The sequence below is a fragment of the Pantoea sp. GM_Pan_4 genome (assembly GCF_026541005.1).
GTDB classification, from domain to species: Bacteria; Pseudomonadota; Gammaproteobacteria; order Enterobacterales; family Enterobacteriaceae; genus Pantoea; species Pantoea dispersa.
This window is the reverse complement of record NZ_JALNUZ010000003.1, coordinates 164,228-272,730: the sequence shown is the minus strand read 5'-3', so window position 1 is coordinate 272,730 and position 108,503 is coordinate 164,228. Positions and strand designations below refer to the sequence as shown.

General features: G+C 58.3%; 119 protein-coding genes and 1 riboswitch (1 of these 120 cut by a window edge). Of the genes, 47 read left to right on the top strand and 72 right to left on the bottom strand.

Going from position 1 to position 108,503, the window contains the following annotated elements; genetic code table 11:
* The 5 genes in view from OXR61_RS10300 to OXR61_RS10280 are tightly spaced (at most 10 nt apart) and all read right to left on the bottom strand, a layout consistent with a single transcriptional unit that may run on beyond the window.
* Positions 1 to 341, bottom strand: partial view of an ATP-binding cassette domain-containing protein gene (locus tag OXR61_RS10300; RefSeq protein ID WP_021508922.1) — the 5' end (the start) only. The gene continues 376 nt to the left of window position 1, outside the view; only the first 341 of its 717 coding nucleotides appear in the window; the start codon lies at positions 339 to 341; its stop codon lies off the left edge, out of view.
* Entirely contained in the window at positions 338 to 1,306 is a 969-nt protein-coding gene (locus tag OXR61_RS10295) for a HesA/MoeB/ThiF family protein (protein ID WP_021508921.1), read from the bottom strand. The genes OXR61_RS10300 and OXR61_RS10295 overlap by 4 nt, the downstream gene beginning before the upstream one ends.
* A 10-nt stretch (positions 1,307 to 1,316) precedes the next feature.
* Positions 1,317 to 2,075, bottom strand: a complete 759-nt coding sequence (locus OXR61_RS10290) for a thiazole synthase (protein WP_010615680.1) — start codon at positions 2,073 to 2,075, stop codon at positions 1,317 to 1,319.
* Positions 2,076 to 2,078: 3 nt separating this feature from the next.
* Complete coding sequence (gene thiS / locus OXR61_RS10285; protein WP_021508920.1) at positions 2,079 to 2,276, bottom strand: sulfur carrier protein ThiS; 198 nt, start codon at positions 2,274 to 2,276, stop codon at positions 2,079 to 2,081.
* On the bottom strand, positions 2,260 to 3,204 hold the full coding sequence (locus tag OXR61_RS10280; RefSeq protein ID WP_021508919.1) for an FAD-dependent oxidoreductase: 945 nt from the start codon (positions 3,202 to 3,204) through the stop codon (positions 2,260 to 2,262). Before OXR61_RS10280 ends, thiS begins: the two co-directional genes overlap by 17 nt.
* Positions 3,205 to 3,331: 127 nt before the next feature.
* Positions 3,332 to 3,451: riboswitch (TPP riboswitch) on the bottom strand.
* Positions 3,452 to 3,616: 165 nt separating this feature from the next.
* Between OXR61_RS10280 and OXR61_RS10275 the strand changes: the two genes are divergently transcribed.
* Entirely contained in the window at positions 3,617 to 4,054 is a 438-nt protein-coding gene (locus OXR61_RS10275; RefSeq protein WP_021508918.1) for a 6,7-dimethyl-8-ribityllumazine synthase, read from the top strand.
* 155 nt (positions 4,055 to 4,209) lie between these two features.
* On the opposite strand, the gene OXR61_RS10270 is transcribed toward OXR61_RS10275, so the two are convergent.
* Together OXR61_RS10270 and OXR61_RS10265 are read right to left on the bottom strand one after the other, a co-directional pair.
* Positions 4,210 to 4,419, bottom strand: coding sequence for a glycine zipper 2TM domain-containing protein (locus tag OXR61_RS10270; RefSeq protein WP_031279978.1), 210 nt, complete (start codon positions 4,417 to 4,419; stop codon positions 4,210 to 4,212).
* A gap of 253 nt (positions 4,420 to 4,672) precedes the next feature.
* Positions 4,673 to 5,398: a pirin family protein gene (locus tag OXR61_RS10265; RefSeq protein WP_021508917.1), complete on the bottom strand. Its 726-nt coding sequence runs from the start codon at positions 5,396 to 5,398 to the stop codon at positions 4,673 to 4,675.
* A 123-nt stretch (positions 5,399 to 5,521) separates the two neighbouring features.
* Here OXR61_RS10265 and OXR61_RS10260 point away from each other — a divergent pair, with 123 nt between their 5' ends.
* Positions 5,522 to 6,403 carry a LysR family transcriptional regulator gene (locus OXR61_RS10260; protein WP_021508916.1) on the top strand — a complete coding sequence of 294 codons (882 nt, stop codon included), beginning with the start codon at positions 5,522 to 5,524 and terminating at the stop codon, positions 6,401 to 6,403.
* Position 6,404: 1 nt separating this feature from the next.
* On the opposite strand, the gene OXR61_RS10255 is transcribed toward OXR61_RS10260, so the two are convergent.
* The 9 genes from OXR61_RS10255 to OXR61_RS10215 all read right to left on the bottom strand — a co-directional run bounded on the left by OXR61_RS10255 (position 6,405) and on the right by OXR61_RS10215 (position 15,020).
* Positions 6,405 to 7,154 (bottom strand): hypothetical protein, encoded by a 750-nt coding sequence (locus OXR61_RS10255; protein ID WP_021508915.1) that lies wholly within the window; start codon positions 7,152 to 7,154, stop codon positions 6,405 to 6,407.
* A complete protein-coding gene (locus OXR61_RS10250; RefSeq protein ID WP_021508914.1) occupies positions 7,151 to 7,654 on the bottom strand; it encodes a sigma-70 family RNA polymerase sigma factor in 504 nt (167 codons plus the stop codon). The genes OXR61_RS10255 and OXR61_RS10250 overlap by 4 nt, the downstream gene beginning before the upstream one ends.
* Positions 7,654 to 8,208, bottom strand: a complete 555-nt coding sequence (locus OXR61_RS10245) for a cytochrome b/b6 domain-containing protein (RefSeq protein ID WP_021508913.1) — start codon at positions 8,206 to 8,208, stop codon at positions 7,654 to 7,656. Before OXR61_RS10245 ends, OXR61_RS10250 begins: the two co-directional genes overlap by 1 nt.
* Positions 8,205 to 9,254, bottom strand: a complete 1,050-nt coding sequence (locus OXR61_RS10240) for a catalase family peroxidase (protein WP_021508912.1) — start codon at positions 9,252 to 9,254, stop codon at positions 8,205 to 8,207. The genes OXR61_RS10245 and OXR61_RS10240 overlap by 4 nt, the downstream gene beginning before the upstream one ends.
* A 71-nt stretch (positions 9,255 to 9,325) precedes the next feature.
* Positions 9,326 to 10,549, bottom strand: coding sequence for an MFS transporter (locus OXR61_RS10235; RefSeq protein WP_021508911.1), 1,224 nt, complete (start codon positions 10,547 to 10,549; stop codon positions 9,326 to 9,328).
* A 186-nt stretch (positions 10,550 to 10,735) separates the two neighbouring features.
* Positions 10,736 to 11,683 (bottom strand): ROK family protein, encoded by a 948-nt coding sequence (locus OXR61_RS10230; RefSeq protein ID WP_267412028.1) that lies wholly within the window; start codon positions 11,681 to 11,683, stop codon positions 10,736 to 10,738.
* Complete coding sequence (locus tag OXR61_RS10225; protein WP_021508909.1) at positions 11,680 to 12,546, bottom strand: ABC transporter permease; 867 nt, start codon at positions 12,544 to 12,546, stop codon at positions 11,680 to 11,682. The genes OXR61_RS10230 and OXR61_RS10225 overlap by 4 nt, the downstream gene beginning before the upstream one ends.
* Positions 12,546 to 13,466 carry an ABC transporter permease gene (locus OXR61_RS10220; protein WP_021508908.1) on the bottom strand — a complete coding sequence of 307 codons (921 nt, stop codon included), beginning with the start codon at positions 13,464 to 13,466 and terminating at the stop codon, positions 12,546 to 12,548. Before OXR61_RS10220 ends, OXR61_RS10225 begins: the two co-directional genes overlap by 1 nt.
* 18 nt (positions 13,467 to 13,484) lie before the next feature.
* The gene (locus OXR61_RS10215; RefSeq protein ID WP_031279976.1) at positions 13,485 to 15,020 is read right to left on the bottom strand and encodes an ABC transporter substrate-binding protein; all 1,536 of its coding nucleotides are present in this window, start codon (positions 15,018 to 15,020) and stop codon (positions 13,485 to 13,487) included.
* A 285-nt stretch (positions 15,021 to 15,305) separates the two neighbouring features.
* On the opposite strand from OXR61_RS10215, the gene OXR61_RS10210 reads away from it, so the two are divergent.
* The 3 genes from OXR61_RS10210 to OXR61_RS10200 are packed head-to-tail and all read left to right on the top strand — an operon-like array spanning position 15,306 to position 19,686.
* Positions 15,306 to 16,439 (top strand): ROK family transcriptional regulator, encoded by a 1,134-nt coding sequence (locus OXR61_RS10210; protein WP_031279975.1) that lies wholly within the window; start codon positions 15,306 to 15,308, stop codon positions 16,437 to 16,439.
* Between the two features lie 11 nt (positions 16,440 to 16,450).
* A complete protein-coding gene (locus OXR61_RS10205) occupies positions 16,451 to 17,893 on the top strand; it encodes a M81 family metallopeptidase (protein WP_267412022.1) in 1,443 nt (480 codons plus the stop codon).
* Complete coding sequence (locus tag OXR61_RS10200; RefSeq protein ID WP_021508904.1) at positions 17,890 to 19,686, top strand: ABC transporter ATP-binding protein; 1,797 nt, start codon at positions 17,890 to 17,892, stop codon at positions 19,684 to 19,686. The genes OXR61_RS10205 and OXR61_RS10200 overlap by 4 nt, the downstream gene beginning before the upstream one ends.
* A 17-nt stretch (positions 19,687 to 19,703) precedes the next feature.
* On the opposite strand, the gene OXR61_RS10195 is transcribed toward OXR61_RS10200, so the two are convergent.
* Entirely contained in the window at positions 19,704 to 20,873 is a 1,170-nt protein-coding gene (locus tag OXR61_RS10195) for an ROK family transcriptional regulator (RefSeq protein ID WP_241798153.1), read from the bottom strand.
* A 264-nt stretch (positions 20,874 to 21,137) separates the two neighbouring features.
* Here OXR61_RS10195 and OXR61_RS10190 point away from each other — a divergent pair, with 264 nt between their 5' ends.
* From OXR61_RS10190 to ugpC, 5 genes are read left to right on the top strand one after another with little or no spacing between them, the layout of a single operon-like run.
* Positions 21,138 to 22,376, top strand: coding sequence for an extracellular solute-binding protein (locus tag OXR61_RS10190; RefSeq protein ID WP_021508902.1), 1,239 nt, complete (start codon positions 21,138 to 21,140; stop codon positions 22,374 to 22,376).
* 9 nt (positions 22,377 to 22,385) lie between these two features.
* On the top strand, positions 22,386 to 23,297 hold the full coding sequence (locus tag OXR61_RS10185) for a sugar ABC transporter permease (RefSeq protein ID WP_021508901.1): 912 nt from the start codon (positions 22,386 to 22,388) through the stop codon (positions 23,295 to 23,297).
* A complete protein-coding gene (locus tag OXR61_RS10180) occupies positions 23,287 to 24,126 on the top strand; it encodes a carbohydrate ABC transporter permease (protein WP_021508900.1) in 840 nt (279 codons plus the stop codon). The genes OXR61_RS10185 and OXR61_RS10180 overlap by 11 nt, the downstream gene beginning before the upstream one ends.
* Complete coding sequence (locus tag OXR61_RS10175) at positions 24,123 to 25,076, top strand: carbohydrate kinase family protein (RefSeq protein ID WP_021508899.1); 954 nt, start codon at positions 24,123 to 24,125, stop codon at positions 25,074 to 25,076. Before OXR61_RS10180 ends, OXR61_RS10175 begins: the two co-directional genes overlap by 4 nt.
* A gap of 3 nt (positions 25,077 to 25,079) precedes the next feature.
* The gene (gene ugpC, locus OXR61_RS10170) at positions 25,080 to 26,162 is read left to right on the top strand and encodes a sn-glycerol-3-phosphate ABC transporter ATP-binding protein UgpC (protein ID WP_021508898.1); all 1,083 of its coding nucleotides are present in this window, start codon (positions 25,080 to 25,082) and stop codon (positions 26,160 to 26,162) included.
* Between the two features lie 119 nt (positions 26,163 to 26,281).
* Here ugpC and OXR61_RS10165 read toward each other — a convergent pair whose 3' ends face one another.
* On the bottom strand, positions 26,282 to 27,691 hold the full coding sequence (locus tag OXR61_RS10165) for an MFS transporter (protein WP_021508897.1): 1,410 nt from the start codon (positions 27,689 to 27,691) through the stop codon (positions 26,282 to 26,284).
* A gap of 115 nt (positions 27,692 to 27,806) precedes the next feature.
* Here OXR61_RS10165 and OXR61_RS10160 point away from each other — a divergent pair, with 115 nt between their 5' ends.
* From OXR61_RS10160 to OXR61_RS10150, 3 genes are all read left to right on the top strand, one after another.
* On the top strand, positions 27,807 to 28,661 hold the full coding sequence (locus OXR61_RS10160) for a helix-turn-helix transcriptional regulator (protein ID WP_021508896.1): 855 nt from the start codon (positions 27,807 to 27,809) through the stop codon (positions 28,659 to 28,661).
* Positions 28,662 to 28,733: 72 nt separating this feature from the next.
* Positions 28,734 to 28,907: a hypothetical protein gene (locus OXR61_RS10155; protein WP_021508895.1), complete on the top strand. Its 174-nt coding sequence runs from the start codon at positions 28,734 to 28,736 to the stop codon at positions 28,905 to 28,907.
* Positions 28,908 to 28,936: 29 nt separating this feature from the next.
* The gene (locus OXR61_RS10150; RefSeq protein ID WP_021508894.1) at positions 28,937 to 29,284 is read left to right on the top strand and encodes a hypothetical protein; all 348 of its coding nucleotides are present in this window, start codon (positions 28,937 to 28,939) and stop codon (positions 29,282 to 29,284) included.
* A 39-nt stretch (positions 29,285 to 29,323) separates the two neighbouring features.
* Here the strand turns inward: OXR61_RS10150 and OXR61_RS10145 are convergent, their stop codons facing one another.
* Positions 29,324 to 30,517: a zinc-dependent alcohol dehydrogenase gene (locus tag OXR61_RS10145; protein WP_021508893.1), complete on the bottom strand. Its 1,194-nt coding sequence runs from the start codon at positions 30,515 to 30,517 to the stop codon at positions 29,324 to 29,326.
* Between the two features lie 263 nt (positions 30,518 to 30,780).
* Here OXR61_RS10145 and OXR61_RS10140 point away from each other — a divergent pair, with 263 nt between their 5' ends.
* Complete coding sequence (locus OXR61_RS10140; RefSeq protein WP_021508892.1) at positions 30,781 to 31,488, top strand: phage antirepressor KilAC domain-containing protein; 708 nt, start codon at positions 30,781 to 30,783, stop codon at positions 31,486 to 31,488.
* Between the two features lie 34 nt (positions 31,489 to 31,522).
* Here OXR61_RS10140 and OXR61_RS10135 read toward each other — a convergent pair whose 3' ends face one another.
* Positions 31,523 to 31,738 carry a hypothetical protein gene (locus OXR61_RS10135; RefSeq protein WP_021508891.1) on the bottom strand — a complete coding sequence of 72 codons (216 nt, stop codon included), beginning with the start codon at positions 31,736 to 31,738 and terminating at the stop codon, positions 31,523 to 31,525.
* Between the two features lie 141 nt (positions 31,739 to 31,879).
* The gene (locus OXR61_RS10130) at positions 31,880 to 33,151 is read right to left on the bottom strand and encodes an FAD-binding oxidoreductase (protein ID WP_330137017.1); all 1,272 of its coding nucleotides are present in this window, start codon (positions 33,149 to 33,151) and stop codon (positions 31,880 to 31,882) included.
* Between the two features lie 117 nt (positions 33,152 to 33,268).
* Between OXR61_RS10130 and OXR61_RS10125 the strand changes: the two genes are divergently transcribed.
* The 5 genes from OXR61_RS10125 to crtB are packed head-to-tail and all read left to right on the top strand — an operon-like array spanning position 33,269 to position 39,039.
* A complete protein-coding gene (locus tag OXR61_RS10125) occupies positions 33,269 to 34,174 on the top strand; it encodes a polyprenyl synthetase family protein (RefSeq protein ID WP_022547229.1) in 906 nt (301 codons plus the stop codon).
* Between the two features lie 14 nt (positions 34,175 to 34,188).
* Positions 34,189 to 35,466 carry a glycosyltransferase gene (locus OXR61_RS10120; RefSeq protein ID WP_021508887.1) on the top strand — a complete coding sequence of 426 codons (1,278 nt, stop codon included), beginning with the start codon at positions 34,189 to 34,191 and terminating at the stop codon, positions 35,464 to 35,466.
* Entirely contained in the window at positions 35,466 to 36,632 is a 1,167-nt protein-coding gene (gene crtY, locus OXR61_RS10115) for a lycopene beta-cyclase CrtY (RefSeq protein ID WP_021508886.1), read from the top strand. The genes OXR61_RS10120 and crtY overlap by 1 nt, the downstream gene beginning before the upstream one ends.
* A complete protein-coding gene (locus tag OXR61_RS10110; protein WP_021508885.1) occupies positions 36,632 to 38,113 on the top strand; it encodes a phytoene desaturase in 1,482 nt (493 codons plus the stop codon). Before crtY ends, OXR61_RS10110 begins: the two co-directional genes overlap by 1 nt.
* Positions 38,110 to 39,039: a 15-cis-phytoene synthase CrtB gene (gene crtB, locus OXR61_RS10105; protein ID WP_021508884.1), complete on the top strand. Its 930-nt coding sequence runs from the start codon at positions 38,110 to 38,112 to the stop codon at positions 39,037 to 39,039. The genes OXR61_RS10110 and crtB overlap by 4 nt, the downstream gene beginning before the upstream one ends.
* Here crtB and OXR61_RS10100 read toward each other — a convergent pair.
* Positions 38,978 to 39,511 (bottom strand): sterol desaturase family protein, encoded by a 534-nt coding sequence (locus tag OXR61_RS10100; RefSeq protein ID WP_021508883.1) that lies wholly within the window; start codon positions 39,509 to 39,511, stop codon positions 38,978 to 38,980. The two genes, crtB and OXR61_RS10100, sit on opposite strands and share 62 nt — an antisense overlap.
* A gap of 308 nt (positions 39,512 to 39,819) precedes the next feature.
* Here OXR61_RS10100 and OXR61_RS10095 point away from each other — a divergent pair, with 308 nt between their 5' ends.
* Positions 39,820 to 41,010, top strand: coding sequence for an MFS transporter (locus OXR61_RS10095; RefSeq protein ID WP_021508882.1), 1,191 nt, complete (start codon positions 39,820 to 39,822; stop codon positions 41,008 to 41,010).
* Between the two features lie 2 nt (positions 41,011 to 41,012).
* Here OXR61_RS10095 and sfnG read toward each other — a convergent pair whose 3' ends face one another.
* Entirely contained in the window at positions 41,013 to 42,107 is a 1,095-nt protein-coding gene (gene sfnG, locus OXR61_RS10090) for a dimethylsulfone monooxygenase SfnG (RefSeq protein ID WP_021508881.1), read from the bottom strand.
* A gap of 220 nt (positions 42,108 to 42,327) precedes the next feature.
* On the bottom strand, positions 42,328 to 42,675 hold the full coding sequence (locus tag OXR61_RS10085) for a helix-turn-helix transcriptional regulator (RefSeq protein ID WP_021508880.1): 348 nt from the start codon (positions 42,673 to 42,675) through the stop codon (positions 42,328 to 42,330).
* A 159-nt stretch (positions 42,676 to 42,834) separates the two neighbouring features.
* Here OXR61_RS10085 and OXR61_RS10080 point away from each other — a divergent pair, with 159 nt between their 5' ends.
* On the top strand, positions 42,835 to 44,061 hold the full coding sequence (locus OXR61_RS10080; RefSeq protein ID WP_031279972.1) for an MFS transporter: 1,227 nt from the start codon (positions 42,835 to 42,837) through the stop codon (positions 44,059 to 44,061).
* Positions 44,062 to 44,114: 53 nt separating this feature from the next.
* On the opposite strand, the gene clcA is transcribed toward OXR61_RS10080, so the two are convergent.
* On the bottom strand, positions 44,115 to 45,479 hold the full coding sequence (gene clcA / locus OXR61_RS10075; RefSeq protein ID WP_031279970.1) for a H(+)/Cl(-) exchange transporter ClcA: 1,365 nt from the start codon (positions 45,477 to 45,479) through the stop codon (positions 44,115 to 44,117).
* A gap of 336 nt (positions 45,480 to 45,815) precedes the next feature.
* Here clcA and glsB point away from each other — a divergent pair, with 336 nt between their 5' ends.
* The 3 genes from glsB (at position 45,816) to OXR61_RS10060 (ending at position 49,428) form a co-directional block, all read left to right on the top strand.
* Entirely contained in the window at positions 45,816 to 46,739 is a 924-nt protein-coding gene (gene glsB / locus OXR61_RS10070; protein ID WP_021508876.1) for a glutaminase B, read from the top strand.
* Positions 46,740 to 47,206: 467 nt separating this feature from the next.
* Complete coding sequence (locus OXR61_RS10065) at positions 47,207 to 47,623, top strand: DUF2946 domain-containing protein (protein ID WP_021508875.1); 417 nt, start codon at positions 47,207 to 47,209, stop codon at positions 47,621 to 47,623.
* A gap of 65 nt (positions 47,624 to 47,688) precedes the next feature.
* Complete coding sequence (locus OXR61_RS10060; RefSeq protein ID WP_021508874.1) at positions 47,689 to 49,428, top strand: DUF2534 family protein; 1,740 nt, start codon at positions 47,689 to 47,691, stop codon at positions 49,426 to 49,428.
* A gap of 68 nt (positions 49,429 to 49,496) precedes the next feature.
* On the opposite strand, the gene OXR61_RS10055 is transcribed toward OXR61_RS10060, so the two are convergent.
* Together OXR61_RS10055 and OXR61_RS10050 are read right to left on the bottom strand one after the other, a co-directional pair.
* Entirely contained in the window at positions 49,497 to 50,513 is a 1,017-nt protein-coding gene (locus tag OXR61_RS10055; protein ID WP_021508873.1) for an NAD(P)-dependent alcohol dehydrogenase, read from the bottom strand.
* A gap of 123 nt (positions 50,514 to 50,636) precedes the next feature.
* Positions 50,637 to 50,906, bottom strand: coding sequence for a hypothetical protein (locus tag OXR61_RS10050; protein WP_010616678.1), 270 nt, complete (start codon positions 50,904 to 50,906; stop codon positions 50,637 to 50,639).
* A gap of 332 nt (positions 50,907 to 51,238) precedes the next feature.
* Here OXR61_RS10050 and OXR61_RS10045 point away from each other — a divergent pair, with 332 nt between their 5' ends.
* Positions 51,239 to 52,135, top strand: coding sequence for an extracellular solute-binding protein (locus tag OXR61_RS10045; RefSeq protein ID WP_021508872.1), 897 nt, complete (start codon positions 51,239 to 51,241; stop codon positions 52,133 to 52,135).
* Positions 52,132 to 52,914: an ABC transporter permease gene (locus tag OXR61_RS10040; RefSeq protein WP_021508871.1), complete on the top strand. Its 783-nt coding sequence runs from the start codon at positions 52,132 to 52,134 to the stop codon at positions 52,912 to 52,914. The genes OXR61_RS10045 and OXR61_RS10040 overlap by 4 nt, the downstream gene beginning before the upstream one ends.
* Here OXR61_RS10040 and OXR61_RS10035 read toward each other — a convergent pair.
* From OXR61_RS10035 to OXR61_RS10005, 7 genes are all read right to left on the bottom strand, one after another.
* Positions 52,911 to 53,300 carry a response regulator gene (locus tag OXR61_RS10035; protein ID WP_021508870.1) on the bottom strand — a complete coding sequence of 130 codons (390 nt, stop codon included), beginning with the start codon at positions 53,298 to 53,300 and terminating at the stop codon, positions 52,911 to 52,913. The two genes, OXR61_RS10040 and OXR61_RS10035, sit on opposite strands and share 4 nt — an antisense overlap.
* 210 nt (positions 53,301 to 53,510) lie before the next feature.
* On the bottom strand, positions 53,511 to 54,287 hold the full coding sequence (locus OXR61_RS10030; RefSeq protein ID WP_021508869.1) for an ATP-binding cassette domain-containing protein: 777 nt from the start codon (positions 54,285 to 54,287) through the stop codon (positions 53,511 to 53,513).
* Positions 54,287 to 54,970, bottom strand: a complete 684-nt coding sequence (locus OXR61_RS10025; RefSeq protein ID WP_021508868.1) for an ABC transporter permease subunit — start codon at positions 54,968 to 54,970, stop codon at positions 54,287 to 54,289. Before OXR61_RS10025 ends, OXR61_RS10030 begins: the two co-directional genes overlap by 1 nt.
* Positions 54,971 to 54,979: 9 nt before the next feature.
* Positions 54,980 to 55,699 carry an ABC transporter permease subunit gene (locus tag OXR61_RS10020; RefSeq protein WP_058776116.1) on the bottom strand — a complete coding sequence of 240 codons (720 nt, stop codon included), beginning with the start codon at positions 55,697 to 55,699 and terminating at the stop codon, positions 54,980 to 54,982.
* Between the two features lie 12 nt (positions 55,700 to 55,711).
* Complete coding sequence (locus OXR61_RS10015) at positions 55,712 to 56,557, bottom strand: transporter substrate-binding domain-containing protein (protein WP_040679841.1); 846 nt, start codon at positions 56,555 to 56,557, stop codon at positions 55,712 to 55,714.
* An 18-nt stretch (positions 56,558 to 56,575) separates the two neighbouring features.
* Positions 56,576 to 57,763 carry a M20 family metallopeptidase gene (locus OXR61_RS10010; RefSeq protein WP_031279968.1) on the bottom strand — a complete coding sequence of 396 codons (1,188 nt, stop codon included), beginning with the start codon at positions 57,761 to 57,763 and terminating at the stop codon, positions 56,576 to 56,578.
* A gap of 271 nt (positions 57,764 to 58,034) precedes the next feature.
* Complete coding sequence (locus OXR61_RS10005; protein WP_021508864.1) at positions 58,035 to 58,934, bottom strand: LysR substrate-binding domain-containing protein; 900 nt, start codon at positions 58,932 to 58,934, stop codon at positions 58,035 to 58,037.
* Positions 58,935 to 59,038: 104 nt separating this feature from the next.
* Here OXR61_RS10005 and OXR61_RS10000 point away from each other — a divergent pair, with 104 nt between their 5' ends.
* The 3 genes from OXR61_RS10000 (at position 59,039) to OXR61_RS09990 (ending at position 60,244) form a co-directional block, all read left to right on the top strand.
* The gene (locus tag OXR61_RS10000) at positions 59,039 to 59,743 is read left to right on the top strand and encodes an SDR family oxidoreductase (RefSeq protein ID WP_021508863.1); all 705 of its coding nucleotides are present in this window, start codon (positions 59,039 to 59,041) and stop codon (positions 59,741 to 59,743) included.
* Positions 59,744 to 59,951: 208 nt separating this feature from the next.
* The gene (locus OXR61_RS09995) at positions 59,952 to 60,083 is read left to right on the top strand and encodes a hypothetical protein (RefSeq protein WP_021508862.1); all 132 of its coding nucleotides are present in this window, start codon (positions 59,952 to 59,954) and stop codon (positions 60,081 to 60,083) included.
* A 29-nt stretch (positions 60,084 to 60,112) separates the two neighbouring features.
* The gene (locus OXR61_RS09990) at positions 60,113 to 60,244 is read left to right on the top strand and encodes a hypothetical protein (RefSeq protein WP_254919538.1); all 132 of its coding nucleotides are present in this window, start codon (positions 60,113 to 60,115) and stop codon (positions 60,242 to 60,244) included.
* Position 60,245: 1 nt separating this feature from the next.
* On the opposite strand, the gene OXR61_RS09985 is transcribed toward OXR61_RS09990, so the two are convergent.
* Positions 60,246 to 61,178 carry an AraC family transcriptional regulator gene (locus OXR61_RS09985; protein WP_021508860.1) on the bottom strand — a complete coding sequence of 311 codons (933 nt, stop codon included), beginning with the start codon at positions 61,176 to 61,178 and terminating at the stop codon, positions 60,246 to 60,248.
* Between the two features lie 160 nt (positions 61,179 to 61,338).
* Here OXR61_RS09985 and OXR61_RS09980 point away from each other — a divergent pair, with 160 nt between their 5' ends.
* A complete protein-coding gene (locus OXR61_RS09980) occupies positions 61,339 to 62,073 on the top strand; it encodes an SDR family oxidoreductase (protein WP_021508859.1) in 735 nt (244 codons plus the stop codon).
* A 79-nt stretch (positions 62,074 to 62,152) separates the two neighbouring features.
* On the opposite strand, the gene corA is transcribed toward OXR61_RS09980, so the two are convergent.
* The 4 genes from corA to OXR61_RS09960 form a co-directional block, all read right to left on the bottom strand.
* Complete coding sequence (gene corA, locus OXR61_RS09975) at positions 62,153 to 63,121, bottom strand: magnesium/cobalt transporter CorA (protein WP_021508858.1); 969 nt, start codon at positions 63,119 to 63,121, stop codon at positions 62,153 to 62,155.
* A 31-nt stretch (positions 63,122 to 63,152) separates the two neighbouring features.
* Positions 63,153 to 63,614, bottom strand: coding sequence for a GNAT family N-acetyltransferase (locus OXR61_RS09970; RefSeq protein WP_267412151.1), 462 nt, complete (start codon positions 63,612 to 63,614; stop codon positions 63,153 to 63,155).
* A gap of 94 nt (positions 63,615 to 63,708) precedes the next feature.
* Complete coding sequence (locus tag OXR61_RS09965; protein WP_021508856.1) at positions 63,709 to 64,029, bottom strand: AzlD domain-containing protein; 321 nt, start codon at positions 64,027 to 64,029, stop codon at positions 63,709 to 63,711.
* Positions 64,019 to 64,693, bottom strand: coding sequence for an AzlC family ABC transporter permease (locus tag OXR61_RS09960; protein ID WP_267412150.1), 675 nt, complete (start codon positions 64,691 to 64,693; stop codon positions 64,019 to 64,021). The genes OXR61_RS09965 and OXR61_RS09960 overlap by 11 nt, the downstream gene beginning before the upstream one ends.
* Positions 64,694 to 64,795: 102 nt before the next feature.
* Here OXR61_RS09960 and OXR61_RS09955 point away from each other — a divergent pair, with 102 nt between their 5' ends.
* Positions 64,796 to 65,344 (top strand): XRE family transcriptional regulator, encoded by a 549-nt coding sequence (locus OXR61_RS09955; RefSeq protein WP_021508854.1) that lies wholly within the window; start codon positions 64,796 to 64,798, stop codon positions 65,342 to 65,344.
* A 108-nt stretch (positions 65,345 to 65,452) separates the two neighbouring features.
* Positions 65,453 to 65,974 (top strand): GNAT family N-acetyltransferase, encoded by a 522-nt coding sequence (locus tag OXR61_RS09950; RefSeq protein WP_031279967.1) that lies wholly within the window; start codon positions 65,453 to 65,455, stop codon positions 65,972 to 65,974.
* On the opposite strand, the gene OXR61_RS09945 is transcribed toward OXR61_RS09950, so the two are convergent.
* The 4 genes from OXR61_RS09945 to OXR61_RS09930 are packed head-to-tail and all read right to left on the bottom strand — an operon-like array spanning position 65,971 to position 70,610.
* Positions 65,971 to 67,371, bottom strand: coding sequence for an ATP-binding cassette domain-containing protein (locus OXR61_RS09945; protein ID WP_021508852.1), 1,401 nt, complete (start codon positions 67,369 to 67,371; stop codon positions 65,971 to 65,973). The genes OXR61_RS09950 and OXR61_RS09945 overlap by 4 nt on opposite strands.
* On the bottom strand, positions 67,371 to 68,147 hold the full coding sequence (locus OXR61_RS09940; protein WP_031279964.1) for an ABC transporter permease subunit: 777 nt from the start codon (positions 68,145 to 68,147) through the stop codon (positions 67,371 to 67,373). The genes OXR61_RS09945 and OXR61_RS09940 overlap by 1 nt, the downstream gene beginning before the upstream one ends.
* Positions 68,148 to 68,149: 2 nt before the next feature.
* The gene (locus OXR61_RS09935) at positions 68,150 to 69,085 is read right to left on the bottom strand and encodes an ABC transporter permease (RefSeq protein WP_267411996.1); all 936 of its coding nucleotides are present in this window, start codon (positions 69,083 to 69,085) and stop codon (positions 68,150 to 68,152) included.
* Positions 69,078 to 70,610, bottom strand: coding sequence for an ABC transporter substrate-binding protein (locus OXR61_RS09930; RefSeq protein WP_031279963.1), 1,533 nt, complete (start codon positions 70,608 to 70,610; stop codon positions 69,078 to 69,080). Before OXR61_RS09930 ends, OXR61_RS09935 begins: the two co-directional genes overlap by 8 nt.
* A gap of 200 nt (positions 70,611 to 70,810) precedes the next feature.
* On the opposite strand from OXR61_RS09930, the gene OXR61_RS09925 reads away from it, so the two are divergent.
* Positions 70,811 to 70,996, top strand: a complete 186-nt coding sequence (locus tag OXR61_RS09925; RefSeq protein ID WP_021508848.1) for a tautomerase family protein — start codon at positions 70,811 to 70,813, stop codon at positions 70,994 to 70,996.
* Positions 70,997 to 71,008: 12 nt separating this feature from the next.
* Here the strand turns inward: OXR61_RS09925 and OXR61_RS09920 are convergent, their stop codons facing one another.
* The 4 genes from OXR61_RS09920 to OXR61_RS09905 form a co-directional block, all read right to left on the bottom strand.
* A complete protein-coding gene (locus OXR61_RS09920; protein ID WP_021508847.1) occupies positions 71,009 to 71,767 on the bottom strand; it encodes an ABC transporter ATP-binding protein in 759 nt (252 codons plus the stop codon).
* Complete coding sequence (locus OXR61_RS09915; protein ID WP_021508846.1) at positions 71,764 to 72,795, bottom strand: iron chelate uptake ABC transporter family permease subunit; 1,032 nt, start codon at positions 72,793 to 72,795, stop codon at positions 71,764 to 71,766. Before OXR61_RS09915 ends, OXR61_RS09920 begins: the two co-directional genes overlap by 4 nt.
* Entirely contained in the window at positions 72,792 to 73,808 is a 1,017-nt protein-coding gene (locus OXR61_RS09910) for an ABC transporter substrate-binding protein (protein WP_031279962.1), read from the bottom strand. The genes OXR61_RS09915 and OXR61_RS09910 overlap by 4 nt, the downstream gene beginning before the upstream one ends.
* A 242-nt stretch (positions 73,809 to 74,050) precedes the next feature.
* Positions 74,051 to 74,860: an SDR family NAD(P)-dependent oxidoreductase gene (locus OXR61_RS09905; RefSeq protein ID WP_021508844.1), complete on the bottom strand. Its 810-nt coding sequence runs from the start codon at positions 74,858 to 74,860 to the stop codon at positions 74,051 to 74,053.
* A gap of 30 nt (positions 74,861 to 74,890) precedes the next feature.
* Between OXR61_RS09905 and OXR61_RS09900 the strand changes: the two genes are divergently transcribed.
* Positions 74,891 to 75,295, top strand: a complete 405-nt coding sequence (locus tag OXR61_RS09900) for a helix-turn-helix domain-containing protein (protein ID WP_230857106.1) — start codon at positions 74,891 to 74,893, stop codon at positions 75,293 to 75,295.
* Positions 75,296 to 75,378: 83 nt separating this feature from the next.
* Here OXR61_RS09900 and OXR61_RS09895 read toward each other — a convergent pair whose 3' ends face one another.
* Positions 75,379 to 75,786: a helix-turn-helix domain-containing protein gene (locus OXR61_RS09895; RefSeq protein ID WP_021508842.1), complete on the bottom strand. Its 408-nt coding sequence runs from the start codon at positions 75,784 to 75,786 to the stop codon at positions 75,379 to 75,381.
* 84 nt (positions 75,787 to 75,870) lie between these two features.
* Between OXR61_RS09895 and OXR61_RS09890 the strand changes: the two genes are divergently transcribed.
* Both OXR61_RS09890 and OXR61_RS09885 read left to right on the top strand, forming a co-directional pair.
* Positions 75,871 to 76,809 (top strand): aromatic alcohol reductase, encoded by a 939-nt coding sequence (locus OXR61_RS09890; protein WP_031279960.1) that lies wholly within the window; start codon positions 75,871 to 75,873, stop codon positions 76,807 to 76,809.
* A gap of 389 nt (positions 76,810 to 77,198) precedes the next feature.
* On the top strand, positions 77,199 to 78,971 hold the full coding sequence (locus tag OXR61_RS09885; RefSeq protein ID WP_021508840.1) for a methyl-accepting chemotaxis protein: 1,773 nt from the start codon (positions 77,199 to 77,201) through the stop codon (positions 78,969 to 78,971).
* 75 nt (positions 78,972 to 79,046) lie between these two features.
* On the opposite strand, the gene OXR61_RS09880 is transcribed toward OXR61_RS09885, so the two are convergent.
* Both OXR61_RS09880 and OXR61_RS09875 read right to left on the bottom strand, forming a co-directional pair.
* Positions 79,047 to 79,937 (bottom strand): EamA family transporter, encoded by an 891-nt coding sequence (locus tag OXR61_RS09880; RefSeq protein WP_021508839.1) that lies wholly within the window; start codon positions 79,935 to 79,937, stop codon positions 79,047 to 79,049.
* On the bottom strand, positions 79,934 to 81,145 hold the full coding sequence (locus OXR61_RS09875; RefSeq protein WP_031279958.1) for an MFS transporter: 1,212 nt from the start codon (positions 81,143 to 81,145) through the stop codon (positions 79,934 to 79,936). The genes OXR61_RS09880 and OXR61_RS09875 overlap by 4 nt, the downstream gene beginning before the upstream one ends.
* A gap of 127 nt (positions 81,146 to 81,272) precedes the next feature.
* Between OXR61_RS09875 and OXR61_RS09870 the strand changes: the two genes are divergently transcribed.
* Positions 81,273 to 81,758: a helix-turn-helix domain-containing protein gene (locus tag OXR61_RS09870; protein WP_021508837.1), complete on the top strand. Its 486-nt coding sequence runs from the start codon at positions 81,273 to 81,275 to the stop codon at positions 81,756 to 81,758.
* 19 nt (positions 81,759 to 81,777) lie between these two features.
* Here the strand turns inward: OXR61_RS09870 and OXR61_RS09865 are convergent, their stop codons facing one another.
* From OXR61_RS09865 to OXR61_RS09855, 3 genes are all read right to left on the bottom strand, one after another.
* Positions 81,778 to 82,089, bottom strand: a complete 312-nt coding sequence (locus OXR61_RS09865; protein WP_021314018.1) for a cupin — start codon at positions 82,087 to 82,089, stop codon at positions 81,778 to 81,780.
* Between the two features lie 214 nt (positions 82,090 to 82,303).
* Positions 82,304 to 82,606 carry an EthD family reductase gene (locus tag OXR61_RS09860; RefSeq protein WP_021508836.1) on the bottom strand — a complete coding sequence of 101 codons (303 nt, stop codon included), beginning with the start codon at positions 82,604 to 82,606 and terminating at the stop codon, positions 82,304 to 82,306.
* Between the two features lie 12 nt (positions 82,607 to 82,618).
* The gene (locus OXR61_RS09855) at positions 82,619 to 83,365 is read right to left on the bottom strand and encodes a glucose 1-dehydrogenase (RefSeq protein ID WP_021508835.1); all 747 of its coding nucleotides are present in this window, start codon (positions 83,363 to 83,365) and stop codon (positions 82,619 to 82,621) included.
* A 119-nt stretch (positions 83,366 to 83,484) separates the two neighbouring features.
* Here OXR61_RS09855 and OXR61_RS09850 point away from each other — a divergent pair, with 119 nt between their 5' ends.
* Positions 83,485 to 84,339 carry a LysR family transcriptional regulator gene (locus OXR61_RS09850; RefSeq protein WP_021508834.1) on the top strand — a complete coding sequence of 285 codons (855 nt, stop codon included), beginning with the start codon at positions 83,485 to 83,487 and terminating at the stop codon, positions 84,337 to 84,339.
* 25 nt (positions 84,340 to 84,364) lie between these two features.
* Here OXR61_RS09850 and OXR61_RS09845 read toward each other — a convergent pair whose 3' ends face one another.
* On the bottom strand, positions 84,365 to 85,273 hold the full coding sequence (locus OXR61_RS09845; protein WP_021508833.1) for a LysR substrate-binding domain-containing protein: 909 nt from the start codon (positions 85,271 to 85,273) through the stop codon (positions 84,365 to 84,367).
* Between the two features lie 99 nt (positions 85,274 to 85,372).
* On the opposite strand from OXR61_RS09845, the gene OXR61_RS09840 reads away from it, so the two are divergent.
* Together OXR61_RS09840 and OXR61_RS09835 are read left to right on the top strand one after the other, a co-directional pair.
* Entirely contained in the window at positions 85,373 to 85,675 is a 303-nt protein-coding gene (locus OXR61_RS09840; protein ID WP_021508832.1) for a carboxymuconolactone decarboxylase family protein, read from the top strand.
* Positions 85,676 to 85,680: 5 nt separating this feature from the next.
* Positions 85,681 to 86,079 carry a tautomerase family protein gene (locus OXR61_RS09835; RefSeq protein WP_021508831.1) on the top strand — a complete coding sequence of 133 codons (399 nt, stop codon included), beginning with the start codon at positions 85,681 to 85,683 and terminating at the stop codon, positions 86,077 to 86,079.
* A 92-nt stretch (positions 86,080 to 86,171) separates the two neighbouring features.
* Here OXR61_RS09835 and OXR61_RS09830 read toward each other — a convergent pair whose 3' ends face one another.
* The 9 genes from OXR61_RS09830 to gcvA all read right to left on the bottom strand — a co-directional run bounded on the left by OXR61_RS09830 (position 86,172) and on the right by gcvA (position 94,200).
* The gene (locus OXR61_RS09830) at positions 86,172 to 87,194 is read right to left on the bottom strand and encodes a C45 family peptidase (protein ID WP_267411980.1); all 1,023 of its coding nucleotides are present in this window, start codon (positions 87,192 to 87,194) and stop codon (positions 86,172 to 86,174) included.
* A gap of 19 nt (positions 87,195 to 87,213) precedes the next feature.
* On the bottom strand, positions 87,214 to 87,936 hold the full coding sequence (glnQ, locus tag OXR61_RS09825) for a glutamine ABC transporter ATP-binding protein GlnQ (protein WP_031279957.1): 723 nt from the start codon (positions 87,934 to 87,936) through the stop codon (positions 87,214 to 87,216).
* 2 nt (positions 87,937 to 87,938) lie between these two features.
* On the bottom strand, positions 87,939 to 88,595 hold the full coding sequence (gene glnP, locus OXR61_RS09820; RefSeq protein ID WP_021508828.1) for a glutamine ABC transporter permease GlnP: 657 nt from the start codon (positions 88,593 to 88,595) through the stop codon (positions 87,939 to 87,941).
* A 51-nt stretch (positions 88,596 to 88,646) separates the two neighbouring features.
* Positions 88,647 to 89,399: a glutamine ABC transporter substrate-binding protein GlnH gene (gene glnH, locus OXR61_RS09815; RefSeq protein WP_021508827.1), complete on the bottom strand. Its 753-nt coding sequence runs from the start codon at positions 89,397 to 89,399 to the stop codon at positions 88,647 to 88,649.
* 127 nt (positions 89,400 to 89,526) lie between these two features.
* Entirely contained in the window at positions 89,527 to 90,081 is a 555-nt protein-coding gene (locus OXR61_RS09810; protein WP_021508826.1) for a hypothetical protein, read from the bottom strand.
* The gene (locus OXR61_RS09805) at positions 90,078 to 91,406 is read right to left on the bottom strand and encodes an aspartate aminotransferase family protein (protein ID WP_021508825.1); all 1,329 of its coding nucleotides are present in this window, start codon (positions 91,404 to 91,406) and stop codon (positions 90,078 to 90,080) included. The genes OXR61_RS09810 and OXR61_RS09805 overlap by 4 nt, the downstream gene beginning before the upstream one ends.
* 127 nt (positions 91,407 to 91,533) lie before the next feature.
* Positions 91,534 to 92,391 carry a MurR/RpiR family transcriptional regulator gene (locus OXR61_RS09800; RefSeq protein ID WP_021508824.1) on the bottom strand — a complete coding sequence of 286 codons (858 nt, stop codon included), beginning with the start codon at positions 92,389 to 92,391 and terminating at the stop codon, positions 91,534 to 91,536.
* 198 nt (positions 92,392 to 92,589) lie between these two features.
* Positions 92,590 to 93,219 carry a LysE family translocator gene (locus OXR61_RS09795; protein WP_021508823.1) on the bottom strand — a complete coding sequence of 210 codons (630 nt, stop codon included), beginning with the start codon at positions 93,217 to 93,219 and terminating at the stop codon, positions 92,590 to 92,592.
* Positions 93,220 to 93,315: 96 nt separating this feature from the next.
* The gene (gene gcvA, locus OXR61_RS09790; RefSeq protein ID WP_031279955.1) at positions 93,316 to 94,200 is read right to left on the bottom strand and encodes a transcriptional regulator GcvA; all 885 of its coding nucleotides are present in this window, start codon (positions 94,198 to 94,200) and stop codon (positions 93,316 to 93,318) included.
* 269 nt (positions 94,201 to 94,469) lie between these two features.
* Between gcvA and OXR61_RS09785 the strand changes: the two genes are divergently transcribed.
* From OXR61_RS09785 to OXR61_RS09770, 4 genes are read left to right on the top strand one after another with little or no spacing between them, the layout of a single operon-like run.
* Positions 94,470 to 94,910 (top strand): VOC family protein, encoded by a 441-nt coding sequence (locus tag OXR61_RS09785; protein ID WP_031279954.1) that lies wholly within the window; start codon positions 94,470 to 94,472, stop codon positions 94,908 to 94,910.
* Between the two features lie 35 nt (positions 94,911 to 94,945).
* Positions 94,946 to 95,476, top strand: coding sequence for a GNAT family protein (locus OXR61_RS09780; protein ID WP_031279953.1), 531 nt, complete (start codon positions 94,946 to 94,948; stop codon positions 95,474 to 95,476).
* A gap of 47 nt (positions 95,477 to 95,523) precedes the next feature.
* Positions 95,524 to 95,961, top strand: coding sequence for an acetyltransferase (locus tag OXR61_RS09775; RefSeq protein WP_267411970.1), 438 nt, complete (start codon positions 95,524 to 95,526; stop codon positions 95,959 to 95,961).
* Between the two features lie 25 nt (positions 95,962 to 95,986).
* The gene (locus OXR61_RS09770; RefSeq protein ID WP_071813627.1) at positions 95,987 to 96,382 is read left to right on the top strand and encodes a GFA family protein; all 396 of its coding nucleotides are present in this window, start codon (positions 95,987 to 95,989) and stop codon (positions 96,380 to 96,382) included.
* On the opposite strand, the gene OXR61_RS09765 is transcribed toward OXR61_RS09770, so the two are convergent.
* A complete protein-coding gene (locus OXR61_RS09765) occupies positions 96,358 to 97,104 on the bottom strand; it encodes a metallophosphoesterase (protein WP_021508818.1) in 747 nt (248 codons plus the stop codon). The genes OXR61_RS09770 and OXR61_RS09765 overlap by 25 nt on opposite strands.
* Positions 97,105 to 97,250: 146 nt before the next feature.
* Between OXR61_RS09765 and OXR61_RS09760 the strand changes: the two genes are divergently transcribed.
* Positions 97,251 to 97,991: a GntR family transcriptional regulator gene (locus tag OXR61_RS09760; RefSeq protein WP_021508817.1), complete on the top strand. Its 741-nt coding sequence runs from the start codon at positions 97,251 to 97,253 to the stop codon at positions 97,989 to 97,991.
* Here the strand turns inward: OXR61_RS09760 and OXR61_RS09755 are convergent.
* From OXR61_RS09755 to OXR61_RS09720, 8 genes are all read right to left on the bottom strand, one after another.
* Entirely contained in the window at positions 97,978 to 98,958 is a 981-nt protein-coding gene (locus OXR61_RS09755; protein WP_021508816.1) for a PfkB family carbohydrate kinase, read from the bottom strand. The two genes, OXR61_RS09760 and OXR61_RS09755, sit on opposite strands and share 14 nt — an antisense overlap.
* Positions 98,945 to 99,967, bottom strand: coding sequence for an ADP-ribosylglycohydrolase family protein (locus OXR61_RS09750; RefSeq protein WP_031279951.1), 1,023 nt, complete (start codon positions 99,965 to 99,967; stop codon positions 98,945 to 98,947). Before OXR61_RS09750 ends, OXR61_RS09755 begins: the two co-directional genes overlap by 14 nt.
* A 17-nt stretch (positions 99,968 to 99,984) precedes the next feature.
* Positions 99,985 to 101,259: a nucleoside permease gene (locus tag OXR61_RS09745; RefSeq protein WP_031279949.1), complete on the bottom strand. Its 1,275-nt coding sequence runs from the start codon at positions 101,257 to 101,259 to the stop codon at positions 99,985 to 99,987.
* A 511-nt stretch (positions 101,260 to 101,770) separates the two neighbouring features.
* Positions 101,771 to 103,081: an MFS transporter gene (locus tag OXR61_RS09740; protein ID WP_021508813.1), complete on the bottom strand. Its 1,311-nt coding sequence runs from the start codon at positions 103,079 to 103,081 to the stop codon at positions 101,771 to 101,773.
* Positions 103,082 to 103,189: 108 nt separating this feature from the next.
* Positions 103,190 to 103,828: an isochorismatase family protein gene (locus OXR61_RS09735; protein ID WP_021508812.1), complete on the bottom strand. Its 639-nt coding sequence runs from the start codon at positions 103,826 to 103,828 to the stop codon at positions 103,190 to 103,192.
* Between the two features lie 9 nt (positions 103,829 to 103,837).
* Positions 103,838 to 104,539: an Asp/Glu racemase gene (locus tag OXR61_RS09730; RefSeq protein WP_199188990.1), complete on the bottom strand. Its 702-nt coding sequence runs from the start codon at positions 104,537 to 104,539 to the stop codon at positions 103,838 to 103,840.
* A 47-nt stretch (positions 104,540 to 104,586) separates the two neighbouring features.
* Entirely contained in the window at positions 104,587 to 105,408 is an 822-nt protein-coding gene (locus OXR61_RS09725; protein ID WP_021508810.1) for an alpha/beta hydrolase, read from the bottom strand.
* On the bottom strand, positions 105,405 to 106,553 hold the full coding sequence (locus OXR61_RS09720) for an FAD-dependent monooxygenase (RefSeq protein ID WP_021508809.1): 1,149 nt from the start codon (positions 106,551 to 106,553) through the stop codon (positions 105,405 to 105,407). The genes OXR61_RS09725 and OXR61_RS09720 overlap by 4 nt, the downstream gene beginning before the upstream one ends.
* Positions 106,554 to 106,875: 322 nt before the next feature.
* Here OXR61_RS09720 and OXR61_RS09715 point away from each other — a divergent pair, with 322 nt between their 5' ends.
* Positions 106,876 to 107,928: a 2,5-dihydroxypyridine 5,6-dioxygenase gene (locus tag OXR61_RS09715; RefSeq protein ID WP_021508808.1), complete on the top strand. Its 1,053-nt coding sequence runs from the start codon at positions 106,876 to 106,878 to the stop codon at positions 107,926 to 107,928.
* 78 nt (positions 107,929 to 108,006) lie between these two features.
* Entirely contained in the window at positions 108,007 to 108,468 is a 462-nt protein-coding gene (locus tag OXR61_RS09710; protein ID WP_021508807.1) for a MarR family winged helix-turn-helix transcriptional regulator, read from the top strand.
* The last annotated feature ends 35 nt before the right edge of the window (positions 108,469 to 108,503 follow it).

Sequence of the window (108,503 nt, the reverse complement as noted above, 5' to 3'; positions counted from 1 at the left end):
TCTTCCAGTCCCACCTGCGCCAGCAAATGGTGCGCCCGCACGCGGTCCGGCTTCGCACCGCTTAGACGCGCCGTCAACATCACGTTCTCCAGCACCGTCAGCCACGGATAGAGCAGATCCTGCTGCCCCATCCATGCCACGTGCTGCGCAATACCGCTCAGGCTGCCCTGCTGCGGCTGCACTAAGCCGGCCACCAGACGCAGCAGCGTGCTTTTACCAATGCCGCTGCAGCCCAGCAGCACCGTGGTTTTGCCGCCGCGCAGTTGCAAATTGAGCCGATCGCATAGCTGTTTTTCGCCCCAGGCAAAGCTCACCTGGTCAAAGCGGATGTCCTGCGTCATGGCCGGCGCGCCGCCAGAATCGCCAGCTGATTAAAGCCGCGCTGCGCCAGCGCGCTGGCCGCCTGCGCCGCCCGGATGCCGCTGGCGCAGACCAGTACGATGCGGCGATCCGCCGGTGGCTGCCAGGCGTCCAGTTCGTGCGGCAATACGCGCTCAACCCGATCGGCCACGCTGGCAGGCGCCTCTTCGCAGCTGCGCAGCTCCACAATGCAGTCTCCGGGTTGTAACAGGTGAGCATCAATAAACGGCACGCCGGGCTGGGCCGGTTCCTGTGCCGCATCAAAGCGGAACGAACGAAAGTGCCAGCTGACGAAGTCACAGTTGACCATGCAGCCGAGCGGTGAGGGTTGCAGCCCGAGCAGTACGCTGAGCGCCATCTGCGCCTGCATCGCCCCCAGCGCCGCCACGGCCGGGCCCATCACGCCAGCGGTGTTACAGTTAGCCGCGGAAGCAGGCAGCTGCGGAAACAGCGCACGATAGCTCGGCGCGCCGCCGCAAAAACCGCCAGCATAGCCCTGACGACCCAGCACCGAGGCGCTGATCAGCGGTATGCCTGCCTGGAAACAGGCATCAGACAGTTGGTAAGTCACCGCGAAGTTATCGGCGGCATCAATCACCAGATCGCACCCCGTCAGCGCCTGCGCGATATTGCTGGCGCTCAGCGCCTCGGGCACCGCTTCGATTTGCACCTCAGGATTGCGCTGCTGCAAAGCCTGCTGCGCCGCCACAGCTTTGCTGCGACCCACATCCTGCAGGGTGAACAGCGTCTGGCGATGCAGGTTATGCAGCGCGACCTGATCATCATCGTACAGGCACAGCTGACCGACGCCCGCGCCCGTCAGCTGAGGCAGCAGCGTGGCGGCCAGCCCACCGGCACCGGCTACCAGCACGCGGGCGCGAGCCAGTTTCTGCTGCCCGACGACGCCAATTTCCGGCAGCATCATCTGGCGTTGGTAGCGTTCCATTGCGCGCTCCTTAGTTCAGGTTAGCGAGGCCGAAGATCGGCGTTGAGGCCACGGCCATATCACGCTTCTCCATCAGCCCGGCATCGCGCGCGCCCTGCCCGGCGGCGATCGCCTGGCTGAACGCGCGCGCCATCGCCACCGGATCGCCCGCTTTCGCCACGGCGGTATTGAGCAGGATGGCATCGAAGCCCATCTCCATAGCCTGCGCTGCCTGTGACGGCGCGCCGATGCCGGCATCAATGATCAGTGGAATATCGCTGAACCAGGCTCGCATCGCCCGCAGCCCGTCAATATTTCGTAATCCCTGGCCGGAGCCGATGGGCGCGCCCCACGGCATCAGCAGTTCACAGCCGGCGGCCAGCAGTTTTTCACCGACAATCAGATCCTCCGTGGTGTAGGGAAACACCTGGAAGCCGTCGGCGCACAGAATGCGTGCCGCTTCGACCAGCGCGAACGGATCGGGCTGCAGCGTGTCGGCATGACCAATCACTTCCAGCTTGATCCACGGCGTGTTAAACAACTCGCGCGCCATGTGCGCGGTGGTGACCGCCTCTTTGACCGTGTGGCAGCCAGCGGTATTGGGCAGCACGCGCACATTCAGGCCCGTCAGCAGCTCGCGAAAAGCCGCGCCCGCCGTGCCTTCGCGGCGCAGGCTGACAGTGATAATTTCACTGCCGGATGCGGCGATCGCCTGCTGCAAAATCGCCGGTGAAGGGTAGCCTGCGGTGCCGAGCAGCAAGCGTGACTGCGGTGTAAAATCGTAAAACATCGCTCAGCCTCCCTGCATCGGTGACAGGACTTCCAGCTGCCAGCCTTCCTGTAACTGCAGGCTGGCATACTGACCTTTCGGCACAAAATCGCCATTGCAGGCGGTGGCAACACAGGCCGCGTCGATTTGCTGTTCGATCAGCAATTCGCTGAGGCTGGTGGCCTCAGTGCTGATGATGCGGCCGTTAAGCTGAATATTCATGGCTAACCTCCCCGGACAGGCGCTGCATCAGCTGTTCTGCCATCATTGGTGCCAGCAGAAAACCATGACGATACATGCCGTTAAGATAAAAAATACCGTTGTGATAGTGGATTTCCGGCAGATTAGCCGGCCATGCCGGACGCAGACCGCTTCCGCTTTCGATGACGCGCGCTTCCGCCAGCGCCGGGTGCAGGGTGTAGGCCGCGCTGAGCAGTTCCATCATGGCGCGCGCGCTGATAGCGCTGGCATCGTCGCTTTCGATCATGGTGGCGCCGAGCATGAAGTGGCCGTCGCGACGCGGCACCAGATAACAGGGAAAACGCGGATGGAGCAGACGAATCGGCCGGGAAAATGTCACCTCATGACTCTGCAGGATCAGCATTTCCCCGCGCACCGCGCGCAGGCCGGAGAGTTGCGCTCTGGCATGGATACCGCGACAGTCGATGATCTGGCCCGATGGCTGGCGCGCATCAAAGCGGACGCCGCGCTGCAGCAGTTTGTCACGCAGCTCAGCCAGCGCGCGGCGCGGATCAAGATGTGCTTCGCGCGGGAAAAACAGTCCGCGCGCAAACCGGTTTTCCAGCGCCGGTTCGAGCGACGCCGGATCAACCCATTGATGCGCCGTCGTCATGCGCGCGAAGCGGTTTAACTCCGGGTTATCACGCGGCGGTGCCAGCACTAACGTGCCCTGATGCACCACGCTGCTGACGCGCGTTTGCCACCATGCCGCAGCATGCTGGCCGAGGGTAATTACGTCGGCTGGCGCGCTTTCTGCTTCACACCACGGCGCCAGCATGCCACCGGCAAACCACGAAGCAGGCTGACGTGCTTCATCGTCAATGACCTCGACGGTTTCGCCGCGCTCAGCCAGCAGCGTGGCGACACAAAGCCCGGACACGCCGCTACCGAGCACGCTCCAGCGGCTCATGAACAACGTTCCGGTAAATAATCTGGGGAATTCACATCGGCCTCTCAGTGATAACTGAGACCCGCAGATACAGGTGAAGGGAATCGACGCCAGCGATCGGGCTCGCCTTTGCGTCAGACGGCTTTGCACATCAAACCGTCAGTCTTCCTACGCCAGTATCAACTGGGTCAGGTTCAAAGGGTCGCTAAGCCGCGCAGTGCGCTATTAGCCTCTCAGTCTCTCAGGCGAGACTCCCCCGACGCGTCTATTTGTATTGCAGGCGCTGGCTGGCGTCAAGCAGCACGTTAACCGCACTGCCCGCGTTGTGGATCAAAATTGCAACATATGGTATACCAGACGGATAGCGGGCAGATGATAAAAAAGACTTTTTTATTATTCACTTATAAATTTTTCAGCTAATCATGGAAGCATTATGAATAAGTTTCGTGTGGCTTTTATCAAAGCAGGATGGCATCAGGCGATCGTGAACAACGCGCTGGTGGGATTTGAGCAGGAACTGACCGAACAAGGCGTCGAAAATACATTAAAAAGCTACGATGTACCCGGCGCGTTTGAAATGCCGCTGCTGGCCAAACGCCTGGCCGAAACCGGCAAATTTGATGCGATTGTCTGCGCCGCGCTGGTGGTCGACGGTGGCATCTATCGCCATGACTTTGTCGCGCAGGCCGTCGTCGATGGCCTGATGAATGTGCAGCTCACCACCAATGTTCCGGTGTTTTCGGTATCACTCACTCCGCACAATTTTCAGCCGGTCGATGCGATTGAAGCGTTTTATACCGAACATTTTATTAAAAAAGGCAAAGAAGCCGCCCGCGCCGCTCTGATGATTCATCAGCTACAGATCGATTAATATTTTTTAAGCGGTAGCGGTAATAATTGATGGCCGGACTAAATAAAGAAATTTCTGGCCGATGAATATTTCAACGCGGGGCTATTGACGGCGGGTTATGAAGTGAAATGATTTCGCCAGCATTCCTGCTGGCGAAATCCTGAGTACCGGTAAAATTAACGGCTGACTTCGTGACCAATCAGGCCGCCGATAGCCGCGCCGCCGAGGGTACCGAAGGTGCTGCCACCGGTCAGAACAGCGCCGCCCACCGCACCCACACCGGCGCCAATGGCGGTGTTGCGGCCACGATGAGACATGCCACAAGCCGTTACAGAAAAGGCTAGAACCAATACCACTGCGATATTAAAGCTGCGTTTTAAAACCATCAAAATCCTCATTACCATTAATTCTAATGGAATGTAATAGTGTTAACTTTGTTTGTTGTTTAGCCGCCAAATACTTGGCGTAGCGTGCTTATCCTGGAGGCAAATTTAAGGGGCTTTGCATTTTTGTGGAAGGTAAAAATTCCTATTTTATGCCGGACCTGTCAGGTGCTGGTTATTATTCGTACCTTAAGCCAAATAAAAAGGCATGGCGTGAAGGTTCACGCCATGCCTCGCTGACTTACCGCGTAATGAATTAACGCTGCGGATGATTAACTTCTACTGGTCGTAAATCAAACACCAGCACTTCAGCGTTGTTACCGTTAGCGAACTGCAGCGCCGTCTCATTGCGTACGCGCGCGCCATCGCCGGCTTTAAAGCTCACGCCATTCACTTCAATGCTGCCGCGCGCCACATGAATGTAAGCATAGCGATCGTTAGCCAGTTCCAGCGTCTGCTGCTCGGCACCGTCAAACAGTCCCGCGTAAATACGCATATCCTGACGTACGCGCAGCGAGCCGTTGTCGCCTTGTGGCGAAACAATCAGGCGCAGCTGACCGCGTTTGTCGGCCTCTGCCACTGACACCTGCTGGTAACCTGGCTCGGTACCGCGTTCTGCCGGCACAATCCAGATCTGCAGGAAGTGCACATTATCCTGTTTCGAGTGGTTAAACTCGCTGTGCGTCACGCCGCTGCCAGCGCTCATCAGCTGCACGTCACCGGGCACGATAACCGAACCGGTACCCATGGAATCTTTATGCTCCAGCGCGCCTTCCAGCACGTAAGAGATAATCTCCATGTTGTTGTGCGGATGCGCACCGAAACCGCGACCCGGTGCTACCTGATCATCGTTAATCACCAGCAGATCGGAGAAACCGGTCTGTTGTGGGTCCCAGTAGCTGGCAAACGAAAAGGTATGGCGTGAATGCAGCCAGCCGTGATCGCCTAAGCCACGTTGTTCGGACAGTCGTTGTTCAATCATGGTCTGCTCCTTAAATTTTTAGCTGGAGGGCGAAGGCCCTTCCCGTTGCTGACCAGTATACGTAAACTGATTTGCCCAACAATGCGCCTGTATGACAATGACTGTCACAGATAAGTGGACAATATGCAGATTGAAGATCTCCGGATTTACGTCGCCGTAATCAAAGCGGGCAACTTTACCGCTGCGGCTGAACAGCTGATGCTCTCGAAGCAATACGTCAGCCGACGCATCGCCGCGCTGGAAGAGTCGCTCGGGGCGCGTTTGCTGAATCGCAACACGCGCAAACTGTCCGTTACCGACAACGGCCAGCTGTTTGCCCAGCATGCGCAGCGCATTCTGGATGATGTACAGGAAGCCGAACTGGCGGTGTCTGGTCGTCGTCAGGTGCTGCGCGGCAGTTTTCGTCTCAGCGTGCCGATGTCGTTCGGCATCAGCCATCTTTCCCCTTATATCGCCGAATTCCTGAGCCAGCATCCCTGTATCCAGTTCCAGGTGGAACTGGCCGATCGGCATGTGGATATGGTGGGTGAAGGTTTTGATATGGCGATTCGCATCGGCACGCTGCCGGACTCCAGCCTGATCGCCAAACGGCTGGGGGAATTCCGCCGCGTGATCTGCGCCAGCCCGGCCTACCTGCAGGGCGCCGGCGCACCGCGTGAGCCGGAGGATCTGCTGCACCATCTCTGTCTGCGCTATGGGCGTGAAAGCCAGACCGGCTGGGAGCTGTTTCAGGGCGACACGCGTAAAGTGCTGGCGGTCCAGGGACCGATGGTCAGCAATAACGGAGAAATGTTGCGTGATGCGGCCGTCGCCGGGCTGGGGATGATCCTGCTGCCGGAGTTTATCGTGGCTCCGGCGCTGGCGCGAGGTGAGCTGGTGACGGTACTGGATGACTGGCATCCGGCCTCGCTGCACCTGAATGCGCTGTATCCGCAGCATCGCCAGCGCAGCGAGATCAATCGGGTATTTATGACGTTCCTGCAGGCCAAGCTGGCAGGCAAATGAATTAGCCCACTTCGCTGCCTATCGCAGCACGCAGCGCCGGTGCGGCTTCGCCGCTCATCGGGCTCACCAGCGCATAGTTATAGTGGCGATCGCTCCAGTATTGCGCCACCAGGTTGTCCGCCTGGCGCGATCCCTTTTCCAGCCGCACGGTCTGCGGGCGGATGTACCAGCCAACGCGCGTGCCGCTGGCGGTCTGATACAGCACCAGCGCCGAGGCGCCATGCTCATTCGCCATCAGGCGCGCGCCGATGAGCTGATAGCCAAAGCGCTCCAGATTGGGCGGCAGCGTACCGTTGATAAAATAGCGGCCCAGCCAGCTGGCCAGCTGTGTCGTCTGGTGGGTGCTAATGTCCATCGTCGCCTGCTGCGCGCCATCGCCGAATAACCGGTAAGCCTGTACCGCATCCTCCATCGGTAACGGATGATTCTGTAAGCGTTCAGTCATCTGCCAGCCGGACAGGCTGCCGATCCCCAACGCCAGCACCAGCGAGCAGGCCAGCGCCAGCCGCTGATAACGCTGCCGCGCACGCCGCTGGCGCAGCTGTGCCGGCTGCAGTGGCGTAAAGGTGGTTCGCGCCATATTGCGCTGCAGGCTTTGTTGCAAGCGCAGCTTGTCCTGACGCCAGCCCTCAACCTGGGCGGCGATGTCAGGATGCTGCACCAACCAGTCGCTGACGGCCTGATGGCTGGCACTATCCAGTTCACCATCCAGCCAGGCGTGCAGCTGGTTCTCATCGGGCGGGATATTCATTTTAATCTCCTCAACGTCACCGGGGCCGGCAGGCCTTCGGTCATGTGCTGCAACTGTTTTCTCGCCCGCGACAACCGTGACATCACGGTGCCCAGCGGAATGTCCAGCGTGTCAGCTGCTTCCTGATAACGCATGCCTTCCACGTTAACCAGGAGCAGCAATGCGCGACTGTCAGCCGGCAGACGGGCGAACAGCGCCAGCATCTCATCGGCGATGGCGTGATGCTCAGCCGACTCGGCAAAGGGCTCGGCGCGGCTGAACAGCGTCATAATCGCCTGCCAGCGCTTGCGGCGCCGTTCGCCATCAATAAACTGATGCCAGAGAATGGAAAACAGCCAGGCACGCAGACTGCGCGTTTCATCGCGCGCCGCGTCCAGTGCTTTGACCAGCGTGTTTTGTACCAGATCCTCAGCGGCCATGCGCTCACGCGTCAGCCCCAGCGCAAAACGCTGCAAATGCGGCAGTAATGCGCGGATTTCGTCATCGCTCAATGCAGACATTATTTTTGCTCTCGCACCCGGCGCAGGCCGGTCATGCTACTCAGCACGCCATCACGTAAAATCAGACCATGCAGCAGCGCGGCAGCCAGATGGGCCAGAATCAGCGCAAACAGACTAAACGCCAGCAGCGAGTGTAACGGGCGCAGCACGGCATAACTTTCCACGCTAACCGGCAGCAGCGGCGGCAGCACCAGCCCCTCGCCAATTGTCACCGGAAACCCGCCTGCCGACAGCATTGCCCAGCCTACCAGCGGTTGCGCCAGCATCAGTAAATAGAGCGCCAGATGGGTCAAATGTGCCACCGTTTGCTGCCAGCCAGGCACCGACGCGGGCATGGCGGGCACACCATAGTAACGCCGCAGCCCGATACGCACGACCACCAGCAACGCGATTACCACGCCGAGCGGTTTGTGTATCGCCAGCAGCAGTGAATGGGCAGCCGAGATATCCGCCACCATCGCCACGCCGATAAATAGCATGGTCAGCACGGCCAGCGCCATCAACCAGTGTACGATGCGCAGCAGCGGATGAAACAGGGTTGTCTGGTGACTCATGATTTTTTCTCCTGCTGGCGCGCCTGTTCAGCCGTGCGCAGATTGAAAGATTTCGCGTAAGCGGCGGAGCGCGCGTTGAGCAGCGGATCGTCCGAACCGCTGATGCCCTGTGGCAGGATCAGCGGATCGTAATTGATGTCATTGCAGCTGCCGCCCTGTTGCGGGCTGCTGTCGCGCAGCGTCAGCGTACCGGCGACAACCTGCTGCCGATCGGCTGGCCACATCTTGCTGGCATCGTTCACCGCATCACCGGGCTGAGCCACGCTGATCACCAGATCCCACTTCAGCGGTGCGGTCGCCAGCCGGTCGTGCAGGTCGCTCTGCAGATAATCCGGCTGCTGCTGCTGAGCGGCACTGATCGGCTGCCATGGCGTACGCGGCACCAGACTCCAGCGCACAAAGCGCGTTTCCCCCTGCGCATTGGTAAAGCGGAAGGCATTCAGGCTGTTGTACTGCTCCTGCGCCCAGCTGGCGGCCAGTACGTGGGTTTTTACCCAGGCAAAGAAAGGTTTAACTTCGGGATGGGCAACGGTAAACGTCATCAGCTTTTGCGCATCAGGTTTGCCGGTCTGCGGCAGCGGTCGACTGGCCTGCTGCTGATCGTAAAAAGCCTGCGGCGTACTGACCGGGAAAAACGGCAGCGCGTTCATGCCGGTACGCCACTGCTCGCCGTGCGCCAGCTGAAATTCCAGCGCCAGGCTGCGCACCGGCACGCCATAGTCCGGCGCGTGCGGATTACCGCCGGCAATGGCAAAGCGGCCAATCACCGGCACCGTGCCTGGCTGGAAAACGCTGGCGCGTGACAGAAACGCCGCGTTGCCGCTGGAGGTAAAATCACCGGTAACACACACGCCCTTGGCATGATTGCGCCGGTATCCCGGATGCACACCGCTGTTTTGCTGCAGCGACTGCACCAGACTTTGCGCACTGAGGCGCTGCGGCGTCAGCCAGCCGCCTGCAGCAAGGAACAGCACCAGCAGTAATCCGGGAATAATGACCACCAGCAGTAACAACGGCAGATGTCTGACCGTAGGTTTAAAGTTCATCTTAGCCAACTCAGTAAGGAAAAGTGGGCATAAGACGAACCAGCGCGGCGTTTATTCCCGCGCGGTAAAAATTATTTTATGACCAGCGCCGGCGTCCGGCGCGCATCGCGCACCGCAACGGCATGAATCAGCAGCCCCAGCACGGACAGAATGGCCCCAACCCAGCCGGTGGACTGCCAGCCCAGCCCGGCGGAAATGGTGATGCCGCCGAGCCACGCCCCCAGCGCGTTGGCAATGTTAAACGCTGAGTGATTAAGTGCGGCCGCCAGGGTTTGTGCATCACCGGCCACGTCCATCAGGCGGATTTGTAGCACGCTTCCCAGCGCCACCATGGTACCGACCAGCATCACGTTAAGCGCGCCCGCCAGCGCATAATGCGCCGCGAAGACAAACGCGCTCAATACCAGCAGCGACCACACCAGTATAATGCGGATGGTTTTCTCCAGCCCGCGATCGGCCAGACGTCCCCCGACAAGGTTGCCGATAATCATGCCAAGACCAAACAGCGCCAGTATCGCCGGCACCAGATTTTCCGGCAGGTGGGCCAGTTCCATCATGGTGGGTTTAACGTAACTGAATACCGAGAACATGCCGCCGCTACCAATCGCGCCAATCGCCAGCGTCAGCAGAACCTGCTTGCGCGTCAGCGCCGAGAGCTCGCGCAGTGGACTGGCCTGCTTGTCACCGGCCACATTGGGAACCCAAAGCCACACCAGTAACAGCGTCAGCAGCGCCAGTCCGCCGACGATGGCAAACGCATCACGCCAGCCAAACCACTGGCCGATGGCGGTAACGGCAGGTACGCCAATCAGGTTGGCGATGGTTAATCCCAGCAGCACCATCGACACCGCCTGCGCGCGCCGCGCGCGCTCCACCAGTCCTGCCGCTACCAGCGCCGCAACGCCAAAGAAGGTGCCGTGCGGAAAGCCCGCCAGAAAACGGGCCACCAGCATCGCAGAGTAGCCCGGCACGACAGCGCTCAGCAGATTACCCAGCGCAAACAGGCCCATCAGCGTCATCAGGAAATTACGTCGTGAAGCCCGTGCGCCGAGAATAGCCAGCAGCGGCGCGCCAATCACTACGCCGAGGGCATAAATGCTGATGAGATGGCCGGCCTCAGGAATGGTGACGTTCAGGCCTTTCGCCGCATCGGGCAGCAGGCCCATGATGACAAATTCACCGGTGCCGATGGCAAATCCACCGGTGCCCAGCGCGAACAGCGCTTTTGGCACGCTGTGACGCGGCAGCGAGGCCTCGTCCGGAAGCTGAGAGAGTTGAGGTTGTACTGATGACATGTTTTTTTCCGTACCGCAGGTGAAAAAAACAGCAAAGAGGCTGGCGACAGTGTCTGTTCACCAGCCTCTTTGCTGCGGGTTTTAGCGCGTCAAGCTTAGCGCATTTAAGGTTGAATCGGGTTCAACGAAGTCTTGAGCGCAACACGGTAACCGAAAAGCGCCTGCAACGGGCGAAAGGGCAAAAGCTCAGGACGCGCTGAGCGCCTGCCGCGCCAGCAGCGCCGCGCCCACCATGCCGCCCTGGTGGGCAAACTCGCCCGGCACCACCAGCGCATGCGCTGTGCTGCGCAACACACAGCGCTGCACCGCATCATTAAGCGCAGCAATCAGCGGGGTGACCGAAGCCAGGCCGCCGCCTACCGCCACCCGCGACGCGCCGGTAATGTTAATGGTGTAGGCGAGCGGCTCGCTTACCAGTTGCAGCCAGGCTTCTATCGTCTGCTGCGCCCGCGCTTCTGCCTGCTGCCAGCGAGCAATGATTTCCACGCTGCTGGCGCTTTCAGCGTGCAATACCTGATGCAGCGTTTCCAGTCCGCGCGCGCCGCCGTAGGTGTCCAGACACCCTGTCTGGCCGCACGGGCACGCCTGGCGCGGCACGCGCACGCGACGATGCGCCAGCGTCACTTCCGTGAGGGTAATCGGCCCGTGGCCCCATTCGCCGGTCAGGCCGTTTTGTCCGGTAATAATGCGGCCGTCCGCCACCAGACCACCGCCCACGCCGGAACCGAGAATCGCGCCAAACACCACTTTGTGCCCTTTGCCGCTGCCGGCCAGCGCCTCGGCCAGGGCAAAGCAGTCGGCGTCGTTGTGCGCGATCACCGGCCGCTGCAGCACCTCACCCAGTTCCCGCGCCAGATTACGCCGGTGAAAAGCCGGGATGTTGCTGGCAAACATTTCGCCGGTTTGCGGTGCCACAATGCCCGCCGTGGAGATGGCGACAGCCGCCTGGCTGCTGAAATGGTTATGCTGCCCGGCGATCATCTCGCTGACTCTGGCGCAAAAAGCCTGCCAGTCCATCGCCGGGATTTTTTGCTGATCGAGCAGGGTAAGCCGATCCTGTGTATCCATCACGCCAAGCTTAATAAAGGAGCCGCCCAAATCGAGGCAGATCACGGTTGAGTGCGGGTGAGTCATAAACGTTTATCCATTACATCGCGCAGGCCGTCGCCCAGCACATTAAAACCGAGCACGGTAATCAAAATCGCCAGTCCGGGAAATAGGGAGACGTAAATATTTAGCCCGAGAAAGTTGCGGCCATCGCTCATCATGGTGCCCCACTCCGGCATCGGCGGCTGCACGCCGAGCCCGAGAAACGACAGACTGGCGGCAGAAAGCACCACCGCACCAGCCGTCAGCGTCGACTGTACAATCAGCGGGCCAATGGCGTTGCGCAGAATATAGTGCGTGATAATGCGCGGGTATCGCACGCCAAGCATATGCGCCGCTTCGATATACTCCATATTTTTCAGTCCCAGCGTCAGGTTGCGACTCAGACGTGCATACACCGGGATCGAGAACAACGAAATGGCGATCAGCATGTTTGTCAGCCCCTCGCCGAGCACGCTGACAATCAGAATCGCCAGTACGATGCCGGGGAAGGCGAAAATAATATCCATCAGCCACATGATCAGCGCATCAATTTTGCGTCCAGCCAGCCCCGAGATGATGCCCAGAGGAATGCCGATCGCCATTGAGATGGCCACGCTGAGACTCACCTCAAATAGCGTGATGCGCGCGCCATAAATGACGCGGGCAAAAATATCGCGGCCGTAATCATCGGTGCCGAACCAGTGGGCAACGGAAGGTGCCTGCAACGTGTTCAACAGATCTTGCTCGATGGGATCCCAGTGAGTGATCAGCGGTGCAAAAAGGGCAGCCAGCACCACCAGCAGCACCAGCCCGCCTCCGGTCGTGATGGAAGGGTTGCCAAGCAAAAACCTCACGATCTGGCGGCGGCGCGCGGGCGGCGGCTGGAGAGACGTGTCGAAACTGTTCATCAGTCGAACCTTATTTTCGGGTTGAGCAAGCCAATCACTATCTCACCGACCAGATTCATCAACACCACGCCGGTTACCGCCACTAACGTTACGCCCTGAATCACCGGATAGTCGCGGTATTTCACCGAATCCACCAGCAGGCGGCCAATACCCGGCCAGTTAAACACCGACTCTGTCACCACTGCACCTCCGATCAGGCTGCCAAAATTCAGCGCGACGATGGTGACAATCGGTATCAGCGCATTGCGCAGCGCGTGTTTCCAGTTAACGCTGGCCGACGATAACCCTTTGGCTCTGGCGGTACGGATGTAATCCTGACTGAGCACATCCAGCATGCTGGAGCGCGTCATCCGCGCAATCATCGCCATCGGGAGAATCGCCAGCGTAACGGTCGGCATCACATAGTTGCGCCACGAATCAGCACCGAGTAGCGGCAGCCAGCCGAGCTGTACCGCAAAGTAGTTCATCGCCAGCAACGCCAGCCAGAAGTTCGCAATCGAGGCACCGGCAATGGTCAGTACCATGACGATCTGATCGGGAATGCGCTGCCGGTAAATGGCCCCGGTCATGCCCGCCGGCACGCCGATGGCAATCGCCAGCAGGTACGCCAGCGCCGCCAGCGACAGCGTGTACGGCAGGCGTTCGCTGATTTCGGTCATCACCGGACGCTGCGACTGCAGCGACAGCCCAAGATTGCCATGCAGCGCTTCACCGGCAAACCTGACGTATTGCAGCGGCAAAGGCTGATCCAGACCGAGCCGCACGCGCATACTGTCCACCGCTTCCTGCGGCGCTTCCGGGCCGGCCATCAGGCGTGCCGGATCGCCCGGCAACGCGCGGATGGCGATAAACACGATGATCGACACACCGAAGATAATTAACGGCAGCGAGAGCACCTTTTTTGCGACATACGCTTTCATATCAATCAGCCATCAGCACTATTTTTTCACGGCATCACGAACCACAATCTGGCCGCCCGGTTGCATTGTCACGCCACTGATATTTTTGCGCGTCGCATACAGATCGTCCTGATAGTAGAGCAGCACCTGCGGGGCGAGTCCGCTGATCCGCTGCTGTGCCTGGAAATAGAGCGCTTTGCGCTGGGCACCGTCGAGCGTGGAGGCGGCGCTATCGATTAGCTCATCGGTACGTTTGTCGCTGAAGAAGCCGAGGTTGGCCCCGCCGGGCGCAAAGCTGCTGCTGTGATACAGCGGACGCAACTGCAGATCCGAGCCGTACAGCCCCGAGGACCAGGACGCCAGCACCGCGTCCGTCCCCTGCGCGGCTTTCTCTTTGGCATCGGCAAACGCCGCTTTGGCCCACACGCCGCTCTCCATCTGACGCACGCTGAGTTTGACGCCAATTTTGCTCCACATACCCTGCAGAACCTGCGCAGTGCGTGCGTCGGGTGCCTGCACGGCAATCGACATGGCGAAGCCGTCGGCATAGCCCGCTGCCTTAAGCAGGTCTTTGGCTTTCTGCACATCGTACGGATAGTCATGCAACGCTTTGTCGTAGTTGGCATCGACCGGCGCCAGCGGGGAATTGGCCGGCTGCGCATAACCAAACATCACCGCTTTTACCAGCGCCTGCTGGTCGGTCGCGAAGTTCAGCGCCTGGCGGACTCTGACATCGCTGAGGGCTTTACTCTGTGTATTGAGATCGATCCAGAATACCGCCGCGCCCGGCGACTGTTTTAACTGCACGCCGGGATTATTTTTTAACATGCCGGCAAATTGCGGCGGCACCGGGTTAATAATATCGACCTGACCGGATTGCAGCGCCATATTCATGACTGACGGCTCACTGCTCCAGGTCCATTTTATTTCGTCCGGCCCGGCAGACTTGCCCCAATAGTCCGGATTCTTCTGCTCCAGGACAAATTCACCGGATTTATACTGCGCCAGTTTATAGGGTCCGGTACCGTCGGCTTTATTATTGATCGTGCCGGCTTTGTCAGCTTGTGGACTCACTATTAATCCCGGACCGGAGGCCAGCACAGTTAAAAACGCCGGATTAATTTTCTTCAGTGTAAAGGTGACGGTTAAGTCATCTTTTTTCTGCACGTCCTGAATAAAGGTGCGAATTTTCCCACTTCCGGCAAGACCGCGCTTCGTATCCAGATGACGCTGAAAGTTTTCAACGACCGCATCGGCATTAAATGGCGTGCCATCGTGGAATTTAACGTTGGGACGCAGCGTAAATTCCCAGTGCAGTCCGCTGTCGTCGGCATGCCAGGAGAGCGCCAGGGCCGGCATGATTTTGCCATCGTCACCGAGCCGCGTCAGGCCTTCATACATCGGGTCCAGCACCGTGCCGGTAAAGGTCGCGGTCTGATTGCCCGGGTCCATGCTGCGCGGCGGTTCGTTTTGCATAATGACCAGCTGAGCAGCCAAAACCGATGCGCTGGAAAACGACGCCAGAATACCCGCGGCAAGTGTCAGTATCCTGAAATGCTTGAGTGTGCTTTGCATGAAGGCCTCAGTGAATCAGTGACAAAGAGTGAAGAGTCATTGCCCGGCAGGCAGCTGACTGTCATTGCACGCCATCGCCTGCCATACGCTTTGATCATGTTAACGGCAGCAGAAGAACGGGCTCGACGCTATATAAGGCACACTCTGCAAACAAAAGCCAAGATGTCAGTTCATATATTTTACTTATAATTCGATCTGCATTCAGAAAATAAACTAAATACGCTTGAATTTGTTTTCATGGCTGATTATTGTCGGCCAAATACAGCCTGTGCCGTGAGAATCCGGATGCTTAATGCTCATCAGCAACAAATTCTGCGTTTATTAATTTCTTCGCATGGCATGAGCCGCACGGCAATTGCGGAAAAAATGAAGCTGAGTAAAGCCGCAATCAGCACATTAATCAAAGAGATGCTTAGCGCAGGACTGCTTGAGGAGAGCATTCCGGAAAGTAACGGTCAGGGTCGGCCTTCGGTGTTATTAAAAATGCGTGCCGACAGCGCCTATTTTCTCGGTGCGTCGTTGCTCGGTGACGATGTGTATCTGGTGCTGACGGATATGCACGGTCGCATCCTGGCCAGTACCCACATGCCGCTGAATCCCGATCCTGCGCTGCTGGCTGGTGCGCTGGCCGCCGCCATCCCCGGTCTGCTTGCACAAAAAGGCATCTCCGCCGACCAGCTTATCGGGCTGGGCGTCACGCTTTCCGGCTTTGTGGATGAAAACCAGGCGGTGTGCGTTCAGTCTGCCCTGCTGGGCTGGAAAAACGTCCCGCTGGCGGCACTGCTTAACGCGCAAACCGGTCTGGAGGTGTCACTGGAAAACGATGCCAAAGCTCTGGCGGTCAGCGAAAAGATTTTCGGCGTGGCGAAAAAGGCACGGAATTTCACCCTGATTTCCCACGGCGACGGCATTGGCTCTGCGCACTTCTTTCAGGGGCAGCTGCACCGCGGCGCGCACGGTGGGGCCGGTGAAATTGCTCACTGTACCGTAGAGCCGGGCGGGCGTCCGTGCCGCTGCGGCAAACGCGGCTGCCTTGATACGCTGGCGTCGCTCACTGCGATGCGTGAAAGCATGCGTGACAAACAGCTGCCCTGCACCAGCGTCGCCGAACTGGAAGCGCTGGCGGTAAAAGGCAATAGCGCCGCGATCGCCATTCTGCACCAGGCAGGTGACGCACTTGGCCTCGCCATTGCCAATATCATTCAGATGAACGATCCGGAGATGATTGTCATCGCCCATCAGCCGGATGCGTTCGACGGCCTGCTCAGAACGGTGGTGATGCAGGCGGTAGATAGTCACGTGTTGCCTTCAATCATGGGCAAGACGCCCATCGCCAGCATGGCGATTGATCAGTTCAGCTGGGCCCGCGCCGCAGCCAGTGTGGCGGCTTACCGTTTTATCGTTCACTTACCCGACTAGCGGAGTCTGTTATGCGCATTGCCTATGGTGGAATTCATACTGAATGCAGTACCTGGAATCCGGTGCTCAATTACGCCGACGACTTCCGCATCGTGCGGGGTGAAGCGATGACGACCAATCCCTATTTCGCCTTTCTGCAGGATTACGCGGCCGAATTTCTGCCGACATTTCACGCCCGCGCCATTGCCGGTGGACCGGTGGCACGTGTGACCTATGATGCCTTCAAGCAGGAGTTTCTCCGTCGGCTCGAGGCGTATTTGCCCGTGGATGGCGTTTACCTGGCGATGCACGGCGCGGTTTATGTCGAAGGGATGGAAGACGCGGAAGGCGACTGGATCAGCGCGACGCGCGAGCTGGTCGGGCCCGATTGTCCGATTAGCGTCAGCTACGATCTGCACGGCAATGTCACGCAGCGCATCATCGACGCGATCGATATGTTTTCGACCTACCGCACGGCACCGCACATTGATGTGGAAGAGACCATGCGTCGTTCCGTGTCAATGCTGGTTAATAGCCTGCAAAGCGGCGTACGGCCCGGCGTGGTGTGGGCACCGATCCCCGTGGTGCTGCCAGGTGAACGCACCAGCACCGAAGATGAACCCGCCAAAAGTCTGTATGCCAGCCTGCCCGGCATTAACGCGCTGGAACACATCTGGGATGCGTCGCTGATGGTGGGCTATGTCTGGGCGGATGAGCCACGCGCCACGGCGGCCGCGATCATGACCGGTACCGATGCTGATGTGCTGTCGGAACAGGCAGCGAAACTGGCGCTGGCTTACTGGCAGGCGCGCGATCAATTTGTGTTTGGCTGCGTGACCGGCAGTACGGAAGAGTGCGTGCGCATGGCAATTTCCAGTCATACCGCGCCGGTGATTCTCGCTGACTCCGGCGATAACCCAACCGGCGGCGGCGTGGGCGATCGGGCCGATGTACTGGCCGAACTGCTGCGGCAAAATGCGCAGGATGTCATCGTTGCCGGCATTACCGATAAACCGGCCACGGAGGCGGCCTTCGCCGCGGGCGTCGGTGCCCGGCTCTCCCTGACTATCGGTGCCACGCTGGATCCTGCTGGCGGCAAAGTCAGCGGCGAGTTTGACGTGCTGCTGCTGAGTGATGATGCCCGTTCGGTTGCCCGTCAGGCGCTGCTGAAGATCGCAGGCATTACCGTGGTGGTTGCCGATCGGCGTCGTCCTTATCACAACCTGGCGGATTTCGCCCTGCTCGGACTCGATCCGCGCCAGGCAAAAATTGTGGTGGTAAAATCCGGTTACCTGTCGCCCGAGCTGGCGCCGATTGCCAATCCCAACCTGATGGCGCTGTCGGAAGGTGTGGTCGATCAGTATGTTGAACGGCTGGTGCGCAAGCGCAAGTTGCAGCCGGCTTATCCGTTCGATACCGATTTTACCTTTGTGCCGGTCAGCACCCGCTCGGCGCGCTTTGTGGCGGCACAATGAATCGCGCTGACCCGCCGGTGCTGAGCATCGAAAATCTCACCGTCGCGTTTCGCAGTGATGACCGCTGGCGCGAAGTGGTGAAAAACGTCTCTTTTACCCTCGGGGCCGGTGAAACGCTGGCGATCGTGGGTGAGTCGGGCTCAGGAAAAAGCGTTACCTCGATGGCGATCATGCGCCTGCTGAATAGTCGTCACGCACGTATCAGCGGCAAAGTGCTGCTGAACGGCGTGGACTTGCTCACGCTGAGCGAGCGGACGATGCGCGATATCCGCGGCAATGCCATCGCGATGATATTCCAGGAGCCGATGACCAGCCTTAATCCGTCGTTCACTGTCGGTCACCAGATTGCTGAGGCGCTGATCGCGCACCGCAAAATCAGCGCACGTGCCGCCCGCGAGGAGACCATCCGGCTGCTGGAAAAAGTGCGTATTCCCAACGCGGCCAAACGCTTCAGTGATTACCCGCACCACTTTTCCGGCGGCATGCGTCAGCGCGCGATGATCGCCATGGCCCTGGCGCTGCGTCCAAAACTGCTAATTGCTGACGAGCCGACCACGGCGCTCGACGTCACGATTCAGGGTCAAATCCTTGACCTGATCAAGACCCTGCAGGAGGAGGAAGGCACCGCCGTGCTGTTCATCACCCATGATATGGGCGTGGTGGCAGAAGTCGCCGACCGCACGCTGGTGATGTATCAGGGCGCGATGGTGGAAACCGGCAGCACCGCCGCGATTTTTTCTGCCCCGGCGGCAGAGTATACCCGCACGCTGATTGCAACCGTGCCGCAGCTCGGTGCCATGCGCGGCATCGATGGACCGCGTAAGTTTGCGCTCAACGGCGAAGCGCCGGTGGCGCAGGCGCGGCAGACGCCGCAAGGGCAAACGCCGCTGCTGTCGGTGAAGAACCTCAGCACGCGCTTCAGCATTCACGAAGGGCTGTTCAGCCGTAAAACCGGTGCGGTGCACGCTGTGGAGAATATCTCGTTTGATCTGCTGCCGGGTGAAACCTTGTCGCTGGTCGGCGAATCCGGCTGTGGTAAATCCACCACCGGCCGCTCGCTAACGCGGCTGGTGCAGCCGGCCTCCGGGCAGATTGCTTTTGACGGCAGCGACGTGCTCACCCTCTCCCGGCAAGAACTGCGCAAGCTGCGCTGCGCCATGCAGATGATTTTTCAGGATCCGTTTGCCAGCCTTAACCCGCGTATGTCGGTCCTGGAAGCCCTCACCGAACCTTTTTTACAGCATCGGCTGGGCAGTAAGGCCGCCGCACAGAGCAAAGCGGCCGAACTGATGACGCGCGTTGGCCTGCCCGCAACCATGCTAAAACGCTATCCGCACGAATTTTCCGGCGGCCAGCGTCAGCGCATCTGCATTGCCCGTGCGCTGATGCTCGATCCGAAAATGATCATTGCCGACGAGTCGGTTTCCGCCCTTGATGTCACCGTGAAAGCGCAGATCATCAATCTGCTGCTCGATCTGCAACACAGCCTGAATCTGTCGTATCTGTTTATCTCGCATGATATGGCGGTAGTGGAGCGTATTAGCCATCGTGTGGCGGTGATGCTGCTGGGAGAGATTGTTGAGATTGGACCGCGCGCGGCTATTTTTGAGAATCCGCAGCACCCTTACACACAAAAACTGCTCGCGTCGGTGCCGGTGCCCGATCCGGCGCGCCGCCATTTAAAACGGTACGTGGACGTCAGCGAGCTGAAGAGCCCGGTGCGTGCCAATGGATTTGTGCCGGAAACACGGCATTATCAGGAAGTGAGCGCCGGACACTGGGTGATGCGGTAAAACGCTGGCCGCGTTTTTCACTTCATCAGCACCTGGAACTGCGGATTAAACTCATCAAAAATTGGCAGAGCCGCTGCGCCGAGGGCGGCGGTGTCGCTGCCGGTCATGCCGGTCTTGAGTCGCGTGCCGGTCAGATAGCGGCCGCGCACCGATTGGTAGAGCGGCGGCAGGCGCTGGATAATTTTATCCAGCAACACCGCTGGCATCATGCCGCCGATAATCACGCTCTCGGCATCAAAGATACACTCCAGCATGTTTATACCCTGGCGCAGCGGCGTAAGCACGGTATCAATCCAGCAATCAAACAGCGCCGGATCAACCTGCAGTAAATCTTCCGGCAGCGCGCTCATCGGGTCGAGCCCGCAGAATTCGTAAGCGGCCTGCAGCGAAACATAACGCTCCAGGCAGCCGTGATTGCCGCAGTAACACTCACGTCCACCGGGTTCAACCACCACATGCCCCACTTCACCGGCGTTGTGCGCATGGCCGCTGTACACATGGCCATCCATGATGATGCCCGCGCCCAGGCCCGTGCCAATATACAGATAAATAAAGGAATTAAGATGACGCGCCACGCCATGAAAACGTTCGCCAATCGCCGCGACGGTGGCATCATTCTCCAGCGTGACCGGCAGTCCACTCATCTCAGCAAGACGCGCGGCGATATCAACATCCTCCCAGCCGTGCAGCGTGGTCGGCCCCATTGACGAGATACCCTCCACACCAAACGGCCCTGGCATCACCACGCCAATACCCAGCACTTTTTGCCAGCGCGGCCCGGTCTGCTGTTTGATCTCCGCCAGCACCCCGGCAATGCGCGCTAATGTGGCATCCGGCTGCGGTTTTTGCACCATAATAAGGCGGCGAAAATGGATTTCACCGGTGAGGTCCACCAGCACAATCAGTAGCGTCTGATGGTCGAGATGGATGCCGATGGAAAACGCACTGGCCGGATTCAGGGTGACCGGAATCGCCGGCTGACCGCGGCCCTGCTTACGCGGCTGACGGCTGGTGAGCAGCTCCGCCTGCTCCAGTTCTGCGACGATGTTCGAGACGGTTTGCGGCGTTAACGCGGTCAGTCGCGCCAGCTCGGCACGGGTCAACTCACCGTGCAGGCGTATCGCTTCGATAATCACCCGACGATTATGCGCGCGCGCATGTTCCAGATTGGTTCCCGACGTTTTCATCCTGCTCGCTTCCCTCTTTTGACCACTGCTGCGGACCGCCGCCTCAATATCTATGATCGGCCACACATTTTACAACCTGTTTACCTGACAGCGGCAAAAATCTGTGCAAAGTAGTGTCGGATGGCAGCGTTGTTTTCTGCCCTGGCACGTCCCTTGCTTTAGCTCACTGCTGTCAGCCACTGCGCGCTGGCAATCTGTGCGCGATATTAAATCAATCAAATTGATTTAATTAAACACCCTCTACTGCATGAAGGCGAGAACGCAATGAAAAATCAGATGAAAGGTTGTTTTGCCGCCGTACTGTTCGCCTGCGCGGGCAGCGCGGCAGCGGCTACCACTACGCTCAACGCCCTGTTTATGACGCAGGCGGCCTACAGTGAAAACGATATCCGCGCCATGACGCAGGCGTTTCAGACAGCGCACCCGGACGTGCAGGTCAATCTGGAGTTTGTTCCTTACGAAGCGCTGCACGATAAGATCGTCGCAGCACGCGGCGCGGGCGGCAACGGTTACGATGTGGTGCTGTTTGATGCCATTTGGCCGGCGGAATTCAGCAAGTTTGACCTGCTGCAGGATGTCAGCAGCCGTATCAGCGCAGATGAAAAAGAGAAAATCTTCCCCGGCGCAATGAACACCGTGGTGTTCAAAGGCAAAACACTGGGCATGCCGTGGATCCTCGACACCAAATATCTCTACTACAACAAAGCGATGCTGGAAAAAGCCGGCATCAAAGATCTGCCGCAAACCTGGCAGCAGGTGATGGATGATGCGCGCATCATTAAGCAGAAAAATATCGTTAAATATCCGCTGGTATGGAGCTGGTCACAGGCGGAAGCGCTGGTGTGTGACTACACCACGCTGGTCTCCGGCTTCGGCGGCAAATTCTATAACAACGGTAAGCTCGATTTCTCTACGCCAGCCTCGCTGCAGGCGGTGAAGCTGATGAAAAGCTCGCTTGATGAGGGGCTGACAAACCCGGCTTCGCGCGAATATCTGGAAGAGGACGTGCGCAAAGCCTTCTCCAACGGCGATGCGGCTTTCGCTCTCAACTGGACCTACATGTACAACATGGCCAACGATGCCAAACAGAGTAAAGTCGCCGGCCAGGTTGGCATCATGCCCGCACCCGGCGATGCGCCCAATCGTTTCGGCGCGGTCAACGGTTCGATGGGTCTGGGCATTGCCAAAGGCAGCAGCCATCCGGAGCAGGCGTGGCAGTACATCAGTTACATGACTTCGCAGCCGGTACAGAATAAATACGCCACGCTCAGTCTGCCGATCTGGAAAAGCTCCTATCAGGATCCCGCGGTCAGTAAGAATCAGGAGAGCCTGATCGCTGCTGCCGACAAATCGCTGAATGTCATGCTGTCGCGTCCGGAAACCGCTGATTACTCACGTCTCTCCAACACCCTGCAGCAGCAGCTGCAACAGGTTCTGGTCGGCAGCGCGACACCGGAAGCAGCCATGCAGGCGGTAGACAAAAGTGCGGCGCGTCTGCGTTAAGGGGTCAGTATGCTGAGTTTGCGTCAACGCGAACAACGGCAGGCGTGGGTGCTGCTGGCACCCATGCTACTGGTGATGCTGTTGCTCACCGCCTGGCCGCTGCTGCGCACTATCTGGCTGAGTTTTACCGACGCCGCGCTGATTGGCAGCGGCGGTGAAGCGCCGCAATGGATTGGCCTGGAGAACTATCTCTACGCCATTACCGATGCGGATTTTCAAACCTCGCTGTGGCGCACGCTCTACTTCACCGTGGTGTCGGTAGCGATTGAAGGCGTCATCGGCGTGCTGGTTGCGCTACTGCTCAACCAGAAATTCGCCGGACGTAACGTGCTGCGCGTGCTGGTGATTCTGCCGTGGGCGCTGCCAACTATTGTGAACGCCATGATGTGGCGCCTCAATTTCAATCCGGACTACGGCAGTATCAACGCCCTGCTGACGCAGCTCGGTATCATCGATGGCTACCGCAGCTGGCTGGGATCGCCGGCTTCCGCGCTCAACGCGGTAATGTTTGCCGACATCTGGAAAAACTATCCGCTGGTGACGCTGCTGGTGCTGGCAGCGCTGCAGTCGGTGCCGGAGGATCTCTACGAAGCGGCGCGGCTGGATGGCGCATCGGCATGGCGGCGTTTTCGTGCCATCACCTTTCCGGCAATTGTCGGATCGCTCAGCGTGGCGCTGGTGTTACGCACCATCGACGCCTTTAAAATCTTCGACATCATCTATGTGATGACGCGCGGCGGTCCGGTCGACAGCACCAAAACACTGAGCTTTTACGTCTATCAGGAATCCTTCAGCTACCTGCGCGCCGGCAGCGGTGCGGCTTATGCCATGTTAATGACGCTGCTGTGCGCGGTGCTGATCACCCTTTACATGCTATTACTGTGGCGGCAGCGCCGTCGGGGAAGTGCCTATGAAGGTTAAACTGCGTACCTGCGCTAAATACGCGGCGGCGCTGCTGGTGGCGCTCTCCGTCGTGGCACCGATGGGCTGGCTGTTTCTGATGAGCGTCAGCGCCACCAGCGATCTGACACGCGTGCCGCTGGAGTGGCTGCCGCGCCAGTGGGATTTCAGCCGCTACGGCAGGCTGATCTCGCTGGAACCCGGCCAGCCCGGCGCGCTGTTTCTGCATGCGCTGGGTAACAGCCTGCTGGTGGCGACCGGCGCGACGCTGGTGTGTCTGCTGCTGGCGATTCCGGCGGCGTTCAGCTTCTCGCGCTATCGCGGTCGCGACGGCTGGCTGTTCGCGTCTCTGGCCATCTATATGGTGCCGCCGGTGGCGTTTGTGCTGCCGCTCTACTTTCTGCTGCAGCAGTTCGATCTGCTCAACACCCGACCCGGTTTGATCATCGTGTACTGCTCGCTGATTTTGCCGTTTCTCACCTGGATGCTGAAAAACCAGTTTGATGCCCTGCCGCAGGATATCGAACAGGCCGCGCGTCTTGATGGGCTGCGCGTCTGGCAGGTGCTGCTGCGCATTACGCTGCCGCTGGCGAAACCGGTGCTGGGCGCGGCGGCGCTGTTTGGCTGGCTGCTGGCGTGGGATGAATTTTTCTACGCCCTGCTGTTCACCAGTAACATCGCCGCGCAAACCCTGCCGGTCACCATTGCCGGCTTTACCGCAGGCCGCGCCACCGACGATGGGCTGATTGCCGCCGTCGGCATTCTGGCGTCGGTTCCTCCTCTCTTTATCGCTATCTGGCTGCAAAAAACGCTGGTCAGCGGCCTTGCCAGTGGCGGGAGCAAAGGATGATGAGCAATAAGGAAGTCCGCGCCACGCTCTACGTGGTGGGCAATATCAATGTCGATGTCATCATGGGTACGCTGGACAGCTGGCCGCAGCGTGGCACCGAAGTGATGCTGCAGCACAGTGAGCTGCGTCCGGGCGGTTCGGCGGGCAATTGCGCGCTGGCGCTGGAAGCGATGCAGGTGCGCCATCGCGCCGTCGCTAATCAGGGCGATGACGGCCTTAGCGCATGGCTGGCAAGCCATTTTCCGCACAGCGCGGCGCACTGGACACGCTACCCCTGCGAAACCTCACTCACCGTTGGCATTACGCACTCCGATCACGAGCGATCGTTCCTCAGCAATCTCGGTCACATTGTGCGGCTCAGCGCGCTGGACGTGCTGAGCCAGCTCCCGGCGCAAGCCAGCAGCGGCGATATCGTGCTGTTGTGCGGCACGTTTCTCTGCCTGCAACTGTATGACGACTATCCGCAGTTGCTGGCCGAACTGCAGCAGCGCGGGTTTATCACCGCCGTCGATACCGGCTGGCCGCCTCAGGGCTGGAGCGATGAGGTGCGTGCGCAGATCGCCCGCTGGCTGCCGCAGTGCGACTGGCTGCTGCTCAATGAGGTCGAAACGCTCGGGCTGAGTGGCGCAGATGATCTGCACACCGGCGCGCACCAGCTGGCGCAACGGCTCAGCGGGCGCGGCGGCTGCGTGGTGAAATGCGGTGCGCAGGGCGCAGGCTGCTGGCAACGTCAGCACAGCCTGCAACAGCCTGGTCGCGCGGTCGCGGTGGTCGACACCATCGGTGCCGGCGACAGCTTTAACGCCGGCTTTCTCACCGCGCTGCTGCATCAGCAGGATCTTGCCACCGCGCTGCAATGGGGCATTGCGGTGGCCTCACTGGCAATCAGCACGCAGCCACGTCGCTATCCCGACTGGCAACAACTGCAACTATGCGCACAGGAGTTTTAAATTATGGCCGGTGTTGAACTCGTTAAAGTGGCCAAGCGCTACGGTAAACAGTCGGTGCTGCATCCGCTCGACCTGACCATTCCCGACGGCAGCTTTACCGTGCTGGTCGGCCCGTCCGGCTGCGGCAAATCGACGCTGCTGCGCCTGCTCGCCGGACTGGAGAGTCTCTCCGACGGCGCGATTCTGATGGATAAAGTGCAGATTAACGATCGCGATCCCGCCGATCGCGACATTGCGATGGTGTTTCAGAGTTATGCGCTCTATCCGCACCTGACGGTGGCCGAAAACCTGGCGTTTCATATGCAGGTGAAAAAGGTACGCCGCGATGAGCAGCAGCAGAAAATCGCGCGCATCGCCGCGATTCTTGGCATTGATAAGCTGCTGCAGCGCTACCCGCGCGCGCTCTCGGGTGGGCAGCGTCAGCGCGTGGCGATGGGCCGCGCCATGGTGCGTAATCCGCAGGTGTTTCTGTTTGACGAACCGCTCTCTAACCTTGATGCCCAGCTGCGCATGGAGCTGCGCGCCGAGATCAAGTCGCTGCATCAGCGTTTCAAAACCACCATGGTGTATGTCACGCACGATCAGGTAGAAGCGATGACGCTGGCCGACCAGATTGTGGTGATGAAAGAGGGACGCATCGTGCAACAGGGCGCACCGCTGGCGATCTACGATCGTCCGGCAGATACCTTTGTGGCGCGTTTTATTGGTTCGCCGCCCATGAACCTGTTACCGGCACAATTGCTGACGCATGACGGCGTGCCGGGCGTGCAGTGTCAGAACTGGTGGCAACCGCTGCCCGCGCAGTGGCAGGCGGTGGCGCGGGAACGTGAAGGCGCTGCCGTGACGCTGGGGGTGCGCCCGCACGATCTGTGCGAAGTGCAGGACGGCGCGCCTGCGAGGGTGAACGTGGTGGAGATTACCGGGGAATCAACCCTGCTGCACCTTGACTGGCACGGTCATGCGCTGCACATGCAGATGGCCGGACGGCATGCGGCCGGCAGTGGCGCGACACTGCGCATCGGTTTCAATCCGCAAAAAATTCATCTGTTCGATGCCGAAAGTGGTTTACGCCTGGCGGAAAAGTAAGCGCGGCGCGGTTTTCAGGTGCCGGGGCGCACCAATGCGCACCCGGCCCAAAAACCTGTTATTACCTTGCAGGATCAGCGTTTACGGTGACCAGACGGGCTGACTTTTTCCCTCCGGCGTCAGCCTTCAGCCGTCACCGGCTGGAACGTCCGACGGTTGACGCTGGTCAGCACCACCAGCAGTGCCATCATCAGCAACTCCACCGCCAGCGTACCGCTGATGGCTGCCAGATGGTTACCATGCTGATTGATCTGGGTGAACACGCCGCCGAGCAGCATCGGTCCCAGTCCCAGCGCCGATTGCTGCACGGTAGACAGCACCGCACTGCCTGCGCCGGCCTGATGATGCGGCACCCCGCTCATGCCAATCCGGTAGAAGGTGCTGACAATAAACGACTGGCCAAAGCCAATCAGCGCGGTGGCCGGAATCAACGTAGCAATGCCCACCTGCGGCCACTTCAGCTGCAGCGTCGCGATCAGCGCCACCAGGCCGACCATCTGAATCGCACAGCCAGACAGTAACGTGGCACGTTTACCATAGCGCTCAACCATGCGGGTAGTACGCATTGAGCCGATAAAATAGGCCGCGCCCAGGGCAATAAACGCATTGCCGGACTGGAAAGCGGTCATGCCGATGCCGGATTGCAGCGTCAGCGCCACCGCGAACATAAAGCCGCTCCAGCAGGAGAAGAACAGCACCGCCAGCGTCAGACCAAAACGCACGCTGGAAAGACGCAGCAGCGAGGGCGGCAGCAGCGGCGATCCGCCAGCGGCTTCCAGTCGCAGCGCGCTGTGACGCAGCCGATGCAGAAACAACGGAAACAGCGCCAGCAGTAACAGGCACGGCCACGACCAGTGCAGCAGCGGCCCCAGCGCGAGTGCCAGCATCAGACAGCCGATCGCGCCGGCCAGCAGTAGTGTACCGCTCACATCCACCGGCACGCGCTTGAGGTTATGCGTTTCCGGCACGAAGCGGCGCGCGGTCAGCAGGACGAACAGGCAGATCGGCAGGTTGATGAGAAACACGCTGCGCCAGCCGTAGCCGCCAATATCGGCTTTGATCAAAAAACCGCCCAGCACCTGGCCAACAATAAAAGCCAGCCCGCCGATACCGCCGTACAGGCCAATGGCCCGCGCATGCGCCCTGCCCTGCAGCGTAACGTGCAGCGTGGCGAGAATCTGCGGCACCATAAAAGCGGCACCGACGCCCTGCAGCGCGCGCGCAAACATCAGCATGCCGACGCTGTTAGCGATGCCGCACAATAATGACGCAATGCCAAAGATCCAGACGCCGGCAAGGAACACACGACGGCGGCCAAAGTTATCGCCCAGGCGTCCGCCCATCGCCAGACAAATAGCAAAAGCGATACCGTACACCGCCACGATCAGCGCCAGCGCGATCGGCGAGGCACGCAGCGATTGCGCCATCGCATCCAGCGCGACGTTGACTATGGAAAAGTCGATCATCGGCAATAGCTGCCCGGCCAGCAGGACCACCAGTCCTGCACGTTGAAGTTGCGATGTCTGCATAGCGTTAACCTTGTTTTTAGTTTCACTACGGCATAGCATCACCTAACCGTTAAACGGGTACCAGTTCTTGATTATCATGGTATAAATTCTACCCGTCTCGTCTGGAGAGCTGCTGATGAGCACCGCGCAAACCCTTACCCCCGCTGAGCTGAACAACCGTAAATTACTCGGTACCTTTTTACGTACGCGCCGCGAGAGCCTGGATCCTAACCGCCTCGGTTTACCGCGTATGCGTCAGCGCCGCACGCCGGGTTTACGCCGTGAAGAGGTGGCGCAGCTGGCGGATGTCGGCGTCACCTGGTACACCTGGCTGGAACAGGGGCGCGATATCAAAGCCTCCACCAAAACGCTGACGGCCATCGCCAGCGCCCTGCAATGCAATGATGTAGAGACACAGCATCTTTTCTCGCTGGCCGGACACACCCTGCCATCGACGCGCGTCGCCGCTGCCTGCTGCAAACTCGCCGGACATAATCAGCAAATGCTGGATGCCATTCAGCTGCCGGCGATCATCGAAACGCCGCGCTTCGATATCCTCGGCTATAACCAGGCGTGGTGTGCACTGATGGGCGTCGATTTAGCCCAGATCGCGCCGGAAGATCGCAACTGTATCTGGCTGGCGTTTAACCATGCCGGCTGGCGCAACGTAATGACCGACTGGGACGAAGTGATGCCGCAGATGGTGGCGATGTTTCGCGGTCAGATGGGCGAGCATCTGGGCGATCCGCACTGGGAGAGCTTCCTGGCGCGATTGCTGAACAGTTCCGATGAGTTCGCGCACACCTGGCAGCGCTACGAACTGGGCAAGGTGGAAAACCGTGTAAAACGCTTTTACCGTGCCGAAGTAGGCGAAATGACGCTGCGCCAGAATAACTGGTGGTCGGCGTCACGCAACGGCGATCGCCTGCTGGTGTATGTGCCGGATGATGCCGCCAGCGCAGCGGCGCTACAGCAACTGATTAATCCCTGAATCACCTGCGCTATCCCCAACCTTATTTATCCTGACTATGCTTATCAGACGATAATAAATTCAGGAGAGCGCATGAAACTACTTTATTTCGTTTCGCTTATTGCTGCAGCCGGTTATTTACTGGCTTTCTTACCTAAACTGCGCACCCGTCGCGAGCCTGTGGCTTATTGGGGGTGCTGGGCTTATTTAGGTCTGAACGCGGTATATTGGGCAGTATTTGCGTTTCGCTATTATTTTCTGCGCTAACCGTGGTAACGTCATGAAGGAGTTATGTTATGTCAGAAAACAACCGCGATCGGATGCCCTATCTACTCTATTTTTCCCGTCAGCGTTTACTGGTGGAAAATATTGATGGCCACATCGTTGATATTGGCGGTGCGGAAAGAGTGGGCGATCGTTATCGCTGGCAGCTGGACGGTAAAGATGCCGGGGGAGAAACGGAGCAGGAAGTGGACGAATTACTGGCCGAGGTGGAAAAACACCTGAGCTTTTTGTTCGTCGATGGCCAGTTTACCAGCCTGCCCGATGTCAGTGCTGATTATGGCGATCGGCTCGACAACGCGCCCTCACGGCAAATTGCACTACCCGAGCTCAACGACCGCGATGAAGACATCGTGCGTTAAGCCACTGAAGCAGGCTGCCGTCAGGCAGCCTGTCAGCACTCAGGCCGCCGGCGTGGTACTGGCCATACCGGGCACCAGAATCACTTTGCGGCAATCCTCTTTGCGTTTTTCAAAGATTTCATAGCCACGCGCGGCCTCTTCCAGCGGCATATGGTGCGTCACAATCTCTTCCGGCGTCAGCAGCCCTTGTTCAATCAGCGACAGCAGGCGCGGTAAATAGGCCTGCACATGCGTCTGGCCCATTTTAAACGTCAGTCCTTTATCGAATGCATCGCCAAACAGGAAGCCGTGGATAAAGCCGGCATACACGCCCGGCACGCTGACCACACCGCCACGGCGCACTGCCGCAATACACTGCCGCAGGGCCTTCCCGCTGCTGCCCTCCAGCTTCAGATTACTCATCACTGTTTCCGTCAGGCTGCCCTTGGCTTCAAAACCTACCGCATCGATTACCGCATCAACGCCCCGGTGGCCCTGGGTATGATCAATGATCCAGCCAGCAGGATCGTCGATTTCGTCAAAATTGATCGGCGTAACTCCATAACGCTGGCGGGCAAATTCCAGTCGATAAGCGTTGTGGTCAATCATAAAGATCTCTTCCGCCCCTGCCAGGCGCGCGCAGGCGGCGCTCAGTAACCCGACCGGGCCGGCGCCAAAAATGGCGACGCTGGAGCCTTTATCCAGTCCGGCATTTTGCACTGCCTGCCAGGCGGTGGGCAGGATATCGGAGAGAAACAGTACTTTTTCATCCGGTAGCGCCAGCGGCACTTTAAACGGCCCGACATTGGCTTTTGGTACCCGCACATATTCCGCCTGGCCGCCCGGCACGCCGCCGTACAGTTTGCTGTAGCCAAATAACGCTGCAGGCGGGGTAATATTTTTCTTGTTTAAAATAGCACCGCGCCCGCTATTGGTATTTTCACAGGCCGCATACTGATGCAGATGACAAAAGAAACAGTCGCCACAGGCAATAACAAAGGGCACCACAACGCGATCGCCAATTTTCACATTGGTAACCTCACTCCCCGCTTCCACCACTTCACCCATAAATTCGTGACCAAATATATCACCGTGATCGGTACCGGGAATTTTCCCGCGATAAAGATGTAAGTCGGAGCCGCAAATTGCCGTCGCGGTGACGCGTAAAATAATGTCGTCCGGCTGCTCTAAAATCGGGTCAGGAACAGTTTCAACGCGCACCCGATGTGGGCCATGATAAGTTAACGCTTTCATAATCAGCTCCTCATAAATAAGCGTAACGAAAGGCTGTCTTTATTTAACCTGAATCGCTTAAGCCTGGTAGTAATAGTCGAATAGGCAAGCGTATCGGTATCGGGTGCAGAGCGGGGTCCGGCGCAGTTGCGCTTTGTGCGATATCTCGCAGAGAGGCATTTCTTACAGTAACGGCTAAAAATAATACTGGATATGCAAACAGTATATTGTATACTTATCCAGCAGTCTGATGGACTGTTCCACGTTTGTAAGAGGTGATACTGATGATGATCTCAACGGAAAGTCTTGCTGCTCTCAACGCAACTCTGCTGATGAGCAGCCGTGAAATTGCCAGAATAACCGGCATCACGCATGGCGAAGTGAAGCGCCTGATTAAAAGCCTGGAAACCGCGCAGCGCCTTTCCCAGCCTGTCACGGTGAATCATTACGAGCATGAAGGTGAGACACGTCAGGAGTTCCAGCTGAATAAACGTGACTCGCTGCTGGCGGTTGCTCGTCTTTCCCCTGGCTTTACCGCCGAACTGCTGGACCGCTGGCAGGAGCGGGAAAAATTCACCCATCTGCCCGATTTCACCAATCCGGCGGAAGCGGCACGAGCCTGGGCAGAACAGTTTGAGCAACGCCGTGCGGCGGAACAGCAACTGGCGCTGACGGCCCCAAAGGCAGAATTCTTTGATCGCTTTGTTGATGTGCATGAGTCGCTGGGCTTTCGCCAGCTGTGCAAAATGCTCAAGGTGAAAGAGCCGGAGTTTCGGCAGTTTCTGCTTGAGCGCAACATTATGTACCGTGATAAAGGTGCGCTGACGCCACAGCAGCACCATCTGCAGGCTGGCTATTTTGCGCTGCGCAGCGGAATGGGTGAAAACCAGCATGCTTTTTCGCAGGCACGGTTTACCGCGAAAGGTGTGAAGTGGGTTGCCAGCCTGTGGGCCGGTCATGTCGCTGCACGGCCGAATGGTGTCGCTGCCTGATATTCAGCCGGTCAGGACGACCGGCTGGGTTCGTTTAGCGCTGATGGCGGCGGCGCTGTAGCCGATGGCGAAACTGCCTGACCTCTTCGCGTGACCAGCAGCGAGAGGAGAGCGGCAGGCTGTCATCAACCGCCGCCGGCAGCGGCAATTTTTCCAGCGTGCCACGATTACACATAGCACGCGCCAGCGTGGTACAGGGGATATCAAGGTAATGCGCCATCTGCGGCAGCGTCATCAGGGTGGTACGCATACTCACCTCCATTTGGCTTATGTTTCGCCTTCCATGGTTGAGCAGCCCGGCAGATGTTTTTTTGATCGCGATCAGCCTACGCCTTAATTCAGGTTAAAAATTAATCAATCTGCCACCCTGTGGTCTGCGCCATCGCTTCGCTCACTGTGCCGCCGGAAAGTTTCGCTGAATCGGTGCAAACGCGCTGGCGGCTTTGCCGATCAGCCGTTGTGGCCGGAACTCTTTCAGCAGGTCGCTGGGACTGTCGCCGATCAGCTCCTCCGCCACCAGCCTGCCAATCAGCGGTGACAGCGTGACGCCGCTGTGCGTCACCGCGACATACACGCGCTGATGCGGGGTGACAAAGCCCAGTGCCGGCAAACCATCAGCCGGACGCGCCCGCTGCCCGACGACAATCTGCTCGATCTGCAACGCACCAGCCGTGGCAAACAGCGCACGGTAGCGCTCACGAAACTGATCGGCGATGGCGCCATGAGTCGACGGCGGCGCGCCCGGATCGGCCAGATGATCGAGATCCAGCGCCTGCAGCAGTAACCGCCCGCCGCCATCCGGCCGCACGTTCAGCTGCGGAGAAATCAGGTTGGTGCCAAGCGATAACGGCTGCGGTGCAGTGCGCGCCAGAAAGCTGCAGGCCACCGCATCAGGCTTGCTGGTGTCAATCAGCGCCAGTTCCATACCAAGCGTATGCAGCAGCTGATTGGCCCAGCGTCCGGTCGCCAGCACCAAACGATCACCCTGCCACTGCTCACCCTGCTCAAGCTGCACCGTCACGCCTTCCGCATTTTCACTGATGCGCTGAATCGCCTGATGCTGATGCAGTACCGCGCCGTGCGCCTGCGCCTCTGACCACAGCCGTGCCAGATACAGCGCCGGATAGAGCACCGATTCCGTTGGAAAATGCCAGATGCTGCCGTGCACCGCAGACGCGCGCAGTTCAGGAATTTCCTGCTGCAGCTCGGCCAGCGTCCTTTGCCGTGCCGCATAGCCAGCGGCCTGTAGTGAGGTGGCACGCTGCTGCAGTTGCTGTTCAGCTTCACCCGTGCCGGCCCACTCCCAGGTGCCACAAGGTTCCAGCCAGCGCACGCCATTGGTCTGCGTCAGCTGCAGCCGGATATGCTCCTCCATCGCCAGCGCATTGAGGCGGTGATAGCTGGCAGGCTGTTTGCCGTTCGAGTTTACCCAGGCAAATGTGGTGCTGCTGGTGCCCGCGCCCATGTGTTGCCGGTCAAAGAGGGTCACCTGCGCGCCCTGCCTTGCCAGCGCCCACGCCACGGCGAGGCCGATCACACCCGCACCGATTACCGCCACTTTTTGCGTCGTCATAGCTGTCTCCTCTGATTGCCCGTCATCATAGCAGTCACCGCAGCGAAAACTGGCCTGAGGGTCATAGGAATTACTTCTCAGATTATTCAATAAATAAAAAAAGCGTGACGGTGCGTTAAAGTCGCTTCGCTCGCTGGCGCACTCCCCTTACCGGGTCTACGGTTAATTGAAAAAGCACAAGAATTTAACTAACCATGGAAAGCCGCTATGACCGCCCATGTCGATACCACAGCAAGCCAGGAAAGCGATCTCCTTCAGTTGCATCACGCATTGCAGGCTCATCTTGAACATTTATTGCCTGCCGGGCAGCAGGCCGATCGCGTTCGGGCCGCCATGCGTGCCGGCACGCTGGCACCGGGCAAACGTATTCGTCCGCTCTTGCTGCTGCTGGCAGCACGCGATATGGGCTGTGACGTGGCGCAGCAGGGCATCCTTGATCTTGCCTGTGCAGTCGAAATGGTGCACGCCGCCTCACTGATCCTTGACGACATTCCATCAATGGATAACGCCCGGATGCGACGTGGACGCCCGGCGATCCACTGTGAATATGGGGAAAACGTGGCGATCCTGGCAGCGGTCGCGCTACTCAGCCGCGCCTTTGAGGTGATTGCCCTCGCGCCGGGTCTGCCGGCAACGCACAAAGCCGAAGCCATTGCCGAGCTCTCCTCTGCCGTGGGCCTGCAGGGACTGGTTCAGGGTCAGTTCCAGGATCTGCATGACGGCGCACACAGCCGCAGTCCGGAAGCCATCACCCTGACCAATGAACTGAAAACCAGCGTCCTGTTTCGCGCCACGCTGCAGATGGCGGCGATTGCGGCCGATGCGTCAGTGCAGGTACGTCAGCGTTTAAGCTATTTTGCGCAGGATTTAGGTCAGGCTTTCCAGTTACTGGACGACCTGGCGGATGGCTCTAAGCACACCGGCAAGGACTGTCATCAGGATCAGGGCAAATCCACTCTGGTGCAGATGCTGGGCCCGGAAGGGGCTGAACGTCGTCTGCGCGACCATCTAAGCAGCGCCGATGCCCATCTTGCCTGCGCCTGCCATCGCGGTGTCGCCACCCGTCAATATATGCACGCCCTGTTTAATCAACAGCTGGCGATGTTCAACTGAAGCCGGTCATACCTATGGGGCATTTTGCCGTTATTGCGCCACCGCTCTACAGCCACTTTCACGCATTGCAGGCGCTGGCGCAAACGCTGCTGGCGCGCGGACATCGCATCACCTTTATCCAGCAAAGTGATGCACGCACCTTGCTGAGCGACGAGCGCATTGCCTTTGTGGCCGTCGGCGAGCGCACGCATCCTGCCGGATCGCTCTCCAGCGAACTCAGGCGGCTGGCCGCACCGGGCGGGCTGTCGCTGTTTCGCGTGATTCACGATCTGGCCAGCACCACCGATATGCTATGCCGCGAACTGCCTGCGGTGCTGCAACGCCTGCAGGTCGATGGCGTGATTGCCGACCAAATGGAAGCGGCTGGCGGTCTGGTGGCAGAGGCGTTACAGCTGCCGTTCGTGTCGGTGGCCTGCGCGCTGCCGGTCAATCGTGAAGCGGCCATTCCGCTGGCGGTAATGCCCTTTCGCTTTGCTCAGGATGAGAAAGCGCTGCAGCGCTATCAGGCCAGCAGCGACATCTACGACCGCATCATGCGTCGTCATGGCGCTGTCATCGCTCGTCATGCGCGCGCCTTCGGCCTGCCCGAACGCCATGGCTTACATCAGTGTCTGTCGCCGCTGGCGCAAATCAGTCAGCTGGTGCCCGCTTTTGATTTACCGCGTCAGCAACTGCCAGCCTGCTATCACAGCGTGGGCCCGCTGCGGACTCCAGTCGCTAGCGGCGCGCTCGCCGCTCCCTGGCCAGCGCTGCGCCAGCCGGTGGTGTATGCCTCGCTAGGCACGCTACAGGGGCATCGTTTTCGCCTGTTTCTGCATCTGGCTCAGGCCTGCCGCAATCAGCAGCTGTCGCTGGTGGTGGCGCACTGTGGCGGGTTGACCGCAAGCCAGGCACATCAGCTCAGACTGGCCGGTGCTGCGTGGGTGACCGATTTTGTGGATCAGCGGGCGGCACTGCAGCATGCGCAACTGTTTATCACTCACGCCGGTCTGAACAGTGCGCTGGAAGCGCTGGAGTGTGGCACGCCGATGCTGGCGCTGCCGATCGCCTTCGATCAGCCCGGTGTGGCGGCACGTATTGAGTGGCACGGCGTCGGCCGGCGCGCCTCACGTTTCAGCCGGGTCGCGCAGCTGGAGCGACACCTGCAACAATTGCTGAGTGACGATCGCTATCGTCTGCGCATGTCAGCCATTCAGGCGCAGCTGCAGCGGGCCGGTGGCTGTACGCGCGCGGCGGATATTGTCGAGCAGGCGCTGTGTCAGCAGCAAATCGTGCTGGCGGAGGCCACCTGATGCGCGCACCTTATGATGTCATTCTGGTCGGTGCCGGCCTGGCCAACGGGCTGATTGCGCTGCGTTTACGCCAGCTGCAGCCCGCACTTAAGGTTTTGCTGCTGGAGAGTCAGGCGCAGCCGGCCGGCAATCATACCTGGTCGTTCCATCGCGAAGACGTCAGCGAAGCGCAGTTCCGCTGGCTCGAGCCGCTGCTTTCGGCGCGCTGGCCCGGTTATCAGGTACGCTTCCCCACCCTGCGTCGCCAGCTGGATGGAGAATATTGCTCGATTGCCTCGGAGGCTTTTGCCCGGCACTTACAGCAGGTGCTCGGTGCCGCGCTACGCACCGCAGCGCCGGTCAGCGAGGTCTCGCCCACCGGGGTCAGACTGGCGGATGGCGGGATGTTACAGGCGCAGGCGGTGATTGACGGACGCGGACTGCAGCCGACACCGCATCTGCAGCTCGGCTATCAGGCATTTGTCGGTCAGGAGTGGCAGCTGGCCGCGCCGCATGGCCTGCAGCAGCCAATATTGATGGACGCCAGCGTCGATCAACAGCAGGGTTATCGCTTTGTTTACACCCTGCCGCTCAGTGCCAGCCGTTTACTGATTGAAGATACCCACTACATCAACCATGCCACGCTCGATGCCGCACAGGCGCGCCGGCACATTGCGGACTATGCCCACCAGCGCGGCTGGAATCTGAGCCAGCTGCTGCGCGAGGAGCACGGCTCGCTGCCGATCACGCTCAGCGGCGATATCGATCAGTTCTGGCAACAGCAGCACGGACAACCGTGCAGCGGGCTGCGCGCCGGACTGTTTCACGCCACCACCGGTTACTCGCTGCCCGCCGCGGTGGCGCTGGCGGAGAAGATTGCCAGCACGCTGCCCGCCGATGCCCATACGCTGAGCCACTGCATCGAATCCTTTGCCCGTCAGCACTGGCGCGAGCAGCGCTTTTTCCGTCTGTTGAATCGCATGTTGTTTCTTGCCGGACGGCCTGAACAGCGCTGGCGCGTGATGCAGCGTTTTTACCGGCTTGACGCCGGATTGATTAGCCGCTTTTACGCCGGGCAACTGCGCTTCGGCGATAAAGCACGCATTCTGTGCGGCAAACCGCCGGTCCCTCTCGGCGAAGCGCTGCGCGCATTGATGATGACCTCTCCGTTACCAGGGAAGAAATAATGAAACGCACCTATGTGATTGGCGCAGGCTTCGGTGGCCTGGCGCTGGCGATTCGTCTGCAAGCGGCCGGCGTGCCGGTCACGCTGCTGGAACAGCGCGATAAGCCTGGCGGGCGCGCCTATGTGTATCAGGATCAGGGTTTTACCTTTGATGCCGGTCCGACGGTGATTACCGATCCCAGCGCTATCGAGGCGCTGTTTACGCTGGCAGGCAAGCAACTCAGTGATTATGTCGACCTGATGCCGGTGACGCCATTTTATCGCCTGTGCTGGGAAGACGGCAGGCAGCTGGACTACGACAACAATCAGGCGCAGCTGGAGCAGCAGATTGCCACCTTTAACCCACAGGATGTCGCCGGTTACCGCCAGTTTCTGGCCTATTCACAGGATGTGTTTCGTGAGGGCTATCTGAAACTGGGCACCGTACCTTTTCTGCATTTCCGCGACATGCTGCGTGCCGGGCCACAGCTGGGTCGGCTGCAGGCCTGGCGCAGTGTCTACAGCATGGTGGCGAAATTTATTCATGACGATCATCTGCGCCAGGCTTTTTCCTTTCACTCGTTGCTGGTCGGCGGTAATCCTTTTGCAACGTCTTCGATCTATACCTTAATTCACGCACTGGAGCGCGAATGGGGCGTGTGGTTTCCGCGCGGCGGTACCGGTGCGCTGGTTGATGGCATGGCGCGGCTGTTTCGCGATTTGGGCGGTGAACTGCTGCTCAACGCCGAAGTCAGCCAGCTGGAGACCGAGGGTAACCGCATCAGCGGTGTCCAGCTGAAGGATGGGCGCCGTTTTGCCGCCGCCGCCGTTGCGTCAAATGCTGACGTGGTGCATACCTACGATCGCCTGTTAAGCCAGCATCCTGCGGCGCGTAAACGCGCGGCGACGCTGAAGCGCAAGCGGATGAGCAACTCGCTGTTTGTGCTCTATTTTGGTCTTAATCATGCCCACCCGCAGCTGGCGCACCACACGGTATGCTTTGGTCCGCGCTATCGTGAATTGATCGATGAGATCTTCAATAGCAGCCAGCTGGCGGAAGATTTCTCGCTGTATCTGCACGCGCCCTGCTCCAGCGATCCGTCGCTGGCACCGGCGGGCTGCGGCAGTTTTTACGTGCTGGCACCGGTGCCGCATCTCGGCACCGCCGCAATTGACTGGCAACAGGAAGGACCGCGCTTGCGCGATCGCATTTTTGCTTATCTGGAGGAGCACTATATGCCGGGTCTGCGACAGCAGTTAGTGACACACCGTATGTTTACGCCGTTTGATTTTCGCGACACGCTGCACGCGCATCAGGGCTCAGCGTTTTCGCTCGAACCCATTTTGACGCAAAGCGCCTGGTTCCGGCCGCATAACCGCGATGCCGACATTACTAACCTTTATCTGGTGGGGGCTGGCACGCATCCCGGTGCCGGTGTGCCAGGCGTGATCGGCTCCGCGAAAGCGACCGCCCAGCTGATGGTGGAGGATCTGACCGGATGAACCAACCGCCGCTGATTGAGCAGGTCACCCAAACCATGGCGCAGGGCTCCAAAAGTTTCGCCAGCGCTACCCGGCTGTTTGATCCTCCAACGCGCCGCAGTACGCTGATGCTGTACGCATGGTGTCGTCACTGTGACGATGTGATAGATGGTCAGACGCTGGGCGAAGGCGGCACGCAGCACGCGGTAGCGGATGCCCAGGCGCGGATGCGCCACCTGCAAATCGAAACCCGCCGCGCCTACAGCGGTGCCCACATGGATGAACCGGCGTTTCGTGCCTTTCAGGAAGTGGCGCTGACGCATCAGCTTCCCCAGCAGCTGGCGTTTGATCATCTGGAAGGGTTTGCGATGGATGCGCGTGAAGAACGTTACGCGTGTTTCGGGGACACGCTGCGTTACTGCTATCACGTGGCCGGCGTAGTGGGGTTAATGATGGCGCGCGTGATGGGCGTACGTGATGAGCGCGTACTCGATCACGCCTGTGATTTGGGTCTGGCGTTTCAGCTGACCAATATCGCACGGGATATCGTTGAGGACGCGGAGAATGGCCGCTGCTATCTGCCACAAAGCTGGCTGGATGAGGCCGGACTGAACGCCGCCCAGCTTGCCGATCCGCAACATCGCGCAGCGCTGGCCCCGCTGGCGGCGCGTCTGGTGCGCGAGGCTGAACCTTACTATCAGTCAGCGCGCAGCGGGCTGCCAGGATTGCCGCTCCGTTCGGCGTGGGCGATCGCCACCGCACGCGGCGTTTACCGGGAAATTGGCGTAAAAGTGCAGCATGCCGGTGCCCGGGCATGGGATACGCGCCAGCGCACCAGTAAAGGCGAAAAGCTGGCGCTGCTGGTGAAAGGTGCCGGCGTCGCGCTTACTTCGCGCCTTGCTCATCCCCAGGCGCGTCCTGCCGGTCTGTGGCAGCGTCCGCGTTGACACGACGCCCATGGCGCTGGCGCAGCGTCGCCTGCAGCTTGTGCAGCGGCGGGGCGTAAAGAAAGCCAAAGGAAACGCAGCCTTCCCGTCCCCGCACCGCATGATGCATGCGGTGCGCCATATACAATCGCTTCAGATAGCCTTTGCGTGGAATATAGCGAAACGGCCAGCGCTGATGGACCAGGCCGTCATGCACCATAAAATAGAGCGCGCCATAGGTCGTCATGCCAGCGCCAATCCATTGCAGCGGCCAGACACCGTTGTCACCCAGCCAAATCAGGCCAATCGACAGCAGCGCAAACACCACGGCATACAGGTCGTTGAGCTCAAATTTGCTCTCATGCGGTTCATGATGCGACAAATGCCAGCCCCATCCCCAGCCATGCATAATGTATTTATGCGACAGCGCCGCGACGATCTCCATCAGTATCACGGTAGCCAGCAGGATAAGCGCATTCCATAACCAGAGCATCATTGGTCCATTTGCGAAGAGTGAGAGTATAAAGGTGGACGTGGATAGCGAAAGGCGCAAGTCCCCGGCAAAAAAACGCACCGGCAGCGTAAATACCAGCCAGCTCACGGACGCGTGCTATCACCGTCAGACAAGCAAAGCGGCAAGAAGGTTATCCTGCATGGCGGCCGGGTGGGTCTGCTTTACATTGATTTAACAGCTGGTTAGTATAGCCAGCGGTTCAGCGGTCCAGGCTGCTGCGTACGCGTTAACGTCAATCAACGCACCATACGCAGAGACTTTCTGCCTCATTTCTATGGTGCGCAAACATGTCCCATACCGCTTTATCTGCTGATTCTGCCCTGCATCGTTCCGGCTTTTTCCTGCTGCTGCTGTTACTGACCGCCGCCAACTTACGCACGCCCATCACCGCCACCGGGCCGGTACTGGAAAATATTCGCCTGACATTTGGCCTGAGCGCCAGCGCTGCCGGCGTGATTAACTTTTTACCGCTGCTGATGTTCGCCACGCTGGCTCCGCCAGCCGCCTGGTTTGGCAATCGCTTTGGCCTGGAGCGCAGTCTGTGGGGAGCGTTACTCCTGATCGTCCTGGGTTCACTGCTGCGAATCAGCGGCAGCGAAACGGCACTGTGGCTGGGGACGCTGATTCTCAGCAGCGGGATCGCGGCGGCCAACGTCCTGCTGCCGCCGCTGATTAAGCGTGATTACACCGCGCACACCGCGCGTTATATCGGGCTGTATGCCATGACCATGGGCATCACCGCCAGCATCGCTTCCGGCGTGGCCGTGCCGCTGGCCGAACTCAGCAGCGCCGGCTGGCGTCTGTCGCTGGCGGTCTGGCTGATTCCGGCGCTGATCGCGCTGCTGGCGTGGCTGCCGCAGCTGAAAAATCCCGCGACGCGTGCGCAGCGCGCGACAGAGGTCACCGTAACGCGTTCGCCGTGGCGTTCCGCGATCGGCTGGCAGGTGTCGCTGTTCATGGCCAGCCAGTCGCTGCTGTTTTATACCCTGATTGGCTGGTTTACCCCGTTCGCACAGGATAATGGCATCAGTCAGCTGCAGGCGGGCGGCATGTTGTTCGTCTATCAAATTGTGGCGATCGCCTCCAATCTGGCCTGTATGCGGGCGCTGAAGCAGCTGCGCGATCAGCGTCTGATCGGGCTGCTGGCCTCGCTGTCGATCTTCATCGCGGTGACCGGCCTGCTGCTGGCACCCACATGGTCGCTATTGTGGCTGATTCTGGCAGGCCTCGGGGCGGGCGCCTCGCTGCTGATCAGCCTGTCACTGTTTAATTTACGCACCCGGGACCATCGCCAGGCCTCGAAACTCTCCGGCATGGCGCAGTGCGTGGGGTACGGGCTGGCGGCGCTGGGACCGCTGTGCTTCGGCATGCTGCATGATGTCAGCGGTAGCTGGCAGCTCCCGCTGCTGATGCTGTTGGCGGTAAGCGCGCTGCAAATGGCGATGGCGCTGCTGGCCGGACGCGACCGCGCTATCTGACCTCAGACCGTGACGGCGTTAAGCGCCTCCTGCCGTTCCAGTTCGCGCACGCGTGGGATCACTTCACGCCCAAAGAACTCCACCTCTTCATGGAAATGCAGAAACGCCAGCAGCAGTAAATCCACGCCAGCGCGTTTCTGCTCCATGATGCGCTCAGCAATTTGCTGCGGCGTGCCAATCAGATTGGTTTTGAAACCGTCGTTGTATTGCACCAGATCCTCGAAGGAGGATTTGGCCCAGTTGCCCTCGCCTTCCGGCGACGCGCTGCCGGCATTTTTCACCTCATGCTGGAAGCCTTTCACTGCATCCGGATTGGCTTTGGCGATGATCTCCTGCAGCACCGCCTGGGCTTCCTGTTCGCTCTCGCGGGCGATGACAAAACCATTCAGGCCGATTTTAACGGCGTGCTGATTGACGGCGGCTTTGGCGCGGATATCGTCTACCTGCTGCCGTACGCCCTGAGGCGTGTTGCCGTTGGTGAAGTACCAGTCAGACACCCGTGACGCCATGTCGCGCGCGGCGCGCGAGCTGCCGCCCTGGAAAATTTCCGGTAGCGGATCGAGTGGTTTCGGCTTGAGCGCGTAGTCGCGGAAGCGATAAAAATCCCCGGCGAAGCTGAAGCTGCTTTCACGCCAGATGCCGCGCAGGCAGCGAATGAACTCTTCCGAACGCAGATAGCGCTCTTCGTGATCGAGCCAGGGTTCACCAATCGCTTTGAACTCGCCGCGAAACCAGCCGCTGACAATGTTCACCGCGATGCGCGGACCGTAAAGATGGCTGATGGTGGCGATCTGCTTCGCCGCCAGCGTCGGGTTCCACGGCCCCGGCAGCAGCGCGGCAATCACTTTGAGTTTTGTGGTGTGGCTCAGCAGATCCTGAGAGAAGGTGACTGATTCGTGCTGATTATCAGCGCCATAGCCAGCCGTGAAGCGAATCTGCGTCAGGGCATAATCGAAGCCAGCGCGTTCAGCGATTTTCGCCAGTTCACGGTTGTACTCCGCGTCCCAGCGCGTGCGCTGCTCGATCTGACTGATGACTAAACCACCTGAAACATTAGGTACCCAGTAAGCAAACTGCAGCGGTTTTACCTGTGACATAGGTTTCTCCTGAGACTTCTTATAGCTGGACTAACGGAAAATTATCTTCATTAATGCTTTTGGCTATAAGAGGCTATGCAGTGAGCGTGCCAGTTCCTGGCAGAGATTAAACGCCTGATTTGCGGGCTAACTGAATGAGAGGATGAGGAATGTCTGTTGCGGATGCAGCAGCCGCTGTCGCCAGGCTGTTGCAATTGCAGCCGCTCCGGCGAAAAGGGCGCTACTCCGCGTGCTGAAAAGCCTGCAGCGCGCTTCGGGTGGCGGCATCGTCAACGGCGGCACTGAGCAGCGCATCAAGCAGACCAGGAAAGCGCGCGTCCAGATCGTCGCGCCGCAGTGACAGCAGATTCTCGCGGCCAGAGGGTTTTTGCCAGATTACGCCGCTGTCACGCAGTACCCGCCAGTGATGGGTTAAGGTTGATTTGGATACGCCTTGCAGCAGCGAACCGCAGCTGCGCGCCTCCCCCTGTGCCAGCAGCGCGACGACCGCCATGCGCATCGGATTGCCCAGCGCGGCCAGCACATTCTCCAGCCTGATGGCGTCACGCGACGGATGATTTTCCAGCATTGCTTATCTCTGTAAGGGCGTAAGACAGCAAATTATCCGTGAGTCGGCGGGCGATGTATAGCGCAGTACGAGCGGTGCGCCAATCGCGCTGCGCTAATTTACGATGTCACATTGCTGCTCTATGCTTGTCACCATCTTCCACTCTTTCTTCATCACAACATGAATGCAAATCCGATAGCGCATCCCGCTGCTTTGCGGTCCCTCCAGGCGTTGTGTCTGGTCAATTTTTTCATGGCCGACGTGCGGGATGGACTGGGCCCTTTCCTGGGGATCTTTCTTACCGAGCATGGCTGGAGAGCGGATGATATTGGCTGGGCGATGACTGCCGGCGGTTTAGCCGGTCTGCTGGCTACGCTGCCGGCGGGTCTGGCAACCGATGCCACGCACCATAAAAAAGGGCTGCTGATTCTGGCCTCACTGCTCATTACGCTGGCTACCCTGATGCTGTGGTGGTTTCCTTACGGCGGAGTGGTGGTTGGTTCGCAGGTGGTTACCGGTCTCGCGGCCGCGCTTATTGCCCCGTTACTGACCGGCGTCACCCTCGGCCTGACCGGCTCTCAGGGGTTCAGCCAGCAGATGGGTAAGAACGAGGCGTTCAATCATGGCGGCAATATGACTGCCGCGCTGTTTGCCGGGTTTGCCGTCTGGCTGTGGGGCACCGATGCGGTTTTTATCCTGATGACCGCGATGGCACTGTGCGCATGTTTTGCCGTGGCCGCCATTCAGCGTAACGCGATCGATGACCGCGCGGCGCGCGGCGGTGCCGGACAGCAGGCCGCAGAGCTTCCTGGTTTCTCTGCCCTGCTGCGCAATCCGGTGCTGCTGATTACCGGACTGACGCTGCTGCTGTTTCACCTCGGCAACGCCGCGCTGTTACCGATGCTGGGCATTCGCGCGGCGGCAACGCACAGCGGACAGCTCAGCCCCGGTGTTTATACCGCTGCAACCGTGGTGATTTCGCAATGCGTGATGATTCCCGTGGCGTTATTCGCCGCCCGAAACGCCAGCCGCCTCGGTTTCCCGCTGCTGATCACCCTCGCGCTGGTGGTGCTGCCGGTGCGTGCCGGCATCGCCTCCCTGTTCGATGGCACCTATGCGATGGTACCGGTACAGATTCTTGATGGTCTGGCCGCCGGGCTGCTGGGCGTGGCAGTACCGGGCTACATCGTCAGCGTGCTTGACGGCAGCGGACACACCAATGCCGGCCAGAGTTTCGTCATGCTGATGCAGGGCGTGGGCGCGGCATGCAGCCCGGCACTGACCGGCAGCATCGCCGCCGCCTGGTCTTATCAGGTCGCTTTCGCCGTGCTCGGCAGCATTGCCCTCGCCGCACTGATGCTCTGGAGCCTCAGCCAGCGCATCAGATGGGTTAAAAGCCGGGCGTGAGGTGATATCTTTCCACCCGGCTTTAGTCGCGCTTCGATAAGCCGGGATAATACCTATTCCGTCCGGGCGCTGGCGCGGTTAGTGAGCTGTGCTTTGGCCAGGGTGCGCGCCAGGATTGAGGAATAAAGCGGTTTGCCACCAAAGAACTGCGCCGCCAGCGTTGCGCCCAGGCAGGTGATGATCATCGGCAGAATCAGTTGATAGTTATTGGTCATTTCCAGCACCAGCACGATGCCGGTAAGCGGCGCGCGCACCGAGGCGGCGAACAGCGCGCCCATCCCGGCGACGGCAAAGGTGGCGGCTTCCAGCTGATAATGCGGGAACCAGTCGGCGCTCAACTGACCAAAGCAGGTGCCCAGCAGCGTGCCCAGCGTCAGCATGGGCGCAAAAATACCGCCCGGCGCGCCTGAAGAGAAGCAGCAAATGGTGACCAGCGTGCGCAGCGCGAAGAGAGCAAACAGCGCCAGCGCGCCATAGTGTCCGGTAGCGAAATCCGGAATCAGCGTCGTTCCGCCGCTCACCGCCTGCGGCAGCAGTAAACCCAGCACGCCGCACAGTCCGGCCAGCAGGCTACCGAACAGCACCCAGCGCCCGGTACGTCCGAGATGCAGGCGCTGAAACTGGTCCTGTGCGAGAAATATCAGCCGGTTGAACGCCACGCCGCAGCCGCCAAACAGCACACCCAGCACCAGATAGAGCCACAGTGTCTCAGTGGGCGCGTCACGCAGCTGACCGATATTAATGATGGCTTCGTTACCGTTGAGCACGCGAAAGACAATGCTCGACATGATCACGCCAACAAACACCGCTTTTATCGATATCAGGCTATAGCGAAACTGCGGGCGCATCTCTTCGATAATGAACAAAATGCCGGCCAGCGGCGCGTTGAACGCCGCCGAAAGCCCCGCCGCGGCACCGGTCGCCAGCAGCGTATGGCGTGATTCAGAATCGCGCACGCGAAACAGATCGAGGCACATACCACCGATGTTGCCGCCAATCTGCACCGTGGGTCCTTCGCGTCCCAGCACCATGCCAGAGCCCAGCGCGCCCATGCCGCCGATAAATTTAACCGGCAGCACGCGCCACCAGCGCACCGGGCGCAGCTCTTCCAGCGCGCCCTCGATTTCCGGAATGCCCGAGCCTCCCGCCTCTGGCGCGAAGCGGCGCACCAGAAAATAGCCGATGCCGCCCAGCAGCGCCGAAATAAAAAACGCGCTCAGCAACGCCATGGCCAGGTTATCCGCACGCTCTGTCAGCCAGCAGATCCGCAGGTGGAGAATAAAATTGACCGCGCGATCGAAAGCCACACCCACCAGCCCGGTAAGGATACCGACCAGCGCGGCCAGCAGCAGCAATGCCAGCGGGGTTTTATCGCGTCGCAGCAGTTTTTGCAGCAGCATAAAGCGCCCGGCGCGCATCGCGTTGGCAGGCTCGGTGGCATCAGGTAAGGCAGACATCGTCATCCTCAATTACAACTGTTGAGCGCATTGGCAGCGCCGGAAAGAGTTTGGGCTTAGCATAACCAAAATTACCTGATCGGTAACTCAATCATTCGCAACATAATTTTACCTCAGGCCGCGCGATGTGGCGTAGGCGCCAGGCTGGGTTGCGATCGGGCGCAACAAACCGGGCAGAAAATCCGCTACGCGGTGCAGGCTTGCTGCAGCATGCTCACAGAATTTTGCGCGGTGGATTGACGCGCCGACGGCAAATCACCATGATCGCGCCAGGATTAGTCACCCCGGAGCCACAAGGTGTCGGAACTCAGTAATGCATTGCTTGAAGAGATTGTCACGGACGTACGCCCCCTCACCCGTCAGGGGAAAGTGGCAGATTATATCCCGGCGCTGGCCGGCGTGGATGCCGATCAACTGGGCATCGCCATTGCCACCGCCGATGGACGCAGCTATCAGGCCGGCGATGCGGGCACGCGTTTTTCAATCCAGTCCATCTCCAAAGTCCTGTCGCTTACCGTCGCGCTGACGCTGTACGAGGACGCCGAGATCTGGCAGCGCGTGGGCAAAGAGCCATCCGGCCAGGCATTCAATTCTCTGGTGCAGCTTGAACTGGAACAGGGAAAGCCGCGCAATCCATTCATTAACGCCGGCGCGCTGGTAATGTGCGATTTGCTGGAAAGCCGACTCACCGCGCCACGCCAGCGCATGCTGGAGTTTGTGCGTCGTCTGGCACAGCAGCCGGACATTCAGTATGACCGTGCGGTCGCGCGCTCTGAATATGAGCACTCGGCACGTAACGCCGCCATTGCCTGGCTGATGAAGTCGTTTGGCAACTTTCATAATGACGTCAGTAAAGTAATGGAAACCTACTTTCACTACTGCTCGCTGGCGATGAGCTGCAGCGAACTGGCGCGCACGTTTCTCTATCTCGCCAATCACGGCCGCACGCTGGATGATGAGTGGGCGGTGATCTCTGCACGCCAGGCGCGGCAGGTGAACGCACTGATGATGACCAGCGGCATGTACGACGGCGCCGGTGAGTTTGCCTGGCGCGTGGGCATGCCAGCTAAATCCGGCGTCGGCGGCGGGATTGTCGCAGTGATTCCCGGTGAGATGAGTATTGCCGTCTGGTCACCGGCGCTGGATCATTCCGGTAACTCGCTGGCCGGCACCGCCATGCTGGAGAAACTCACGGAGCGGCTGGGGCGATCGATATTTTAAGGCCCGGCTCATACTGAGAGGCTTCCCTGTAAATGAAAAGAGTTAAACAACGAGCCGCCCGTTTATATCGGTGCGCATAAATGCGCACCCTACGAAAATCGTGTAATTCCTTGCTGATTGCGATCGATGGCGTGCAATAAAGTTGCAAGTGACCTGTTTATATCGGTGCGGATCAATGCGCACCCTGTGCAAATAGTGCCAATACCTTGTAGGGTCGCCATTAATGGCGACCACAAATTCTGAGCAATGACAGGTTATGCCATCAGACACCGCTCATCCTTCAGCAATGAGAAATAGTGTTTCCCTAATGTACTCATCAGGTTGCAATTAAGTTAACAAACACACCACGTTAAGTGACCCTTTTCAAAAGGTGCGAATTTTGTCGCTCCCAGCCTCACTTTTATTAACCCTTGTGCGGCAATCGCGTTACACTTCGGCCTCATTTGTTGAAGCACTCAGTATTTGCCATGACGTTTTCCTATCACTTTCGCCAGCGCCTGACCGCCTGCGTCGCCATTGTGGCGGTGCTGCTGCTGTTCGTCGCGCCGATTGTGTCGAAAACGCTGCTGGAGCGGCAAACGCGCATTGACCCCGTGGCGTCGCACAGCCCTTCATCTGCCATGCCAATGCACCATCACGATATGCCGATGGAGATGGCGATGCCGGGTATGATGCATCACAACATGGACGACGGCGAATTTGCCTGCGGCTATTGCGATTTGCTGGTGCATGTTCCGCTGATGATGTGGGTGTTTATCCCGTTCATCTGGCTGATGCTGGTGATCTCGCGTGCCCCACCGCTGCCGCCGCTGGTGGCACCCCGGCCGCGCCGCTTCAGCGGTACCCATCGTCCGCGCGCGCCACCGGTTTTTCTTTCCTGCTGAATCTCATTAATCGGTACAACGCCTGCGCTGTGCCCTGACATTCTCTTATCGGAAGGAAGACGGCTTTGTCTGCTGTTCACTCTGCAGCACCGCGCGGCGCGGTGCTTAATCTGCTACGCCGCTTACATTTTTACATTGGCCTGTTTGTCGCGCCGTTCATCTTCGTGGCGGCGCTCAGCGGCACGCTGTATGTGCTGACGCCGCAGCTGGAAAATCTGATCTACGCCGATGCGCTCACCGCGCAGCCGCAGGGCAATGTGCAACCGCTCTCGGCGCAGATCGCCGCGGCACGCGCCTATGCGGGCGAAAATCAGCACATTTATGCGGTTCGACCCGCGCCCGCCGCGCGCGATACCACGCGCGTACAGTTCAGCGATGCCACACTCGGTCCGTCGCAGTCGCGCGCGGTGTTTATCGATCCCTACAGCCTCAAAGTAACCGGCGACATGACGGTGTACGGCACCAGTGGCGTGTTGCCGCTGCGCACCACGCTCGATCTGCTGCACAGCAGCCTGTTACTCGGTGACTTTGGTCGCAACTACAGCGAACTGGCGGCGAGCTGGCTGTGGGTGGCCGCGCTCGGCGGCGTGCTGCTGTGGCTGGGCACGCGACCAAAACGCCGGCTGAAAACCGTGCGAAAGGGGTTTGCCTTCACCCGGCACTGGCACATCACGCTGGGGCTGACGCTGCTGCTCGGGCTGCTGTTCTTCTCCGTTACCGGCCTCACCTGGTCACAATGGGCAGGTGGCAATATCGATAAGATGCGCACCGAGCTTAACTGGCTGACGCCACAGGTGAATACGGCGCTCAGCGGTGATGCGCCCGCCGCGCCGGCGGATCCTCACGCCGATCACCGCAGTATGCCGGACATGGACATGACCAGCATGCCGATGTCGTCGATGGCGAAATCGGCGACGCAGCCAGCGAAGTCACTGCCGGCAAATGCCGCTGACGCTGACTGGGATCGCGTGCTGGCGGCGGCGCGTCAGGATGGCATCCGCGCGGCTAAAGTTGAGCTGCGCCAGCCGAAAAGCGAGGGCAAAGCCTGGACGGTCAGTGAGATTGATCGCAGCTGGCCCACGCAGGTGGATGCGGTGTCCGTGAATCCGCAAAGCTTCGCGATTGTCGATCACGTCTGGTTTGATCGCTTCCCGCTGGTGGCAAAACTGACGCGCTGGGGTGTCGATGCGCACATGGGCGTGCTGTTTGGCTGGCCTAATCAGCTGTTGCTGGCGCTGTTTGGCCTGGGTTTATGCAGCATGATTGTGCTGGGTTATCGCATGTGGTGGCTGCGCCGCCCGGCTCTCGATCAGGCCAGCCCGGCGCAAACCCTGAGCGCAAGCTGGCTGGCGCTGCCGCACTATGCCAAAGGGGTCTGCCTGATGCTGGCGCTGGCGCTCGGTTATGCCCTGCCGGTGATGGGCGTCAGCCTGCTGGCCTTCGTGCTGGTGGACGTACTGCGCTGGCGCAGACAACAACGTGCGCCGATGAGCGAAGCGGAAATTCTCGCTGCGCAGCAGTCGCCGCTCGGTATCGTGCGGGCGCGCTTCACGGTGAAACGCAAGGAGATGCGTTACTACCTGCGTGGGCTGTTTATTCTGGCGCTGATTGTCGGTACGGTGATGAGCAATGCGATTATCGGCGGCGTGATCGATCAATACGGCATCCCGTTCAGCCACTGGACGCTGACCATGTATCTGACGCAGGGCTTTATGATCGCGCTTTACACCACGGTGTTCACCGCGCTGATGTCGATTCCGCTGTGGTATTTCTTCCTCGGCGAAAAGGATGATTCGCAGGGATAAGGCGTAAAAAACGGCGGATGATCCCCCATCCGCCGTTTTGTCTGACAAATGTCAGCGTGTTATCCGCCTCAGAAATCGGCCTTCAGCACCACGCGGTAATTAGCTTTACCGGCGCGTACGTGATCCAGCGCTTCATTGATTTTTGACATCGGGAACTCTTCCACCTGCGGTGCCACATCGGCGCGTGACGCCAGACGCATCAGCTTACGCAGCTGGCCCGGTGAACCGGTAGAAGAACCCGTTACCGCGCGATCGCCCAGAATCAGACTGAACGCCGGCACTTCAAATGGCTTCATCACCGCGCCCACGGTGTGGAACTTACCGTGCGGAGCCAGCGCCTGGAAGTACGGCTGCCAGTCCAGATCGACGGCTACGGTGCTGATAATCAAATCAAATTGCCCGGCCAGCGCGTTCAGCGCCTGAGGATCGCGGCTGTTGACCACACGATCGGCGCCCATGGCTTTGATGGATTCGGTTTTGCTGGCATTCGAACTGAACGCCGTAACTTCAGCACCCATGGCGCGCAGCAGTTTGATCGCCATATGGCCGAGGCCGCCAATACCGATAACGCCGACGCGGCTGGTGGCCGTTACATGGTGCATCAGCAGCGGTTTAAACACGGTAATCCCACCGCACAGCAGCGGACCGGCAGAGGTGATGTCCATGGATTCCGGCAGCGGAATCACCCACTGCCAGTCGGCGCGCAGATGGCTGGCGAAACCGCCTTTATTCATGATGGTGGGCACTGAACCGTTCTCACAGTTGACCTGCTCGCCGTTGATGCAGGCATCACAGTGCTGGCAGCTTTTCGCGGTCCAGCCGATACCCACGCGCTGGCCGACCTTCAATCCTTTGTCCTGCGCCGCATCGCCGAGTGCGCTGATGCGACCAATCACTTCGTGACCGGCAATGACCGGATAAGAGGAAATGCCCCACTCGTTATCAATCATCGACAAATCAGAATGGCACACACCGCAGTAATCGACCTCAACCAGCACTTCTTCCGCCGCCAGCGGACCGGTTTCGTACTCGTACGGTACCAGCGCATCACCAGCGTTGTGTGCGGCATAACTTTTGATTTTCATTACTGTCCTCTGTTTTCAGCGTTGTTAACCCAGGAAGTCTAGCAGAGCGTATTGCATGATTATGATTAAATTTCAGCCAATTAGAGGCTGTTAAGCGCAACGGGGAAAGAAAAGCATTTCGCGTTAAAGCGAATCGTGACTGGGCGGACTGCGGAACGCATGGCGCGCCTCTTCTATCAGCTGGCTGGCAGTGACGGTGGGCGGCAAACGCGTCAGCACTTTGCTGGCCTGCCAGTAACACAGCACCATCTCCTCGTTAGTTTCGTTCTCCGCCATTTCCCTTAAGCGCCTGCGCAGGCTCAGCACGTCCAGCGTTTGCTGTTCATCGACCATCTCAGCGATGGTTTGGTTGATGACCTGATGAATAATTTTCCAGGAAAGATCGGCAAACACGTTAAACCTCGTGACGTAGTAACGGGCTCCAGGCAAATGAGGAAAAGGTGCACGCCCAGCGGCATGCAAAATAATCCAACTGGGATAACTATAGCCGCTTATTTAACCAGCAGACGGCTGGCCGCCTGTGTTTGCGGTAGCTCACGGATCGGTAAATGAATTTTTTCTCTCAGCGCGCGTTGCAATGGCACTAAAACCCGGCACTGGCGCGCGACCGCAGGATTTCGCAACAGATTTTACCTTGCGCTAAAACGGAGAATTCCGATAATCGATATTTACTCATTTATATAGCGATAAGGAATCTCCGCGTGAAGACGCTTACCCTACTGTTAATGACTGCCGCCGGCGGATTGAGTTTACCGGCGCAGGCCGCTATGGATATCCGCGTGACGTATGCCGGCTCGATGGGAAAAGTGATGGATCAGGCACTGGGCCCGGCATTTGCACAACAGCATGACGGTAAGTATGAAGGTCAGGGCCAGGGGGCTTACGGCATGGCGCGCCTGCTGGCGAGCAAAAAAATCACTGCTGACGTGTTCGTGTCTATTACTCCCGGTCCGATGCAGATCCTGAAAGACGCCGGACTGATCGACAACGCAGTACCGGTAGCCAGCACCAGCATGGTGATCGCCTATAACCCGAAGGGGCCGTTTGCGCCGCAGTTTGCCGCAGCCAAAGGCAATGATGACCGCTGGCTTCAGCTGCTGGCAGCGCCGGGACTGAAATTTGGCCGGACCGATCCGGTAAACGATCCTAAAGGCCAGAACATCATTTTCACCCTGCTACTGGCGCAGAAGTATTACCGGCAGCCCGGCATCGCTGACCACATTCTCGGCGGTTACCAGAATCCCGCACAAACCCATCTGGAAGGTGGCTTGCTGACGCGGCTCGAGAGCGGTCAGGTGGATGCAGCTGCGGGCTATGAAAGCGAAGTGATCTCTGCCCATCTGCCTTACATCGCGCTGCCCGATAAAATCAACCTCAGCAATCCGGCGATGGCGACTAAGTGGTACAACACGGTCAGCTTTAGCGTCAAAGACAGCCAGGGTAAAGATAAAGTGCTGCACACCCAGCCACTGGTCTACTACGCGGCGGTGCTCAGGAATGCGCCGCACGGTACGGCCGCTGGCAAAGCCTTTGTAGATTTCATGCTGAGTCCGTCAGGACAGGCGCTGTTTAAACAGCAAGGCTATGCCGCACCGAAGGGCGATGGGCTTTATACGCCATGAAAATCCGCCATGCTGGCGCGCTGTGGCTGTCGCTGCCCGCCCTGGTGCTGCTGGCCGTACCGTTTATCACCCTGACGGGCGTTACACACTGGCAACACCTGCGGCTGGCGTGGGGTGACGGCGCGGCGATTACCACGTCGCTCAGTCTGGGAGCGATCGCGCTGGTGCTGATTTTTCTGACCGGCTTACCGCTGGCCTGGTGGCTGTCGCAGGCGCGGGGAAAAATACGCTGGCTGGTGGAAACGCTGGTGATGATCCCGCTGCTAACGCCGCCGCTGGCGATGGGAATCCTGCTGGTCAGCGCGTACGGTCCGTACAGTTTGCCCGGCCAGCTGCTGAGCAAGCTGGGCTGGACGCTGGTGAACAATCCCGCCGCCTTTATTCTGGCGCAGTGGTATGGCGCGCTGCCCTACTTTGTCACCAGCGCACGCTCGGCGTTTATCGCGGTGCCGCAGGAGATCCTTGAAGCGGGCCGGACGCTGGGTGCCACACCGTGGCCGCGCTTCTGGCGGCTGGCGCTGCCCCTGGCCGCACCGGGCCTGGCGTCGGCTACGGCACTGGCGTGGGTGCGGGCGATGGGCGAATTCGGCATTGTGATGATTTTCGCCTGGTTTCCCCACGGAATGCCGGCGCAGCTGTATAACAATCTGCAAAACGACGGCGTGGATGCGGTGTATGTGCTGTTGTGGCTGTTACTGCTGTTTACCCTGCCGGTGCCGCTGCTGTGCGCGCTGGCTTCCCGGCGCGCGCTCTGCGGCAACACGGCGCGGTATCATTAGAGGCTGGCGCGCTGCTCACTCTCACGCATCGCCAGCCGGACCGTCTCCAGCAGCGGTTCAATCTCCAGCGGCCGGGTGAAAAAGGCAAAGGCGCCCTGAGCAAACAAGCGCCGGCAGGCCTCCAGCGTGTCGTGCCCGGTCATGATGATCACCGGCAGCAGCGGATGGCGTGCACCCTGCCGGGCCAGCCAGCTCAGGCCGCTACTCTCTGGCTGTCGCACGTCAAGCAGCAGACAGCCGCATACGGCTTGCTGACCGGCGGCGGCGGTTTCGAACGATGCCAGGTCGGCAAAGTCGGCGACCTCGTAGTCCACGGTTCGCAGCAGAAATCCCAGCGACTCACGCACGGATACATCATCATCCACTAACCACACCTTCGCGCCCATTACGTACTCCGCCTGTAGAAAAATGAGGAAAATTTCGGCCCTCTCTGTCGCGCGGTGACGCAACAGCAGCCAGACCTGACGGTAGCTGGTTATCGATGGACGTGAAGTGCGCGACGACGTGCACCTTCCCTGCGCCGATAAAAAAGCCCTCCGTTGAGGGAGGGCGATTTTTCCATAATTTGGCTTAGAACACCATTGGCACAAATCTGGTTAGCTGTTGCGCTGCAGGTGGCTGCTGACAAAAGCGCGACAGCGCGGCGAGATCGGTTCGCTAAACACCTGCTGCGGCGATCCGGACTCTTCGATTTTGCCCTGATGCAGAAACACCGCTTTGTTTGATACATCGCGCGCAAACCCCATTTCATGGGTGACGATAATCATGGTGCGCCCCTCTTCCGCCAGGCTGCGGATGACGCGCAGCACTTCGCCCACCAGCTCCGGGTCGAGCGCGGAAGTGGGTTCATCAAACAGTATCGCTTTCGGCTGCTGCGCCAGCGCCCGGGCAATCGCCACGCGTTGCTGCTGGCCACCGGAGAGCTGCGACGGCCACGCGTTGCGCTTTTCGTATAACCCGACTTTTTGCAGCAGCGCTTCGGCCTCAGCAACGGCCTCCTGATGACTGCGCTTTTGCACATGGATCGGCGCCTCAATGATGTTCTGCAGCACGGTTTTGTGCGGCCACAGATTGAAGCCCTGAAACACAAAGCCGAGTTGCATGCGCATCAGCTTAATGCGGCGGCGCTGTTCACGGCTCAGCTTTTCGTCCGCGTTATCGAGGGTGACCACTTCATCGCCCACGGCAATCTCACCGGCCTGTGGCACTTCAAGAAACGGGATGCAGCGCAGCAGCGTACTTTTACCGGAGCCGCTGGCGCCGATCAGCGAAATGACGTCGCCATCCTGCGCCGTCAGGCTGATGTCATGCAGCACTTCATGCCCGCTATAACTTTTTCTGAGATGGCTCAGGGCAATAGTGGGTTTGTTCATTAACGTGCTCCAGCGTGATAAGGGGACAAACGGCGCTCCAGCAGCGCCACCGCTTTGCTCACCAGCACGGTCAGCAGCAGATAGATAATCGCCGCGCTGATAAACACCTCCAGCGCGCGGAAGGTTTCTGACACGATGGAGTCGGCGATGCCGGTCATCTCCATCAGGCTGATGGTGCTCACCAGCGATGTGGATTTGATCATCGAGATGATCTCATTGCTGTAGGCCGGCAGCGCCTGACGCACCGCCAGTGGCAGCGTGATGCGTCGCAGCGAAGTGAAGCGCGACATGCCGCACACTTTCGCCGCTTCCAGTGACTGCACGCTAACCGCATTCAGTCCGCCGCGCAGGATCTCGGCGGTGTAAGCCGCGTCGTTGAGAATCAGCGCAATTAACCCGCACCAGTAGGGCTCACGCAGCAGCGGCCACAGCACGCTTTCGCGCACCGCCGGCAGGCTGCCGAGGCCATAGTAAATCATGAAGATTTGAATCAGCAGCGGCGTACCGCGGAACAGCCAGACATAAAAACGCGTAACGTAGCTGCCGAGGCGATGCTGACGCAGCAGATTCAGCAGCAGCGCCAGTATCCCGCCGCCCAGCAGGGATAATACCGCCAGGTTGAGCGTCAGCGGCAGTCCGCGCAGCAGCGCCGCCAGCGTGTGCTGTAAAAAGGTGAAATCCATCGTGGCTCCTTACAACCGCGCGCGTTGTTGCCCGCGCATGGCCACTTTTTCCACATAGCGGAAGAAGAAATCTGAACAGGTGGTGATAATCAGGTAAATCACCGCGCCTACGCTGTAGAAGAAAAACGGCATCTGGGTGGAATTCGACGCGGTGGAAATCTGGTTCATGGTTTCCACCAGCCCGGTCACCGATACCAGCGCCGACTCCTTAATCACCGATTGCCACTGATTACCCATGCCCGGCAGCGCGGTGCGCAGCGCCTGCGGCACAATCATGCGGCGGAACAGCATAAAACGGCCCATACCGGTGACCGTAGCGGCTTCCAGCGTGCCGGCAGGAATCGCGTAAAACGCGCCGCGGAATACGCTGCTCTGATAAGCACCAGAAATCAGCCCGATGGCGATCGCGCCGGCAACGAAGCCGTTAACGTCAAACGGTCCCTGCAGGCCGATAGCTTCACCGATAAACCCGACCACCTGTCGGCCACCAAAGTAGAACAGGTAGATCACCAGCAGCTCCGGCACGCCGCGAAACAGCGTGATGTAGCCGCTGGCAAGACGCTGCTGCCAGCGGCCGCCACCAATCTGCATCCAGCACAGCAGGCTGCCGAGCATCGCGCCCAGCAGCCACGCACACAGCGAGACCGTTACCGTGACGGTGGCGGCGTCCAGCAGCACGCCGCCCCAGCCTTCGTCACCAAAACCTAACAGTTGCCAGTCAATAGTCATAAGCGCTCAGCATTATTCCGCAGGCGCGACGTTCTCGCCGAACCATTTCTCTGACAGTTGCTTCAGCGTGCCGTCTTTGATCATCGACACCAGCGCCTGATCCAGCGCGGCTTTCAGCTCCGGATTGTTTTTACGAATGGCAATCGCCGAGCCCTGGCCCAGCACACCGCCCACAAAGCCGTAACCGGTGCTGTTTACCGTATCCGCGTGTTTTTTCACATAAGCATTGAGGTTGGTGCGCGATGCCATGACCGCATCAACCCGGCCATTGAGCAGATCGGCGAAGGTTTCCGGGCCGGCCTGATAGGTACGGATAGTCGCGACATCACCGAGGTATTTGTTGAGGAAATCGGCCTGAATGGTAGCGACCTGCACCGCAATGGTTTTGCCTTTGAACTTAGCCTTCAGCGCGTCGATGGCTTTGTTCATACCGGCTTCATCGGTCGCCTGTACCACTTCACCGTTGCCCGGCAGGGTATCCACTGCGCTGCCCTTCAGCGTGACGAAGCCCGAAACGCTCACGGTGTACTGATGGGTAAAATCCACCACTTCTTCACGTTTTGGCGTCACGGTGACGGCATCGACCACCGCATCATATTTGCCATCAGCGAGGCCGGGGATCAGTCCGGACCACTTCTGTGCGACGATTTCATATTTGAATCCCGCGCGTTTCGCCAGTTCGGCCACCATATCGGGCTCGTAGCCGACAATTTTGCCGCTCGGCGTGGACTGGTTAAACGGCGGATAGGCCGCTTCGGTGGCGAATTTTAACGTGCCAAAATCTTTGGCCTGAACCACAGCGGCAGCAGCCAGCAGCAACATGCCCGCGGAGGCGGAGAACAGCCCTTTACGCATCATCATAAAACCTCATTATTATCAGGAGAGTAAGTCGATCGCTATACGGGCCAGAGCCTGTGTGCCAGCGTGAATGCTGCGTTCGTCCGGCTGATAGTCGGAGTTGTGCAGATGGTCGTCGCGCCCCGGCGCGCCAGAGCCGATATGGATTTGACAGCCCGGCACACGCTCAGTAAACAGCGAGAAATCTTCCGCGCCAAAGCTGCTGCTGGGTTTTGCCACCACCGGCTTGCCGAACTGGTGCGAGAGGATCGGCTCCAGTGCATCAATCAGCGCATCATCATTCATCAGCGGCGGTACGCCTCGCTGATAATTGACCTCAATCCGCGTATTGAGCGACAGCGCGACACCGGCACAGATGCGGCGGAAAGCGCCTTCCATGTGAGCGCGCGCCTGCGGTGATTTAGCGCGGATGGTGCCCTGAATCAGGCAGCTGTCGGAGATGATGTTATGGGTGGTGCCGCCGTGGATATGGCCAATCGTCAGCACAGCAGAGTTCGCCGGATCGAGCTCGCGCGACACAATGGTCTGCAACTGCGTTACCAGGCTGGCGGCGGCAATGATCGGATCGGTACCCATGTGCGGACGGGCGGCGTGGGTGGATTTGCCGTGAATCACTACGTCGAATTCATCGCTGGAGGCGGTGCTGGCACCGCGCGTCAGGGCGATTTCTCCTGCGGCCAGCTCTGGCTTATTGTGCAGCGTGATCGCCACATCAATGCCGTCCGCTGCGCCGGCAGCAATCATGGCTTGCGCGCCGCTCTCTGGCGTCTCTTCCGCCGGCTGAAAAATCAGCCGCACAGTGCCGTGCAGCTGGCTGCGCAGGTCCGCGAGGACCGCCGCGACGCCGAGCAGCGTAGCCGTGTGGATATCATGGCCGCAGGCGTGCATTTTACCCGGCCAGATGCTGCTAAACGGCAGATCGGTTTGCTCATGAATCGGCAGCGCATCCATATCGGCACGCAGCAGCACGGTCCTGCCCGGCTGCGCGCCGGTAATGTCCACCATCACGCCGGTGCGGCCCACGCCGGTTTGCGGCGTCAGCCCGAGGCGCAGCAATTCCTGTTCCACGATGGCTGCGGTGCGGATGGTGTCGAAACCAAGTTCCGGATGTGCGTGAATATCGCGCCGGATGGCGATGAGGTGCGCCTGCATGCTTTCACTTCTGGCGCTGATATCCCTGGCTAAAAGAATTTTATGATCGGTCATGGTGGTAATACGGTTATGCAGGCTGTCGCCTGGCCGTTATGGCATTTTTATGAAATTCAGCGTTTTATTTATTCACAGCCCTCAGCAGATTGCAACGCACAATTCCTTCCCTTAATTGCTGAATTTGCGTGATATTTTTCTAAAACCCTGCCTGGGCAGGATAAACCTTATAAAATGCATGCTCAGTCAATTATAACATTCATAATTCGCAGGCGATCATCAGTTTTACTGATTTTGTTATTGAACATAAAAGCATCGCATTGCTCAGCCATCAATCTTTGCTCTGCTCCGCCTGACTGAGTAGCCACGCACGAACCGCACTCACCGTTGCCTGCTCACGCGGACGACGCGGAGCCACCAGATACCAGCCGGCATCAACGGGCATCTCACGCTGCCAGGCGGGAACCAGCCGACCGCTGGCCAGATCGTTCTGCACAAAATGCGGGCTGGTCAGTGCGATACCCTGACCACTCAGCGCCGCTTCCAGTGCCAGCGCGGTCTGGTTGAAGCGCAGATGATGCTGATGCTGCAGCGACTGCCCGGGGAACATAAACGCCAGGAACGCCGGCCACAGGTGATGGCCATCGTGCAGCAGCGGATAGCGCAGGCAATTTTCTGGCTGCGCTGCATCACCGTGTTGTGCCAGCAGCGCCGGGCTGACCACCGCCAGCACCGTCTGGCTAAACAGCAGCGTGGCCTCCAGCCCGCTACCAAACGGCGGCCGGCCATAGCGCACCGCCAGATCGACGCCTTCATGGTGAAACTGCACCAGCCGTTCAGAGGCCAGCACGCGCAGGTCGATATCCGGCCAGGCCGCGGTAAATGCCGGTAAACGCGGCAGCATCCAGCGGCTGGCAAAGGTCGGTGTTACGCTCAGCGTCAGGCGATCCGGCTCCGGGCGCAGCGTGCGCGTCGCCTCATCAATCAGCTCAAATGCCTGGCGAATGTGCACCGCATAGCCTGCACCGGCAGCGGTCAGCGCCAGCGAACGCGGCAACCGATCGAACAGTTTCAGGCCCAGGCTGGCCTCCAGACCGCGAATATGCTGTGCCACCGCACCCTGCGTCACGCCGAGCTCTTCAGCGGCGAGGCGAAAATTAAGGTGCCGCGTCACGGCTTCGAATACCCGTAGCGCATTCAGCGACGGTAATGCCTGAAAGCCCTGATTCATCCTGTAGTTTTCCTATCGTCAATTGCCAGCTGAGCTGACTCTCTGCTGCATCTCCAGGCCATTATACTGGCATCACAGGATTTTTAATTGATGAGGTTACTCACATGACAGTAGAAAAAGTTGCGGTAATTGTCGCAGGTGGCAGCGGTATGGGCGCAGCGGCAGCGGAGAAGCTGGCCAGCGAGGGTTTCAGGGTTGCGATTCTTTCCTCCTCCGGCAAAGGCGAGGCACTGGCAAATCGTCTGGGCGGGCTCGGCATTACCGGTTCGAATCAGTCAGTAGACGATTTGCAGCAATTGATTGATGCCACACTGGCGCGCTGGGGACGTATCGACGTGCTGGTTAACAGTGCCGGTCACGGTCCGCGCGCGCCGATCCTTGAATTAAGCGATGATGCGTGGCAGCAGGGAATGGAAACCTACTTCCTCAACGTGGTGCGCGCTGTACGCCTGGTCACGCCGATCATGCAGCAGCAGGGTGGCGGCAGTATCATTAATATCTCATCGGCATGGACGTTTGAACCCACCGACATGTTCCCGACCTCGGCCGTGTTCCGTGCCGGTCTGGCTTCTTTCAGTAAAATCTTTGCCGACACCTACGCAGCTGAGAATATTCGTATCAATAACGTCCTGCCAGGCTGGATTGATAGCCTGCCGAAAACGGATGAACGGCGCGACAGCGTGCCCATGCAGCGCTATGGCACGGCTGCAGAAGTGGCGGCTACCATTGCGTTTCTTGCTTCGCCCGGCGCGGCTTATATCACCGGGCAGAATCTTCGCGTGGACGGCGGCGTCACGCGCAGCGTGTAACCGGCTTTGCTGTGCCAGCTGGCCACAGCGGCACCTGATATCCGCTGTGGCTATCGCCTGCCTGCTAAGGTATTTCTCAGCCTGTTTTCAAGACTGGTCTTGTCGTTTCGCGGCCTTATAACACGTCAGAATGTTCTTATTCGCTGACAGAATTTTCTGTTCTCAGCTGCCGGATATTCCCTGTAAAACTTTCTGATTTGAGGTCGCTATGCCACTGCTTCTTCGTATGCGTCTGCAATCGCTGCTGACTCCCGAACGCCATCTGATCTGGCGTTTCCTGCTGACAGGTTGTGCATTTTTCTGGATTCTGCTGGTGGTTGCCGTGATGGGGCTGCGCTGAACAGTTGCTGGCTGTTGTGAGGGATGATTATGGTATTAATGTTATCGCCGCGCCTCAGTGCGCTGCTGAGTTTTTCCCGCCGGTTACTGTGCCAGCTGGCACTGGCTGCCAGCCTGCTGTTCTGGATCGGCGTGGTGGCGGCAATCGTCATTGCGTACTGACCTAATGCGCCTGTAGCCGCGCGGATAACTGTTCCGGCGGCAGCAGCGCAAAGGCGCGTTTCATCACCCGCGCCTCGTCAGCCGGGGTGCGACCAAACATCCGCTTAAACTCCCGGTTAAACTGTGAATCACTTTCGTAACCAACGCGTGCGGCGGCACCGGCAGCGGTGAGATTATCGCGAATCATCATCAAACGCGCCTGATGCAGCCGCAGCGACTTGAGATACTGAATCGGCGAGGTCTGCGTGACGCTTTTGAAATGCAGATGGAAGCGCGGAACGCTCATGCCCGCTTCGCTGGCCAGATGCGGCACATCCAGCGGCTGCTGCCAGTCAGCATGAATGCGCTGCAACGCCCGCGCGATGCGGCCAAAATGCCCCTGATAGGTCAGCGCTGCGCGCACCGCACCGCCCTGCTCACCCAGCAACACACGAAAGCAAATCTCTTCTACCCGTGCCGGGCCTAAAACCTGCGCTTCAAGCGGATCGCTCAGCGCCTGCAACAGGCGCAGCGTGCTGTCCGCCAGCGTCTCATTTACCGGCGTCGAAATAATGCTGGCTGGTGTCTCCGCAAGCGGAATGTCTGCCGCTGCGACCTGCGTCACCAGTCGTGCCAGCGTGGCCGCATCCAGACGGATAGCCAGCCCCAGCAGCGGTTCAGCCGAGGTCGCTTCAGTCTCAGCGGAGAACGGCAGCGGCACCGACAACACCAGATAGTGCTGTGCGTCGTAGCGATACATTTTGTCGGCCAGAAACGCCCGCTTCGAGCCCTGACAGATAATGATGATGCTCGGCTCATAAAGAACCGGCGTGCGCGCCCACTGCCGGTCGGCACGCATAAAGCGCACGCTGTCGAGCAGTGAGGCGGTATAACCTTCCTGCGGTGCCAGCTGGCGCAGCAGCGCGCAGGTCTGCTGTTGTACGGTTTGCGACATAACGGATTTCCGGTGAGAGGTTCAGGCAAAGCATAGCCAGGTTTATTCCTTACTCACAACCGTGACGAGAGAATCAGGCAATGATGCGCCACAATCCGGTCTGTTCGCTTTAGCCGGCGTTTTCCACAATAGCCTAGTCAACCAACACGAGGAAACCATCATGGCTCATTCCAATGCGAAAGTGATTATTCTGACCGGCGCCAGCAGCGGCATCGGCGAAGCGATAGCGCGTCTGCTGGCCAGTCAGGGGCATAAACTGGTGCTGGGCGCGCGCCGTACCGATCGGCTGGCGATACTGTGTGATGAACTGCGTGCCAGCGGCGCACAACTGGATTATCTGGCCACCGACGTGACGCAGCGTGCCGATACGCAGCAGCTGGCCGATTTTGCCCGCGATAAATATGGCCGGATTGATGTGATGATCAACAATGCCGGCGTTATGCCGCTGTCGCCGCTCAGTGCGCTGAAGGTGGATGAATGGGATCGTATGCTCGACGTCAACGTGCGTGGCGTACTGTACGGCATCGCTGCCGTGCTGCCGGTCATGGAATCGCAGCAAAGCGGCCATATCATCAATATCGCCTCGATTGGTGCGCTGGCGGTATCGCCGACGGCAGCGGTGTACTGCGCCACAAAATTCGCGGTTCGCGCCATTTCGGATGGCCTGCGTCAGGAATCGCGCCAGCTGCGTGTGACGGTCATTAATCCCGGCGTGGTGGAATCGGAACTGGCGGACACCATCACTGACGAGACCGCACGCGTGGCCATGCAGAGCTATCGCCAGATTGCGTTAAAACCCGAAGCCATTGCGCAGGCGGTGAGCTGGGCCATTAATCAGCCTGGCGAAGTTGATGTCAATGAGATCACGGTGCGCCCTACTGCCAGCGCGCATTGAGGCTAATGAAGCGTGGCGATTTCAGGCTGAAATCGCCCTGGCCTGCGCGTCTGGTGACAGCGCGCGCAGGCCATCACGCTTACAGCCAGCCCGCTTTTTTCAGTCGCCACCACATAACGAAACAGATCACCAGCGTGACCGCCAGCGCCGCCGGATAGCCAAAGTGGCTGTGCAGCTCTGGCATGTCTGAGAAGTTCATACCGTACATACTGAAGATGATAGTCGGCACAATCAGTATTGCCCCCCAGCCGGCCAGCTTTTTATTCACCTCACTCTGCTGTACCGAGACCAGCGCCAGATTCACCTGCATGGCGCTGGCCAGCGTTTCGCGCATGTCTTCGGCATCAATCATGACGTGGTGCGCGTGATCCTGCACGTCGCGCAGATAGGCGCGCAGATTTTTCGGGATGATATCTTCATGGAAGCGCACCAGCTGCGGGCAGATCTCTGTCACCGGCATCGCCGCATTGCGCAACGACAGCAGCTGACGCCGCAAGTGGTAGACATTCTCCAGCGTGACGCTGTCAAAGCGGGTGGTGAACATGCCGTCTTCCAGGTCAGCAATACGTTCACTCAGCGATTCGGTGATTTTGCTGTAGTTGTCGACGATAAAATCGAGAATGCAGTAGAGCGCATAGCCGGGTCCCTGGCACAGCATGGCATGATTTTTCTCGGCTTTGGCGCGGATCGCTTTATAGCCCTCAACCGAACCGTGACGCACGGTAATCAGAAAATTTTTGCCGAGGAAAAAGTGGGTTTCGCCAAAGCTGATGCGCTGGCGATCTTCCATGTGTGCGGTTTTCACCACGATAAATACCGATTCGCCGTACTGCTCAATCTTGGGCCGCTGATGCGCCACCAGCGCATCCTCAATCGCCAGCTCATGCAGGCTAAACTCCTCCTGCAGCGTTTGCATGAACGCCGGATCGGGTTGATACAGGCCAAGCCAGACGAACGATTTTTCCTCTTTCAGCACTTCGCTGATTTGATCGACTTCGACATGCTCTTCGCGTTTGCCGTGGCGATACACCACGCAGTTAATCACCATTTTCGCGTTGTCCTTGTTGTACTCACTATCCCTAATCATAGCTGCAAAGCCTGAGCTGCATTTCGATACACGCTAAATCCGCACCGGCCAGCGCAGAGGGATAAAGCGCCTCGCGCAGCGTGCTGAAACCGTGACGTAAATAAAAACCACTGGCATTCGGTGTCGCAGCCAGTGTCAGGTGGCTAAACGCACGACGGCGTGCTTCAGCAATAATGGCGTGCATAATCGCACTGGCATAGCCTTTACCGTGGCAGGCTGGCAAAGTAAAAATCGCTTCAACGCTGTCGCTTTGCAGATCGAGAAAGCCGGTCGCAGCCACACCGTACTTTGCATCATCAATCACATAAAAAGGATTATTTTTCACGGCATCGTAGTAAGCATGCGGTAATTCGTCCGGCGTCCATGCGGCAATGATCTCAGCGGAGTAAACCTCACGACAGCCATGCCGAATGGCAAGATTACGGATTCGCCATAGGGCCGGTGTTTCATCAATGTGGGCTAGTCACGGCGTCATCTTTACTCCTGTTGAGCTAACTGCGGACTTGCCACAGTAGCAAAAAAACGTGATGAAAAGATAACGCCGCCGCTTAAGGCACGCCAAAATAGCGCAGCAGCGCCGTCATCACAGCCGCACCGATGATTACCAGTATCAATGGCGCGCGACGCCAGGCGAGAAACACCGCGAACAACACGCCGGTCAGTCGCGCGACGCCGGCGAAATCGGTGCCCTCAAACAGCGCGGTGGTGACAGCGACAGCCAGTAGCAGCACCGTTGCCGCGTCGGACAGCATGTTGCGCACACGTTCCGACATGTGCATCCGGCTGCCCAGCCGGTAACCGGCAAAGCGAATCGCATACGTCCCTGCAGCCAGCAGCGCGATGCCGGCAATCACTAAACTATTTTGCATCTTTGCGCTCCCGCCAGCTCAGCAAACCGAGTAAAGAAAACAGCACCGGCATACCGGCTGGCACAAAAGGCGTTGCCAGTACGGACAGCAGTGCACCGAAGGTGGCCGGAATGCGCGTGCGACGCTGGCGCAGCGCCGGGAAAATCAGCGCGATCAGGATGGCCGGAAACACCGCGTCCAGGCCAATCGCCGACACATCAGGAATAAAGCGTCCAATCACCGCACCGGCAATCACCGTGAGCGGCCAGATGGCAAAAATACCCAGTCCGCAAATCCAGTAAGCCGCCCGACGCTGCGCCAGCTTTGGCTGTGAAATACCGAACACCACGCTCTCGTCATTCATGATATGGCAGCCCAGCAGGCTGCGTCCGCCCTGCCCGACCAGGTCTTTCACCGCAATGCCAAACGGCAGATGACGCGCGTTGACCAGTAAACCTGCAGCGGCAGCGGTTAACGGACTGCCGCCGCCCGCCACGATGCCGATAAATAAAAACTCGGACGCCCCCGCCAGCACCAGCGTCGAGAGCGCAATCGGCACCCAGAGCGGAAAACCGTCAGCAGCGGCGAGAGAACCATAGGAGAGGCCAACGATGCCGTCGGCCAGACAAACAAGGAAGATCGCTTTCAATACGCCGCGATCAAGCGGTACGGCACCCAGACGCATCACAATTTGATCTCATAACGAACAAGAAAGCCGTTATAATGAACGCGCCGTACTTGTTTTACAAGATGAACAAATCGTTCGATATAAAGAACAGGAGTAATTGTGACCCCGCCCATTGCTATCATTGCCGCCGGACTGGTGCGCGAACGCCAGCGCGCCGGACTTTCGCTGACGGAAGTGGCGCGCCGCGCTGGCATCGCCAAGTCAACGCTGTCGCAACTGGAGGCAGGCAACGGTAATCCCAGCATTGAGACGTTATGGTCACTGTGTGTGGCGCTGAATATTCCGTTTGCACGGCTGATGGAGCCGGAAGTGAAAAAGATGCAGGTGATTCGGCGTGGCGAAGGCATGGTGGTGTCAGCAGAGTTAGCGGACTTTCAGGCCGCGCTACTGGCCAGCTGTCCGCCGGGCGGCCGCCGCGATCTGTATCTGATCACCAGCCAGCCCGGCGCACCGCGCGCCTCAAAACCGCATCCACCGGGTTCTGTCGAACACATCATCCTGGCACGCGGCCGCGCGCGGGTTGGCCTGATGGAATCGCCGGTCGAACTGTTCCCGGGCGATTATATTTGTTATCCCGCCGATGAACCGCACATCTTTGAGGCGCTAGAAGCCGACACCATGGCGGTACAGTTGTCAGAGCAGAATTAAAGAAATTTCGCTGCGCCTGACTATCACAATTTCCTATGACTAATGCGGATGATTGCGCTGCGGCGCGGTGGCATGCTGTCAGCATCATTGGCAGAACAGCAGGAACATATGGACATTATTCCCGCGCAGCCGCATCACGCGGCGGCGATACAGAAGATTTACGCCTGGCACGTGCTGCACGGCACCGCAACCTTCGAAACGGAACCGCCGGCGGAGAGTGAAATGCTGCGGCGTATCAATGACGTGCATGAGCGCGGCGGTTACTGGCTGGTGGCTGAAGAGCAGGATCAGGTGCTGGGTTACTGCTATCTCGCGCCGTATCGTCCGCGTTATGCCTACCGCTTCACGCTGGAAGACTCTATCTATCTCGACCCGCAGCAAACCGGACGCGGCATCGGTAAGGCGCTGCTGCAAAAAGCGGTGGCGCTGGCCGAAGCCGCTGGCTTTCGCCAGATCATCGCGATTATCGGTGACAGCGCCAACCAGGGCTCGCTGGGAGTACACCGGGCGCTCGGTTTTGAGCACACCGGCGTGATGAAATCGGTGGGTTACAAACATGGCCGCTGGCTGGACACCGTGGTAATGCAACGGAGTCTCGGGCCCGGTGACAGCCAGCCGCCCGGTCGCTAAGCCGCTTCCATGGCGATCACCCGATGCGTGCCTTTCTCCAGCAGATCGCGGTCATGACTCACCAGCAGCACCGCGCACTGCTGCTCGCGCGCCAGTTCCACGATCAACTGCCATGTTTGCTGCTGCACCAGCGGATCGAGGCGTGACGTCGGCTCATCGGCAAACAGAAATACCGGCCGCAGCAGCATCACCCGTAGCAGCGCGAAGCGCTGCAGTTCGCCGCCGGAGAGCGCCTCTGGTCGCCGCGTCAGCAGCGCGGGATGCAAAGCCAGCCGCGTCATGAGCGCATCGCGCTGTGCCGGCGGGAGAGCGTGACGCCGCAGCACATCGTTGATGCTTTGCCCCAGCGTGCGCTGCGGCGGAAACAGCGCGGAAGGATCCTGATAGATTTTCTGATATTTCAGCGCATCCGCATCAGCGTGGTGCGTTACGCGGCCCTGCTGCGGCGCGAGCAACCCTAACAGCACGTCGCCGAAGCTGCTTTTGCCGCTGCCGCTGGCACCGTGCAGGCCAACGATTTCACCGGCGTGCAGCGTGAAATCGCGTGGCACACCCAGCCTTTTGCCCCCGCGCGCCAGCACAATGTCCTGGGCGCTGATCACCGGCCTGGCACCGATCACCGTTTGTTGTCGGGCGGGCCAGACGGCCGGATCGGCAGCCAGCAGCGCGCGCGTGTAAGGCTGCTGCGGTGACTGCAACACCTGCTGCGCCGGGCCCTGTTCAATCACGCTGCCTTTATGTATTACCAGCACGTCGCCGCCCAGCTGGCGTGCCAGGGTGATGTCATGGGTGATGGTCAACAGCATGCCGCCATCGGCCACTTCGCGCTGTAACAGCTGGCTGACTCCGTCGCGGCGCGCCACATCCAGCCCTTTGGTCGGCTCATCGGCAATCAGAACCTGCGCGCCACCGGCACGGGCTGCCGCAAACGCGGCGCGCTGTGCCATGCCGCCGGAAAGCTGCCACGGATAACGCCGTGCCGCCGCGGCCAGGCCAAGCTGCTGCAGATCCTGCTGCGCCGCTGCAGCGCTGGCGGCGGGCGGCAAACCGCGCACGAAGCGATGCCCTTCCGCCACCTGTTGCTGAATCGCCATGGTCGGATCGAGCGACAACCACGGCTCCTGCGGCAGTGAAGCCAGCGTATTGCCCCACAACCGACGCAGCTGCGCCGTATCCTGCGGCAGCTGAAAGCGTCTGCCGTTGATCATCAACTCACCGCTGGCCTGCAGCGATGGCGGCAATATCCCCATGATCGCCTGCGCCAGCAGACTTTTCCCCGATCCGGTTTCGCCGAGCAGCGTCAGCGGCCGACCAGGTTGTAGCCGCACATCCACCGGCTCAACCAGTGTTTCAGTCGCTGTGGCAACGCTCAGCCCGGTGATCTGTAATCCCTTCATCATCGCTCCTTTTTCATCAGCAGATTGAGGCTGATCAACAGTAAAAACAGTGCGGCTACCGGCTGCATCAGCAGCCACGGCGCTTCCCACGCAAACGGCAGCAGTTCGGTCATCATCAGGCCCAGCTCCGGCGTGGGCGGACGCACGCCAACGCTGATAAACCCGAGCGCCGACACCGCCATGATGGCGCTGCTGAAAGAGAACAAGGTTAGCGTCAGCAGCACCGGTGCCAGCGCAGGCCACAGATGATGACGAAAACGATACCAGGCAGTGAACCCGAGCAGTTTGCTGGCCTGCATACCGGGCGCCTGCACAATTGGCCGCAGCGTGGCACGCGTGACGCGGAAAAATTCCACCCACAGCACCAGCGAAATGCCCAGCCACAGCATCTGGGGCGCGTCTGGCGCAATGGCGGCCAGTAGCAGTACCAGCAGCAATCCCGGCAGCGCGAGGCACATATCGCCAACGATGCTCAGCAATCGCTCAGGCCAGCCACAGTACAGTGCACTGAGCACACCGGTGAACACGCCCGCTATCAGCGCACTGATCACGCACAGGGCTGCCAGCCCGAGTGACAGGCGCAGCGCGGCGCTGAGGCGCGTTAACATATCGCGACCGAGATGGTCGAAACCGAGCAAATGGCTGCGGTTGGGCGTCTGCAGCATCTGCAGCAAATCCTGCTGTAGCGGATCGCCGTGCTGAATCAGCGGCAGCACAAACGCGTAAGCCAGCAGCACCGCCAGCAGTACCAGACCCACCCAGCGTGAAAGCGTCATCTTCATGCGCGCGCCCCCCGGGGATCGAGCAGATGACAACCGGCATCCACCAGCATGTTCAGCAGGACAAACAGCAGGCCGAGCGTCATGGCGCTGGCCTGAATCACCGGTACGTCACGCGCAAAAATGGCGTGCACCAGAGCGTGACCGATTCCCGGCCATGCAAACAGGGTTTCCACCACCACCACGCCTTCCACCAGCCAGACAAACTGCATGCCAAACCACGTCAGCACCGGCGCGCTCAGATTACGCAGGCCGTGACGCAGCAGCAGGCGCGCGGGTGCCAGTCCTTTTTGCGCTCCCCAGCGATAGTAACCGGACGACACCACCTGCCAGGTGGCTTCGCGCACCACGCGCACGCCGACGGCCGTCAGCGACAGTGCCAGCGTCAGTGCCGGCAACAGGAAATGGCGCAGCTCGCCGTGACCGGCGCTCGGCAGCCAGTCGAGTTGCAGCGCGAACAGCAGGATCAGCAACATGCCGAGTGCAAAATGCGGCACCGATTTTAGCAAGGCGGTCAGCCAGAACAGCGCACGGTCAAGCCGGCCGTTGGCGTGGCAACAGGCCCAGATGCCGAGCGGCAGCGTCAGCAGCAACGCCAGCAGCAGCGAAACGCCCGCCAGCGCCAGCGTCTGGCCCAGCTGCCAGCGCAGCTCATCCATCACCGGCTCACCGGAAACCAGCGAGCGGCCAAAGTTAAACTGCAGCAGATCGAAGAGCCAGTGCAGCAGCGCACTGCCGCCGCTAAGCGCTCCATCCAGCTCCTGCTGTACCCGCGCCACCGCTTCGGCATCGACGCGATCGTAACCATAGCGCCCCGAGGCGATGCGCCACGCCATGTCGCCCGGCAGCGCCTGCACCAGCAGCCAGGTCAGTAATCCTACCGCCAGCACCACGAACAGCGCCTGCGCCATGCGCCAGCTGAGTTGTTTAATCATGGCTCCCCCAGTGCATCTGGCGCAGGCCGAAGTGGCGTTCAAACGGATCGAGTTTGACGCCCTGCAGCTGGCTATTAACCGCCGCAGACTGCTGATACCAGGCCAGCGGAATCACCGGCAGATCCTGTTGCAGCGCACGGGTGATGACGCTGCGCGCCCCGGCGCGGGCTGCGCCATCGGTGGATTGCGTCAGCGTGTGGAGCGCCGCGTCGAAGCCTGCCGCATGCCAGTTCATCGCCCCCCAGTCACCGCCGTGGGTGCCATAATCCTGCAGCAGCGTTCCGGTCGGATCGGGCGTCAGGGCAAAGTTGCGCGCAAACAGCGCCAGCTGCAGACGGTTATTGTGGTGCTGCGCCGGGATCTCGCTGGCATTGGTCGCATTGATTCGCACGTCTATGCCAACCTGACGCAGCTGCTGCTGAATCACCATCGCCATCAGCGGCAGCTCAGGGCGATCGGGATAGGTCAGCAGCGTCAGGCTAAAGCGCTGGCCGTTGCGCGTCAGTACGCCATCCGCGCCGCGTTGCCAGCCGGCCGACTGTAATAACTGAGCAGCCTGCTGCGGCTGATAGTGCAGCGGCGTGAGTGCCGGGTTGTGCCACTCTGCCATGTTAGGGGGAAACAGCTGGCTGGCTGCGCCCGGATAACGCAGCACCGCCTGCGCCAGCGCGTTACGATCGATCGCCATGCTAATCGCCTCACGTACCGGCAGTTCCGCCAGCAGCGGATCGGCCAGATTAAGCTTCAGCATCAACGTGCGCGGCACCGGAATCGCCGGGATGTGCAGCGACGCTTTGCGTGCCAGGCGCTGCCGGCTGGCGGCATCAAGGTTAAACACGTAATCTGCATCACCGCTTTCTGCCAGTAGCGCACGGGTTTCCGCGCGGCCGGTCGCCAGATAGCTGGCGGCGGCAATCGCCGGTTTCTCGCCCCAGTAATCCGCGAAGCGCGCCACCGTCAGCGACTGCGGCGGCTGGAAGGAAGTGAGCGTAAACGGCCCGCTGCCAATAATGCGCGTGATGTTGCCCTGCGCATCCCAGCTGGCCAGTGCGAGGATTTGCGAGCGGCTTTCCGCCAGGACTGACAGCAGCGGCGTGAAGGGTTCACGCAGCGTGATGGTGACAAGCTGCCCTGCCCCGCTGATGTCGGCGATTGGCGTTTTGTCCAGTAAGCCCGCTTTGCCGCGTGCGGTGTTGAGTGATTTCACCACGGCAACCGCATCCAGCAGCGAGCCATCGTGAAAATGCACGCCGTCGCGCAGCTGGAACTGCCAGCGCAGCCCATCGTCAGAGACCTGCCAGCGCTGCGCCAGCGCCGCCACCGGCTCACCGCGTTCGTTCACTTCTACCAGCGTTTCAACCACATCCATGCGCAACAGAATGTCGCCGGAGAGCGCCGGATCGCTGCCTTTAATTTCAAACGGTGCGGCAATCCGCACCGGTTTTTCGGGTGTGCTCGCCGCCACAACGGCGCAGGAAGCCAGGCCGAGCGCCGCAGCGATCAGCAAATTTTGCATTGATTTCATTAAATTTTCCGAATAAACCGTTACACTATCATCGAATAAATTACGTTATAACATAACAATTCACACTTTAACACACGGTGATTGCAGGGAATTCGTCAGGCGCTTGTTGCCTTTTAACCGTCGCGACAGGTTAACGCTGCGCGCGGCAGCCTGGCTGAGGTATGCTTGAGAAGAACTCTAACCCGTGAGGAAACGCCGTTATGCCAGAGATTGTCGTTTATGCTGCGGAAGGCCGTAGCGTTGAGCAGAAGAAAAAGTTACTTAAAGCCATCACCCAGGCGGTGGTGGATTCGTTTGAGATTGATGCTGATGTGGTCACCGTGTCGATTATCGAAACGCCGAAGCATCATAAATCCAAAGGCGGCGTGCCGTTCGACGAACGTTAAGATCAGCCCGGTTCAGGCGTACTGAATATTCATGATGCCGCGCTCGCTGCGGTTGACGATGGCCTCGACCTGCCACGTCCGCTGAATCAGAGCAGGCGTCAGCACGGCGGCGGGCTCACCGCTCGCCACCACTTGCCCGTGCTGCAGCACCACCAGATGCTGGCAAAATTTTGCCGCCAGATTCAGGTCGTGCAGGGCCACAATCACCGTGACCGGCAGTGCGGCAATCAGCCGCATCAGCTCGAGCTGAAACTGAATATCCAGATGGTTAATCGGCTCATCCAGCAACAGGATATCCGGCTGCTGCGCGAGCGCACGTGCGATCTGGCAGCGCTGGCGTTCGCCACCGGACAGCCGCTGCCACGACCGCCCGGCCAGCGCATCCAGTTTCATCAGCGACAGCGCGTGCTGCACTGCCGTTTCATCTGCCGTCCGCCACGGGCTGAACGCGTTGCGATGCGGCGCCCGCCCCAGACGCACGATGTCGCTAACGCACATCTCAGCTTCCATTTCGGCATGCTGCGGCACGAAGGCCAGCGTACGGGCACGCTGCCGCCGGCTGAGTTGGTTCAGCCGCGTGCCGCCCATCTCCAGCCCGTTATAAGCACAAGGCTGAACGCCCGCCAGCGCACGGATGAGCGTCGATTTGCCCGAGCCATTAGGGCCGAGCAACCCGACCGTTTGTCCCCGCTGCGCCGCAAAACTGATGTCAGATAACACGCTGCGCGCCTGTAGCGTCACGCTCAGGTTATCCACCGCGACATACTTCATGATTTCTCCCGGTTGCGATACAGAATCAGGGCGAACACCGGAGCGCCGACTAGCGCCGTCACTACGCCTATCGGCAGCACCTGATGGGTGATTAACGTGCGCGATACCAGGTCGGCAATCACCATGAAATGGCAGCCGCCCAGGAATGCGAGCGGGATCGTCACCAGATGACGCGGCCCGGCAATCATGCGGGTGATATGCGGGATCACCAGCCCGACAAAACCGACCGCGCCAATCGCGCTGACGATTACCGCCGTCACTAACGCAGTGGTCAGCAGTAATACGATGCGCACCGCTGAAACCTGCGTGCCCAGCGTCGCGGAAACTTCCGCGCCAAACGAGAAGGTATCCAGCGCGCGCGCATGGTAGAGCACAGTCAGCAGACCGGCGAGGGTTACGGCAAAACACAGTAATGCATCTGCCCAGCGCACGCCGCTCAGGCTGCCGAGCAGCCAGAACATCACGCCGCGCGACTGCTCAGCATTGGCCGCCGTGCTGACAATGTAAGCGGTCAGCGCATTAAATAATTGCGTCCCGGCAATACCGGCCAGAATGATGCGCGCGGTGTTTTCCCGCATGCCGCCGGAGAGCAGAACAATCAGCATAAATGCAAGACAGGCACCGCCAAACGCGCCGGCACCGGTGGTGATGGCCTCGCCGCCGATGCCAAGCAGCATCACGCACACCGCGCCGGTTGATGCACCGGCGGAAATCCCCAGCAGATAAGGGTCGGCCAGCGAATTGCGCAGCAACGACTGCAACACCATCCCACACAGTGCCAGGCCGCCGCCGCTGCTCGCCGCCATCAGCGCGCGGCTCATGCGGTATTGCCAGACGATGCCGGCTTCCAGCGCCGGCAGGTCGTAATGGGTGATGCCAAGACCATTGGTGATGGCCTGCGCGGTCAGGGTAAAGCTGATCGCGACATCGCCGGTTGCCGCGGCCAGCGTCATCATCACCGGCAGGCTGAGCGCGCCCGCAGCAATCAGCAGGCCGGTGCGCCAGTAACAGACAGCGTGAGCGCTCATCGGGCAGGTGCGAAAGCAGCGATCTGCTGACCGATCAGCTCCACGGCCTCTACGTTGCGCAACGAGGGATTCAGTGACATGGCCGGTACCACCACGATGTGGCCGTTTTTCACCGCTGGCATTTCACGCGTCACCGGATCGCTTTGCAGAAAGTGTTTTTTAACCGCGACGTCATCGGCGGGATAGAGCCGCCGCGCCATGCTGGCAATAACGATGATGTCCGGCTGCGCGGAGACAATGTGCTCCCACGTGACCGCCGGCCACTCTTCGTCTGAATCGATAATGTTAGTCAGACCGAGCGTCTGGCTGATCCAGCCCGGCGCCCCTTTATTGCCGGCGACCCAGGGATCGCCTTTCAGGCGCGGGCTGGAAAACCAGTAAACCACCTTCAGAGGCGCTGACGGCGATTTGTGCAGCTGTTGCTGAACCTGTGCTATACGAGCGGCCAGTTGCTGTTTGAGCGCTTCGCCACGCGCCGGCACATCAAAAATGCGCGCCAGCGCGCTGATTTCCGCAAAGATCACCTCGATCCCATACGGTGTGGTGCGTGCACCGTCGCTATTGGACGTGGTGGTGACGGCTTTGCCGATGCAGTCGGCAGGCGAAATCCAGGTTCGGATGCCGAGCTGTTCAAACTGTTCACGCGTGGCGACTTCACCCTGCGGCCCGACGTGCCAGCTGTACTGCGCCAGCACCAGCTCCGGGCGCTGCGCCACCACCGCTTCAAAGCCTGGGGCGTTATCGGCCAGCCGTTTAAGCTGGCTGCCCTGCCCTTGCAAATCGGCGGGCAGCGCGCCAAACCACACCGAGGTTGCGGCAATTTTATCTGCCAGACCGAGCGCCAGCAGCAGTTCCGTTTCATGCTGGCCAACGGTGACGACGCGCGCAGGCGGATGAGCGAAGGTTTCCTGGACACCGCAGTTATCAACGGTGAGCGGATAGTTACTGGCATTAGCATTGAATACAGGAAGCGACAGCAGCGCCGCAATAATCAGGGAGAGCGAGTTTTTCATCATGGTACTTTCATTGTTACGTTATAACATAACAATATGCATGACCAGGCGTGGACTGTCAATAATCAGGATTGGGCATACCGACCGGGACTGCGCGCATCATGAAGAGGATGACGTTAGGGTATAAGCAGGGCTGCAACAGCAGCCCGCCCAGTTCTGATAATTAAATCGGCTGTGATGATGTCATCGAATGAAGTAGTAGCTGAAACAGAGATTTTATTCAGGATATTGTGCGGCTGGCTTTAAAGTCCGGGCCACATACCGCCATCAAGCCTTAAATTAGAACCCGTTATGTAACCCGACAACGGGCTGGCCAGAAAGGTGATGGCGTCCGCTATTTCTTTGAGCGTACCAACGCGCGCCATGGGCACATTGGCATACAGGGGCAATACGGCCTGTTCAATATCTTCCCAGGGCGCGTCAGCTGAAAGCCCTGCATCTTTGGCCGTTTGACGAAACGCTTTTTCCAGGCTTGCACTATGAATAGTACCCGGTGAGAGAGTATTTACGGTTACGCCATCGTGTGCGACCGCTTTTGCCAGCGATGAGGTCATGGCAATAATCCCTGCTTTAGCAGCAGCATAATCCGGACGCCTGGCGGGAGGCATCAACGCTGCCAGGCTCGAAATATTAATGATTCTGCCCCATTTTTGTTCACGCATCCCAGGAAGAAAAAGATTAATGACACGTAAGGCTGAAAGGACATTTTTATCATACCCAGCCGCCCAGGTTTCTGGCAAAGAAGACGTCCAGTCCTCTGTGGGGCCGGAGCCACCCGCATTATTAACAACAATATCAACGGATTGTACAAGCGAACAGACTTGCTGATAAAGCAGTTGAATATCTGCCTCACGGGTTAAATCTCCCGTTACTGCGTACGCTTGTCCACCTTGCTTTATGATATCGCTGGCGATATTTTCAGCTTTAGCCGCATCCCGGCCATGTATAATAACGCGGGTGCCTTCAGCGGCAAGCCCTCTGGCTACCGCTTCTCCAATACCTTTGGTGCTACCCGTTATCAGAGCAATTTTGCCGTCGAGTTTCAGATCCATTACTGTTCTCCAGAATACGTGAAAAATCTATTGGAAAATAAACTGATGAATGAATCAATTACGCACCTGAAAGTGCCTGTAGGCGATGATGAGAAAACACGTTGTCTCGGACCAGAAGGTTCGGTCGCTTATGTCACGCAATGTTTAACTATTATTTCCGGCAGATGGACACTACAGATTTTATTCAGATTATTTGCGGAGCCTGTGATGCGTCACTCGCAATTCATGAAGAGTATGCCGGAGATATCGCATAAAGTCCTGACTCAACATCTGCGCAAGCTTGAAAGTGATGGGCTGATAACCCGCACTGATTTTGGTGAACAGCCCCCACGTGTTGAATACGCACTCACGCATGCAGGTCATAATCTGATGCCCGTGCTGCTCTCAATGCGTGAATTCTCAAGAGACAACCTGTCAAAACCGGGACAGGATTAATAGTGCAAAAAATTTTGCACTATTGGCAGCAGGGAAATAATCACGCATCCTCAGCAAGGTCGTCATCACGCAATTTAATGCCATTACTGATCAGGAGTATCAAACGTAATTCTGCTTTGCTTAAAATAGTCGGCCGACGAAATAATCCACGCCCAGAGCGGCATCATTTTCATCATCATTTCTTCGCCCGCGTCCGTGGCCGTATAGACGACACGCGGTACTTTTTCCTGATAATCACAACGGGATATAAGGCCGTCACGCTCAAGCGTTCGCAGTGTGCGCGTCAGCATTCGTTGTGTGACACCATGCAGTAAACGACCCATTTCTGCATGGCGCAACGGTCCATGGGTGACCAGAATATGCAATATACCCAGCGACCAGCGATTGCCGGCGTGTGAAAGAATTTCACGCTTCAATGTTTCATCATCGTGACTCAACGCCTCACAAAATTGTCTGGAAAACTGCAGCAGGGCTTCGCGATTGGGTTCCATCTCTCCTCCGGTATCACGGGTGTACCTGATTGAATCAGGGTTTGTCCGCTGTCAGGATGACGGATATAACCTAAGGAGACAAGCATGCTACCCGTTGATCAACATGTCGAAAATATTCTTATCCTCGGCGCAGGAGAATTAGGCATGGCGGTGTTAAACGCCATGGCTAAAAAAGCGCAGCAGCATCCTCTGATTAAAATAAGTGTATTACTCAGAAGCGAGGCTGCACATGTCACGTCCGGCCCACTTAAAACCCGGCTGGATGCGCTGCAAAAGCTAAATATCACTGTGGTGGAAGGCGACCTGCAGAAAAATAGCCTGAGCGAACTCTCAGCATTATTTCGCACTTATGATGCCATCATTAATTGCAGTGGTTTTGTCGGCGGGCCGGGAACGCAGCTCAGAATCACTCAGGCCGTGCTGAAGGCGGGTGTCGCCCGCTATTTTCCCTGGCAGTTTGGCGTGGATTATGACGTTATCGGCAAAGAGAGTGGGCAACCGGTATGGGATGAGCAGCTTGAAGTGCGCCATCTGCTGCGCGCCCAAAGTAACACTGACTGGGTAATTGTTTCGACCGGTATTTTTACCAGCTATCTGTTTGAACCCGATTTTGGCGTGATCGATGCCGGGAATAAAACGGTTTATGCCCTCGGCGACTGGAACTATGCCCTGACACTCACCACGCCAGACGATATCGGGCAGCTGACAGCCGATATCTTCTTTCATCAGCCCGCTTTTCAGAACGCCATTGTTTATATCGCTGGCGATACGCTGACTTATGCAGAGCTGGCTGACCTGATGCAATCTCACTGGAAAAGCGCAGCCAGGCGAGTATTACTTAGCCGGGAAAGGCTAAGGGAAGATGCAGAGCGTCATCCCCATGACACTGGCGCGGCCTATCGGCTGGCCTTTGCCCGTCCGGACGGTGTGGCATGGCCTAAACAGGAAACGTTTAATTACCGCGAACACATTGCCACCACCAGCGCCGCTCAGTGGCTGACGAATCAGCCAGCGGAGTCCTGAGGATTTCAGGCGTAGCGGAATGTCCTCAGGCGCAACGCCTGGCCTGAGGGCTATCGGGCCCTTCGCCTGAAATCCCGGCGCTTTGACAAACCGGCAGGTTGCGTCAATACTTTCCCCCGCACCGCTATCCGCCAAAATCAGTACCAATCTAAAACAGAAAACCCGAGCTCCACGCCTGCCCTACCGTTGCAGCCCTTCCCCAAGCATAGCTCATCTAATAAATTTAGGTGATTATATGTTTTTTAATTATTTTAATTGAAATTAACCGTCTCCCTGCCGATAACGCCATTGCCATCAGGCAAAAGCGTGGACAACAACAACCAGGGAGATTCACCTTAATGAAAAAAATACGTGTTTTTTTGGAAGATATCAGAGTCAGCAGAAAACTCATGCTCGGGTTTGGTGTGCTGCTTATCCTCAGCATTGCTGTAGCTTCCTGTGGCATCAAAAATCTGCACGACATCGCGGAACGTGCGGAAAAACTCAGCCAGTTGAAAGGCATCAACGATCAGTTCGCGCAGGCTAAAGATGCCCGCCTGCAATACGTAAAAACCCACGATGAAAAATTCATTGCCGACAACGAATCGCGACTGCAGGCGATTGAGGGCAGTATCAACCAGCTGAAAACCTGGCGATGGGATAGCGCGCAGACCGCGCTGATTGCCTCTCTGCCGGCTGCGATGAACCTTTATCGTCAGCATCGTGCAGAAACGGTGAACGAAGTGCATAAGCGCCAGAGCATTCTACAGGCGCTGCGCTTCAGTGACGAAACCACGGCGGTTGCCGCGCTGGCCAGAAACTACGTCAGCACACAGCAGGATACGGCAACCGCGCTCACTGAAATCGCTAAATATCTGAACGGTATTAGTATTCGCGTAAAGCTGATGGCGCTGGACAACAGCGATGAAAATCGTCTGGCTTTGTCAGGCTTTATAGCTGAAACGATTCAACTCATTGACCAGGCACGACCACGCCTGAGTGCTGATGACAGCAACGCGCTGGATAAAATTGCCGTAACGCTGGCGGCCAGACGCGACAGCGTGCAGGACTACAACGCCTCCGCGGAAGAAGAAGTGGAAGCGACCCGCCAGCTTGCCATCGCGGGCCTGCATCTGACTAATACCAGTAATCAATTATTTACCCAGCAGCTGGCCGCCACGCACCAGGATATCGCCCGGGCAATCCTGTGGATGTCGCTGATCCTGGCGGCGGCTGTGGTAATCAGCATTCTGATTGCGGTGTTTATCACCCGGCAGATTACCCGTCCTTTAGCGGTAACACTGAACGTCGCGCGGCAGATTGCGCAGGGAGACTTGAGCGTACAGCTGCACACTTCGCGTAAGGACGAACTGGGCGAGCTGATGCAGGCGGTCGGTGAGATGAGCAACGATCTGCGCGGCATCATTGGTAACATTCGCAGCGGCGTGATGCAGGTCAGCCACGCTTCCGCAGAAATTGCTGCAGGCAATAACGATCTTTCCGCCCGCACCGAGGAGCAGGCGGCCGCGCTGGAGCAGACGGCAGCCAGCATGGAGCAGTTGACCGCTACCGTGAAGCAGAACGTGGAAAACATTCATCACTCCAGCGAACTGGCGCGTGCCACTTCGGAGAAGGCCAATCAGGGCGGCTCGCTGGTCAAAGGCGTGGTTGAAACCATGGACCAGATCAGCGCCAGCTCCGGCAAAATCGCCGAAATCACCACCGTCATTAACAGCATTGCTTTCCAGACCAATATCCTGGCGTTAAACGCAGCAGTAGAAGCAGCGCGCGCCGGTGAGCAGGGACGCGGCTTTGCCGTGGTCGCCAGCGAGGTGCGCAGTCTGGCGCAGCGCAGCGCTCAGGCGGCCAAAGAGATCGAAACCCTGATTGGCGAATCGGTGGCGCGTATCAGCAGTGGTTCACAGCTGGTGGGTCAGGCCGGTAAAACCATGGATGAAATTGTGCATTCCGTTGGCAACGTAACCAGCATCCTCGCCGAAATCGCGCAGGCATCCGATGAGCAGAATCGCGGCATTTCGCAGGTTGGCGTCGCTATCGTTCAGATGGACAGCGTGACGCAGCAGAACGCCGCGCTGGTGCAGGAATCATCGGCCGCCGCCAGCGCACTGCGCGATCAGGCGTCGACACTGGAAGGCTCAGTCGCGCGTTTCGTGGTGCAGTAAGCGGATTTTCACTGACAGAGAGAGCGGGCGGGATGCCTGCTCTTGTCGGATCACGGCTCGTCAGCGGGCTGCCGATCACAGCGAATCCGACTGCGGAATGAAATAACGTTTGATGCGTTGTCCATACAACCCAACCGCCAGCCCGGTAATAATCAGTACCAGCGCCAGGATTTTCATCGGAGAAATAACTTCACCAAATATCATCATCGAACCGAGAATGCCGAATACCGGCACCAGCAGCGATAATGGCGCGACGGTGGTGACAGGATACTGCTTAAGCAATGAATTCCAGATCCAGTAGCCTAATAACGTATTGGGGTAGACCTGAAACAGAATGGACAATATCGCACGGGTATCCATATGGCTGATTAATGCGCTGTAGCCCGCACTGCCATTAATTAATCCGTCCAGCAGAAAAAGCGGAAGCGGCGAAAAGGCGCTCGACCAGACCAGAAACGCGAATACCTGCTTCGTGCCGGCTTTTTTCATGATGATATTGGCAATACTCCAGGCTATGGCGCCTGCCAGCACCAGCAGCAACCCGGCAAACGTCACCGAGCCGTCGGTAATAAACACAATGCTCATCAATCCACTGCACGCCAGCACAAAGCCGACGATCTGATAGCGGCTGAGCTGTTCTTTAAACACATAACTGCCGAGCAGCAGAGTGAAAAAGGCACTGAACTGCAGCACCAGCGAGGCGATCCCCGCCGACAGCCCGGTTTTTATTCCCAGATTGACCAGGCCCCACAAGCCAATGCCGAACACCAGTCCGTAGCCAATCAGGTAGCGCCACGGGACGTCAGGTTTTTTAATAAAGAAGAGCGCCGGGATGGCACACAGCGTAAAGCGCAGCCCTGCCAGAATAAACGGATCGATGGCGTGCAGCCCTAATTTAATCACCGAAAAATTAATGCCCCAGATGGCGGTAATACCGATGGCCAGCAGCAGGTGTGATAATTTCATGATTGACGTGTTCCATACCAGAGAATAAGTGCGCAGGCACTGACCAGTGCCCCGCCGCCGCACACGGCATACCATCCCCAGTGCGCATAGAGTTGAGTGGCAGTAATAGCGCCCAGCGCGCTGCCTGTCGCATAAAAACACATATAGGCACCGATAAGCCGGCTGGTGATAGCGGGTTTGCCAGCAATCAGCATGCTCTGGTTGATGACATGCACCGTCTGTACGGCGAAATCCAGCATGATCACGCCGATAACCAGCAACAATAAAGAGGTCTGCGCGAAGGCGATCGGGAGCCACGAGAGCGTTAATAAAACCAGTGCGCATCCGCTGGCGCGCTGGCCGATTCCCCTGTCAGCCCAGGTGCCACTTCTGGAAGCCGCCAGCGCTCCGGCTATCCCGGCCAGACTAAACAGCCCTGTTTGCGTATGGGAAAGCGACATGGCCGTGAGCGGCAAAACCATGGAACTCCACAACATGCTGAACGCGGCAAAAATCAGCAGAGCCAGCGCGCCGCGCTGACGCAACAAGGGCTCGGTGACGAAAAGACGCGGGACAGACCCCAGCAGCCCGGCCACGGAAGTGGCTGTGTTCTGCGGACCGGCAGCAGGTATCACTTTCATCAGCAGCACGGTAATCAGCAGCATCAGCGCGGCTGAGGTCATATACACCGCCCGCCAGCCGGCGATATCGGCGATGATGCCAGAGACCAGCCGCGCCAGCAGTATGCCCATGACGATGCCACTGGTGACGCTGCCTACCACCTTGCCACGCTGAGCCGGTGCCGACAGGATAGCGGCCCACGCCACCACGGTTTGCGTCACCACCGCCATCAGCCCCACCAGCAGCATCGCCACCAGCAGCGCCAGAAAACTCTCTGCTAACGCCGCCGCGATCAGTGCCAGCACCGAAAACAGCAGGTGCGTGACCACCAGCTTTTTGCGATCAAAGCGATCGCCGAGCGGCACCAGTAAGAACAATCCCATGGCATAACCCGCCTGTGTTGCCGTGATAGCCAGGCCGATGGTGCCGGGCGAAACCTGCAGCGTTGCGGAGATGGATTCCAGCAATGGCTGGGCAGAATAGACATTGCCGACAGCCAGCGCGCAGGTCAGTGAGAACAGAAAAATGATGTGAGGCGACAGCACTGAGGACGTCGCCGGCGAAAGAGGCACCTCAGAGGTTGCAGGGGTGTCACTGGTGCAAGTCATGTTGCATTCCTATGTGGTTTTTTTTTGAAACCGATTTATTCTATAAGTAGCAGCGGTGGTTTTTTTTTGCAACTTGTTTTGCTGAAGGCTAAGCTGCCGTCAGTAAATCAGCAGAGTGAGAGAGAAGATGGCCAAACAGGAAGCGCTCAGAACCAGCGAATGCCCGGTCGCCCGGACCGTGGAGGTGATTGGCGAACGCTGGTGTCTGATGATCATCCGTGAAGCGTTTGATGATGTGCGCCGCTTCAGTGATTTCCAGAAAAACCTTGGGCTGGCAAAAAATATCCTGGCGTCACGGCTGAAACTGCTGGTCGAAGTCGGCGTGCTTGAGAGTTGTCCGGCGTCAGATGGCAGCGCCTACAAGGAATATTTGCTGACCGAACGGGGACGAGACGTCTTCCCAATCGTCGTGGCGATGCGCCAGTGGGGAGAGCGTTATCTGTTTGAAAAAGGCGAGACACACTCGGTTTTGCTGGATAACGCTAACGGTGAACCGTTACCTGAACTGGCCGTGTATTCTGCCCGGGGAGAACGACTCGATCCCGCCGACTGTCATCGCCGGCGCGTCATAGCCGGTAATCGCGCCGATCAGGCTTCGTCGAGCGTGAAATAACTGGGGTTGAGGCGTCGCATCAAACCGATCCCGCTTGTTCAATCACCAGCACCCGGGCTACGCCCTGTGGATGTGCGACGTGTTCAGTGCCTTCGCTGGCATAAAAAATATCACCGGCGGTTAATCGTTGGGTTCTCACTTCACCGTTTTCTTTGTAGAACATGTCAACGCAACCATCCATAACGGCAAACACCTCTTGTCCGTCATTGATATGCCATTTATAGGGTTGATCGGTCCAGTGCAGTTTAACGCTGGTGTTATCAAAGCTGGCAATATGCTGAGATTCCCAGGCTTTGAAACCCGTAAATTCTCTGCTGCTGTAAAAATTCATGTTTGCGTCCTGTGTGCTGCTGCGGTGATAGCTCACACATGAAATAGCAAAAGGCAGCGCCACGTACCAGATTCAGGGATTGGTTTGTCCTGATTTGGCACCAGCGCGTCCCGTTTTTGCTGCCGGGATGCCTGCTTAACGCACAATGCGTTCATCAAGCAGGCTATCAAACCGGTGAATGGAGGGCATAACCGCGCAGCGGCGTCGCTGCCGTTCAGAAGGGAATAAAATGGCTGCGAATCACCGTGGTGGCGTCGGTAAAATGCACTACATCTGCCATCACCCTTTTGGTTTGTTCGGACTCCAGCGCCCGGTTGACATCCTGCTGACAGGCAAATGTGTAAACACCGATGGAGAGCCAGCCGCTGCGGTCTGAAGCGGGATAGAACGCTTCCGCCGAAATGAGCCCATAATCCTGCCAGCACGCCAGCGCCAGCGGCAGGTGCGTGTGGGTATAATAGTCGCGGTCAAAGCGATGGGTTTCATCGCCGACGCACACCACCATCATCTGATGCATCCTTTTCTCCCGTTAACGCATGCCGCCTGACGCCATCATTACCTCGCCCGTCACCCATCTGGCATCGTCGGAAGCGAGATAAGCCACAATCGGCGCAATATCCTGCACCTGGCCAATACGGCCAAGCGGCGTCTGGCTTTCGTTCCAGCGCTGAAACTCCGATCCCATCGCGCCGGTGCTGTGCGTGCCTTCGGTTTCGATTAACCCCGGATTGACCGCGTTGACGCGGATGCCGCGCGGACCGAGTTCGCGCGCCAGCACGCCGGTAATGGCATCAATCGCGCCTTTGCTGCCGCTGTAGATAGCGCTCTCCGTCAGAAATACCCGCGTCACAAATGAGCTGATATTGATAATGCTGCTGCCCTTGCCCAGATGTGGCACGGCTGCGCCCGTCACCAGCAGCGGCCCGAGCACATTGATGTCAAATTGCTTGCGATACAGCGCTTCGCTGCTCTCTTCGATCTTCGCAAACTGATACACACCGGCATTGTTCACCACGATGTCCAGCCGGCCAAACTGCGCGAGGGTAGATTGAATGAGTGCCTCAACCTGCGGCTGATCGGTGACATCCGCTGCCAGCGCCACCGCCGTGCCACCGGCGGCCTCAATAGCGGCGACCACCTTATCCGCCCCGTTTTTATCCGCGGCATAGTTGACGACGATCTTTGCGCCGTCGGCGGCCAGCTGGCGGGCAATCGCCGCACCAATGCCTTTAGATGCGCCGGTCACGAGGGCGACTTTGTCCTGAAGCTTCTTCATGTTCTGCAATCCTCAATCAGTTCAGTCTGGATGATGCCGTTATGGTGATATCTGCAAAGTTGTTTGAGAACTGCCATTTTTGTATATTCGACGTTCATTTTTGAACGGGGGCGAGCGCAATGGAATGGAGCGATGTACGGATCTTTCTGGCGGTGATGCGCAGCGGATCCTATGGCGAGGCCGCGCGCCGGCTCGGCGTCAGCCATCCGACCGTGGGTCGTCGTATTAAGGTGCTGGAAGCGCAGGCCCATCAGGCGCTGTTTCGCCGCACGCCGGATGGCCTGGTGTTAACCGATGCCGGTGACGCCGTGCTGGGCCTGGCGGAAAGTATGGAAAATGCTGCGCTGGCGATGGAGAGACGGCTTGCGGGCAATCACCCGCGGCTGGAAGGTATTTTACGCATCTCCTGTGCCGAGTGGTTTGCCACCGCCGTGCTGGCGCCGGTACTGAGCGAGCTGACACAGCGCCATCCCGCTATCGTGCCGGAAATCATCGCCAGCTACCGTTTGCTCAATCTGTCGCGGCGCGACGCCGACGTGGCTTTTCGCATTGTGCCTTTTACCGAGCCGGATATTGTCCAGCGGCGCCTGATGAGCATGCCCTATGCGTTATACGGCACGCCTGAAAATGCCCGCGCATTGCAACACGACCCCGCCTCAGTGGGGCTGATCCTGATGAATACCGCGCAAGCGCATTTTCCGGACGTCGTCTGGCTGCTCGATCAATTTCCACAGTCACGGCGGGCTTTTACCAGCACCAGCCGGGCGGTGCAGGCGCAGATGTGCCGGCGCGGCATGGGCGTGGCGGTGTTACCCCAGCCGCTGGGCGATGCCACCGATGGACTGCAGCGGATTCCTACCCCGCAGCCGCCGCCTTCACGCGATATCTGGGTAGGCTATCATCAGGATCTGCGGCACATGGACCGCCTGCGCGCCATGCTGGATATCGCCGATGCGCTGCTGATTGCGAAGTAACTGTCGCAGGGATTAGCGCAGCAATTCAGGCAGGCCTCAGACCCGGCAACGGCTCTATGCTGCGCAGCGCATTTTCCATCAGTCTGGCCAGCAGGTTTTGCGCATTCGGTTCAGTCTGGCTGCCACTTTTTTGTTCCAGCGTAACGCCCAGCGCGCCCAGCGGCGGCAAAACATTGCCGGCGCTCACCAGATTAGCGGGCATGCCGACCCGCGTGCGCACGGTGATCCCCAGACCGGCCCGCACCGCCGCCCAGATGCCGCTCAGGCTATGGCTGACAAACACGATTCGCCATGCAATGCCCGCCCGGTCCAGACTGTCGATGGCGCGCGAGCGCATCAGGCAGGGATTATCAAACATCACCAGCGGCAGCGGTTCGCCCTGGCTTATCATCGCGCTGACGTCGCAGTCGGGGTGGGCGATCCACTCCAGCGGGAACTGGCCGATCAACACGCCTTTACGCTGCAGCGGTTGTGCCTGCCACAGCAGCGCCATATCAAGAGCATCGCTGTCCAGCGCTGCAAGCAGCTCCTGATTACGCGCCACGCGGGCGACGATCTGCAGCCCGGGATGGTGACGTGTAAATTCGCCCAGAATACCGGGCATCAGAGTGTCACCAAAATCTTCCTGCATGCCCAGGCGCACTTCCCCCTGCAGCCCTGCACCGCTGAAGGTGCACAGTGCTTCGTCGTTCAATGCCAGCAGACGGCGGGCATAACCCATCATCACTTCCCCCTCGCGGGTTAACGCCAGATGACGCCCGCTTTTCACCACCAGCTTGCTGCCACATTGCTGCTCCAGCTTTTTAAGCTGGGCGCTGACCGCCGAAGTGGATCGACAGAGCCGCACGGCGGCCTGCGCAAAACTGCCACACTCCATGCCGGTGACAAAACTGCGTAGCGCATCCAGATCCAGCGTCTGAGCTAACTTTTGCATAATCGTCCTGATTTATGGGATGAATGACGGTGTTTTATTTGATTTTCAGGATGGTTATGTTTCGCCACAATCGCGGCTGAGTCAATACGGAGAAACATCATGGCAAAAACACTTGATAGTAAAACGCTGGCGCGCATCGCGCCAAAGCTGGCCGAACTCAGTCAGCAGGTTCTTTTCGATGACATCTGGCAACGTGACGCGCTTACGCCGCGCGAACGCAGCCTGATTACGCTGGCCGCACTGACGGCGCTGGGGCGAGTGCAACAGCTACCGTGGCATATCGAATTCGCGCAACAAAATGGCCTGGCACGAGAAGAGATCGTCGAAGTGTTCACCCATCTGGCCTTTTATGCCGGCTGGCCGGCGGCGGTGTCAGCGCTAAGCTGTCTGGAAGAGGCGTAACCCTCATGCCTTTTACCCGCATCATACTGCGTCAGGGTTATAGCGACGCGCAATTAACGCAGATTTCCGACATCCTGCAACAGAGTCTGGAGGACGAATTTGCCGTTCCACCCGGCGACCGCTTTCAGGTATTTGAAGAACTGCCGGCGCGGCTAAGGGTGTTTGATCGCCACTATAAAAGTCGCGGGCGTTCAGAGAATTTTGTTCAGTTCATGATTACTGCGGGCAAGCCGCGCAGCCGCGAACAGAAGCACAAGCTGTGTCGCAGATTGTGTCAGCAACTCTCGCAATCGCTGGATATCGATCCGCAGGATGTGATGGTGATTATTCAGTTTAACACCGTCGATGACTGGAGTTTCAGCGACGGATGTCTGATGTCCGAAGAAGCGCGTTTCCACGAGTAACATAGTCAGTATTGCTGGCAGCGCGGGTTAGCGCGCTGCCAGCAATCACTGTACGGCTTCAGTGATGGGCGGTGGAGATTAAAAATACCACCTCATTGACGACCAGCAGATTGCAAAGCGGCGCGCTGGCGGTCGCGCGTGAAGATCTGCCACGTCACCGCGTCGTCATTAAGGGTAAAAACAGCCGTGGCGAGGGTATTTTCCTCATCCGGATCCTGCGGTGACAGCCGGTAAATCGGCAACGCTGCATCCTGCTGATCCGATAAAATCGCCTTAGCCGCCGCGCCCTCTACCGCCGTTTGCGTCGTCAGCCATGTCTCCAGACGCTGCTGGCGCGAGCCGGAACTGGCGGTGACCACCTGTTCGACGGCGGCAAGCTGCGGGTGAATAAGATGATTAGCGTGCCCGAAAGGCGCAGTCAGTGGGATCACTGAACAGCCTGAGCCTGTCGCTTCAATACTGATCAGGCGGCTATCGCCCTGCTGCCCCAGCGTATGGTGAAACGCGCCGGCGCGCGGCGTGGCGCTAAGTATGGCGATCGCCTCATCCAGCGTGGTCGCGTTCAGCGACGCGCGGGCGATGATCTGGCGCGGCATGCCATCCGGACGATGCTGTGCGCGAATGTTATTAACGGTGTTAACGATGCCCTTCTCATTAACGGCAAAAGTGTGACCGCAAAGTGATGCCGGATAGGCGAAGCTGGTGAACGCGAGCCCGTCATCGGGGGTCACGGTGACCAGCGCACAGTCGTCACGCAGCTGGGGAAAACCATCTTCGTTGTGCGCAATGATCAACTCCCCGCTGGCACTTTTCCCCGCCACCGTGGTGCAACCATCCGAAGTTGAACGCACCAGATCGCCCCGGCAGTTCCACGCAAACACCTCGTCAATCGGTGCCTGTAATCCTTCAGCCAGTCCTTCCAGCTCCTGCCAGATCAGCGGGAACTGGCGCTGAACCCGCGCGCGCATACTGCGGATTTGCTGCGTATCTTTCATGGCGGTGACCGTTTGCCAGAGACGGGTATGTCTGAGTTTGTTATGCCAGGCATCACGGCCAAAGTCACCGAGTTGCTGGCCAATAACAAAAGCCGAACCACGGAAGTCGAGTTTTTTCATAGCGTTATTTCACTTCATTTCAGGATACATGTTGCAAAAATTCTTTCAGACGCGGATTACGGCTGGCAGTCAGCAGCATATCAGGTGGCCCATCTTCGGCAATGGTACCGCCATCAATAAAGATCAGCCGCGAAGCCACATCGCGGGCAAAGCCAATCTCATGCGTCACAATCACCATGGTCATGCCCTCTTCAGCCAGCGAGCGCATCACTTTCAGCACTTCATGACGTAACTCCGGATCCAGCGCGGAGGTCGGCTCATCGAACAGCATCATTTTCGGCCTGACGGCCAGTGCCCGGGCAATCGCCACGCGCTGCTGCTGACCCCCTGAAAGTTCAGACGGATAGTGGCTGGCGCGATCGCGCAAGCCAACGCGCTCCAGCAGCGCCAGCGCCTGCTCGCGCGCCGCGGCTTTCGTTTGATGACGCACGCGAATCGGGCCGAACATCACGTTCTCCAGTGCAGTCAGATGCGGGAACAGGTGAAACTGCTGAAACACCATGCCGGCTTCACGGCGGATATCACATTCATTCGCATGCGGGTCGGTGATGTGCATTCCGGCGACCAGCAGCGTCCCGGATGAGATCTCTTCCAGTTTGTTGATGCAGCGTAACAGCGTTGATTTACCCGAGCCTGAAGGGCCAATAATCACCACCACCTCGCCAGCCTCAATTTTTAAATTGATATTATGCAGGACCTGCGTGGCACCGAAATTTTTCGACACTGCGTTAAATTCAACCATGCTCATAAAATATGGATCCTTTTTTCCAGCTGCTTCAGTAAAAAGCTCAGGCATAACGTCACCAGCAGATAAATCATGGCTACCGCCGTCCACACTTCCAGCGCACGGAAATTACCCGCAATGATCTCCTGCCCCTGACGCGTCAGTTCTGCCACGCCAATCACAATAAACAGTGAGGTATCTTTAATACTGATAATCCACTGGTTACCTAAAGCCGGAATCATGCGGCGTAACGCTAAAGGCATAATGACATACCACAGCGTACTGCGCTGCGATAAGCCCATCGCCAGACTCGCTTCTTTAAAGCCTTTATTGATTGAGAGGATCGCGCCCCGGGTAATTTCAGCAATGTAGGCACCGGAGTTAATCACAATGGTCACGATCGCGGCGGTGACGGGATCAATTCTTATCGGCAACACCATCGGTAGTGCAAAATAGATAAACATTACCTGCACCATGATGGGCGTACCGCGAATAAGCTCGACAAAAATAAGTGACAGCGTTTTGGCGATTTTTCCGCCCAGAGCACGGCAGGTTCCCGCCAGTAAGCCAATAATAAAACCGCCCAGCAGACCTGACAGCGAAATAATCAAGGTCAGCTGCAGACCCTGCAGCAGTAGCGGCAGAGATTCCCAAATATATTTACTGTCAAAATTCATAATTTAACCTATAAACGCTAAACAAGGCCGGAGGGCTCCGGCCTGGCAGGATTATTTCGGCTGCTTAGCAAACCATTTCACGTAGATTTTGCTGTAAGTCCCATCCGCGCGCAGGGCCTGCAGCGCGGCGTTGATCTTAGGCGTCAGGCTGCTGTTTTTCTGCATGGCAAAGCCATACTGCTGCGGCAGAATCGTGTCGTTTTCACCGCTGGCTTTGACTTTGCCATCGCCCGCCGTTTTCACGTAGTACAGCACATTGGGCGAGTCGTGGACCACCGCATCAAGGTTGCCGGCCTGCAAATCCAGATAGGCGTTGTCGATATTAGGAAACTCAACATAATTTGCCTTGTATTTACTTTTCATAAAGCTGGCTGCGGCCGTGCCCTGTTTCAGGCCCACTTTCTTGCCGGTTAAATCGCTGAATTTCTTAATGCTGTTATCATCGCTTTTGACAGCCATTAATAAGTCGGCGTCATAATAACCGTTGCTGAAATCCACCACCTGCTTACGCGCATCGGTAATGGTAATACCTGCCATCGCGACATCCAGATTCCGTGATTGCAGCCCCGGAATCAGGCCGCCAAAGTCCATTGGGTGTAATTCATAGCTGACATGCATTTTCTTCGCGATGGCATCCCATAAATCAATGTCAAAACCGACGTATTTATCACCTTGCTTAAATTCAAAAGGAACAAAAGCCGTATCAACCCCGACGGTTAATTTATCCTGCGCCGCAGCGATAAAACTGGCGGAACAGGCAACCAATGCCAGTGTAACCTTTAATTTATTTAAAAATGCAGACATAATAACCCTCAGCGTCAGTAAGATAGCGTGCAATGATCGTCATCCAGCGAAATAATCCGGCGGACATGGTCAAAGAAGGTGGTTAATATAATGGGCGCATCAGGTACGCCCGGATTAATGCGACAACTTATGCAGGAAGCAAGTGATCCTGCGTAAAGGGTACCGGCGTCTGTGCGCCGTTCATGATCATCGAGAGAAAACTGTAATAGCCGTTAATGCCTATCAAATCCACCACGCCCTTCTCGCCCCATAATTCGATGGCTTGCTGCCAGGTGGCATCACTGATTTTCTGTTGCTGATGTAACTGCTGGCAAAACTGATAAATCACCCACTCATCAGGCTGCAAATCCGCGGGCTGACGTTTTTCATTGATGGCCTGCACTGCTGCAGCAGAAATCCCCTTTTCGCGCGCTATCGGCGCATGGATTGCCCACTCTACCGGCTGTGACCAGTGCCTTGCCGTCATTAAAATCGCCAGTTCCGATAACCGCTGGCCCAGCGCACTGCGATAGCGCAGATATTCCCCCATACGCTGTGCGTGTGCCATTAACTCGGGACTGCGCAGCAGCGGCTCAAACGGGGGCAGCAGCGCACCGCGTGGCCCGTTGATAATCTCTTCCGCGAGCGAACGTTGCTGCTCATCCCAGTCCTGCTCCGCCAGCGGCGGTAATCGGTTGATCATAATTTGCCGGTCTCTTCACGTATCACGGTGTTCAGCGTATCCACGACAAAATCCAGTTGTTGCGGGGTGACGATAAACGGTGGGGCGATTAAAATGTGGTCGCCATATTGCCCGTCCAGCGTGCCGCCCATCGGATAGACCAGCAAACCGCGCGCCATACAGTTGGCCTTGATGGCTGCGTGAAGTTTCATCGCCGGATCGAACGGGGTTTTTGTGGCTTTATCACGCACCAGCTCCACACCGGCAAACAGGCCGCGGCCGCGCGTATCACCGACGTGCGGTAACTCCCCCAGCACGTCGCGTAGCGCCTTGTGCAGATAAGCGCCCTGCTGCTGAACCGCCTCCAGCAGATGGTCGCGCTCAATCACCTGCTGTACTGCTAACGCCGCCGCAGCGGCTGTCGCATGACAAATATAAGTGTGTCCATGCTGGAACAGACCGCTGCCAGCCTGCAGCGCAGACACGATCTTCTCACTGGCCAGCACCGCGCCGATGGGTTGATAACCGCCACCCAGTCCTTTGGCGATGGTAACCAAATCAGGTACCACGCCATCCTGTTCGAACGCGTGCAGTGTTCCGGTACGCCCCATTCCGCACATCACCTCATCGGCGATAAACAAAATGCCGTACTTGTCGCACAGGCGACGTACACCCAGCAGATAGCCCGGCGTCGGCGGCGTGGCACCGCTGGTAGCACCGACCACCGTCTCCGCGCAGAAGCCAATAATCGTTTCCGGGCCCGCATCGATAATCGCCTGCTCCAGCTCGCTCAATAGCCGCTGGGTATACTGCTGCTGGGTTTCATCGGTACAGCGATCGCGATACTCATTGCAGGCGGAAACGCGAATCACGTCGATTAACAGGGGCGCGAACTGACGCCGGCGCCATTCGTTGCCACCCACCGCCAGCGCGCCCAGCGTATTGCCGTGGTAGCTCTGTTTGCGGGCGATGAAACGGGTACGCGCGGGCTGTCCGATCTCAACAAAGTATTGCCGGGCCAGTTTCAGCGCGGTTTCCACCGCCTCAGAACCGCCCGATACGAAATAGGCATAGTTAAGATCGCCCGGTGCGGTGCGCGTTAACTGTTCGGCGAGCTGTTCAACGGTATCGCTGGTGAAGAAACTGGTATGCGCATAAGCCAGTTGATCGATTTGACGATGCATAGCTGCGAGGACGTCAGGATGGGCGTGGCCCAGGCAGGAAACGGCGGCGCCACCGCAGGCATCAAGATACTGCTTTCCCTGTGCATCAAAAATGTAGGCCCCGTGTGCGCGCGTGGCCACGGCGGGCACGCTGCGCAGACTGCGGTGAATGATACGGCTCATGCTGGTCCTGCTCCTGAATACGCTTCGTTGTTGAAACGTATCTTGCAGGATCCATTTGAATCACGTCAACGCAATAATGATTCAATCGCATTCAATATTCTTATGACAGATACAAATGAATCATCTGTCAGGATTTGCCGGCATGCACGTAAGCGCCGGAATCGATTAAATAGCGTTCGGCATTTTCAATTTTACTGACCGCATCACGTCCATGACGGGCCACCAGCATCGCCAGCAGACACTCTGCCAGGCCCATGCCAGAGACGACAGACGGGAAGAACGATGGGCTATCCAGTGAAAACCGCAGCGAGCAATCAGCGGCCTGCGCCAGCGGCGAGACCGGTGAATCGGTGATGGCGATGATCTTTGCGCCCGCCTGCTGTGCTGCGCGCAGTACATCAAGTGATTCGCGTGAATAAGGGGCAAAGCTGGTAAGTAACAGGCAATCCGCGGCGGTCAGTTCACGCGTGAAAACTTCGATGTTGCTCGCCAGACCATCCACCAGTGACACCTGACGATTGAACAACCGATACACATAAAATAATGACCAGGCGATCGGAAAGCTGGCGCGGAAGCCGCAGATGTAAACATTGTCAGCCGCATCGAGTAAGGTCACGGCCTGTTCCATTGCCTGGCGGTTTTCCTCCTGCGTAAAGGCCAGGTTGGTCTGGTGGGCCTGAAACATCGCATCATACAGCTGCGGCTGCGTGCCGGCAGCCACCAGCTTTTCTGCTTTCGAGACATAGGTATCATTGCGCAGGCCGATGTCATCAATAAATGCGTCTTTGAGTTCACTCCAGCCGTTATAGCCCAGCCGTTTCGCCAGGCGCAGCAGCGTTGCCGGTTTCACCCCGGCCTGCTGCGCAAAGGTGCGCATGGATTGCACCACCAGTTGATTGGCATTCTGCAGTGAGAATTCGGCAGCCCGCTGTAGTTCTGGCGATAATTCACTGAACTCGCGGACGATAGTTTCCTTTAGATTCATGGCAACAATTCACTGGCTTTGACGTTGGGGTATCTAAACACATTTGAGATCAAGACTCTAGGCGCGGATATCACACCGGAGTGACGGCCTGAAGCAGGGCGCGATGCGTCGCGCCGCGACAATCAGGCTACTCATGGTGGTTTACTTAACTGAGCGGCCTGTTGCTATTGAGGGCGAACCTGAGGTTAAGAATTTGCTTTATTGACGACTCAACACCAGTTTCAGTCCGGCAATGGCAAAACAGCAGGCTAATAGCGCATCTAATCCCCGGCGGATACGACGGTAAAACGCGTTCATTGCTGCGGTGGAAAATATCAGCGCATAGCCGCAAAATACCGCGACGCAAATTGCCGCACAGCCGAGAATAATCAGCGGTAAGGTCGAGGCTGCGGCGTCCGGTTTGAGCGCGACGGACATGATTGCGACCCAGGTTAAAATGGCTTTAGGATTACCGACGTGCATCAAAATTCCCTGCCGAAATAACGCGCCATATGCAACGCGGTGATCGCTGATAACGGTTTTATCGGCAGCGGTGCGGGTTAACGCAGATTTACCGGCTTTGTATGACAGCCACAACAGATATAACCCGCCGCCGATTTTCAACACCAGCAGCAATTGGGCAAACGTCGTCAGCACGGTTAATACCCCGCAGGCCGCCAGCAGCGCCCACAGCATTGAGCCGCCAATTACCCCGCACGCAAGCGCTAAGGCGGCACCGCGCCCTTTATTCATCGCCGTTCCCATAATCGCCATATTACTCGGACCAGGGCTGGCCGTTGCCACAAAATAAGTGGTGTAAATCAGCATTAATTCGTGTGAAAGCGCCATGATATCCTCTGCAGGTGAAATGTCCTGAACCTGTTATATCGGCTTGCTCAGAAATTTACTATGTCTTGTTGATATGAAGAAATGCCGGACGCTGTTCTATTCTGTGGACTGCTGCATGAGCCAGGCTCTTACTTTTACCACGGCAGAACGCAGCAGCGCTTCGTGGGGCGTAATAAGCCAGTACGCGTGTCCGGTATTCAGCGTATTTGGAAACGGTGCCACCACTTCACCGGATGCCAGATTCGCCTGAACAAATCGCCTGCGCATCAGCGCTACGCCCATGCCAGCAAGCATCGCCAGCCACGCCCCGCTGCCATCGCTATACAAGGGCCCTTTACCGGAATCAATGTGCCCGACGCCGGCTTCAGCGAGCCAGCGCTGCCAGTCTTCCCGGTGCATATCATGCAGTAACGTGACGCGACCGAGTGCGGCAAGTGCCGGCGGTTCCCCCAGCTGCTGCGCCACAGCAGGAATGCAGACTGCAAGGTAGTCGTCGTCGATCAGCTTCTCACTCACGCAACCCTCACAGAAACCATTGCCATGCCGTACGGCCAGGTCGATACCATCCGTGGCGAAAGACTGAATGCGGGAAGTAGCACTGATGCGCAGGTCGATCTCCGGACAGGTACGTTCAAAATCAGCCAGTCGCGGCAGTAACCAGTGGGTCGCAAATCCGGTGGTGCAGGCCAGCGTGATGGTATTTTTTTGTGTCTCCTGCACCAGCGTTTCAGTGGCTTCACGTATCAGGCTGAAAGCTGAAGCAATCGAGTAGTAATAGCCCTGACCGGATGCCGTCAGCGCCAGCTTGCGTCCATTTCGCTGAAACAGTGGCAGGCCCAGTTGCCGTTCCAGTTCCCTGATGTGCAGACTGATCGCGCCGGGCGTGACGTGCAACTCCTGGCCTGCAAGGGTCATGCTGAGGTGCCGGGCAACGGATTCGAACGCCTTCAGGGCGTTAAGAGAAGGCAGGCTGTTTCGCATTGTTTAGTTTTCCTAAAAAACAGGCGGAAATTAAATCGTTTTTATTTCCGCTCCGTCAACGTTATTAATAGGCATATAGCACGCGATGCCGTGTCGCTTTTATTCCAAAACTGTTGAGTTATATTGAAATTTTAAGAGAAAGTACCGTTTCACGCACCACACCTCCACACGAAAAAATGATCAGCTACCACGCCCTTTATGGCGATTAACCTCTATCAGGCTTGAGTTTTTATCGTGTCGGGGAGGCAACAAATGGAGACAGGATGCAGATGAAGGATATCGATGTGGGATTTACCCACGTTGCGTTTATGGTGAGGGATCTGGAGAAGAGCATGGATTTCTACCGCCGCTATGCAGGAATGAAGGTGATACACACCCGTGAACCTGACGTCCCGGCTGCCCGCAAGGTGGCATGGCTGAGCGATCATACCCGCCCTTTCGCACTGGTTCTGGTGCAGGCGGATGACGTGTCAGATACGCCACTGGGTAAATTTGGACACTTAGGCATTGCCTGTGCGTCACGCGAAGAGATCGATCGTAAAACAGCGATGGCCGTCGCCGAAGGCGTGTTACGTAAAGCCCCTGAAGAGGCTGGCGAACCGGTGGGATATTACGTATTTTTTGCCGATCCCGATGGCAATACGCTGGAGCTGTCTTTCGGGCAACGCGTCGGGCTTGAAGCGATACGCACCGCTCCCGGTTTACTTTAACTCGCCTGCACGCAGGCAGCGGAGAACATATGGCGCTGACGTTGCCGATTTATACTCAACGCCTGGTGTTGCGCAAGCTGGCATTGGCTGATTTGCCGCATCTGTCGCGCTATCGCAATCTGCCAGACGTTGCTCGTTATCAAAGCTGGGAAGAATTTACCCGGCAGGACGCTGAGAAATTATATGCGCAGCAGGATGCGCTGCCATTCAACAGCGATAACACCTGGTTTCAGCTTGCCGTAGCACATCAGGAAGACGACCGGCTGATAGGGGACATCGGAATTCATTTTTTTGATGAAGGAAGACAAGCTGAACTCGGCATGACATTTGATGCCGGATATCAGAAACAGGGTTTTGCGCTTGAAGCAACGAGTGCCATCGTTACTCTGCTTTTCACGCAGTTTGCAAAACACCGGCTCACTGCCGTGGTAGACACACGTAATACTCGCGCCATAAACCTGCTGGAAAAGCTGAATTTTCGCCGTGAAGCGCACTACCGGCAGAATATTTTTTTCAAAGGGATGTGGGGCGATGAGTATCTTTATGCGCGACTGGCCAGCGATTAGTGCAGGCATTGCGTTAAGCCATCGCGTTGGCATGTTAAGGAGGCGTTGTGACAATTAGCGAAGTAAGCAAGGAAGAGTATCACTTACTGATTCAGGTCTGGGAGGATGCCGTCAGGGCAACGCATCATTTCCTGAATGAACAGGATATCCTGCGGCTCAGACAGCTTATTCTGGAAAATTATTTTGATGCTGTTGTTTTAAGAAAAGTGAGCGATGAAAACCATGACATTGTCGGGTTCATCGGCGTGCAGGATGAGAATATCGAGATGCTTTTCGTCTCGCCCGCTCATCACAAAAAAGGGATCGGTGCACGGTTAGTCCATTACGCTATTCGTCATCTTTCAGCGAAGAAAGTGGATGTTAACGAACAAAATACCGCTGCGCTCGGGTTTTATCAGCATCTGGGCTTTCAGGTGACGGGACGGTCTTCCGTTGATGGTGAGGGAAAACCGTTTCCCCTCCTCCATCTGAAGCTGATGCAATAATCCGGCAGAGGAATCAGGAGAAAAAATGAACGGAAGTTGTCTCTGTAAACGTGTGCGCTACGAATGCGATCGCCTGGCGGGCAGCATTACGCATTGCTGCTGTCATACCTGCAGGAAAGCGCACGCCGCCGCTTATACCTCCACAGCGCGCGTGCGGCGTGAGGATTTCAGGTGGACCCAGGGAGAAGAATTTCTGACGGCATTTAATTCTTCCCCGGATAAGTTGCGTTATTTCTGTTCAGTCTGCGGATCTCATCTGATGGCTGAAAGACCTCATCAGAGCCACGTGATTCTGCGTGTGGCCACGCTGGACGACGATCCCGCTCAGACACCGGTTTCCTATATCTGGTGCTCGCACAGCGTGCCATGGCTAACAGAACGCGACGATGTGCCTCATTATGAGCAGGATAAAGAAACATGATGACTGGTCAAAACGCCGCGGGCGAAACGGTGCACCATCAGTGCCGGTAGATCATTCACCGGAGGAACCCGCTGGCTGCCAAACCACAGCGGGTTCGCCGGGCAAATTGAGCCACAAATATAAGCCGGAACCCCTGCAAACATGCCTGCTGCGGGCCGGTGCACATGCCCGGCTGCAATAGCCAGTATTCTGGCCCGGTTGCGTCTGAGGATCGACTCAAGCTTATCAAGCCCGCGACACATTGATTCATCCAGCGTCGGTATGCCCGATGCGATAACCGGATGATGCAGAAAAAGCAGCGCTGGCAATCCATGCGTATCGCTGAGTTGTCTTTCCAGCCATTCCAGATGATCCCCGACGCTGCCAAAATTCTGTTTATTCACCGTGGAGTCCAGCCCCAGCATACGCAATCCGCCCATATCCTGAACAAAATGCAGCGCGTCTGCCGGGGTGTTTTTCGCCCAGTGATTTTCATGCCATGTCGTTTGCATGAGTCGTCGATCATCGGCGTTGCCCGGCAATATAAATGCAGGGTAATGCTGCTGGCGCAGTTGCTCAGCTATCTGCCAGTAACCCTGCCGCCACTCGCCATCAACAAGATCGCCCGTTAACACCAGCACATCCGGTTGCACATGAGTGAGCCACGCCAGTGCCCGCGCCAGGCGCAGCAGGTGATCATTGTCCGGTGCGGCATGGATGTCTGAAATCTGAGCGATTAACATAATGTCTCCGGAAATACACAAGCGAACCAACAGGGCCGTCTGGCAGCATAGCACCCGCACCGTCACGCGACGCTGGCTGCGCGCCGCATTAAAATTCAGTATTATAGCGGTTCCTGCCGCTGACCCGAGTGAGTGCCCTGCCCGCTATGACTGACCACAATGCGCTGTTGGCGCGGTTGACCACCACGCTGGCGGCAGAGAGCCGCACGCCGCTGTATAAACGCTTTGCCAGTGCGATTAAAGATGCGGTGCGCGATGGCACGCTGGTGCACGAAGAGATCCTGCCGGGCGAGCGCGAGTTCAGCCAGTCGCTGAACATCTCACGCATCACCGTGCGTAAAGCCATGGACGAACTGGAAAAAGAGGGCGTCGTGTTCCGTTCCCGCGGCTACGGCACGCAGATCTGCAGCCAGTTTGAATATTCACTCAAAGAACCAAAAGGATTGTCACAGCAGGCGGTGTTGCGCGGTAAAACGCCGGACACCGTATGGATCAATAAAAGCAAAATTGCCTGCAGCGCAGAGATCGCCGAAAAGCTGGGGCTGAGCACGGGCAGCGATGTCTATCTGCTGAAACGTATTCGCTATGTTGACCGCCAGGCGGTCTCGGTTGAAGAGTCATGGGTGCCGGCGCGCTACATTGCCGATGCCGGTGAGATTGGTATTTCGTTGTATGACTATTTTCATCGCCAGCAGATCCTGCCGGTGAAATCCCAGAGCCGGGTCAGTGCGCGTATGCCGGACGAAGCCCTGCAGCAGCAAATTGCCCTGCCCGCCAATGTGCCGGTGCTGGTGATTAAGCAGCTGGCACTCGACGCACAGGGCAATCCGCTGGAGTACAGCATCAGCTACTGCCGCAGCGATATGTACGTGTTTATTGCTGAGTAAGGCGTTGCTGCCAGTAAGCGCGCAGGGTGGCGCGATCGGGCGCACAGTCGCCGCCGCGCCGGGAAACCACATACGACGCCACTGCGTTGCCCAGCACAACGCTCTCCGCCAGTGACCAGCCGGACGCTAATCCCGCCAGTAATCCGCCAGCATGGCTGTCGCCCGCGCCGATAGTATCGACCACCGTTGTCGCCAGTGCGGGCACCCAGCCCTGCGCCTCAGCGTCGATGTATCCGGCACCTTCGCTGTCCAGCCTTAATACCATTGCGCCACCAAACTGCTGCTGCCAGCGCGCCATCAGCTGATGGGCGTCGAAAGGTTCAGATGCGCGCAGACGCTCATGCCACAGCAGCTCCGCTTCCTGCCTGTTCACTGTAATCAGTGGCTGCAGCGCCATGATACGCGCAAACTGCGCCTCGCCGATGTCCGCCAGCCGCGGGCCAAAATCCACCAGCAGTTGATACGGCTGTGCCTGCTGCTCCAGCCAGTCGATCAGCACCTCGCCGCTTTTGCTGGTGAGCTGATAACCGGAGAGATAGATCCAGCGCTGCGCCGGCTGCGGCAATGTGCGCAACAGCGCGGCGTCCCACTGGTTTTCCACGCCACTAACGGAAAGAAAGGTGCGCTCGCCATCCGGCTCGACCAGCGCCAGACACCAGCCATTATCACCGTGCGCATTTTCCAGTACGCTCTGCACACCGTATTCCGCCAGCTTTTGTCGCACGATACTGGCCCAGATACCGTTCCCCAGCGGCAGCGCGTTGATAGAAGGAATGCCGAGACGATGCAGCGCAATGGCGACGTTAAGCGCACAGCCGCCAACGTTCACGCCCTGCTGATGCAGTTCGATGTCGCTGCCGCGATACGGCAACGTCCAGGCATCGGCAATCACATCCACTACCGCCGCCCCCACCACGCACACCGGCAACCGGCCCGCCAGCCGTGACAGATCGTCAGGCGTCAGCATAGGCGGCCTCGCGCTGCTGGCGGAAACGGACAAACGCGCGGCTGTAATGGGTGAAATCCAGCGCGTTAGCGGCATCCAGCTCCGCTTTTAGCTGCGCATCGATCGCGTCGATACCGTGCAGCGCGCCGCAAATGGCAACCGCCATCGCGCCGATGGTATCCGTATCGCCGCCGAGATTGGCGCACAGAATGGCGCAGCGGTTGGGATCGGTGGCTGCCAGTTCGACCATGGCGATCGCCGCCGGTACCGATTCAATGGTGCTGGTGCCGGTACCGACCAGATCGTAGATCTGCTGCATGGTCGATTCGGTGCCCCTGCCCTGCGCCACCACCTGCAACGCCAGTTCGATGCGGGCCGCCATCGCCGCACTGAAAGTGGTGACGCGCCGCTCCTGCGCCGCACGGGCAATCGCCGGCAGTTCGTCACGAATCGTTGCCCAGTCGCTACCGTCAATCGCGCGGGAGATTGCCCAGGCGATCGCGGTGGCACCGGCAATCGCCACGTCGGATTTGTGTGTCGGGCTGGAGGCCAGCGCGACAGCATCAATAAAAGCCGGCAGGTCACGCGCCGGCAGCAGACAGCCCAGCGGCGAGACACGCATCGCCGCGCCGTTGGTCAGGCCGTTATTTTCCAGCTGCGCCACCGGCGTACCGTTTTTCAGCGCGTTAAGCGCGATTTTGGATGTTGGCCCGAGCACATTTTTGTTAAAGGCATCAAACGCTTCCGCCCAGCGCAGAATATTGGCGCCGATGGTTTCCGCATCAATTTCGCCGTCGTGGCTGATAATGGCATCGGCCAGCGCCAGTGCCATTGAGGTGTCGTCAGTGAAAGCCGCCCGGCCAAAGTAGCAGGCGGCATTGTTTTCTGCCGGGCCGGGCAGGAAGCGATCGATCCAGCCGAAGTGCTGTTTCACGCGGCTGCGCGGCCACAGTTCCGATGGCATGCCCATCGCATCGCCCAATGCCTGGCCGTAAAATGCGCCCAAAATCCGTTTTTCCTGGTGTGTCATCGTCATGGTTACATCTCTTATTTATGGCTGTCAGCGGTTGCTGAGTTTTCAAAAGCGGTTAATTCATCACTGCGTTTTTTGCCGTCGCGGAACAGGACGATAAAGGCGATGGTGATGATGACAATCATCACGCTGCCAAACATCCACATCCCCGCCCAGTTGAAGGTCTGGCCGTTGCGCGGCTGGTCATACGCGAACATCTCCTGCATCAGATAGCCGCCGAGGCGGTAACCCAGCAGGCTGCCGATGCCCTGACAGGCCAGGGTGATCAGGCCCTGCGCAGCGTTACGCATCGCCACCGGCGCTTTCTTATCCACGTAAATGTAGGCGGTGATGAAGTAGAAGTCGTAGCTGACGCCGTGCAGCAGAATGCCCATAAACAGCAGGCCGAAGGTCAGCAGGTTTTGATCGCCGCCGAACACAAAGAACACGTAGCGCAGCGCGGCGGTGACCAGGCCGAGCAGCAGCACTTTGCCGATGCCGAAGCGTTTAATGAAGAACGGCAGCGCCAGCAGGAAGAAGATTTCTGATACCTGGCCGAGCGTCATCCAGCCGGTGGCGTGTGGCAGACCGACTTCGGTCAGATATCCCTCAGCGAAAATGTAGTAGAACGCCAGCGGCATACTGAACAGGAATGAACAGACGAAAAATACGAGGAAGCTGCGATCTTTCAGCAGGTGCAGTGCGTCGAGGCCGAGCGCCACGCGCAGGCTGAACTTGCCGGTGCTTTTGGGTTCGGTGGCTGGCAGGGTCAGGGCGAACAGGCCAAGCAGCAGCGAACTGGCCGCGGTGATCAGCAACGGTACATTGCTGGCGGAGATATCGCCAAAGCCGAGCAGCGGCGGCAGGAAACCGCAGGCGATGCCGGAGGCGATCCAGCCGATAGTGCCCATCACGCGGATGCGCGGATAGTCGCGCTCCACGTCACCGACGTGGGAAAACGCAATACTGTTGGTCAGCGCAATGGTCGGCATGTACGTGAGCGCATACAGCAGCAGCAGCGGAAAGAAGCTGCTGAAGTGCGTCTGCTGTGCGGCAAAGAACATCAGAATCGCGCCGGCGATGGTCAGCAGCGATAACACTTTCTGTGCCTGGAAGAAACGGTCAGCCAGCGAGCCGACCAGAATCGGTGACAGGATGGCAGCGATGGAGGTACAGGCGTAGCACCAGGCGATCTCAACCGGCGAAAAGCCGTTTTTGCTGAGAAATGCCCACAGCGGCACGAACCATGCCCCCCAGATAAACCACTCTAAGAACATCATGAACGACAGCTTTGGAATTGTAGTTTTCATCGAAATAGACTCCCCGGTGTTGGTAGAACCAATCTAGCACCAGAATAGATACCTTTATAATACCTTTAGCTGATAGTTTGAGCTATCCCACAAGATTTTTACCTTATGGATAACCGATTAGCGAGGAGGATTGAGTGCGGATGGGCGTGACGGTCTGGCGGGGTGTGGAGCTGCATCCTGCGGCTGTGAGGAGGTCGCCATGAATGGCGACCCTACGGCGATAATTGCAACGAAATGCGCACAGTTTTGTAGGGTGCGCATTGATGCGCGCCTGGTTATGCAGATTATGTAACCAGGTCGCCATGAATGGCGACCCTACGGCGATAATTACAACGAATTCGCACTGTTTTGTAGGGTGCGCATTGATGCGCACCTGGTTATGCAGATTATGCAACTAGGTCACCATGAATCGCGACCCTACGGCGATAATTACAACGAATTCGCACTGTTTTGTAGGGTGCGCATTGATGCGCACCAGGGAATAACAAGTGCTTTAACGCGCAGGTATCTTCTACCGGTTCACCAGCTTCGCTGGCAGCGCGACCACCAACAGCGAGCTGAGCAGCAGACACACGGCGAAGAACCACAGCGCGCCGTTGCTGCTGCCGGTGAGGTCCAGCGCCACACCCATCACCGAATTACTCACCAGTCCGGCGATATTGGCGATCGAACAGGCCAGAGCAAAACCCGCTGCCGCTGCCGTGCCTTTCAGGAACGTAGCGGGCAGACTGAAAAACACCGGCACCGCCCCGATAATCATCGCCTGTGCAATTGAGAACAGCAGCACGGTCATCGCCACGTTGTGAGCAAAGAAGGTGCTGGTGCCCATCGCCGCCGCGCCAATAATAAACGGAACAATGATGTGCCAGCGGCGTTCACGCAGGCGGTCTGAGCTGGCACCGATCGCCAGCATGCCAATCAACGCCGCCAGACTGGGGATCGCCGTCAGATAGCCAATGGTGGTGATATCGGTGGTGCCGGCATTCTTAATAAAGGTCGGCATCCAGAAACCCATGGCGTAAGCGCTGAGCAGAATCGAGAAGTCGATGCCGCCGAGCATCACCACGCGAATATTCAGCAGACCATCGCGCAGGCTGTGTTTCAGCCCTTTGGCGTCACCTTCGTCGCGCGCCAGTTCGCGCAGCACCGCCTGCTTCTCACTGCTGCTGAGCCAGCTGGCGCTCTCGACGCTGTTCGGCAGCAGCCAGAACGTCAGCACACCCAGTAACACGCTGGGCAGGCCTTCCAGCAGAAACAGCCACTGCCAGCCGCGCATGCCGTAAACCTCATGAAAATGCCCCATGATCCAGCCGGAAAGCGGTCCGCCAATCAGGCTGGAGAGCGGCAGGCCAATCATAAACAGCGCAATGATGCGGCTGCGGCGCCACGAGGGAAACCATTTGGTGAGATAGAACAGCACGCCAGGCAGAAAACCGGCTTCGGCCGCGCCGAGGAAAAAGCGGATGATGTAGAACTGGGTCGGCGTTTGCACCAGCAGCGTGGCGGTCGAGAGCAGGCCCCAGGTAATCATAATGCGCGCGATCCAGATCTTTGCGCCGACCCGCTGCAGGATCAGGTTGCTCGGCACTTCAAACAGGATATAGCCGACAAAAAACAGCCCGGCACCCAGACCAAACGCGGTCTCGCTCAGCGCCAGATCGCTCGCCATCTGTAGTTTGGCCAGGCCGATATTGATGCGATCAAGGTAGGCCGCGAGATAACACAGGCAGAGAAACGGAATCAGCTTCCAGGTGATTTTGCGATAAATCGAAGCGGTGTCTTCGGCTGCCAGCGCAGCAGGACGGGTTGAAACGTCAGTCATGGTGTTCTCCGGGCGCAATAACCCCGTCGTCGGGGAGATGTTGTTATGCGTCTCAGCCGCAGCCGAAACGGACTGTTTGTGCGCACTCCGTGCAGGTGAAACGCGCCCTTAACGGGCGCTGAACTTCCCGAGATACTCCAGCGCCGCGGCTTTACTTACCACGTCGCCATATTTACTGTCGATATCAAACAAATTGGCCTGATGTGGCGCATCATGGCGATCGCCCACGCATTCGCGCACCACCATGGCGCGAAAACCGTATTGCAACGCATCCACTGCGCTGGCGCGGATGCAGCCGCTGGTGGAGCAGCCGGCGATCAGCAGCGTATCAATGCCCTGCGCCACCAGCATCGATGCCAGAGACGTGCCAAAAAACGCGCTGGCATACTGTTTGGTGATCACCACTTCTGCGGCAAGCGGCTGCACCGCCGGACAAAACGCGGCCAGCGGATTGCCCTCCACCATGTCACGCATCACCGGGGCTTTCTGCACCCAGATCCCGCCGTCCTGCTGATGCTGCGGATGGTAGCGAATCTGCGTATGGATCACCGGAATCGCGCACTGGCGCGCCGCCGCCAGCAGGCCCTGTGCGGCGGCCACCGCCTCCACCACGCCCGGGGCAAATAGCGCGGCGCCCGGCGTGGTGTAGCCCTGCAGAAAGTCGATCATCAGCAGCGCCGGACGCTGACCAAAACCGATGCGGTTGCCCCAGACACCGGCGTAGTTATCACTGACACTCTGGCTCATGCTTTCTCCTTACCACGCACCGGACAGCAGTGCGCCCGCACCCGGCACCACCGGCTCCAGCTCCAGCGCCTTCAGCAGAGCGTACGTGGTGGCAATGGCGGCCGTGATTACCGGCTTGCCGGTCTGCGCCTCCACTTTTGCCACCGCCGGCAGCGATGGCATCTGCACGCAGGCCGACAGCACCACCACGTCAACATCCGTCAGCGTCATGTCCGCCACGATGCCAGGTAAATTGGCCGGGTCGTGGCGGGCGACGGCGAGGTTATCGGCAATTTCCAGCGCGCGCCACTGCTTTACCTCAATCCCTTCGCGCTGGATGTAATCCACCACCAGCTCGGTCAGCGGCTTCATGTAGGGCGCTACCAGCGCGATCTTCTTCGCGCCCATAATATGCAGCGCATCGACCAGCGCGCCGGCACTGGTGATCACCGGTGCCAGCGCCTCGTTGTCGCGCGTGACCTGCGTCAGACGCTGCTGCGACTGGCGATGATAGCCCGGGCCCATCGCCATGATCGCCACCAGACAGGCATAGCCGAGCACGTCAACGCGCGCGTCGGACAGCTCCAGCGCACAGCGGTCGGACTCTTTATCCATCGCCGCCAACTCATCTTTATTGACATGCTTCATGCGCATACGGCTGGAGTGGAAGGTAAACCGCTCCGGGCGAATCAGCTGGCGCGCCTGCAGCATGGCGGGAATTTCGGTTTCCATGGTGATGTTGGAACTCGGCACAATCTGGCCGATACGATACGAACGCGTCATGGCTGCGTCTCCGGAGTCAGTGAGGGGCCAAGGAAGGTGCCAAAGGCATTGAAGAAACCGTGAAAATCATCCCACGGGATCATGTGACCAGCGCCGGCTACCCGGCTGATCTCAATGGTCGGGAGCAGCTCGCGGATTTCGGCTTCATCTTCCGCCTGAATGACGCCGCCCTTGCCTGCCACCATCAGCAGGGTTTTTGCCGGCAGCTGAGGGAAATATTGATGGATATCGAGCTGGTGAAAATCGTCATAGGCGCGACGGATGGCCGGCGTATAGCAGGTATGCAGCCACTCGGCGCGCAGCTGACGCTGGTCATCGCTCCAGGCCGGGCAGTATTGCTTCATGGCTTCAGCATCCATGCCGCGCTGCGCGTCGCGAATGGAATCTTCATACCACGGCCACTGACCCGGATAGAGACGCCGGCCCGGTCCGGAAACCGGCGGATCGATCAGCGACAACGACAGCACGCCGGCCGGCTGTTTCACCGCCGCACGCATGATGAAGCGCGCGCCCATCGAATGGCCAACCAGGTGATAGCGCGTCAGCCCCAGCGCATCCGCGAAGGCGTTGATGTCATCGGCGCAGCTCTCCATACCGTAATCCAGCCCTTCACCGCTGCTGGAGAGCCCGCGACCGCGCACGTCCAGTACCCAGGTATCAAAATGCTGCGCAAAAACTTCCGCCACAAAACCCCAGGTGATCGCCGGGCTGGTGATGCCCGGTACGAGGATCAGCGCGGGCCCGCTGCCGCCGTAGCGCAGATAGTGCTGGCGAATGCCGTTGGCCTGTACCTGACCGCCGTGCATAAAACGGCTCATGAGGTCACCTCGCTTTTCAGCGGCGCGGCAAACACGTCGTAGCCGTACACCCAGGCCGGATCTTCCTGGGTGCGCAGGAAAGTATTGGCGTTAGAGACGGCCTGCACGCGCGACGCACGTTCTTTGCGGTTGGCTTCATACAGGCGGAATGCGGTGCGATAATCATCAAGACCGGTTTCCGTCAGGCAGCGCGACAGCATGGCGGCATCTTCGATGGCCATCGCAGCGCCCTGCGCCATGTGCGGTTTCATCGGATGGCAGGCATCACCCAGCAGCACAATGCGCCCTTCGCTCCATACCGGCAATGGCTGACGGTTGAGCAGCGGCCATTTGGTGACCGATTCGCTGCACTCGATCAGCGCCTGTACCACCGGATGGTAGTGACCAAACGTTTCCAGCATCTCCTGCTGACTACTTTCAACGAAGCTGCCTTTGATATCCCACGCCGGGTGCGGCACACCGGAGACGTAATAATATTCGTCGCGCGCTTTGGTGGTGTAATAGACCATCAGATGACGATCTTCAGACCACCACTTAACGCAATCTTCAAAGCTGAGGTTGTATTTGCGCAGTTGTTCGCCACGGATTAGCGCACGGTGCGCCACCCAGCCGCTGTAAGTGGGCGCTTCCACCCCCAGCAGATGCTCACGCAGCTTTGAGTTGATGCCATCCGCGCCAATCACGATATCCGCGCGCGCTTCGCTGCCGTCCTGAAAACGCAACACCACATCGCTGCCGCTGTCTTCGACGCTGCTCAGGCACTTGCCGAACTGGACGCTGCCCGGCTGCAGACTGGTCATCTGCATGGCCTGCAAATCGCCCCGGTGCACCGTGACATAAGCCGCACCGTACTCTTTGCGCGCATAAGCGCCCAGCGGAATGCGTGACAAATACTCCCCGGTCTCGCCGTCGCGGCTGAACCAGAAATCGGGATGCGAAGCCAGATCCTCCAGCTGCTGTTCGATGCCCATGCGGCGAAACACCTTGAGCACGTTCGGCCCCATGTGGATGCCGGCACCCAGACGGGAGAAAGCCGGGCTTTGTTCATAAACCGTGACATGAAATCCCGCTTTCTGTAACAGCGAGCCGGCGGCAAGCCCGCCCAGCCCGGCGCCGATCACCGCGATGCGTTTCATATTGTTCATATTTTCCTCTCACACTGACGCTGATTTGAAGGTATGCACGCGGATAAACGATCAAACCCGACGCTGAATTTATAGTGCATACACTTTAATTATTGAGGTTATGACACTGTTAAAAGCAACCGTATTTACAGTGAAAACTCGATAACATGATGTTAATCACAGCCTGATGATAAGGTTAAATAGGCTTTTCTTATGTCAAAAAGAAATGCTTGCACTGTTCTTCGCAACACGTCTATAACAAACATATAAAGCGTGTTCGCTATAAATAGCTGAAGTTTTGCGCAGCAAATTGTCTGACATCTAACCCTGAGAGGAAACCGCTATGGCAGTAAATCAGAGCCAGTTAGGCCAGATGTTCGAGCAGGTTTTACGGCTGTCGAAAGTCGACGCCAGCCAGAGTGTCGCCATCCTGAAAAGTCACTATTCCGATGCACGCACCGTGCAGGCAGCCACTGATGCTGCACTACGATTGGGCGCGAAGGTGTACTGCGTTGAGCTGCCGGCCTTCAATCACCCGACGGCAATGGGTAACGACATGACCGCCTACTGTGGTGATACCGCGCTTACCGGCAACATTGCCGCGCAGCGCGCGCTGGAAGCGGCGGACCTGATCGTCGATACCATGATGCTGCTGCATTCGCCGGAGCAGGAACAAATCCTGAAAACCGGGACGCGAATTTTGCTGGCCGTCGAGCCGCCAGAAGTGTTGGCACGAATGTTGCCGACTGAAGAGGACAAGTCGCGCGTGCTGGCTGCGGCGGCGGTGCTGGAAAAAGCGCGCATGATGACGGTGAAATCGCCGGCCGGCAGTGATTTTCGTGCCCCGCTCGGCCAGTACCCCACGGTAACGGAATATGGCTACGCGGATGAGCCGGGCCGCTGGGATCACTGGCCGAGTGGCTTCCTGTTTACCTGGCCGAATGAAGATCAGGCTGAAGGCGTGCTGGTGCTGGACGTCGGCGACATCCTGCTGCCGTTTAAATCTTACGCGCGTGAACGTATTACGCTGGAGATCGAGAAAGGTTTTGTCACCCGCATTCACGGTGGCTTTGAGGCCGAGTATCTGCGCGATTACATGCGCTACTTCAACGACCCGGAAGTGTACGGTATTTCCCACATCGGCTGGGGGCTGCAGCCGCGCGCACAGTGGACGGCGATGGGATTACACGACAAAAACGACGGCATGTGTATGGACGCGCGCGCCTTTTACGGCAACTTCCTGTTTTCGACCGGACCGAACACCGAAGTGGGCGGTAAGCGCAAAACGCCGTGCCATATGGACATTGCTCTGCGCCGCTGCGACATCAAAGTGGACGATTTGCTGGTGGTGGCGGAAGGTGAAGTGGTGGCACCGGAGGCCTCACGCGCGCGTTAATCGTGCGCAGGGAACGGCTGTCAGCGCAGTGACAATGCATTACACTGCCTGACAGTTTCCGGGAAAAAGGATAAAGGCATGTCGCACCAGCAGGATCCGCGCGCAGACCAGCGCTATGACTATACCGAGCAGGTTGGCCATCTGTTGCGCAAGGTGTATCAACGCCATGCGGCGATTTTTCAGCAACACGTCGGTGATTCACAGATCACCGCCGTGCAATTTATTACCCTCTGTGCGCTGCGCGATCGCGGTCCGAGCGCACAGAACGATTTAGTGCGCTATACCGCCGTCGATCAGGCCACCATTCGCGGTGTGGTTGAGCGTCTTAAGGCGCGCGATCTGGTCAGTCTGGGTCCCGATCCCACCGACAAACGCAAAGTGATTGTCATGCTGACCGATGCAGGCCACCGCCTGATTGACAGCACGACAGACAACGCGATGCGCATCACCGAAATGACTTACGGTCAGCTGAATCCCGCCGAACGGGTCGCGCTGATTTATCTGCTGAAAAAAATGCTGGACGATACGAGCCAGCCCTAACCCGGGGCGCTTAGCCGCCTCGCTAAGGCGGTTAA

What these genes read in the sequence shown, in the direction of transcription:
- OXR61_RS10295 (WP_021508921.1), bottom strand. Translation starts at nt 1,306, where the DNA reads ATGGAACGCTACCAACGCCAGATGATGCTGCCGGAAATTGGCGTCGTC.
- OXR61_RS10290 (WP_010615680.1), bottom strand. Translation starts at nt 2,075, where the DNA reads ATGTTTTACGATTTTACACCGCAGTCACGCTTGCTGCTCGGCACCGCA.
- thiS (WP_021508920.1), bottom strand. Translation starts at nt 2,276, where the DNA reads ATGAATATTCAGCTTAACGGCCGCATCATCAGCACTGAGGCCACCAGC.
- OXR61_RS10280 (WP_021508919.1), bottom strand. Translation starts at nt 3,204, where the DNA reads ATGAGCCGCTGGAGCGTGCTCGGTAGCGGCGTGTCCGGGCTTTGTGTC.
- OXR61_RS10275 (WP_021508918.1), top strand. Translation starts at nt 3,617, where the DNA reads ATGAATAAGTTTCGTGTGGCTTTTATCAAAGCAGGATGGCATCAGGCG.
- OXR61_RS10270 (WP_031279978.1), bottom strand. Translation starts at nt 4,419, where the DNA reads ATGGTTTTAAAACGCAGCTTTAATATCGCAGTGGTATTGGTTCTAGCC.
- OXR61_RS10265 (WP_021508917.1), bottom strand. Translation starts at nt 5,398, where the DNA reads ATGATTGAACAACGACTGTCCGAACAACGTGGCTTAGGCGATCACGGC.
- OXR61_RS10260 (WP_021508916.1), top strand. Translation starts at nt 5,522, where the DNA reads ATGCAGATTGAAGATCTCCGGATTTACGTCGCCGTAATCAAAGCGGGC.
- OXR61_RS10255 (WP_021508915.1), bottom strand. Translation starts at nt 7,154, where the DNA reads ATGAATATCCCGCCCGATGAGAACCAGCTGCACGCCTGGCTGGATGGT.
- OXR61_RS10250 (WP_021508914.1), bottom strand. Translation starts at nt 7,654, where the DNA reads ATGTCTGCATTGAGCGATGACGAAATCCGCGCATTACTGCCGCATTTG.
- OXR61_RS10245 (WP_021508913.1), bottom strand. Translation starts at nt 8,208, where the DNA reads ATGAGTCACCAGACAACCCTGTTTCATCCGCTGCTGCGCATCGTACAC.
- OXR61_RS10240 (WP_021508912.1), bottom strand. Translation starts at nt 9,254, where the DNA reads ATGAACTTTAAACCTACGGTCAGACATCTGCCGTTGTTACTGCTGGTG.
- OXR61_RS10235 (WP_021508911.1), bottom strand. Translation starts at nt 10,549, where the DNA reads ATGTCATCAGTACAACCTCAACTCTCTCAGCTTCCGGACGAGGCCTCG.
- OXR61_RS10230 (WP_267412028.1), bottom strand. Translation starts at nt 11,683, where the DNA reads ATGACTCACCCGCACTCAACCGTGATCTGCCTCGATTTGGGCGGCTCC.
- OXR61_RS10225 (WP_021508909.1), bottom strand. Translation starts at nt 12,546, where the DNA reads ATGAACAGTTTCGACACGTCTCTCCAGCCGCCGCCCGCGCGCCGCCGC.
- OXR61_RS10220 (WP_021508908.1), bottom strand. Translation starts at nt 13,466, where the DNA reads ATGAAAGCGTATGTCGCAAAAAAGGTGCTCTCGCTGCCGTTAATTATC.
- OXR61_RS10215 (WP_031279976.1), bottom strand. Translation starts at nt 15,020, where the DNA reads ATGCAAAGCACACTCAAGCATTTCAGGATACTGACACTTGCCGCGGGT.
- OXR61_RS10210 (WP_031279975.1), top strand. Translation starts at nt 15,306, where the DNA reads ATGCTTAATGCTCATCAGCAACAAATTCTGCGTTTATTAATTTCTTCG.
- OXR61_RS10205 (WP_267412022.1), top strand. Translation starts at nt 16,451, where the DNA reads ATGCGCATTGCCTATGGTGGAATTCATACTGAATGCAGTACCTGGAAT.
- OXR61_RS10200 (WP_021508904.1), top strand. Translation starts at nt 17,890, where the DNA reads ATGAATCGCGCTGACCCGCCGGTGCTGAGCATCGAAAATCTCACCGTC.
- OXR61_RS10195 (WP_241798153.1), bottom strand. Translation starts at nt 20,873, where the DNA reads ATGAAAACGTCGGGAACCAATCTGGAACATGCGCGCGCGCATAATCGT.
- OXR61_RS10190 (WP_021508902.1), top strand. Translation starts at nt 21,138, where the DNA reads ATGAAAAATCAGATGAAAGGTTGTTTTGCCGCCGTACTGTTCGCCTGC.
- OXR61_RS10185 (WP_021508901.1), top strand. Translation starts at nt 22,386, where the DNA reads ATGCTGAGTTTGCGTCAACGCGAACAACGGCAGGCGTGGGTGCTGCTG.
- OXR61_RS10180 (WP_021508900.1), top strand. Translation starts at nt 23,287, where the DNA reads ATGAAGGTTAAACTGCGTACCTGCGCTAAATACGCGGCGGCGCTGCTG.
- OXR61_RS10175 (WP_021508899.1), top strand. Translation starts at nt 24,123, where the DNA reads ATGATGAGCAATAAGGAAGTCCGCGCCACGCTCTACGTGGTGGGCAAT.
- ugpC (WP_021508898.1), top strand. Translation starts at nt 25,080, where the DNA reads ATGGCCGGTGTTGAACTCGTTAAAGTGGCCAAGCGCTACGGTAAACAG.
- OXR61_RS10165 (WP_021508897.1), bottom strand. Translation starts at nt 27,691, where the DNA reads ATGCAGACATCGCAACTTCAACGTGCAGGACTGGTGGTCCTGCTGGCC.
- OXR61_RS10160 (WP_021508896.1), top strand. Translation starts at nt 27,807, where the DNA reads ATGAGCACCGCGCAAACCCTTACCCCCGCTGAGCTGAACAACCGTAAA.
- OXR61_RS10155 (WP_021508895.1), top strand. Translation starts at nt 28,734, where the DNA reads ATGAAACTACTTTATTTCGTTTCGCTTATTGCTGCAGCCGGTTATTTA.
- OXR61_RS10150 (WP_021508894.1), top strand. Translation starts at nt 28,937, where the DNA reads ATGTCAGAAAACAACCGCGATCGGATGCCCTATCTACTCTATTTTTCC.
- OXR61_RS10145 (WP_021508893.1), bottom strand. Translation starts at nt 30,517, where the DNA reads ATGAAAGCGTTAACTTATCATGGCCCACATCGGGTGCGCGTTGAAACT.
- OXR61_RS10140 (WP_021508892.1), top strand. Translation starts at nt 30,781, where the DNA reads ATGATGATCTCAACGGAAAGTCTTGCTGCTCTCAACGCAACTCTGCTG.
- OXR61_RS10135 (WP_021508891.1), bottom strand. Translation starts at nt 31,738, where the DNA reads ATGCGTACCACCCTGATGACGCTGCCGCAGATGGCGCATTACCTTGAT.
- OXR61_RS10125 (WP_022547229.1), top strand. Translation starts at nt 33,269, where the DNA reads ATGACCGCCCATGTCGATACCACAGCAAGCCAGGAAAGCGATCTCCTT.
- OXR61_RS10120 (WP_021508887.1), top strand. Translation starts at nt 34,189, where the DNA reads ATGGGGCATTTTGCCGTTATTGCGCCACCGCTCTACAGCCACTTTCAC.
- crtY (WP_021508886.1), top strand. Translation starts at nt 35,466, where the DNA reads ATGCGCGCACCTTATGATGTCATTCTGGTCGGTGCCGGCCTGGCCAAC.
- OXR61_RS10110 (WP_021508885.1), top strand. Translation starts at nt 36,632, where the DNA reads ATGAAACGCACCTATGTGATTGGCGCAGGCTTCGGTGGCCTGGCGCTG.
- crtB (WP_021508884.1), top strand. Translation starts at nt 38,110, where the DNA reads ATGAACCAACCGCCGCTGATTGAGCAGGTCACCCAAACCATGGCGCAG.
- OXR61_RS10100 (WP_021508883.1), bottom strand. Translation starts at nt 39,511, where the DNA reads ATGCTCTGGTTATGGAATGCGCTTATCCTGCTGGCTACCGTGATACTG.
- OXR61_RS10095 (WP_021508882.1), top strand. Translation starts at nt 39,820, where the DNA reads ATGTCCCATACCGCTTTATCTGCTGATTCTGCCCTGCATCGTTCCGGC.
- sfnG (WP_021508881.1), bottom strand. Translation starts at nt 42,107, where the DNA reads ATGTCACAGGTAAAACCGCTGCAGTTTGCTTACTGGGTACCTAATGTT.
- OXR61_RS10085 (WP_021508880.1), bottom strand. Translation starts at nt 42,675, where the DNA reads ATGCTGGAAAATCATCCGTCGCGTGACGCCATCAGGCTGGAGAATGTG.
- OXR61_RS10080 (WP_031279972.1), top strand. Translation starts at nt 42,835, where the DNA reads ATGAATGCAAATCCGATAGCGCATCCCGCTGCTTTGCGGTCCCTCCAG.
- clcA (WP_031279970.1), bottom strand. Translation starts at nt 45,479, where the DNA reads ATGCGCGCCGGGCGCTTTATGCTGCTGCAAAAACTGCTGCGACGCGAT.
- OXR61_RS10065 (WP_021508875.1), top strand. Translation starts at nt 47,207, where the DNA reads ATGACGTTTTCCTATCACTTTCGCCAGCGCCTGACCGCCTGCGTCGCC.
- OXR61_RS10055 (WP_021508873.1), bottom strand. Translation starts at nt 50,513, where the DNA reads ATGAAAATCAAAAGTTATGCCGCACACAACGCTGGTGATGCGCTGGTA.
- OXR61_RS10045 (WP_021508872.1), top strand. Translation starts at nt 51,239, where the DNA reads ATGACTGCCGCCGGCGGATTGAGTTTACCGGCGCAGGCCGCTATGGAT.
- OXR61_RS10040 (WP_021508871.1), top strand. Translation starts at nt 52,132, where the DNA reads ATGAAAATCCGCCATGCTGGCGCGCTGTGGCTGTCGCTGCCCGCCCTG.
- OXR61_RS10035 (WP_021508870.1), bottom strand. Translation starts at nt 53,300, where the DNA reads ATGGGCGCGAAGGTGTGGTTAGTGGATGATGATGTATCCGTGCGTGAG.
- OXR61_RS10030 (WP_021508869.1), bottom strand. Translation starts at nt 54,287, where the DNA reads ATGAACAAACCCACTATTGCCCTGAGCCATCTCAGAAAAAGTTATAGC.
- OXR61_RS10025 (WP_021508868.1), bottom strand. Translation starts at nt 54,970, where the DNA reads ATGGATTTCACCTTTTTACAGCACACGCTGGCGGCGCTGCTGCGCGGA.
- OXR61_RS10020 (WP_058776116.1), bottom strand. Translation starts at nt 55,699, where the DNA reads ATGACTATTGACTGGCAACTGTTAGGTTTTGGTGACGAAGGCTGGGGC.
- OXR61_RS10015 (WP_040679841.1), bottom strand. Translation starts at nt 56,557, where the DNA reads ATGATGCGTAAAGGGCTGTTCTCCGCCTCCGCGGGCATGTTGCTGCTG.
- OXR61_RS10010 (WP_031279968.1), bottom strand. Translation starts at nt 57,763, where the DNA reads ATGACCGATCATAAAATTCTTTTAGCCAGGGATATCAGCGCCAGAAGT.
- OXR61_RS10005 (WP_021508864.1), bottom strand. Translation starts at nt 58,934, where the DNA reads ATGAATCAGGGCTTTCAGGCATTACCGTCGCTGAATGCGCTACGGGTA.
- OXR61_RS10000 (WP_021508863.1), top strand. Translation starts at nt 59,039, where the DNA reads ATGACAGTAGAAAAAGTTGCGGTAATTGTCGCAGGTGGCAGCGGTATG.
- OXR61_RS09995 (WP_021508862.1), top strand. Translation starts at nt 59,952, where the DNA reads ATGCCACTGCTTCTTCGTATGCGTCTGCAATCGCTGCTGACTCCCGAA.
- OXR61_RS09990 (WP_254919538.1), top strand. Translation starts at nt 60,113, where the DNA reads ATGGTATTAATGTTATCGCCGCGCCTCAGTGCGCTGCTGAGTTTTTCC.
- OXR61_RS09985 (WP_021508860.1), bottom strand. Translation starts at nt 61,178, where the DNA reads ATGTCGCAAACCGTACAACAGCAGACCTGCGCGCTGCTGCGCCAGCTG.
- OXR61_RS09980 (WP_021508859.1), top strand. Translation starts at nt 61,339, where the DNA reads ATGGCTCATTCCAATGCGAAAGTGATTATTCTGACCGGCGCCAGCAGC.
- corA (WP_021508858.1), bottom strand. Translation starts at nt 63,121, where the DNA reads ATGGTGATTAACTGCGTGGTGTATCGCCACGGCAAACGCGAAGAGCAT.
- OXR61_RS09965 (WP_021508856.1), bottom strand. Translation starts at nt 64,029, where the DNA reads ATGCAAAATAGTTTAGTGATTGCCGGCATCGCGCTGCTGGCTGCAGGG.
- OXR61_RS09960 (WP_267412150.1), bottom strand. Translation starts at nt 64,693, where the DNA reads ATGCGTCTGGGTGCCGTACCGCTTGATCGCGGCGTATTGAAAGCGATC.
- OXR61_RS09950 (WP_031279967.1), top strand. Translation starts at nt 65,453, where the DNA reads ATGGACATTATTCCCGCGCAGCCGCATCACGCGGCGGCGATACAGAAG.
- OXR61_RS09945 (WP_021508852.1), bottom strand. Translation starts at nt 67,371, where the DNA reads ATGAAGGGATTACAGATCACCGGGCTGAGCGTTGCCACAGCGACTGAA.
- OXR61_RS09940 (WP_031279964.1), bottom strand. Translation starts at nt 68,147, where the DNA reads ATGACGCTTTCACGCTGGGTGGGTCTGGTACTGCTGGCGGTGCTGCTG.
- OXR61_RS09935 (WP_267411996.1), bottom strand. Translation starts at nt 69,085, where the DNA reads ATGATTAAACAACTCAGCTGGCGCATGGCGCAGGCGCTGTTCGTGGTG.
- OXR61_RS09930 (WP_031279963.1), bottom strand. Translation starts at nt 70,610, where the DNA reads ATGAAATCAATGCAAAATTTGCTGATCGCTGCGGCGCTCGGCCTGGCT.
- OXR61_RS09925 (WP_021508848.1), top strand. Translation starts at nt 70,811, where the DNA reads ATGCCAGAGATTGTCGTTTATGCTGCGGAAGGCCGTAGCGTTGAGCAG.
- OXR61_RS09920 (WP_021508847.1), bottom strand. Translation starts at nt 71,767, where the DNA reads ATGAAGTATGTCGCGGTGGATAACCTGAGCGTGACGCTACAGGCGCGC.
- OXR61_RS09915 (WP_021508846.1), bottom strand. Translation starts at nt 72,795, where the DNA reads ATGAGCGCTCACGCTGTCTGTTACTGGCGCACCGGCCTGCTGATTGCT.
- OXR61_RS09910 (WP_031279962.1), bottom strand. Translation starts at nt 73,808, where the DNA reads ATGAAAAACTCGCTCTCCCTGATTATTGCGGCGCTGCTGTCGCTTCCT.
- OXR61_RS09905 (WP_021508844.1), bottom strand. Translation starts at nt 74,860, where the DNA reads ATGGATCTGAAACTCGACGGCAAAATTGCTCTGATAACGGGTAGCACC.
- OXR61_RS09895 (WP_021508842.1), bottom strand. Translation starts at nt 75,786, where the DNA reads ATGGAACCCAATCGCGAAGCCCTGCTGCAGTTTTCCAGACAATTTTGT.
- OXR61_RS09890 (WP_031279960.1), top strand. Translation starts at nt 75,871, where the DNA reads ATGCTACCCGTTGATCAACATGTCGAAAATATTCTTATCCTCGGCGCA.
- OXR61_RS09885 (WP_021508840.1), top strand. Translation starts at nt 77,199, where the DNA reads ATGCTCGGGTTTGGTGTGCTGCTTATCCTCAGCATTGCTGTAGCTTCC.
- OXR61_RS09880 (WP_021508839.1), bottom strand. Translation starts at nt 79,937, where the DNA reads ATGAAATTATCACACCTGCTGCTGGCCATCGGTATTACCGCCATCTGG.
- OXR61_RS09875 (WP_031279958.1), bottom strand. Translation starts at nt 81,145, where the DNA reads ATGACTTGCACCAGTGACACCCCTGCAACCTCTGAGGTGCCTCTTTCG.
- OXR61_RS09870 (WP_021508837.1), top strand. Translation starts at nt 81,273, where the DNA reads ATGGCCAAACAGGAAGCGCTCAGAACCAGCGAATGCCCGGTCGCCCGG.
- OXR61_RS09865 (WP_021314018.1), bottom strand. Translation starts at nt 82,089, where the DNA reads ATGAATTTTTACAGCAGCAGAGAATTTACGGGTTTCAAAGCCTGGGAA.
- OXR61_RS09860 (WP_021508836.1), bottom strand. Translation starts at nt 82,606, where the DNA reads ATGCATCAGATGATGGTGGTGTGCGTCGGCGATGAAACCCATCGCTTT.
- OXR61_RS09855 (WP_021508835.1), bottom strand. Translation starts at nt 83,365, where the DNA reads ATGAAGAAGCTTCAGGACAAAGTCGCCCTCGTGACCGGCGCATCTAAA.
- OXR61_RS09850 (WP_021508834.1), top strand. Translation starts at nt 83,485, where the DNA reads ATGGAATGGAGCGATGTACGGATCTTTCTGGCGGTGATGCGCAGCGGA.
- OXR61_RS09845 (WP_021508833.1), bottom strand. Translation starts at nt 85,273, where the DNA reads ATGCAAAAGTTAGCTCAGACGCTGGATCTGGATGCGCTACGCAGTTTT.
- OXR61_RS09840 (WP_021508832.1), top strand. Translation starts at nt 85,373, where the DNA reads ATGGCAAAAACACTTGATAGTAAAACGCTGGCGCGCATCGCGCCAAAG.
- OXR61_RS09835 (WP_021508831.1), top strand. Translation starts at nt 85,681, where the DNA reads ATGCCTTTTACCCGCATCATACTGCGTCAGGGTTATAGCGACGCGCAA.
- OXR61_RS09830 (WP_267411980.1), bottom strand. Translation starts at nt 87,194, where the DNA reads ATGAAAAAACTCGACTTCCGTGGTTCGGCTTTTGTTATTGGCCAGCAA.
- glnQ (WP_031279957.1), bottom strand. Translation starts at nt 87,936, where the DNA reads ATGGTTGAATTTAACGCAGTGTCGAAAAATTTCGGTGCCACGCAGGTC.
- glnP (WP_021508828.1), bottom strand. Translation starts at nt 88,595, where the DNA reads ATGAATTTTGACAGTAAATATATTTGGGAATCTCTGCCGCTACTGCTG.
- glnH (WP_021508827.1), bottom strand. Translation starts at nt 89,399, where the DNA reads ATGTCTGCATTTTTAAATAAATTAAAGGTTACACTGGCATTGGTTGCC.
- OXR61_RS09810 (WP_021508826.1), bottom strand. Translation starts at nt 90,081, where the DNA reads ATGATCAACCGATTACCGCCGCTGGCGGAGCAGGACTGGGATGAGCAG.
- OXR61_RS09805 (WP_021508825.1), bottom strand. Translation starts at nt 91,406, where the DNA reads ATGAGCCGTATCATTCACCGCAGTCTGCGCAGCGTGCCCGCCGTGGCC.
- OXR61_RS09800 (WP_021508824.1), bottom strand. Translation starts at nt 92,391, where the DNA reads ATGAATCTAAAGGAAACTATCGTCCGCGAGTTCAGTGAATTATCGCCA.
- OXR61_RS09795 (WP_021508823.1), bottom strand. Translation starts at nt 93,219, where the DNA reads ATGGCGCTTTCACACGAATTAATGCTGATTTACACCACTTATTTTGTG.
- gcvA (WP_031279955.1), bottom strand. Translation starts at nt 94,200, where the DNA reads ATGCGAAACAGCCTGCCTTCTCTTAACGCCCTGAAGGCGTTCGAATCC.
- OXR61_RS09785 (WP_031279954.1), top strand. Translation starts at nt 94,470, where the DNA reads ATGAAGGATATCGATGTGGGATTTACCCACGTTGCGTTTATGGTGAGG.
- OXR61_RS09770 (WP_071813627.1), top strand. Translation starts at nt 95,987, where the DNA reads ATGAACGGAAGTTGTCTCTGTAAACGTGTGCGCTACGAATGCGATCGC.
- OXR61_RS09765 (WP_021508818.1), bottom strand. Translation starts at nt 97,104, where the DNA reads ATGTTAATCGCTCAGATTTCAGACATCCATGCCGCACCGGACAATGAT.
- OXR61_RS09760 (WP_021508817.1), top strand. Translation starts at nt 97,251, where the DNA reads ATGACTGACCACAATGCGCTGTTGGCGCGGTTGACCACCACGCTGGCG.
- OXR61_RS09755 (WP_021508816.1), bottom strand. Translation starts at nt 98,958, where the DNA reads ATGCTGACGCCTGACGATCTGTCACGGCTGGCGGGCCGGTTGCCGGTG.
- OXR61_RS09750 (WP_031279951.1), bottom strand. Translation starts at nt 99,967, where the DNA reads ATGACACACCAGGAAAAACGGATTTTGGGCGCATTTTACGGCCAGGCA.
- OXR61_RS09745 (WP_031279949.1), bottom strand. Translation starts at nt 101,259, where the DNA reads ATGAAAACTACAATTCCAAAGCTGTCGTTCATGATGTTCTTAGAGTGG.
- OXR61_RS09740 (WP_021508813.1), bottom strand. Translation starts at nt 103,081, where the DNA reads ATGACTGACGTTTCAACCCGTCCTGCTGCGCTGGCAGCCGAAGACACC.
- OXR61_RS09735 (WP_021508812.1), bottom strand. Translation starts at nt 103,828, where the DNA reads ATGAGCCAGAGTGTCAGTGATAACTACGCCGGTGTCTGGGGCAACCGC.
- OXR61_RS09730 (WP_199188990.1), bottom strand. Translation starts at nt 104,539, where the DNA reads ATGGAAACCGAAATTCCCGCCATGCTGCAGGCGCGCCAGCTGATTCGC.
- OXR61_RS09725 (WP_021508810.1), bottom strand. Translation starts at nt 105,408, where the DNA reads ATGAGCCGTTTTATGCACGGCGGTCAGGTACAGGCCAACGGCATTCGC.
- OXR61_RS09720 (WP_021508809.1), bottom strand. Translation starts at nt 106,553, where the DNA reads ATGAACAATATGAAACGCATCGCGGTGATCGGCGCCGGGCTGGGCGGG.
- OXR61_RS09715 (WP_021508808.1), top strand. Translation starts at nt 106,876, where the DNA reads ATGGCAGTAAATCAGAGCCAGTTAGGCCAGATGTTCGAGCAGGTTTTA.
- OXR61_RS09710 (WP_021508807.1), top strand. Translation starts at nt 108,007, where the DNA reads ATGTCGCACCAGCAGGATCCGCGCGCAGACCAGCGCTATGACTATACC.